This is a genomic window from Streptomyces sp. NPDC005963, assembly GCF_040638655.1.
Classification (GTDB): Bacteria; Actinomycetota; Actinomycetes; order Streptomycetales; family Streptomycetaceae; genus Streptomyces.
Map to the genome: position 1 here is coordinate 230,687 of NZ_JBEXVD010000001.1, position 115,343 is coordinate 346,029.

Genomic DNA, 115,343 nt, shown 5'->3' on the forward strand with positions numbered 1-115,343 from the left:
TGTGGTTCACGAGTACGGGGTGGATGATGTGGAACTTCCTCGTCGGGGGCCTGCTCACCGACGCCGCGATCGTCCTCTACGACGGCAGCCCCCGCCATCCGGACACGGCGGCCCTCTGGGACGTGGTGGAGCAGACGAAGACCACGTGCTTCGGCACCAGCGCGGGCTTCCTGGCCGCCTGCCGCGCCGACGGTGTAAGGCCACGGGAGGGCAGGGACCTCCGGCGTCTCCGGGCGGTCGGCTCCACGGGGTCGCCGCTCACGCCCGAGGTCTTCGACTGGGTCTACCGAGAGCTCGGCCCGGACCTCTGGCTGTTCTCGTCCAGCGGCGGTACCGACGTGTGCACATCCTTCATCGGTGGCGTTCCGACCCTGCCCGTGGTGCAGGGCGAGTTGCAGCGCAGATCCCTCGGTGCGGCCATCGCCGCCTGGGACGACGAGGCCCGGCCGGTGGTCGGTGCGGTCGGCGAACTGGTGCTGACCAAACCGATGCCCTCGATGCCGGTGATGTTCTGGGGCGACACCGACGGCGAGCGCTACCGGGACGCGTACTTCGACCACTACCGCATCGAACCGCGGGTGTGGCGCCACGGGGACTGGATCGAGATCACACCGCACGGCGGGGTGGTCATCCACGGCCGTTCGGACTCGACGATCAACCGCGGTGGAGTACGGATGGGCACCAGCGAGCTCTACCGGTCCGTGCTGACCCTCGACGCGGTGGTCGACGCCCTCGCTCTGGACGTCGTCGAACCCGACACGACCTCACGTCTGGAGCTGTTCGTGGTCCTGGCGGCCGGGCGGGAACTCGACGCGGAGTTGGAGCGCTCGATTGCGGCGCGTCTGCGCACGGACTGCTCACCACGCCACGTGCCCGACGCCGTGCACCGGATCGACGAAGTGCCCCGTACCCGGTCGGGCAAACCGCTGGAGGTTCCGATGAAGAGGCTGTTGATGGGTGCGGAACTCGACAGCGTCGTCGACCGCGACGCCGTGGCCAACCCGCACGCGCTGGAACCCTTCCGACTCCTCGCCGAACGGAGGGCGTACCGTCGTGCGCGCTGAGTCGCGTCCTCGCCCGTCCGTCCGAGTGGAGGAGGTGGAACCGGGCATCACCGTGGTGACGCTCGACCGCCCCGCACGGCGAAACGCACTCGACGCCCCGACCCTCCATGAACTGGCCCGAACGCTCGCGGGTCTGGATGCCCGCGCCGTGGTGCTCACCGGCAACGGTCCGGCCTTCTGCGCGGGGTACGACCTCCGCAGCATCACCGGCCCCCATTGGGAGCGGCGGGCAGAGCAACTGATCGCGCATCCCGCGCACGCGGTGTTCGACGTGCTGGAGGGCTGTTCGTTTCCGATCATCGCCGCGATCGACGGGCCCGCCCTCGGGGGCGGGCTGGAACTGGCTTCCTGTTGTGACGCCCGTGTCGCCACCCGCAGCGCGAGCTTCGGCATCCCCGCGGGCGATCTCGGGCTCGTGTACTCCGCCACCGGGGTGCGTCGCTTCGCAGCCGTCTGGGGAGGCTCGCTCACCCGGGAAATGCTGTTGCTGGGACGGCGCGTGGACGCGAACCGCGCATGGCGGGCGGGGGCCGTTGCGGAACTGGCGGCCGACGGAGCCCATGTCGACGTCGCCCTTCAACTGGCCCGGCGTACGGCCGAACTCGCACCCCTGGCCACCACCTCCAACAAGAGGATCATCGCCGGAGTTCTCCATCCGGGACCCCCGCCCCGGTCGCTCGACGCCGACGGCCTGCGCCGTGCGTGCTTCGGTCCCAACGGGGAACTGCGCGCCGGAGTGGAGGCGTTTCTGCGCGGCGGCACGACGCACACGGCCGATCGGGCCCGCCGGGACAGCTGACAGCCCGGCGGATCGAGGGCACACCGCCAACGCACCGAACCGGTCAACGTCGCGGTGTGTTCGTGCGCGCTCCGGTACGAAGCGATCGTATGTGCGCTGCACTTCAGCCCGGTGGAATGCCCCGGAGAGAATCGCACCCAGACACAACACCTCGTGCACTCGCGAGCAACGCTCCCCCATGCATCGGCGCCAACGCGCTCCTGGGACGCCCTGACGGTCCCCTTCCTCGCCGTACGGCCGCTCGGCCGTGTGGCTACGCGCTCGTTGACCGAGCTCAGGGCGCCTCGGTGGACGCCCTCGTCCCACCGATCACAACGGCCGATGGGGCACAGGGAGATTCCCCATCGCAAGAGAAGTGCCAACCCATTGACGAGACTCTGCAGACACACCTATCGTCGCGGACACATTATCCGAATAGCTGATTCCATATCCACAGAGTGGACATGGTTCGCCCGTGAAAGAGGGAGCAACCCCCGTGGCCAAGCGCATCGTCGACCTCTCGATGACCGTCGACACCGACCCGACCCTCGACGGCAAGGGAGTCACACTCGTCCCCCACTCGGAGGGAGCGAAGTGGAACAAGGACAACTACGACATCGACCCGCAGGACTGGCCGACCCCCGGTGAGGCGTACGCCATCTGCAATCTGGAGATCACGGACCACACGGGCACGCACATGGACGCCCCGTGGCACTTCGGCCCGCAGATGGCCGACGGCTCCCGACCGAAGACCATCGAGGAATGGCCGCTCGAACGCTGCATCGGCGACGGCGTCGTCATCGACATCCAGGACTGTGCGGACGGCGAGGAGGTGTCGTTGAAGAAGCTCCAACAGAAGTTCCGCGACATCGACTACACCCTCAAGCCCGGCGACATCGTGCTGTCGATGACCGGCAACGACAAGTACTTCGGCACCGACGCCTACATGACCCGCGGCGGCGGCATGAGCCGCGAGGCGCTGGAGTGGATGCTCGACCAGGGCGTCACCACCGTGGGCACCGACGCCTGGAGCTACGACCGGCCGTACGCGGCATGGGCCGCGGACTACCACGAGCACGGCAACGACCCCAAGTTCCTCTGGCCCTGCCACCTGCTCGGCCTGGAGAAGGAGTACGTGCACATGGAGAAGATGGCCAACCTCGACCAACTGCCGCCGCACGGCTTCCAGGTGATCGCCATGCCTCTGAAGATCGCCAACGGCACCGCCGGCCCGGTCCGCGCGATCGCACTCCTCGAAGAGAACTGACGTGGCCGCCGACCTCAAGCTCATCACCGAGGTGCCCGGCGTCCTCTCCGGCACGGCGTGGCACTGGGCGGGCACCGTGGACCAACTCGTCTTCACCTCGGGGCAGATCGGATGGGACGAGAGCGGAAACATCGTCGGCGCCGACGATCCGCTCGCCCAGACCGAGCAGGCGTTCGCCAACCTGGCCCGCACCCTGGAGGCCGCCGGCAGCTCGATGGACCGCATCGTCAAGATCACGGGCTTCATCGCAAGACCCGAGGCGTTGGAGGAGATCAGGTCGGTCCGAGACCGCTGGCTCCCGACCCGTCCGCCCTCGACCTTCGTGTTCGTCGCCGGCCTGGTGCAGCCGGACCTCATCGTCGAGTTCGAAGCGATCGCGGTGAGGAACCCCTAGGCACCTCCTTCGCGAGGAATCCCTAGTCACAGCCCGGGGTGCTTCCCCCGACACCGCCAACGGGGGAAGCACCCCATCCGCGCCGCCCTCACACCGGCTCCGGTCGTCGGGCACGACCGCCTGGCACGACCGTCGGCCCCGACCCGAAGCACCCCTCTACAGCGCCCGGTACCGGCCTCATCGGCGCACGGCGGTCCCCACCTGCCGCTCCCACGGGGCACCGCACCCAGAGAAGGGATGTTCCAGCCCATGTCCGAAGACACCTACGCCGCCCGATGGTCCATGCTCGCACTCCTCGTAGCAGGGTATGTGGGCCTCACACTGAACTGGTTCAACATCGCGTCGGCCTTCACACCGATCAGTGAGGAGTTGGGGGCGTCCTTCACCCAACTCACCTTTCTGATAGCCCTCTTCCTGATCGGATACGGAGTCGTCCACATCCCCGCCGGACTACTCGCCACCCGACTGGGCCTCAAGCGCACGCTCGTCCTCGGCATCGTGTTGGAGAGCGTCGGCGGCATACTCTCGGGGGTCGCCGTCGGATACACCGACCTCGCGATCTACCGCGTCGTGGCCGGAATCGGAGGATCGATCTTCCTCTCCGTCTCGGTGGGCGCGGTCACCGTCTGGTTCCGCAACCACGAGATCAACCTCGCCTTGGGCATCACCGGTGGCGCCGCGTTCAGTGTCGGAGCAGCGCTGGGCCTGTACGGGTGCGTCGCCTTCACCGAAGTCGCCGGCTGGCGGACGATGCTCATCGTCTGCGGCGTCCTGAACCTCGTCGTGGGCGCTGCCGCAGCCCTGTGGTTCCGCACCCCGCCGGACGTGGCGGGATTGGCCGGTGCCGAGATCACCCGCGACGGCCTCTCCAAGGCACTGTGGGACAGACAGTTGTGGATCTACGGCGGAGCCATGATCGGGGTCTACGGCGCGTACATCACCGCCTCGCAGCTGCTCGGCGAGTACGCGATCGACGAGCTCGGGTTCAGCAGCGCCCAAGGGGGTCTTCTCGGTGCGGTGTTCGCACTGGCGGGGATTCCGGGCAGCCTGCTCGGCGGGTACCTGGCGGACCGCCTCAAGAACTACCGTCTGATCATGGTCGTGCCGTTCCTGGCGATGAGCGCGGCCCTGTGCGTGGTGCCCGTCCGCTCGGCCGCCCTCCTGTGGTCGCTCTCGGCCCTGATCGGCTTTCTGTTCCTCTTCAGCTTCCCCGCCTGGCTGTGCGTCCCCTCGGACGTCTCCCGTGTCGACCCCGAGCACATCGGCACCGCGGTGGGACTCATGCTCACCCTCGCGGCGGTGGGCGGCTTCGTCGTCCCCGTGGTCTTCGGCGAGGTCGTCACGGCCGCGGGCTACGGCGCGGGTTGGGTCACGCTGGGCGCCGTTTCCGTCCTCACCGCCCTGATCGGCCTGTTGGGCCGGCCGGGACCGGCACCGGCCCCCACCGCGGTGCCTGCCCGAACCACCGAAGCCGTCTGAGCCCGGACACCCGTCATATCCGTGTCGCCCCAGGGCAGATAGGAGTACGTCAGACCGCTCGCCCCGCGGGCGGTACCGCCTCGGCGACCGGTACCGGTCCCGGGGCGGTGGCGTCACCGAAGGGCGTGCCGCCCAGTTGCTCACGGTGGTGCGGTGTCAGCCAGGGGGAGAGATCCGGGCCGATGGGCACGATGCCGGTGGGGTTGATGTTGGTGTGGACCTGGTGGTAGTGCCGGGTGATGTGGTCGAAGTCGACGGTGTCGCCGAAGCCCGGGGTCTGGAACAGGTCTCGGGCGTAGGCCCACAGCACCGGGTCCTCGCTGAGCTTGCGGCGGTTGCACTTGTAGTGACCGTGGTACACCGTGTCGAATCGCACCAGTGTGGTGAACAGCCTGATGTCGGCTTCGGTGATGGTGTCGCCGACCAGATAGCGGCGGGTGGACAGCCGTTCCGAGACCTCGTCGAGCCGGGCGAACAACTGCCGCACGACCGTGTCGTAGGTCTCCTGGTGGATGGCGAAACCCGCTTTGTAGACGCCGTTGTTGACGTCGCGGTAGATGCCTTCGGCGACCTCGTCGATCTCCTCGCGGAGGGCCTCGGGGTAGAGGTTGGGGGCGCCGTCGCGGTGCAGCGCGGTCCACTCGGTGGCGAAGTCCAGGGTGATGCGCTGGAAGTCGTTGGTGACCAGCTTGCCACTGGGGACGTCCACGACGGCCGGGACGCTGACCCCACCGGGATATCCCTGTTCGCGGGCGTCGTACGCCTCGCTGAGGAAGGCGATGCCGAGAACGGGGTCGACGTCGCCCGGGTCCAGGGTGAACCGCCAACTGCGCTCGTCCTGGATGGGGTCGGTGATGGCCAGCGAGATCGCGTCTTCGAGGCCGAGCAATCGGCGGGAGATCATGGCACGGTTGGCCCAGGGGCAGGCGCGGCTGACCACCAGTCGGTAGCGCCCGGCTTCCACGGGCCAGCCGTCCCGGCCATCCGCCGTGATCCGGTCTGCGAAGTGGCTCGCGGACCGCTTGAACTCGTCCTTGCCGCCCTGGCCGGTGGTGACCATCACGCCCTCTTCCCGGATGAACGCGGCTCCGCGCCCGGGCGGAGCCTCGCGCTGTGCCGATGTCCCCCCGCGCCCGAGTACCCGCGCGGTGGGGAACTGCCACTGCCAGCAAACCACATGGTTCACCGTTCAACACCACGGGGCGCCACCGGCACCGGGCCGACCTCGTGGCGCCCCGACGGACGGCGCATGGTGCAGGCCCGTCGTCCCACAGGTCGACACCCCGCTCTTCACTTACGAAGACCCTGTAAACTTTCGAAAGTAGTTGATGATTCGAATATCGCAGGCGTATACCTACGATATCGCCGGCGTGGGCAGCTCCCCCACCAAGATCCCTCCGTGGGCGCAACCCGCCCGTACGAGCGCGTCGGCAACTCCCCTCCCGGGGGCGTACCGATCATGCGTCCCACCGGAGCGGCACCTCACCCCGGCGATCATCCAATCCCCTAGCGACGGGACTCAGGAACATGGCGAATCGGCTTCTGATCAAGAACGGTTTCGTGGTCTCGCAGGACCCCGCCATCGGAAATCGCCCCGCGACGGACGTCCTGGTCGAGGACGGGAAGATCGTCGCCATCGAGCGGGACCTCGGACCGGTCGACGCCGAGGTGGTGGACGCCACCGGCACGGTAGTGATCCCCGGCCTGATCGACACCCACCGCCACACCTGGGAGACCGCGACCCGGGGCCTGCTGCCCTCCTGCACCATCGATGAGTACCTCGGTGCCATGATCGCCACCCTGGGCCCGGCCTACCGCCCGCAGGACATCTACGCGGGCAACCTCCTCGGGTCGCTGGAAGCACTGAACGCCGGCATCACGACACTGGTGGACTGGTCGCACTGCAACAACACGCCCGAGCACAGCGACGCCGGCATCGCCGGGCTGCGCGAAGCGGGGATCCGAGCCATGTACGCCCACGGCACCCCCGCCAGTGCAGAAGCGTGGGTGGACAGCGTGCTTCCCCACTCCGAAGACGCCCGTCGCGTGCGCTCCGAACACTTCTCGTCCGACGACGATCTGCTGACCTTCGCCATGGCACTGCGCGGCCCGGGAATCTGTCGCCCGGAAGTCGTCCAGCACGACTGGCGCCTGGCGCGCGAACTCGCCGCACGGATCACGGTCCATGTGGGCATGAGGATCACCGGACTGCACGTCCAGGCCGTCCATGAGCTCCACAGGGCGGGTCTGATGGGACCGGACACCACCTACGTCCACGCTACGACCACCACGGACGAGGAGATCCAGCACATCGCGGACACCGGAGGGACCGTCTCCATCGCCCCGTACGTGGAAATGGTCCTCGGACTGGGGCACCCGCCCACCGGCCGGGCCATGGACAAGGGCTTGCATCCGACCCTCAGCGTCGACGTCGTCTGCTCGTCGCCGGGTGACATGTTCACCCAGATGCGCACCGCCCTCGCCCAGGACCGGATCCGGTCCTTCGGTGACGACGTCGACGTCCCCTTCGCAGCCCGGCTCACCCACGCCGATCTGCTCCAGTTCGCCACCCTGAACGGAGCAGTCGCCTGCGGTCTTGAGGAGAGGGTCGGCTCCCTCAGCATCGGCAAGGAAGCGGACATCGTTCTCGTCCGCGCCGACAGCATCAACACCCTGCCCCTGGTGGACCCGGTCGCCACCGTCACCACCAGCGCCGACACGTCGAACGTGGACACCGTGATTGTGCGTGGCGAGATCCGCAAGCGCAACGGTCAGCTCGTCGGCGTCGACATGGCGCGACTGCGCGCCCTCGCCGAGGAGTCCCGCGACAGCGTCCTGACCGCCGCCGGACTCACCCCCGAATGGCAGCTGAAGGACTCGGGGCCCTCGGTTTTGTAGACCCCACCACACCCGTCCCCGTACCGCGAGGACCCCGCCGTGGGAATCCCGTGCCGGACCGGCAAGGGGGCCCCGGCGGGGGACTCCAATGCCGAACCGGACCGGGCACCCCGGAGGTCCGTCACCCCGCACCGGTCGGGGGCATGGGAGATGGTGTGAGTGCAGTAATCGGCCCGGGGTCGGTCGGAACCGACCCCCTGAGTCAAAGGCGGCGACACCGTCATGAAGGCAGCTGTCATCACCGAGCTGGGAAAGCCCCCGCACTACGGTGATTTCGATGACCCGCAACCCGCCGAAGACGAGGCGGTGGTCACCGTCACGGCGGCCGGGGTGAATCACTTCACCGTGCTGATGTCGTCCGGCACGTTCTACGCCACCCCTCCGCAGGTGCCGTTCGTGCCGGGCAGCGACGGCATCGGCCTCCTGGAGAACGGCAGCAGGGTCTTCTTCGACGTGACCGTCGCCCCGTACGGAGCATGGAGCGAACGGACCGTCGTCCCGCGCGAGGCCCTGTTGGCGGTGGACCCGGCGGCCGACGACATCGCCGCAGCCGCGGTGGGCAACAGCGGGCTTGCGGCCTGGACCGCACTCAGCTGGCGGGCGAAACTCGTCCCGGGCGAGACCGTGCTCGTCCTGGGTGCCGCAGGGGCCCTGGGCCGGATCGCCGTACAGGCGGCCAGGGCCCAGGGCGCCGGCCGGGTGGTGGCCGCAGACCTGGGCGGGGAGAAGCTCACCGCTCTCACCGCCGTGGGTGCCGACGCCGTCGTGGCCATCGACGGCGACGGCGATCTGGAGCGGCGACTGCGCGAGGCGACCGAAGGCGGCGCCGACGTGATCATCGACCCGCTCTGGGGAGCCCCCGCTCTGGCCGCTCTCCAGAGCTCCGCGCAAGGCTGCCGCCACATCCAGCTCGGACACATGGCCGACCCCAAAATGGCCCTCCCCGCCGCCGTGCTGCGCTCCCGGGCCGTGGACCTACGGGGCTACGCGCTGTTCCAGTGCCCGCTGCCGATCCGCCAGGACGCCTATCTGACGCTGACCCGGCTGATCGGCGAGCAGACGATCACCGTGGACGCCGAGGCGATCCCACTGAGGGACGTCGAAACGGCCTGGGACCGCCAGATCCACGGGGCGGGCAGGAAGCTCGTCCTCGTCCCCTGACGCCACGGGCAGCTCGCAGTGGGGCGCACCACATCAGCACAACGGCCCGCGCCCCACTGCGCATTCAGCGGACGACAGGCTCCGCGGGAGCATGGGGGTAGGCGGCCGACCGGTGCTGGAACGAGAGGATCTTCGGGTTCTGGACGACGCCGTCGCGAATCTCGATGGCCCTGTTGATCGTGACATCGGCGTCCCAGGCATCGGGGCCGCTCATGACCCTGCGCAGATAGGGCAGGAGCGCCTCGCTGATCTCCCAGGTCGCGGAGTTCCACAGGTGCGACGGGCTGTGGTCCACCCCGTAGTAGTGGCAGCCCGATCCGACCGTGTGCATGGGCTCGCCGAACGTGGTCGGACGGGCCCACTCGAAACCCATGCCCTCGTCGCAGGAGACGTCCACGAAGTAGGTCCCCGGGCGAAACAGCGCAAGCTCCTCTTCGGTGACGAACATCAGCGGCGCGTCGGTGTCCTGAAGGACACAGTTGACGATGATGTCGAACCCGGCCAGGTGCTCTGCGAGTGGCACCCAACCCGCGGCGGTGAGTGCTCGCAGGCGTGACGGGTCGTCCTCGTCCGCCTCGAAGTGGCCCATCACGACCGAAGGCATCGGCGATGCCACGGCCGCTGCCGCGCGCTGGGTGAGCACCGTGACGTCGGAGACCCCCATGGCCCCCAGGCCCGTGACCGCTCCGCGCGCCGTGGCGCCGAAGCTGATGACCGCCGCGCGCAGACGGCGGCCGTAGCTGCCGGTCAGCCCACCGAGTTGCAGGGCGTGCAGCACCGAGCAGTACCCGGCGAGCTCGTTGTTCTTGTGGAACACATGGACGCTGAAGGCCCCCGTGGAGGTCCAGTGGTTCATGGCTTCCCAGGCGATCAGGGTCAGCTTTCGATCGATGCCGATCTGGGTCGTCTTCTCGTCCTGTACGCAGTGCGGCCATCCCCACAGGACCTGGCCCTCGCGCAGCTCGGCGATGTCGTCGTGCATCGGCTTCGGCAGGAGGAGGACATCGCACTCGGCAAGGAGTTGCTCACGTGAGCGCAGACCGGCCACGAGGGGTCTCAGCGCGTCGTCGTCGACGCCGAAGCGTAGACCGTAGCCCCGCTCAAGGAAGATCCTCTCGCGTATGTCCGGGGCGATCCTGGCGAGGTGGTGGGGGTGCAGCGGCAACCGGAACTCGTTCTCCTTGTGCGAGGAGGCGAGTACTCCGAGACTCATCAGACTCATGTGGGGCGGCTCATTTCCGACCGGGCGCCGGGCGCTCCGGTGTTGCCGTTCCCCGAGGGCGACGCCGAAACGGCTGACGGCGTGCGAGGTGCGCTCGGTAGCGCCACCGTACCCCCATCCCGGGTTACGGACCGTCGACCGCTCGTTTGAGCTTGAGGACTCGCGGGTTCAGATTCGTTCCATGAGGGGCGGGGTCTCATCCCAACTCCGTGGACCAGCGCACCACATCCGCCACCGTGGCATTGCCCCCGCACACCACCAGTCCCAACCTCACCCCGGAGTCACCGCCGACGCGATCCAGCACCTGGCGGGCGGCGGGCAGAAGGCAGCCGGCGGCTGGTTCCGTCCACAGCTTGGCGTGCTGCGCCAGGTCGAGGACCCCCTGTACGGCTTCCCGGTCCGAGACCACGAGGACATCCTCGACCAGGGCCGAGACGTGGTCGTACGTGAGCTGCGAGACGGCGGGCGCGCTGAGGGTGGAGACGATCGACGACAGCTCGACCGGTACCGGGCCGCGCGCCGCGAGTGCCCTGGACATGGCTTCCGCGCCGGTGGTCTCGACGCCCCACACCCGGATGCCGGGGCGGCGGGCCTTCATCGCCACCGCGACGCCCGAGATGAGGCCACCGCCGCCGATGCTCACCAGGACGTCGGTCAACTCGCCCGCGTCCTCGGCGAACTCCAGGCCCACCGTGCCCTGTGCGGCGATGACGACGGGGTCGTCGAACGGGTGAACCAGGGTCAGACCCTCCGACCGCAACCGGTCCATCAGGGCGAAGGCGCCGTCCATCGTGGCCTCCAGCCGTACGGTGGCGCCTGCTGCCTGCGCGATCTCGACCGCGCGGACGGGTGCGGAGCGCGGCATGACGACGGTCGCCTTCACATCGAGGAGGCTCGCGGCGACCGCCACGGCGATGCCGTGGTTGCCACCGCTGACCGCGACCACGCCGGCCGCCCGCTCGGCCGGGGTCAGGGAGAGCAGCTTCGCCATCGCCCCCCGGGCCTTGAAGGCGCCGGTGTGCTGGAGCAGTTCGAGTTTGGCCGTCACCGGAGCGCCCAGCAGGGCGGTGAGCCCGGGGCTGGGCACGGTCGGGGTGCGAACGAGCCGCCCTTCGATGAGGCGGGCCGCCGCTTCCACATCGGAGATTTCGATCATTCATCCATCATCCGGCACCGACACCGGCCCTCAGTCGTTTCCACCGCTGCGCAGCAGCAGTGCCGTGCCGATCTCGAAGAGGCGGTCCGCGATGTCCGGCCGCTCCCCCAGCCTGCCGGTGCGCACCGCGTTGTCCACCACGGTCAGGACCGCCGCGACGGTGATCTTGGCCTCGGCCGGGTCGAGTCCCGGTCTGACCTCGTCGAGGACGTGGACCCACAGGGCGAGGTAGTCGCGCTGCACCTGGCGCGACGTCTTGCGCTCCTTCTCCGGGAGCTGGTCGAGCTCGCCGATCAGCAGGCCGATCAGATGGCTGTGGCGCCGGGCGAACTCGATGTAGGAGCGCAGCAGTCCGTTCAGGCTCTCCTGCGGGGTGCCCGCTCGGGCGAGCGCGCTTTCCGTACCGGACCTGCGTTGTTCGCCGCCGCGCAGCACGGCGGCGACGAGGAGATCGGTCTTGCTGGGGAAGTGCTTGTAGATGCTGGGTCCGGTCGCACCGGCGGCTTCCCCGATGTCGTCCGTGCTGACCGACTGGAAGCCGCGTTCGTCGAAGAGCCTGATCGCGGCGTTGAGCACTTCCTCCCGGCGGGAGACCGCGAGGTCGGCATAGGACTGGGCGGGTCGGGGCTCGTCCTCGTCGGCGGTCGTGAGCCGGCCGAGGGGCTGGTGGGCGACGACGTTGCCCAGTTCGTACAGGAGTTGTTCGAAGCGGCGCCGTGGGAGGGAGACCCGGTGGCCCGAGATGCTGCCGAAGACCGACACCACGCACCAGGCGATCAGTTCCCTGTCCGAGGGGGAGAGTTCCGGTCGTGCTTCCTCGACGAGTGCGCCGACGCGGCCGGCGATGTCGCTGAGCATCCGCCGGAGTTCCTCACGGCTGGCCTCGGGCAGATGCCGTGCCTCGCGCTGCCATAGGACCGCGGCCCCACGGCGGTCGACGCTCCGGGTCGCCGAGGCCCGGAGGTAGGCGTCCAGGTCCGGCGCGGCCTGCGCGGTGGCGGCGATCTTCTCGATCGTGCCCGTGACCACGTGCAGCAGCAGATCGGGTTTGCCCTTGAAGTGCCGGTAGAGCGCGGGGGCCGTGATGCCGACGGAAGCGGCCACATCGGCGACGGAGACGTTGTGGTAGCCGCGTTCGCAGAAGAGCTCACCAGCGGCGGCGACGATCCGGGCCTTGCGGTCGGGAGGTCTGCGCGCCGTGGCCCGACCCGGCTCTTGCGTCCGCATGGACTGACCTCCGCTACTTCGACGGTTGAGAGGGTACGAGCAGATCACTTGCAGCTCACATTACGCCAGTGCACCCGTAGGGGGTCCCACCTGGGGAATTAGCGCGAATTTACTTGTTCGCCCCGAGTTCCTCCACGAGGTCGACGAAGGCCCGCGCGGTCGGCGAGAGCTCCCCGACCCGGTGGTACAGGTATGCGTGGCGTGGAACGTCGAAGCCGACTGGACGGATCACCGCGCCGAGCAGCTCCGCCGCCCGCGCCACGGGCTCGGGGAGCACCGTCGCCCCGGCTCCCGCGAGGACGAGGGGGACGACGGCGTCGCGATGGGCCGTGTCCACGGCGACCGTGAGGGACGGCAGTTGGAGGGCGGCCAGTTCGACGACGATCCAGGAGCCGACCGCGGATTCGGCGGCGGCCCCCATGACCACGTCGTGCCGGACGAGTTCCGAGAGTCCGACGGGCCCCTCGGGAAGGGACGTCCCGGGTGGGAAGACCACCATCAGTTCGCTGAGCTCGACCGGGACCGCACGGTGTTTGGGGTAGGGGGCCGGATGGTCGTGGAGCAGGAGTTCTGCTTCGGCGCGCCGGAGCGATGCGAAGCCCTCCGCCCCGTTGGCGGCTTCGCGCACCTGGATGCGGACGCCGGGATAGCGGGTGCGGAACTCCGTGACAATGCGGACGGCCGGGTCGACCGCGAGAGCGGGGACGACGGCGAGGTCGAGTCGTCCGCTCGCCAACATGCCCACCCCTTCGACCGCTGCGCGGACGCTGTCGAAGGCCCGTAGCGTCCGGCGGGCGGGGCCGAGCAGGGCCCGTCCCGCGGGGGTGAGGGTCAGTTTGCGCCCGCGTAGGACGAGCGGGGTCCGCAACTCTCGTTCGAGCTCCTGGATCGCCTGGGAGACCGAGGGCTGGCTCAGGTGGAGCCGTCGTGCCGCCTCGGAGATGCTGCCGGCCTCAACCGCCGCGACGAAGTAGCTGAGATGTCGTCGTTCCATAGGCACTGCCTATCACATCTCAAGGAATCTCAAGGCTTTACCGGTACCACTGGGCGGCATAGCGTGCCGGTCAACGGCCCACCGGGTCGTCGAGGAAGGGGACCTCATGCAGGGCATCCAGCGCGGTCTGCGCATTCTCGAAGTGGTCGCGGCACACCAGCCCGTCGGGGTCGGAGAGATTTCCCGGATCTCCGAGCTGCCGAAGTCCTCGGTCCAGCGCGTGCTGCGGGCCCTGGCCGATTCGGGCTGGATCCGCACGGACGGCGAGACGCACACGCGCTGGACGTTGACGTCCCGGATGCTCGTCCTCGCCGGATCGGCAGCCGCCGATCGGGGCATCCGCGAGGCCGCCCTCGGCCCGATGCGCGAACTCGGCGGGCTGACGGGCGAGACGGTCACGCTCCAGGTCCCGGACGGTCCCTTCCGCATGGTGCTGATCGAGCGCATCGACTGCCGCCACCCGGTGCGGACCGTCAACCGGCTGGGCGCCACCTCTCCGATCACCGCCACCTCCACCGGCCTCGCCGTCCTCGCCCTGATGTCGGACGACGAAGCGGAGCGGGTTCTGGCACGGCCGGTGCAGCGACTGACGGCGAGCACCATCACCGAGCCGCGCCTGATCAGGACAGAACTGGCGCAAGTCCGCACCGCGGGCTTCGCGGTGAACCGCGGCCAGAACCGGGACGGGGTCTGTGCCGTGGGTGCCGCCGTGATCGGGCCGACCGGCTCTCCGGTGGGCGGAATCGGACTGTCACTGCCCGACAGCCGCTTCGACGTCCGCCGGGTGCCGTGGTGGGCCCGGCAGGTACGGGCTGCCGCCGCAGCCGTGACGGCGGCGCTCGCCGACTGAGCCCCGGGACCGCGACCGCGCCGTACCGGAGAGAGCACGACCGCCCTGACCACCGCGCGCCGATCTGCGGCGCGTGAAACCACGAGGGAGCTGTACGCATGAGCACGCGCATCGAAGCCCCGGCAGAGGTCTTCCTCACCGAGGACCGGCTGGCGATCCAAGCCCTGGCGCGCGAGTTCGTCGCCAAGGAGGTCCTTCCGGTGGCCGACGAACTCGATCCGGTCGCAGGACAGATCCCGATGGACCTGCGCCGGAAGATGGCCGATCTGGGGTTCTTCGGCATCCTCATCCCCGAGGAACACGGCGGCCTCGGCCTCGGCGTCTGCGAGTACGCGCTCGTCGTGGAGGAACTCGCGCGCGGCTGGATGAGCGTGGCGAGCCTGATCGCCCGCGGTCAGCAGTTCACGCACGGATTCAGCGCCGAGCAGCGGGCCGCGTATCTGCCGCGGATGGCGCGGGGCGAGTTCCTCAGTGCCTTCGCCCTGTCGGAGGCGGAAGCCGGTTCGGACGTGGCGAACCTGCGCTGTCGCGCCGAGCGGGAGGCGGACGGGGGCTGGCGGATCACCGGGCAGAAGATGTGGTGCACCTTCGCGGACGGCTCCGACTACCTCCAGGTGTTCGCGAGGACGCAGCCGCTCGACCCGGAGCGGCGTTCGCACGGGATCACCTGCTTCCTGATGCCGAAGGAGCGCGGCACCCTGCCGGCGGGGGTCACCGGCACACCGGTGCGCAAGATCGGCTATCACGGTTGGAAGACGTGGGAGCTGTCGTTCGACGGCGCCCGGGTCGAGCCAGGCATGGTCGTCGGACCGGAGGGCCACGGCTTCAAGGTCGCGATGGGTGACCTCGTCATCGCCCGCATCCACACGGCAGCCCGTGCGATCGGCCTGGCCCGGGCCGCACTGGAGGACTCGATCGCGTACGCCAAGGAGCGCGTGCAGTTCGGCAAGCCCATCGCGGACAAGCAGGCCATCCGGTTCAAGATCGCGGACATGGCCACCCGGGTCGAGGCGTCACGAGCGCTGCTGCACAGGATCTGTGCGGACTACGACGCCGGCCGTCCGTCCAATCTCCAGGCTTCGATGGTGAAGCTGCACGCGACCGAGATGGCCGAGCGGGTCACCAGCGAAGGCATCCAGATCCACGGCGGCGCCGGATTCACCACGGACTTCGCGGTCGAACGCCACTGGCGGGACGCCCGTCTGACCAAGATCTTCGAGGGCACGTCGGAGATCCAGATGAAGATCATCTCCGACACGCTGTTGGGACGCTGACGATGGCACCGGTCCCGCCGTCCGCCGCCGGTCCCCTGCACGGGCTGACCGTGCTCGATCTGAGCAGGATGCTCGCCGGCCCCTTCTGCACGATGGTCCTCGCCGACCTCGGAGCCACCGTCCTCAAGGTGGAGCCGCCGTTCGGTGACATGACCCGCGCCCAGGGCCCGTACGCGGACGGCGACGAACTCAGGGCCTTCGGCGGCTACTTCCAGTCCGTCAACCGCAACAAGCAGGGCCTGGTCGTCGACCTGACGAAGCCCGATGGCGCCGAGGTGATCCGACGGCTCGCGGCCACGGCCGACATCCTGGTGGAGAACTACCGGCCGGGCGTGATGGAACGACACGGTCTCGGCTATGAGCAGCTCGCCGCGATCAATCCACGCCTCGTCTATACGGCGGTGCGCGGATTCGGTGATCCGCGCACCGGTGTCAGCCCGATCCAGGACTGGCCGAGTTACGACATCGTGTCCCAGGCGATGGGCGGACTGCTCGGGATCACGGGGCCGGCCGGCGGACCGCCCGTCAAGGCGGGGCCGGGCCTCGGAGACACCCTGCCCGCCCTGTTCGCCGCGGTCGGCACGCTCGCGGCCGTACGGGAGCGCGAGATCACCGGTCGCGGCAGGTTCGTGGACGTCGGGATGTACGACGCGGTCGTCGCCGCCTGCGAGCGGATCGTCTACCAGTACTCGTACCAGGGGGTGGTGCCCGGGCCGGAGGGAAATGCGCACCCCCTGCTGTGCCCCTTCGGACTCTTTCCGGCCCTGGACGGGTTCGTGGCGCTGGCCGCCGCGCCCGCCGACCACCACTGGGTGCTGTTGTGCGAGGTGATGGGACGTCCGGAGCTCGGCACGGACGTGCGCTACGCCCGCAACACCGACCGGGTGGCCCGTCAGGCCGAGGTGCTGGACCTGGTCGGTGGGTGGACCGGGCGCCACACCCGCGCGGAGCTGGCGAAACTCCTCGGCGGCAAGGTCCCCTTCGGTCCCGTCAACACCGCGGACTCGCTCTTCGACGATCCGCACCTCAAGGCCCGCTCCATGCTCCAACAGGTCGAACACCCCGGTCTTGACCGCCCGGTCACGATCGCCGCCACCCCGATCCGCTTCGCCGGTGGGGCCGAGCCCGACCTGCGGCGCGCGCCGCTGCTCGGCGAGCACACCGACGCGGTCCTGCGCGGGTGCGGCTACTCCGATGCGGACATCGCACGGCTGCGCACGGCCGGTGCGGTGGGCGGTGCGGTCGACGCCGATTCGCCTCCTGCCACTCTCTGAAGGGAAGACATCCATGGGAAGCCTCACCGGTCGCGTGGCGATCGTCACGGGCGCCGGCCGCGGCCTCGGCCGTGAGCACGCACTGCTCCTCGCCGCCGAGGGTGCGAAGGTCGTCGTCAACGATCCGGGCGTGGCCGGCGACGGCCACGGCACGGACGGGGGTCCCGCCCATCGGGTCGTCGCGGAGATCCGGGCGGCCGGCGGCGAGGCGGTCGCCGATACGGGCCGGGTCGATGACTTCGACGCCGCGGGGACGCTGATCGCCCGTGCGGTGGCGGTGTTCGGCGAGTTGGACGTGCTGGTCAACAATGCGGGCATCACCCGCGATGCGACCGTGGCGAGGATGACCGAGCAGGAGTGGGACTCGGTGATCTCGGTCCACCTCAAGGGCCACTACGCCACCTTGCACCACGCCGCCGCCCACTGGCGCAGGCGGGCGAAGGCAGGGCAGCCGGTCAAGGCGTCCGTCATCAACACATCGTCCGGGTCCGGTCTGCGCGGCAATCCCGGACAGTTGAACTACGCCGCGGCCAAGGCCGGCATCGCCGCGATGACCGTGGTCGCCGCCCGTGAGCTGGAGCGCTACGGCGTACGGGTCAACGCCATCGCCCCCGTGGCCAGAACCCGGATGACGCTCGACACTCCCGGCCTGGCGGAGAAACTCGCCGCACGCGCCGGCGAGTTCGACGCCTGGGATCCGGCGAACGTCTCGCCCCTCGTCGCCTGGTTGGCCGCCGAGGAGTGCACGGCCAACGGACAGCTGCTCATGATCCGTGGCGGTCGGATCGATGTCTACGAGGGGTGGAGCGTCCGCGAGACCCATGAGCGCGAGGGCCGCTGGACGCCCGCCGACCTGGATCTGGCCCTCGCCCGACTGCCCTCCGCGCCGCCCCCGCTCGTCCCCTCCGTCTGAACGGCCACAGCTCCTCCCCGCCCGCGCGCCCCCTGCGCGCACACCCCTTCACCAGAAAGGCAGCCGTGTACACCACGCACATCGGCACCTCCACGCCGGACTCCATCAACATCTACGGATACGACCTGTGCTCGGAGGTCATCGGGCACGCCGGTCTGGCCGACCTCGTCTTCCTCGGGGCGCAAGGCCGACTGCCCACCGACAACGAGTCGAAGATGCTGAACGCCCTCATGGTGGGCATCGCCGAACACGGCTTCACTCCCAGTTCCCTGTCCGCCCGGCTCACCTGGCTCGGTGCCCCCGAGGCGACACAGGCAGCCGTCGCGGCAGGGCTGCTCGGCGCCGGCAGCGTCTATCTCGGTGCCATGGAGCTGACCGCCCGCACGCTCCAGGAGGCATGGGCAGCCGCACCCGAGGGCCAGCGCGTTGCGAAGACGGCGGGCGAAGTTCTGGACCGCTTCGAGACCTCCGGCGAGAAGGTGCCCGGATTCGGGCATCCGACCCACCGGCCGCGCGATCCGCGGACGGCCCGCTTCTTCGAACTCGCCGAGGAATGGGGATTCCTCGGACCGCACGGTCTGCTGCTGCAAGCCGTCCACTCCGAGTTGGAGCGACGCCGCGGCAAGCTGATCACCCTGAACGGCGCGGGGACCTTCGGCGCCGTTCTGTCCGATCTGGGATTCGGGTGGCAGCAGGTGCGCACCGTCGTGGTGGCGGCCCGGGCCGTGGGACTGGTCGGCCACATCGCCGAGGAGGCGGCACGCGGCACGGCCGACAGCACCGCCCAGGCGCTCTACCGACACGTCGAGCACCACACCGACTACCAGCCCAAGCGCTGAGGGCCGTCTCGGTGCGGACCCAGAACCAAACCGCGGAGAGACTCGCCCGTTGGGCGTGGTCGTACGAGCCGGATGCGAACGACCTCGCCCTGGCCGAGCGGTCCCTGCGGGACACGCTCGCCGTGACGCTCGCTGCCCGACAGCACGAAGTGGCGGCCCTCGCGGGTGGACTGCCCGAGGCCGCACGGTGGGCCGCCGTCGGTCACGTACTGGATTTCGACGACGTCCATGTGGAGTCGACGAGCCATGTCAGCGTGGTCATCGTCGCGGCGACACTGGCCGCAGGCGGCGGCGCCCGTGCCTATCTCGCCGGGGCCGGTGTGATGACCCGCCTCGGTAGGTCCCTCGGCTGGCCGCACTACGCGGCCGGTTGGCACGCCACCTGTACGCAGGGGGCACCGGCGGCTGCCGTCGCCGCCGGGGTCGCGTGGGGGCTGCCGCCCGACGGGTTGGCGACGGCGATGGCGCTCGCCCTGCCCGCGGCCGGTGGTGTTCAGGCGGCTTTCGGCACGCACGGCAAGGCGCTCCAGGTCGGGTTCGCAGCCGAGGCGGGCGTACGCGCGGCCCGTCTCGCCCGTGCCGGAGCAACGGCCGACGCACGTGCCGTGGACGAGTGGCTGGGGCTGGTGGGCGGCATCGGGACCGCATCCGGAGGCAGCCCGGAAGACCGCCCCGCCGTGGCCGACGGGCTCGCTATCAAGCTCCACCCCTGCTGCTACGCGATGCAGCGCCCGATCGCCGCCGTCCGCGAACTCCGGGAGCGTCACGGCCGCATCTCCCCGGCGGACGTCGTCGGGATCAGGGTCAGCACGCCCGAAGCGAGTATGCAGCCCTTGATCCACGATCGACCGAGGACCGGTCTTGAGGGCAAGTTCAGCATGCCCTACGCCGTCGCGACCGCACTCCTCGACGGCTTCCCGGACTTCACTTCCTTCACCGACGCAGCGGTCGGCAGACCCGAGGCGCAGCGTCTCGTGGCCGCCACGGAGATCGTGCGCACACCCGGTGGCGACGGCCTCCTCTCCGGTGAGGTGGACATCCGCCTGGAGTTGGCCGACGGCAGCACCGTGCGTACGGGCCTCGCCCAGCCTCCGGGGTCACCGCTGCGACCGCCCGCCCCGGAGGACCTGGCGAGCAAGTTCGCGGCGTGCGGTGCGGATGTGCCGGGACTCCTCGCCGGCGCCACCTGGTCCACAGCGCCCGGACTTCTTGCTTCCGCGCTGCCGGAACCCGGTCAAGACACTGGACACCTGCGTTAGCGCCGCTTAACTTATCTCTCATCCGGCACGATCTCGCCAGCTTGCACTCAGTGGCTTGATACAGCTTGTACTGGACTAATGCCGTTCTTAATCGCCGCCATCCGCGTTGGACGCCACGGAAGAAAATTCAGCGCTCGTTCACTTTGAAGTCGCCAGGAGATCTCGTGCCTCACGTTTGGCCGAAGAACATGCCGCCGTCCCTCGACATCCCGGAGGTGGGCGCCGACGCCCTGCTCGCGGGGGCCGCCCGTGCGTACCCGAACCGTGTCGCCCTCCTGGACGGCGAAGAGTCACTCACCTTCGCCGAACTCCACACGGCCGCCCTCCGGGTCGCCGGCGGGCTGCGCACCCGGGGCCTTGAGCCAGGCGACGCCGTGGGGCTGCACATGCCCAACACGTACTGGTACGTCGTGGCCTACTACGGCGCCCTGTGCGCCGGTCTCGCGGTCGCCCCGCTCAACCCGGCCCAGCCGGCCGGCGCGCTGCGCACCCAACTCGCCGACTGCGGCGCCCAGGCCGTCTTCACCCATCCGGCCAACGCCGCCGTGCTGTCCGAGGCCCTCCCAGAAGCGGTCCGCCTCCTGGTGCACGTCCCCGGCACGGCAGCAGGCCCGGCCCCCGCGGACGCGGTGCTTCCCACCGACTCCGTCCCGCTCGCCGAACTCCTGGCCGGCGAACCGCTGGAGGGCTACACCGTCGATCCCGATCTCGTTGCGCACCTCCAACTGACCGGTGGCACCACCGGCCGCTCCAAGGCGGTACGGGTCCTGCACCGCAACCTCGTCGCCAATGTCGTCCAGACCTGCTGCTGGCGCTCCGCGTCCCTGCCGAGCCTCGATGAGCAGGGCGGCGTCCGGGTCACGCGCATCGACGACCCCGCACCGCAGACCGTCCTGCCCGGTGAAGGGTGCAACATCGCCATCGCACCGTTCTTCCACGGGCTGGGGCTGGTCGGACACAACGCCAACACCCTGCTCGGAGCCACGGCGGTCGTCACCGGTGGCCGGTTCGACGCCGACCAGTTCATCCGGGACATCGAACGCCACCGCGTGACCCACATGTCCGGGTCCCCCGCCATGTACTACGGGATGCTGCGCAGCGCCGAACTGGACGAGCGCGACCTCTCCTCCGTACGCATGATCACCTCGGGCACCGCGCCGATCGACACCACCGCCCTGCGCAAGCTGCGCGAAGCGTTCCCCGGCGCCAGTGTCACCGAGGGGTACGGACTGAGCGAGGCGACCATGGGCCTGACCATGTCGCCCCCCGGTGCAGAGATCGAGACACCGACCGGCAGCGTGGGCGTCCCGATCAGCGACACCGAGGTCGAGATCCGGGCGGAGGACGGCGTCACCGTACGGAAGCAGGGCGAGACCGGTGAGATCTGGGCGCGCGGCCCGCAGATCACCGACGGCTACCAGGACGATCCGGAGCTGACAGCGGTGCAGTTCAAGGACGGCTGGCTGCGCACCGGCGACATGGGCCACTTCGACAAGAACGGCTTCCTGTTCCTAGTGGGCCGGGCGAAGGACATGCTCATCTACAAGGGATACAACGTCTATCCGCAGCCGTTGGAGGACCTCCTGTGCTCCCACCCGTCGATCGCACAGGCTTCGGTCGTCGGGCGCCCGCACCCGGAGTTCGGTGAGATCCCGGTCGCCTTCGTGGTCCTGCGCCCGCACGCGGCGGCGGAGGTGGAGCGGGGCCGGGAGTTCCTCGACGAGGTGATGGCGCACGTCGCGGCCCAAGTCGCCCCGTACCAGAAGGTCCGCGAGCTCCACGTGGTGGACGCGCTACCGCTGACACCGACCGGGAAGATCCTCAAGACGCAGCTCAGAGAGCGTCTGCGCGACGACCTGCGCTGACCTCCGCCCCCGACCCATCCAGCCGTACGAGACGAGGAATCCCGTGGACAGCGCTGCGTTCAAGGAAGTTCTGGAAGCGGTCCGCCGCTTCATACGCGAGGACGTCGTGCCGCGCGAACGAGAGATCGAACTCACCGACGAGGTCCCCGCCGACATCCGCCGCAAGGCCGTGGACATGGGCCTCTTCGGCTACACGCTCCCCGAGGAGTACGGCGGCATGGGCGCCCGGGTCGAGGAGGACGCCCGGCTGTGCTTCGAGTTCGGTCACACCAGCCTCGCCTTCCGCTCGATGTTCGGCACCAACATCGGCATCGCGGGTCAGGTGCTGGTGAACTACGGTACGGCCGAGCAGCGGGAGACCTGGCTACCGCGACTGGCCGAGGGTGCGGTGGCCTCCTTCGCGCTGACCGAGGCCGAGGCGGGTTCCGACCCGTCCGGCATGAAGACCCGTGCGGTCGACACCGGTGACGGGCACTACGAGATCAGCGGGGCCAAACGGTTCATCACCAATGCCGCGGTCGCCGACGTCTTCATGGTCTTCGCGCGCTCGGGCGAAGGCGAGAGGACGACCGACGGCATCTCCTGCTTCCTGGTGGAGAAGGGCGCGCCGGGCCTGGTGATCGGTCCCAAGGACGCCAAGACCGGGCAGGCCGGCGCCTGGACCTCCGAGGTCTTCTTCGACGGCGTCAGGGTTCCGCACTCTGCCCTCGTCGGCGGCTCGGCCGGCCAGGGGTTCAACGCAGCGATGCGTTCCCTCGCCAAGGGGCGGATCCACGTGGCCGCGCTGTGCGTGGGCCAGGCCACCCGTGCGCTGGAGGAGTCGGTCGAGTACGCCCGTCACAACAAGCAGGGTGGGGAGCCCATCGGACGCTTCCAGTTGGTCCAGGCGATGCTCGCCGAGAGCCGGGCCGAACTGGACGCCGCCCGGGCCCTGGTCCTCGACGTCGCCCGCCGGTACGACTCCGGTGAGGACACCAAGATCGGCCCGTCGACCGCGAAGCTGTTCGCCACCGAGATGGCCGACCGGGTCGCGGACCGGGCCGTGCAGATCCACGGCGGCATGGGCTACATGCGCGAGACCACGGTCGAGCGCATCTCCCGCGACGTCCGCGTGATGCGCATCTACGAAGGCACCAGTGAGGTGCAGAAGCTCATCATCGGCCGTGCGCTCCTTCGCGGCTGACCCCGAAAGCCACCCTCAGAGAGACGGGAACGCCATGACCACCACGCCGGAACTCGACTGGAACGACACCACCGACCGGGACGACGCGACCCGTGGCCTGATCGACCGGCTGGAGCCCTGCGTCATCCGCAACGACGCCGGCCGGGTCGTCTGGGACAACGACCGCTGGGACTTCCTCACCAAGGAGGAGTGCCCGCAGACCGTGCACCCCGGTCTGTGGCGACAGGCGGGACACAACACGGCGCAGGGGCTGTTCGAGGTCGCCCCCGGCTTCTACCAGGTGCGCGGTCTCGACGTCTCCAACATGACCATCGTCGAGGGCGACACCGGTGTGGTGGTCATCGACCCGTTGGTCTCCAAGGAGTGCGCGGCGGCCGGCATGGAGCTCTACCGCCGCAACCGCGGCGACCGTCCCGTCCGGGCCCTGGTCTACACCCACAGCCACGGCGACCACTTCGGCGGGGCGCTCGGCGTGACCACGGCCGAGGACGTGGCCGCCGGCCGGGTGGAGATCGTCGCCCCCGAGGGGTTCATGGAGCACGCGGTCAGCGAGAACGTATTCGCCGGACCGGCGATGCGCCGCCGCGCCGTCTACATGTACGGCAAGTCGCTGGCCCCGGGCGCCGAGGGCATGGTCGGCTTCGGCATCGCCCAGGGACTGTCGACCGGCACCATCGGCCTCCTCCCGCCGACGCGGACCATCACCCGCACCGGCGAGGAACTGACCCTCGACGGGGTGCGGTTCGTCTTCCAACTCGCGCCCGACGCCGAAGCGCCGTCGGAGATGAACTTCTACTTCCCGGACCACAAGGTCCTGCTGATCGCCGAGATGGTCAACCACACGCTGCACAACGTCCTGACGCTGCGCGGCGCACTCGTCCGGGACGCCCGCGCCTGGGCGACGTACATCACCGAGTGCATCCAGATCTTCGCGGACGCCGACGTCCTGATGGGCTCGCACAACTGGCCCACCTGGGGACATGCCGAGGTGCGTCGCATCCTGACCCAGCAGCGGGACGCGTACGCATACCTCCACGACCAGACGGTGCGGCTGATGAACCGGGGCCTGACCGGTCCCGAGATCGCCGAGGAGATCACCGAGTTCCCCGGCGAGCTGGGCTCGGCGTGGAACGTCCGCGGCTACTACGGCTCCCTCAGTCACAACGTCAAGGCCGTCTACCAGCGCTACATGGGCTGGTTCGACGGCAACCCGGCCCGTCTGTGGCAGCACCCGCCGACCGAGCAGGCCAAGCGGTACGTGGACTTCATGGGCGGCGCGGACGCCGTCGTCGTCCGGGCCCGGCAGTCGTTCGACGGGGGTGATCTGCGGTGGGTCGCCGAAGTCCTGAACCATGTGCTCTTCGCCGACCCGAATCACTCCGAGGCCCGTGAACTCCAGGCGCTGACCTTCGAGCAGTTGGGGTACGCCCAGGAGAACGGGGTCTGGCGCAACTTCTACCTCACCGGGGCCCAGGAGTTGCGAGCCGGTTCCGAAGGTCCCGCCGGTAGCGAGCCGCACCACCAGAGCCCGGACATGCTCGCCGGTCTGACGACGGAGCAGATCTTCCAGTCGATGGCGGTCCGTCTGGACGGACCGCGCGCCGCCGCCCACCGGCTGCTGCTGCGCTGGGAGTTCGAAGACATCGACGAGGTGTGGTCGCTCCTGGTCGGCAACGGTGTGCTCACCCCGATGCGCGGTGACGCCCCCGACGGCGAGGCCCCACAGCTCACCCTGCGGCTGGACCGCGCCACGTTCAACCGGATCCTCGCACGGCAGACGACGTTCACCGACGGGATCGGCTCCGGCGCGGTGGTCGCGGAGGGCAATGCCGGCGTGCTCACCACCCTCTACGGGCTGCTCGAAGAGCCCCCGTTGCACTTCGCCATCGCCCTCCCGTAGTCGGGTACCCCCACAGCACGCAGACCGCCGCACCATCCGCTCCACCGCAACGAAGCGAGGCTGAAGCCATGACGGACATCGTGGAACACAACAAACTCTTCATCGGGGGCACCTGGGTCGAGCCCTCGGGCTCCGACACCATCGACATCGTCTCACCGGTCACCGAACAGGTCGTGGGGCGCGTGCCGCACGCCACGCCCGCCGATGTGGACAAGGCCGTGGCCGTCGCCCGGGAGGCGTTCGACCACGGACCGTGGCCGCGGATGACGCTCGCCGAGCGGATCGAGGTCGTGACCCGGATCAAGGACGCGCTCGCCGCCCGCCACCGGGAACTCGCCGAGTTGGTCACCCTCCAGAACGGCTCCCCCATGCTGTTCTCGGTCCGCGGTCAGGCGCTGTCCGCCGTCGCGACGTTCGGGGTGGCGCTCGCCGCGGCGGCCGGGTTCACCGAGGAGGACGAGCGTCAGGGCACGGGCGGCCCGGTGCTGGTCCGGCGGGAACCGGTCGGCGTGGTCGCCGCGATCACCCCGTGGAACGTTCCCCAGCTGACCATCGCCGGCAAACTGGCACCCGCACTGCTCGCCGGTTGCACCGTCATCCTCAAGCCGTCTCCCGAGACCCCGCTCGACGCCCTGTGGCTGGCCGAGCTGTGCATGGAAGCCGGGGTGCCCGAGGGCGTGCTCAGCGTTCTGCCCGCCGACCGGGAGACCGGCGCGCACCTGGTGTCCCACCCCGGGATCGACAAGGTCGCCTTCACGGGATCCGTGGGCGCGGGCAAGGCCATCATGGCCGCCGCGGCGACCCATCTCACCCGGGTCTCCCTGGAACTGGGCGGCAAGTCCGCCGCCATCCTCCTCGACGACGCCGATCTGGCCGTTGCGATCCCCGCGATCGTCGGCGGAACCTGCGCCGCCAACAGCGGCCAGGCGTGCGTGGCCCTGACCCGCGTGCTCGTGCCCGCCTCCCGCTACGACGAGGTGGCCGCCGCTCTGACCGCCGCTTTCGCCCAACTCAAGGTCGGCGACCCCGCCGACCCCACGACGGTCGTCGGCCCGATGGTGACGAAGAAGCAGCGGGACCGGAACCTCGACTACATCCGCATCGGCCAGGAGGAGGGCGCACGGCTCCTGACCGGCGGCGGGGTCCCCAAGGACCTGTCGACCGGCTGGTACGTCGAGCCGACGCTGTTCGGTGACGTCACCAACGACATGCGGATCGCCCGTGAGGAGATCTTCGGCCCGGTCGTCTGCCTCATCCGCTACGAGGACGAGGCCGAGGCCGTCACGATCGCCAATGACTCCGAGTACGGCCTCTCCGGTGCCGTGTTCGGCGCCGACGCCGAACGTGCCACCGCGGTCGCCCGCCGCATCCGCACCGGAACCATCACCGTCAACGGCTTCCGGCTCGACCTGGCCGCCCCCTTCGGCGGCTACAAGAACTCCGGCATCGGCCGGGAGTTCGGCCCCGAGGGCCTGGCCGCCTACTTCGAGTACAAGTCCGTCAACCTTCCTGCCCCGGCGCAGGGCTGACCCCTCGACCCAAGGAGCTACCACCATGCACGCAGCCGTACTGCACAAGACCGGCGACACGACGCTGGACGTCACGGACGTCGAGTCCGTGTCCTTCGGACCGGGCCGGGTCCGCGTGAAGATGCACAAGGCCGGACTGTGCCACTCCGACCTGTCCGCGATGAACGGCGTGCTGATGCACCCCGCGCCGTTCGTCCCCGGCCACGAGGGTGCCGGAGAGATCGTCGAGGTCGGCGAAGGCGTCACCCACGTCAAGCCCGGTGACCGCGTCATCGTCTGTTGGATGCCGCCGTGCGACGCCTGCCCCTCCTGCAAGGCGGGCGACGGTCATCTGTGCCGCAGCGGCTACCGCAACCTCGCGAACCCGAACTTCCAGCACGGCGAGACGGTGCTCCCCGGCATGTTGGGCGCCGGCACCTTCGCCGAGGAGGTCGTGATCGCGGCGTACGCGGCCATCCCCATTCCGGACGACGTTCCCTATGACATCGCCGCCCTGGTCGGTTGCGGCGTCACCACCGGAATCGGCGCGGCCATCAACACCGCCAAGGTGCGGCCCGGCTCGTCGGTCGTCGTCATCGGTCTCGGCGGCGTCGGCGTCAGCATCCTCCAGGGGGCCAGGGTCGCCGGAGCCGCCCGGATCATCGCCGTGGACCCGACGGCGAACCGACGCGAGCTGGCGTTGGAGTTCGGTGCCACCGAGGCGATCGCCCCCGAGGAACTGGCCGAGGTGACGAAGCAGGTCACCAACGGCTTCGGCTTCGACTACGCCTTCGAGGCCGTCGGGAAGGCCGGCACCCTGCGGGCCGCGTACGACGCCACCCGCCTCGGCGGCACGGTCTGTCTGGTCGGCGCGGGCTCCCGCACCGACCTCACCGATCTGAGCATGGCGGAGCTGGTCCTCAACGAGAAGAAGGTCCTCCCCTCCTTCTACGGCGGGGACGACATCCGCCGCACCTACGCGAAGATCTTCGACCTGTGGCGGGCGGGCCGCATCGACCTTGAGTCGATGATCACGCATCACGTACCGCTCACGGACATCAACGAGGCCATCCGCCAGATGCACACCGGCGAGGCCCTGCGCACCATCATCGACATCGCCTGACCCGAGCGATCCGCCCGCCCGACCACGCGGGCGGGCAAGGAAGGGACCCCCGTGCGTCGCACTGTGTTCACGGAGGAACACGAGGCATTCCGGACCACCATCCGGGAGTTCGTCCTCAAGGAGGTCGTGCCCTACTACCGCGATTGGGAGCGGGCGGGGCACGTACCCCGCTCGCTATACCGAAGGCTCGGCGAGCTCGGCGTGTTCGGCATCCAGGTGCCCGAGGAGTACGGCGGTGCGGGGGTCACCGACTTCGCCTATCAGGCTGTGATCCGCGAGGAGTGCGCCCGGGCAGGCGTCAGCTTCGGCGCCGACGTCGTGCACACCTCCCTGGTGCTGCCCTATCTGCTGGAGTTCGGCAGCGAGGAGCAGAAGCGCCGCTGGCTGCCCGGGTTCCTCTCCGGGGAGCTGATGACCGCCATCGCCATGACCGAACCGGGCACCGGTTCCGATCTGGCGGCCATCAGCTCGCGTGCACACCTGTCCGATGACGGCACCCACTACGTGCTGAACGGCGCCAAGACCTTCATCACCGGCGGAGTCCAGGCCGACCTCGTCCTGGTCGTGTGCCGGACCGCCGCGTTCGATCCGGCGAACCGCCGCGCGGGGCTCTCCATCCTCTGCGTGGACACCGCTTCCGAGGGCTTCGCGGTCGGACGCAAGCTGGAGAAGCTGGGTCTGCGCGCCCAGGACACGGCGGAACTCTCCTTCGTCGACGTCCGGGTGCCGGTGGAGAACCTGCTCGGGGAGGAGGGCCGGGGGTTCTCCTACCTCACCCACAACCTGGTGGTGGAGCGGCTCGGCGCGGCCATCGGCAGCCAGGCGAGCGCAGCCGCCGCGATCGGCTTCGCCACCGAGTACGTGCGCGAGCGCGAGGTCTTCGGCAGGCCGGTGGCCGCCTTCCAGAACACCAAGTTCGTCCTCGCCGAATGCGCCACCGAAGTCGAGGCCGCACAGGCCATGGTGGACCGGGCCCTGGCACTGCACGCAGCGGGCGAACTGACCCCGGCGGACGCCGCGAAGGCCAAGCTGTTCTGCACCGAGACCGCCGGGCGGGTCATCGACAAGTGCCTCCAACTGCACGGTGGCTACGGCTACATGCTGGAGTACCCGATCGCCCGGTTGTACGCGGACACCCGGGTCTCGCGCATCTACGCCGGGACCAGCGAGGTCATGAAGACCATCATCGCCAAGGACCTCGGGCTGTAGGGCCGCGACGGTCCCGCCGCCTTCCCCTCATCAAGGAGACATCCCATGCGCGACGCAGTGATCGTCGACGCCGTGCGCACCGCCGTCGGCAAACGCAACGGCTCGCTCGCACGACTGCACTCGGCCTCGCTGTCGGCCCATGTGCTGAACGCCCTCGTCGAGCGCACCGGCCTCGATCCGTCCCTCGTCGACGACGTCATCTGGGGCTGCGCCGGTGCCGTCGGGATGCAGAGCGGCTGCGTCGGCCGCGCAGCCGTCCTGGCCGCCGGCTGGCCCGAGTCCGTACCCGGTCTGACGATCGACCGACAGTGCGGCTCCTCCCAGCAGGCCGTCCACCAGGCCGCGGCGGGCGTCATCTCCGGGCAGTACGAGGTGGCCGTGGCCGGCGGTGTCGAGATCATGAGTGCCATCCCGCTCGGCACCACGAAACTCGACGGGCGGTGCGGCGAACCCTTCGGCCCCGACGTCTTCCAACGGTACGGAGTCGACCGCTTCAACCAGGGCACGGGCGCCCAACTGATCGCCGACGAGTACGGCATCACCCGCACCCAGATGGACCAGCACGCGCTGGACTCCCACGCCCGCGCCGCCCGGGCCATCGACGAAGGACGCTTCAAGGACCAGATCGCCCCCATATCGGTCACCGACGCAGACGGCACCACCCGTGACTTCGACACCGATGAAGGCGTGCGCCGCGGCTCCACCCTGGAGACGTTGGCCGGCCTCAAGCCTGCGTTCGGCGAGGGCGGGTCGATCACCGCGGGGAATGCCTCGCAGGTCTCCGACGGGACCGGCGCACTGCTGGTGACCACGAGCGAGTTCGCCCGCGCCCGGGGCTGGACACCGCTGGCCCGGATCCACACCGCCGTCGTGGCGGGCACCGACCCGGTCACCATGCTCAAGGGCCCCATCCCCGCCACCGCAAAGGCGTTGCAGAGGTCCGGTCTCTCCCTCGACGACATCGGCGTGTACGAGATCAACGAAGCGTTCGCGTCGGTCACGCTCGCCTGGCTGAAGGAGACGGGCGCGGACTACGCGCGGATGAACCCGCTCGGCGGTGCGATGGCCCTCGGCCATCCCATCGGCGGCTCCGGCGCACGCATCATGACCACGCTCGTCCACCACATGCGCGACAACGCCATCCGGTACGGGCTCCAGTCCATGTGCGAGGGCGGCGGCATGGCCAACGCCACCGTTCTCGAACTCCTCTGACCACAAGGACCGCTGATGCCCCACACGCTTCCCCAAGACGGCCTCGGCCTGGTCGACTATCTGAGCCTGGACCGGGTGGGGCAGGACGTCTTCCACGGCTGGTGCCACGAGGGTCTGCCCCTGCGTGCCTTCGGCGGACAGGTCGCGGCCCAGGCCCTCACCGCGGCGGGCAGGACCGTTTCCGACGGTCGGTCCGTGCACTCGCTGCACGGTTACTTCCTGCGCGGCGGGAACACCGCCCGACCGGTCGTCTACCGGGTGGAGCGCCTGCGCGACGGCGGTTCCTTCGCCACCCGACAGGTGTCGGCGGCGCAGGACGGAGAGGTCATCTTCACCCTCTCCGCCTCCTTCAAGCGCTCGGAGCACGCCTTTGACCGCCAATCGGAGATGCCTGCGACACCGGATCCGGACACGCTCCCCGACCTGTACGAACTGTGGGCGGCTTCCGATCCGGCGGACTCCGGGCAGCAGGTCTACCGCCATGCGCTGGAGATGCGTCGGGTGCCCGATCCGCCCCGGCCCAGTACCCCCGGCATGACCGAGCAGAAGCTGTGGATCCGGGCGGCGGGTCCCCTCTCCGATGCCCCCATGCTCCACGCCTGTTCGCTCGCGTACGCCTCGGACCTCTTCCTGGCGCCGACGGCCGCGCTCTCGCTCGAACCCCCCAGACCGCTGCGCACCGAGCCGTCCAAGGTCTACTTGACCTCGCTCGATCACGCGATCTGGTTCCACCGCCCGTTCCGGGCGGACGAGTGGATGCTGTTCTCCCAGCGCAGCCCCTCGACCGTGGACGGCCGGGCGCTGGCGTTCGCCGATGTCTGGAGCCATGACGGCCGGTTGATCGCGCACGTGGTCCAGGAGGCGGTGCTCCGTCCCCTGCGTGAGAACCGTCGCTGACCTGCCCCTCCTCCCGGCAGCGGTGCCTCACCCGGCATGTCGACGGTCCGCCGGCCCCGTCCTACGAGGGCCAGCGGGTATCCCGGACAGGTGGGAACCGCGCCCCCACGACGACGTCGGCCTTCAGGACCACAACCGGGTCCTGAAGGCCGACGTTGTACGAGTACGCCGCATCGCTGCGGGCATCTCGACCGGTCCGTGCCGTGAAGTGGGCGTATTACAGCCCGAGGTCCTTGGCGATGATGGTCTTCATGACCTCACTGGTCCCGCCGTAGATCCGGGAGACCCGGGTGTCCGCGTACAACCGGGCGATCGGATACTCCAGCATGTAGCCGTAGCCACCGTGCAGTTGAAGGCACTTGTCGATGATCCGCCCCGCCGACTCGGTGCAGAACAGCTTGATCTTCGCCGCGTCGACGGCGGTGAGCTCGCCCGCGTCGTCCAACTCAACACCCCGGTCGGCCATCGCCTGCGCGGCTTCGAACTCGGCGGCGCATTCGGCGAGGACGAACTTGGTGTTCTGGAAGGCGGCCACCGGCTTGCCGAAGACCTCACGCTCGCGCACGTACTCGGTGGCGAACCGAAGGGCGGCGCGCGCCTGGGCGACACCGGCCACACCGATCGACAGCCGTTCGCGCGGCAGGTTCTGCGAGAGGTAGGCGAACGCCCCGCCCTCCTCCCCCAGCAGGTTCTGGACCGGGACCTCGACGTCCGCGAAGGACAGTTCGGCGGTGTCCATGCTGCGCCGGCCGATCTTGTCGAGCTTGCGGCCGACCTCGAAGCCCTCGCTCGCGGCCGGTACCACGAGAATCGACAGTCCTGCGCGGCGGTCCTGCGGGTCATGGGGCGACGTACGGCACACCACCAGGACCAGATCGGAGACGGCACCGCCGGTGATGAACGTCTTCGCACCGTTGAGGACGTAGTGGGTGCCGTCATCGGACAGCTTCGCGGAGGTGCGGATGCCCGCCAGGTCCGAACCGGTGCCCGGTTCGGTCATGGCGATCGCCAGCAGGATGTCTCCGCTCGCGCAACCGGGCAGCCAGCGCCGCTTCTGCTCCTCGTCGGCGAGGCGCAGCAGATACGGCAGGACCACCCCGGTGTTGACGTGGTGATGGCCGATGGAGGCGCCCGCCCGGGCCACTTCCTCGTGGATGATCGCCTGGAAGCGGTAGCTGGTCGGCCCGGCTCCGCCGTACTCCTCGGGAATGTCGAAGCCGAGCGCGCCGAGCTCGCCCAGTCTGGTGAATACTCGGCGGGGGACCTGGCCGGCCTGCTCCCACGCGTGGATATGGGGGGCTGCCTCCTTCTCGATGAAGGTACGGACGGTCTGCCGGAACGCCTCGTGGTCCTCGCCGTACAGGGTGCGTTTCATGGTCGTGGTGCCTTCTGCCGGGGGTGGATCACACGCGGGCGCCGTCGACGACCAGGCATTGGCCGTTGACGTAGTTGGTTTCCTGGAGGCACATCACATAGACCGCGCCGGCGGCTTCCTGTGGTGTGCCGGGGCGCCCCAGGGGGATGATCTTCGACGCCATGGCGGCCTTCTCCGGGTTCAGACCGACCTTGATCCGGCGGCCCTCGATCTCGACGGTGGCGTCGTCGGCGGCGGTGGCCTCGGTCATCCGGGTCAGGATGTAACCGAAGGCGACGGCATTGACGTTGACCCGGTAGCGGCCCCACTCCTTGGCGAGGGTCTTGGTCACCCCAATCAGACCGGCCTTGGCCGCCGCGTAGTTGACCTGGCCGAGGTTGCCGTAGAAGCCGGAGGTGGAGGAGATGTTGACGACCTTGCGGTGGTGGTCGACGGGGTTGTTGCGGAAGTAGGGCTGGGCTGCGCGCAGGATGCGGAAGGGTGCTTTGAGGTGGACGTCGAGGATGGCGTCCCACTGCTCGTCGGTCATCTTTTGGATGACCGTGTCCCAGGTGTATCCGGCGTTGTTGACGACGATGTCGAGACCGCCGAAGGAATCGACGGCGCTGGCGGTGAAACGCTCGGCGAAGTCTTCGGCGGTGACGGATCCGACACAGGTCACGGCCTTGCCGCCGGCTGCCTCGATGTCGGCTGCGGTCTCCTCGGCAGGTCCGCGGTCGAGGTCGTTGACCACGACCGAGGCGCCTTCGGAGGCGAGCTTGAGGGCTATCTCACGGCCGATGCCACGGCCGGAGCCGGAGACGATGGCGACCTTGCCGTCCAGGGTTCCCATGGTGGTTCCTTCGTGTGGATGAGGGATGGAGTGGTGTTTCCGGGGTCGGCGCTTGTGGGGTCGGCGCCGGGCTGCGCCCCGGTTCTGTCGGCGGCCGTGGGCCCGGTCATGCCTTCGGTACGAGGGCGTCGACGGCGTCCGGGTGGAGGCCGATCTCGGTAAGCACCTCACGGGTGTGGGCGCCCACCAAGGGGGCGGCCCGCGGAGTGGTGGCGGGAGTGCCGTGGAAGCGTGGCGCGGGCGCCGGCTGGAGCAGCCCGTTCTCGGTGTAGTAGGTGCCGCGTGCCACGTTGTGCGGATGGGCCGCGGCCTCGGTCAGTCCGTACACCGGGGTGACGCAGGACTGCGTGCCGTCGAAGGTGGCGGTCCACTCCGCGCGGGTGCGGCGGGCGAAGACCTCGCCAAGGCGGGCGCTCATCGCGGGCCAGGCGTCCCGGTCGTGCTGCCGGTCGAAGAGCGGGTCCGCGGCCAGGCCGAGGACGTCCAACAGGACCGCGTAGAACTGTGGCTCCACACTGCCGACCGCCATGTGTCCGCCGTCGGACGTGCGGTACGTACGGTAGAAGGGGGCGCCGCCGTCGAAGAGGTTGACGCCACGGGCGTCCTCCCAGCGGCCGACCGCCAACAGGCCGTGGATCAGGGCGAGTTGCACGGCAGTGCCGTCGGTCATGGCGGCGTCGATGACCTGTCCCTCACCGGTGCGCTGTGCGCTCAGCAACGCGGTGGTGACGCCCAGGGCGAGGAGCATTCCGCCGCCGCCCATGTCGCCGAAGAGGTTGAGCGGGACGGGCGGGTTCTCGTCGGCGCTGCCGAGGGCACCGAGCGCGCCGGCGACCGCGATGTAGTTGATGTCGTGGCCTGGTGCCTGTGCGAGCGGACCGTCCTGGCCCCAGCCGGTCATACGGCCGTAGACGAGCCGGGGGTTGCGCGCGAGACAGGTGGTGGGGCCGAGGCCCAGGCGCTCGGCGACACCGGGACGGAAGCCCTCGACGAGGGCGTCGGCGGTGTCGATGATCGCGAGCACCGCTTCGACGCTCGACGGGTCCTTCAGGTCGAGGGCGACCGAGCGACGGCCCCGGTGCAGGATCGGGTGTTTGGTCGGGGTGCCCGTTTCGGCGGGTCGGTCGACGCGGATGACCTCGGCGCCCTGGTCGGCCAGCAACATGCAGGCGAAGGGTCCGGGCCCGATGCCGCCCAGTTCGACGACACGGATGCCGACCAGGGGGCCGGAGGCGGCAGCGGTGGACGAGTCGGTGTTCATGGGGCTCGGGTTCCTTCTTTTCCGGGAGGGCAACTGCTCGACGGTTTGGATCCGGCCGCACGGGTCCGCTGGGGAAGGGCCTAGGGTCTAGAGCCCGAGGTCCTTGGCGATGATGGTCTTCATGACCTCGCTGGTGCCGCCGTAGATCCGGGAGACCCGGGTGTCCGCGTACAACCGGGCGATCGGGTACTCCAGCATGTAGCCGTAACCACCGTGCAGTTGGAGGCACTTGTCGATGACGCGTGCGGCGACCTCGGTGCCGAACAGCTTGATCTTCGCCGCGTCGGCGGACGTCAGCTCACCGGTGTCGTCGAGTTCGATGCCCTTGTCCACCATGGCCTGCAATGCCTCGACCTCGGCGGCGCATTCGGCAAGGACGAACTTGGTGTTCTGGAAGGCGGCCACCGGCTTGCCGAAGACCTGGCGTTCCAGCACGTACGCGCGGGCGAAGGTGATGGCCGCCGCGGCGGATGCGACGGCGCCGACACCGATCTGGAGGCGTTCGCGGGCGAGGTTCTGGCCGAGGTACGAGAAGCCCCTGTCGGGCTCGCCAAGGACGTTCTCCACCGGCACGCGGACGTCGGTGAAGGACAGTTCGGAGGTGTCGGAGGAGCGCAGCCCGATCTTGTCGAGCTTGCGACCGTACTCGAAGCCCTCGCTGTCGGTGGGGACGACCAGCAGGCTCAGTCCATGGCGACGGTCCTCGGCGGTGGCCGGGGCGGTGCGGGCCGCGACCACGCACAGTTCGGAGTTGCGTGCACCGGTGATGAACGTCTTCGCGCCGTTGAGGACGTAGTGGGTGCCGTCCTCGGACAGTTTGGCGGTGGTGCGGATGCCGGCCAGGTCGGAGCCGGTGCCGGGTTCGGTCATGGCGATGCACAGCAGGGTGTCGCCGGAGGCGATGTCGGGCAGCCAGCGCCCCTTCTGCTCCTCGTTCGCGAGGTTGAGCAGATAGGGCAGCACGATGCCGGTGGACACGCCGTAGTGGCCGAGGGAGACCGCGGCACGCGCACACTCCTCGGTGACGACGACCTGGAACTTGTAGCTGGTGTCCCCGGAGCCGCCGTACTCCTCCGGGATGTCGAAGCCCATGACGCCCAACGCGCCGAGCTTGCGGAACAGGTCGCGGTCGACGAGGTTGTCCTTCTCCCACTGCTCGAAGTGGGGCGCCACCTCCTTGGCGATGAAGTCCCGGATCATCGCCCGGAATGCCTCGTGTTCCTGGGTGTAGATGCTGCGCTTCATGACGGGGTCCCTGTGCTCGTTGCGGGGTCTGTGAGGGGTGCGTGCCCCACCGCCGTGCACGGTCGGTCGGCGGTGGGGCACGGGGGGTTCGGCGCGGTGGCCGGGGTCAGCGGGAGCCGCCGTCGACGGTCACGACCTGGGCGCTGATGTAGTTGGCCTCCTGCGTGCAGAGCAGGTAGATGGCACCGGCGGCCTCGTACGGGGTGCCGGGGCGGCCGAACGGATTGGTGCGCTTGACTGCCTCGGCGATCTGCGGATTGACGCCTACCTTGATCTGACGGCCCTCGATCTCGACGGTGGCGTCGTCGGCGGCGGTGGCCTCGGTCATCCGGGTCAGGATGAAGCCGTAGGCGACGGCATTGACGTTGACCCTGTACCGGCCCCACTCCTTGGCCATCGTCTTGGTGAAGCCGATGACACCGGCCTTGGCGGAGGAGTAGTTGGCTTGTCCCGGGTTGCCGTACTGGCCGGAGACCGAGGAGACATTGACGACCTTGCGGTGGTACTCGGTCGGGTTGGCCTTGATGTAGGGCTGGGCGGCCCGCAGGATGCGGAAGGGTGCTTTGAGGTGGACGTCCAGGATGGCGTCCCACTGTTCGTCGGTCATCTTCTGGATGACCGTGTCCCAGGTGTATCCGGCGTTGTTGACGATGATGTCGAGACCGCCGAAGGAGTCGATGGCGGTGGTGACGAAACGGTCCGCGAAGCCCTCTTCGATGACGGATCCAACGCAGGTGACGGCCCGGCCGCCGGCCGCTTGGATGTCGGCTGCGGTCTCCTCGGCCGGTTCCTTGTCCAGGTCGTTGATCACGACGCTCGCACCTTCGGATGCCAGCTTGAGCGCGACCTCACGGCCGATCCCACGACCCGAGCCGGAGACGATGGCGACCATGCCGTCCAGGGTTCCCATGATGCGTGTTGTCCTTAGCTTCGTTGGTGACGGGATCAGTTGGCGGTGACGACTGCGAACCCCTGGAGGGTCACGGTGCCATCGGGGAGGGCGATCGTGAGGTCGAGGTGTGCGAGGCCGTCCTCGACCCTGGTGACCGTGCCCGTGCACACCGGAGTGGCGTTGACCGGGGTGATCGCGGAGAAGCGCACTCCGTAGGACGCGATGCGCTCCTGGGGGACCCAGTCGGTGAGCAGTCGTCCCAGATAGGCCATGGAGAGCATGCCGTGGGCGAACACGTCCGGGATGCCGACGTCGTGGCAGGCGTCGGTGTCGATGTGTACCGGGTTGTGATCGCCCGAGGCACCCGCGTAGAGCGCGAGTACGGTGCGGGTGACCCTGGGGGCTTCGAGACTGAGGCTGTCGCCCGGGTTCAGGGTGGGCATCACGTGGCCGCCTTCGGGTCGCGCACGACGGTGGTGCTGGTGAGGGTGGCGATCGGCGTGCCGTCGCGGGTGACATGGGTGTCGCGGACGATGAACTCCAGCGCGCCGCCCTTCTTCGTGTACACGTCCTTGACCTCGGTCCAGAAGGTCAGGAGGTCACCGGCGTACGCCTGGGCGTGGTACGTGAACTGCTGGCCGCCGTGCAGGATCGTGCGGAGGTCGATCCCGAGGTCGGCGAGGAATGTGCCGCGGTCGGGATTGTCGAGTTCCAGGCAGAAGAGGAAGGTCGGGGGGAGCGGTAGGTCGCGGTGGCCGGCGGCTTCGGCTGCGGTGAGGTTCGTGTAGATGGTGTCGGTCTGGCCGGTGGCTTGTGCAAAGAAGCGCAGTCGGCCGCGTTCGGCGGTGGTGGTGAAGGGTTGGGTGCGGGTGCCGACGAGGGTGGGGTCGATGGGCATGGTCAGGAGACCTTCTCGAAGAGGGTGACGACGCCGGCGGTGCCGAGGCCGAGGTTGTGTTGGAGTCCGATGCTCGCGTCGTCGACCTGTCGGGCCCCGGCCTCACCGCGCAGTTGCCAGGTGATCTCGGCCGTCTGGGCGAGACCCGTCGCGCCCAGGGGATGCCCCTTGGACAGCAGGCCACCGGACGGGTTGGTCACGACCCGGCCGCCGTAGGTGTTGTCGCCGTCGAGGATGAACCTCTCGGCGCCGCCCTCCTCACACAGGCCCAGTCCCTCGTAGGTGAGGACCTCGTTGACGGTGAAGCAGTCGTGCAGTTCGACGACCTTGATGTCCCGTGGATCGACACCGGCCTTCTCATAGACCTCGGTGGCTGCGGCCCGGGTCACATCGGTCCCGACCAGGGACATCGCGCTCTTCTTGTCGAAGAGGTCGGCCGCATCCGACTGGAGGGTCTGGGCCGCGATGGCGACCTTGGGCGTGAGTCCGTTGCGCGCGGCGAACTCCTCGGAGCAGACGATCGCCGCGGCGGCGCCGCAGGTGGGCGGGCAGCACTGGAGACGGGTCAGGGGGCCGGCGATGCGTGGACTGTCGAGGACGTCGTCGAGGGTGATCGGGTCGCGGAAGACGGCGTAGGGGTTGTTCGCCGCGTGCCGACGCGCCTTCACCGATACCCGGGCGAAGACCTCGGCGGCCGTACCGTACTTCTCCATGTACTCGATGCCGGCAGCGGCGAAGTACTGCGGCGTCATGGGCAGTGCGGGGTCCACGTCATAGACGCTCTTCAAGCCGGCGGCAAAGTCGGTCAGTGGGATCGGTCGATCCGTCCACTTGGCACCGAGCGCGCCGGGTGGCATCTGCTCGAAGCCCACCGCGAGCGCGCATTCGACGGCGCCGCTCTCCACGGCCTGGCGGGCCAGCCAGAGCGCGGAGGAGCCCGACGCACAGTTGTTGTTCACGTTGAGCACCGGCACCCGGGTCATCCCGAACCGGTAGACCACCCGCTGACCACAGGTGGAGTCGCCATAGACGTATCCGGCGTACACCTGCTGGATCTTGTCGTAGGTCAGTCCTGCGTCCGCCAGTACGGCCCGGACGGCACCCGTGCCCATCTCGTCGTACGTCTTGGCGGCACTGGGCTTGGCGAACGGGACCATGCCCACCCCGGCCACCAGCACTCTGCGGCTCATAAAAACCTCCAGATTTAGGTTAGCGCAGCTTCACTTTTCTGTGAAAAGCACCTGATGTCAAGGCTTACCTTTGCCTACCAACTGGTTTTCGCCGAGAATCTGGCCAGAGTTCGCGCGGCACCCGCCCCACTCGTCTCCACCGACGCGACAGAAGGGGGTCCACTCGATCGCTCGTTCACTTCCCATCACCCGTCGAGTGCACCGCCAGATGCATAGGTGAATACGAGATAACCCAATACCGGCCCGTCGCACGGAGGGTCCGTACGGCGGGCCGGTGCTCGGATGCCGAGCTCGATCAGGCCTTGACGGCGAGCCTCGCCGCGTCTCGGTCCGGATGGGCGAGCATCAGCGCGACCACCGCTCCGATCATCATCGTGACGCCGAGGAGCATGAATCCGTCGCCGTAGCCCGCCGCGACGGAATCGCCCGAAGCGACCAGTGCTCCGATCACCATGGGCGCGATGACCCCGCCCAGGCTGTAGACGCCGGTGACGATTCCGAAGACCATGCCGCGCTGACGGGCCGGCACCACGTCGGCGAGTCCGGCGAAGGCGACGCCGTACCCGGCCGAGTTCAGACAGGAGCCCAGGATGAGCAGCGCCATCTGCGGCGCACCCCGGTCCAGCGAGGAGAAGCCGATGGTGCACACCCCGGAGGCCAGGACCAGGCCCGCCGGCAGAACGGCCCGCGTCATGCGGTTCCCGATGCCGCGCCGGGTCAGCGCGCGGGAGACCACTCCGGCCAGGATCACCGCGATGGCACTTCCCAGATAGGGCAGGGCGACGAGGTTCCCAGCCGTTTCGGCGTCGTATCCCAACCCTTCCCGCAGATAGAGCGGAAGCCAGCTGACCTTCACCGAAGTGTTGGCGTACGCCACGAAGAACAGCAGCGTCATGCCGATGAGGGTGCCGGTGCCGAACAGCTTGGCCAGCGGCACCCGCTCCGGAAGGGCCGTGGCAGCTTCGCCGCCGTGACCGGTGGATGTGGCCTCCGGGCCCGAGTCGCCGGCCAGCAGCCACATCAGGGCGACGACCGCCCCGAACACGGCCAGGGTGCCGAAGGCCATGTGCCAGGAGTACTCCGAGATCACCCAGGTCAGGACGGGTGCCGCGATGAGCGGCCCGATGCCTGCACCCGCGACGACGATCGAACTGGGGACGGCTCTCTTGTGGGCGGGGAACCAGGAGTGGGCCACCTGCATGGCGAGGGCCGTGGTCGGCCCTTCCGCGAACCCGAGGAGAACACGGCACGCGATGATCGTGGTGAAGCCGGCCTGCGCGGCCATCGGGGCCAAGCTCAGCGCCCAGATAGTTGCTATCCCCGCCAGCAGCCAGCGGGCGCGGATCTTGCCGCCGAGCCAACCACCGAGGATGGACCCGACGGCGAAGAGCCAGAAGAAGCTGCTCTGGATCACGCCGAACTGGGCGTCGTCCAGCCCCAGGTCCTTCTTCATGTCCACACCAGCCAGCCCCACGACGACCTTGTCGGCGTAGTTGACGAGCATCAGACAGACCAGCAGGGCGAGGACGCCCCATGCCCGACGCCTGACGGAAGGATCTTGGCTGCGCCCCACACCCACTGGGGTCGAGCCGGATTGCGCGTGCTGATCAACAGGCATACGAGCCTCCTCGGAACACGACCTAATGGGCATGAAGTGAACCATCCATAACCTTGTTGAACAAGGTCTAAGGAAGAGGCACCCGATCGCGGATGAGACTCGTACGCTAGTTACTGTCAATTAACTTGGAGTGGCGCTCCCCTTGGCGTAGTCATAGAAGCCCCGGCCCGTCTTCCGGCCGAGAGTGCCGGCAGCGACCATCCTGCGCAGCAGTGGCGGCGGGGCGTACAGCGGCTCCTTGTACTCCTCGTACATCGACTCCGCTATCGACCGGGCCGTGTCGAGGCCGATCAGGTCCAGAAGCCTGAGCGGCCCCATGGGATGCGCGCAGCCGAGCACCATGCCGTTGTCGATGTCCTCGGCGGACGCGATGCCGGACTCCAACATGCGTACCCCGGACAGGAGATAGGGCACGAGGAGGGCGTTCACGACGAAGCCCGCACGGTCACGGGCCCGTACGACGGTCTTGCCGAGCGTGTCGGTACTGAAAGCGGCGACGCGCTCCGTCACCGCGTCGGCGGTGAGCTGAGTGGGAATGATCTCGATCAGCCGTTGTACGGGGACGGGGTTGAAGAAGTGCACGCCGACGACCTGGTGCGGGCGGTGCATGACCATGGCGAGCTCGATGATCGGGATCGACGAGGTGTTGGACGCGATGACGGCTTCGGGATCCGCCAACACCCCGTCCAGCGCCCGGAAGACGGCCCGCTTCACCTCCTGCCTCTCCGCGACCGCTTCGATCACCAGGTCCCGGTCGGCCAACGCCGCGATGTCGGTGTGGAAGTCGAGACGTTGGATGGCCGCCGCCCTGTCCGCCTCCGTCACCTTGCCGCCGCGACGGCCACGGTCCAGCGAGGCGACGACCCGTTTCCGACCCGCCGCGAGCGCCGGCTCGTCCGCCTCCACGACTTTGACGTCCAGGCCCGCCCGTGCACAGACCTCCGCTATCCCGGCCCCCATCAGGCCGCACCCCACCACACCGACCCTGTCGAACGCACGCATCGTACGAAGACCCCTCTCATCACTACTCGTTCACGAACCCATGCAGGACGAACCCATGCCACCGGCTGAGAAACCGGGCCGGCCCTATCGCCAGTCGACGAGGCCGCCGGTGTCACACACCTCCAGGACGACCCCTCCGACGGCCGGGTCCTGACCCGCGACAGGGCGCACCCGCATCCCGACCCGGACGTCGTTGGGGGCCGCGCCGACGATTCGGCAACGGAACACGAACCCCTCGGGGAACCGGACGAGCGACTCGTTGCGGGCCGAACCCGAGTACCGGTGCACGACGGTCGATTCGACGACGACACCACGCCCCGGGCCGCGTTCGACGCGGAACTCGCTCGACGAGCAGACGGGGCACAGGAGCCGCCGGAAGGACGCGGTGCCGCACCAACGACAGCGCTGATAGGTGAGCCCGGAGTCGTCGCTCCGACCCACCGACGGAACCGTCTCCTGCTGGGGCATAGGACGAACCATATGGCACTCAGTACCCTTCAACTAAGGAACTGAGTGCCAGCCTGCCATCCTCACACCCTTCTTGGCGACTGCCGAGCACAACAAAGAAGTGAATTCCTCATCACTTTCATGGAAGAGGGTGGCTCTCGACCGTCGAGGGCCGGAGCGATCGACGCCGGCAGGCTCATGAGCTGCTTTCCCGCGGATACTCCTCGAACGGAACCGCGGTCGACCTCATCGCTCCCGACCACGAGCAGGGATCTGTGAAAACTCACTCACCTTCCCAGAAGAGCCCAGTCAGTCGAACGGGGTCCGCTGGGCCACTTCGACGGGATTGGCGCTTGCGCCCGGCAGGCAGTCTTCTCGGGGTCAGCTGCCGAGTCCGTCGTTCCATGCCCCCACGACGATTTCCGTGGTGAAGCCGGGCCCGAACGCGACGATGAGACCCGGGGAGGCGTGCGCGGGAGATCCGTCGTCATGGTGGCGTCGGAGCACGTCGAGCACCGAGACGCTCGATGTGTTGCCCATGCGTGCCATGCTCGCGCGACTGTGCCGCAGGGTGCCCGGAGGAAGTGCCAGACCCTCCTCGACGCCGTCCATGATCAAGGGACCGCCGGTGTGCGAGACACAGAAGCCCAGGGAGCCGGGCTCGCAGCCGAACTCGGCGAGGAAGGACACGATCTCGGGTATGACCTTCGGTACGGTGCTGCGTACGCGCGGATCGGTCCTGAAGTGCAGTCCGCGTTCGGACGTGTGTCCCGCGATCACCGACTGGGACGCCGGCAGGAGGTGCTGCCTGCTGCCCCACATGTGGAACCCCGTGGCTTCGGGTACGGCATGGCGCAGGACGGCGGCTGCCGCACCGTCCCCGAAGATTCCATTGGAGATGAAGTCACTCAGGGTGTGTTCGTCGGGCTGGAACGAGAGGGAGCTGAGCTCGACCGCGACCACGAGGACGTTGGCGTCCGGATACGCCTGGAGGTAGTGAAACGCCTCGGCCAGGGCGGACACCCCCGCTGCGCAGCCCAGTTGTTGGATCGGTGTGCGGCGCACCGTCGGACGGCAGCCGATTTCCTGAGCGATGTGCGCGTCCGGCCCGGGCAGCGCGTAGCCCGTACAGGAGACGAACACCAGGTGGTCCACATCCGCGCCGGCGATGCCTGCTGTACTGAGCGCCAGTCGTGCCGCTTCCGCGCCGAGCCGGACGGCTTCCTCCGTGTAGCGGGCGTTGCGCATGCCGAAGGGCTGGGCGGAGAGGACCTCCTTGAGCTGGACCACCAGGTGCCGGCTCTCCACCGTCGTACTGCGCATCAGGTCCAGCCCGCGCTCGACATCGGGAACGTCGGCGAACAGTTCACCGAGGGCGGAGATGATCTCGTCCTGGGTCACCACGTGTTCGGGCGCGACGAGTGCCGGGCGGGTGATGGAGACGGGGGTGCGCGGCCTGCGGCCCGGAGGGAGTCCCGTGGGCAAGGTGCCGTTCCTTTCGTGGGTTCGGGCCATGGGTCCACGGGCGGCGATGGAACGGGCGTTCCGCCCGCCCGGCGGCATTGCCGGGTGGACGGTGCAGAACGCCCTTCGCTTCCGCTTCTCGTGGTGGTGGTGGCCCGCGGGTCCTGGATATTCGTCCGGGCTCGGGGTTCCCGGACAGCGAATAGGCATGACCCTGTCAACACAGTCAAAAGGAAGCATGGGCTCCGGATAGCGCAGAGGCAAGATCGACTTTCAGACGTGACCGACGACTCCAGGCCGCAGGACAACGGCCCTCGCGTTCGGTTCGATGCTGCGGTCGCCTCAGCGGCGGGCAGGTTCTGGACGGCTCAAGAGCGTCCCAGGCGATGCCCCATCACCGCCCTCACCTTTGGGCCCGGCCGGCGGCGCACCTCCACCTACCTCACTTCACGGCGCGCTGACGGACGCCGGTCGCAGCCCGATGTCCACTAGCAGCAGTCGAAGTTGCTGCTCGGCCAGCGGAACGGTGTCCTGTCCGAGCCAACGGAGGTGGCCGAACGCCTCGAAGATGACGAGCCCGTGCAAGCGGGTCCAGGCGCCGAACACGGCCGCTGCGACGGCGGGCGGCAGATCGGGGTGCAGTTCGGCGGCATAACGGGCCAGAGCCGGATCGGGCGTGACCTCAGCGCACGGGTGCAGTCGGCCCTGCCGCCACGCCTCGACGAACAGCGGCGCGAACGCGCCCCCGACGCGACGGGTCGCCACGCTGGTGGGGCCGTCCGGCGGTGCGGAGTACCCGGGCACGGGGGTGCCGTAGACCAGACCGAACTCCTGCGGGTGTTCGACGGCCCATCGACGGTAGGCCATCAGCACGGCCAGCAGTCGATCGGCCACGTCCGCCGCGGGATCGGCATCACGGGCCTGCTCGACCGCGTCGGCGAGCCGATCGAAGGCATCGGCGATCAGCGCGGTCAGCAGCGCATCCCGGCTGTCGAAGTAGCGGTACAGCCCGGCCGGGCTCATGCCCAACTCGGTTGCGACTGCCCGCAGTGAGAGTTGGGCCGCTCCGACCTCGCGCAGTTGGCGCAGGGAGGCGGTCTTGATGTCGTCCAGCGTCTCGGCGCGAAGTCGGTCTCGACGGGTGGGTGCGGGCATATGGGCACCCTACCAAAGAGCGATCAGCGTTTACATCGCGAACCGCGTACTCTAAATTGCGAACACCAGTCGCTTCGTGAATACCCGTCGCAAGGAGTCCTTGGCCATGTCCCTCACCCGCACCCCGGCGGATCCTGTTGCCGCCCCGGCGCGCACCTCGGATGCGCGCCGCACCGCCGCCGTTCTCCTGACCGTCGAGGCCCTGCTGATCTTCGTCCCCGCGGTCGTGCTCGGAAGCGCGATCGGCTGGCCGGCCAGCCTCGACGACCCGGCCGCCGTCGCTCTGCCGCGACTGCTGGAGGAGGAGGGGGCGGTGCGCGCCGGATACGCCGTCTACCTCCTGTACTCGGTACTGTTCCTGCCCGTCGCGGTGTGGACCACCCGAGTTCTGACCGACGGTGAGGACAGTGCGCTCAGCCGGGTCGCCGTCGGGTTCGCCATCGCGTCGACCCTCGCCCGTACGATCGGAATCTCCCGCTGGCTCCTCGCAATGCCCGGTCTTGCGGAAGCGCATGGCGATGCGTCCGGCGCGGGGGTCCGTGAGTCGTTGGCCGTGCAGTACCAGGTGCTCAACGACTTCGCCGGTGGGATAGGAGAGGTGCTGGGCGTCTCGCTGTTCGCCGTGGGCTGGCTCGTGTGCACGGTGACCGCGGCCCTGCGCGCCGGCAGCACCCCGCGCTGGCTGCTGTTCTCGGGCTTCCTCGTCGCGGCCGGCCTGGCGCTGCCGTTGGCGGAGCTCGCCGGTGTCGACTCGGGCGCAGCCACCTCGATCGGCTCCTCCCTGCTTCATCTGTGGTTCCTGGCCGCTGCCGTCACCCTCTTCCGTCGGCGCCGCTGAACCTCCGGCAGCCCTGCTCCACCCCGTCAGGCATGGTCCGGGCCGGACGGGGTGGTCCTCGGCAGCCTGGCCCCCAGCCCTGAACATGGAGGCTGCTTCCCGTCCCATCCCAACGTGTTGCCACGCCGCTGCGACGCATTCCGACAGCCCATAGACAGACAGCCGACAGCCCATCAGTGATCTCCGGTGGCCATCACCAGCGAGCGTTCCACTGCCCCGGTCCCACCGATCCTTCGCGTGGGTGCGCGGGGGCACGACGAAGAAAGTAGGCACCATGTCCACTCCCCTGCATGTGGTTCTCGGCGCCAGCGGCGGCATCGGGTCCGCCGTCGTCCGTGAGCTGGCTGACCGCGGCCATCGCGTCCGCGCCGTCCAGCGCGGCCCGGCATTCGATCTGCCGAGCGGTGTCACCGCACTCTCAGCCGACCTCGCCACTGCCGAGGGTGCGCGCACCGCATGTGCCGATGCGGCCGTCGTCTACCATTGCGTTCAGCCGCCGTATCACCGCTGGCCGCAGGAGTTCCCTCCGCTCACCGACGCCGTCATCGACGGTGCCGAAGCGGCCGGCGCAAAGCTCGTGTTCGCCGACAACCTCTATCTGTACGGACCGATCGACGGACCGGTGTCCGAGCGGACGCCCGGGCGGCCAACGAGCCGGAAGGGCGCCGTACGCAAGGCGATGGTCGACCGGCTCCTCCAGGCCCACGGCGCCGGCCGACTGAAGGTGACCATCGGTCAGGCCAGCGACTACTACGGACCCGGCGGTAGGAACGGGGTCGTGGGAGCCGCGGTGGTGCCGGCCGTACTGGGTGGCAAAACGGTGAACTGGCCCGGTCAGCCCGACGTTCCCCACGCCCTCCACTACCTGCCCGACATCGGAGCCGCACTCGCCACCCTCGGCGAGCGCGACGAAGCCGACGGACGGATCTTCGTCCTGCCCGCCGCACCGGCGTCCACCCCGCGACAGTTCATCGAGCGGTTGGCCGCGGCGGCAGGCCGCCGCCCCCGTCTGCGCGGAACCACCAAACCGCTCATGCGCCTCGCCGGGCTGGTCAACCCCGCGGCCCGTGAACTACTCGACATCTGGTACCAGTTCAACGATCCCTGGACCGTCGACGACGGGCTGTACCGTCGTACCTTCGGCCCTGTGGAGACCACTGCTCCCGATACGGCCGTCGCCGCCACCGTCGCTTGGTATTGCACCCAGACGGCGCTGGCCGACTGACGGGGGCGCTGCCCGGTCTGACACCTCCCGAAGACCGCACCGATGCGGTGTCGCTCTTTCGGGAGGCGGGCGCCCTTGTCGGCTACAGCCGGCCGATGACCCGGTGGCACACCGTCGGTGTGCCCTCGACCGTCCGTGGATGCAACGCCGAGGGTCTCGTACTTCCGCTGTTTCGTCAGACCCTGCCGGCGTCGACGACGATGCACTGGCTGTTGATGTAGTCGGCGTCCGGCGTGCACAGCAGATATACGGCGCCGGCGGCCTCCCTGGGGGTGCCGGGACGGCCGAAGGGGATGGTGGTGGCCGCCATCGCGGCGCGGTCGGGGTTCATTCCGACCCGGATCGCCCTGCCGTCGATCTCCAAGGTGGTGTTGTCGGCGGCGGTGACCTCGGTCATCCGGGTCAGGACGAAGCCGAACGCCACGGCATTGACGTTGACCTTGTAGCGGCCCCACTCCTTGGCCATGGTCTTGGTCAGGCCGATCACACCGGCCTTGGCGGCGCCGTAGTTGGCCTGACCGGCGTTGCCGTAGAAGCCCGAGGTGGAGGAGACGTTGACGACCTTGCGGTGATGGTCGACCGGATGGGTCTTGAAGTACGGCTGGGCGGCACGCAGGATCCGGAAGGGTGCTTTGAGGTTGACGTCCAGGATCGTGTCCCACTGTTCGTCGGTCATCTTCTGGATGACGGAGTCCCAGGTGTAGCCGGCGTTGTTGACGATGATGTCCAGCCCGCCGAAGGAGTCGACCGCGGTGGCGACGAAGCGCTCCGCGAAGCCTTCTTCCACCACCGAGCCGGCACAGACGACGGCCGTTCCTCCGGCCGCGGTGATGTCGGCGGAGGTCTGCTGCGCGGGCTCCTCGTCGAGGTCGTTGACCACGACGGACGCGCCCTCGGATGCGAGTCTCAGGGCTATCTCACGGCCGATGCCCCGGCCGGATCCGGAGACGACGGCGACCTTGCCGTCCAGGGTTCCCATGATGGTGTTGCCTTTCCTCGGATGTCTGTGAGCCCGTGTGTTACAGGCCCATGTCCTTGGCGATGATCGTCTTCAACACCTCGGACGTACCGCCGTAGATGCGCGAGACGCGGGTGTCGGCGTAGAGCCTGGCGATGGGGTACTCCAGCATGTAGCCGTAACCGCCGTGCAGTTGCAGGCACTTGTCGATGACCCGGCCGGCCACCTCCGTACAGAACAGTTTGACCTTGGCGGCATCGGCGGCGGTCAGCTCTCGGGCGTCGTCCAGTTCGATGCCGCGGTCGGCCATGGCCTGGGCGACCGTGACCTCCGTCTGACATTCGGCGAGGACGAACTTGGTGTTCTGGAAGGACGCCACCGGTCGGTCGAAAACAGTGCGATCGCGCACATAGGCGCTGGTGAACTCGATCGCCGCGGCGGCTGCGGCCACGGCGTTGACACCGATGGACAGCCTCTCGCGGGGGAGATTCCGGCCGAGATAGGAGAAGCCCTGACCGACCTCTCCGAGGACGTTCTCCGCCGGGACCCTGACATCGGTGAAGTGGAGCTCGGAGGTGTCACGGGCGTGCAGACCGATCTTCTCCAACTGCTCGCCGTAGCCGAAGCCCTCACTGTCGGTGGGAACGACGAGCAGGGTCAGACCCGCCCGGCGATCCTCGGCAGTGGCGGGGGCAGTACGGGCGGCGACCAGGCACAGCTCGGAGTTGAGCGCACCGGTGATGAAGGTCTTCGCGCCGTTGAGTACGTAGTGGGTCCCGTCCTCGGAGAGCCTGGCGGTGGTGCGGATCCCGGCCAGGTCCGACCCGGTCCCGGGCTCGGTCATGGCGATGCACAACACGCTCCGGCCGGTGGCGATGTCCGGCAGCCAGCGGCGCCGCTGCTTCTTGTCCGCCAGGTGCAGCAGATAGGGCAGCACGATGCTGGTGGTCACCGTGTAGTGGGCGAACGACACGCCCGCTGCGGCGGCGGTCTCCTCGGCGATGATCGCCTGGTACTTGAAGCTCGTCTCGCCGGGCCCGCCGTACTCCTCCGGGATGTCGAAGCCCATCACGCCCAGGTCGCCGAGCTTGTGGAACAGTTCGCGGGGCGTGCGCCGCGCCGCTTCCCACTCGGCGAAGTACGGGGTCACCTCCTTCGCGATGAAGTCCCGGATCATCGCCCGGAACGCCTCGTGCTCCTCGGTGTAGATGGTGCGCTTCACGGTTTGGTCTCCCCATCGTGTGGATCACGGTTGCACGGGTGCCGTCCGGATGTCCGGAGGCGGTGAACGGTCAGTCCTCGCAGGTCGTCGCGCATCAGCGCTCAAGCAGCACACGGCTGGCCAGTGCGGTGAGTCGTGCGGGCAGATCGGGTCGGGGCCGGGCGCGGCCCGATCGGATGACGTACGAGGTCATGGCGTGGGTGGCGTGGATGAGGATCTTCAGTTCCGCCCGGTCCTCGTCCGGTTGGAGTGTGCTGAGCGCCTGGAGCCAGACGTCGAGATACGCGGCTTGGATCCGGCGCAGCGCGGTGCGCTCCTTCTCGGGGAGTTGGTCGCGCTCATTGCCCAAGATGCCGATCAGATGCGCATTGTCCACGGAGACGGCGATGTGGGCGTACAGCAAACGCTCCAGTGCTTCCGCAGGATCGGTCGCCCGGAGCAGTGCCTGTTCCGCCGCGGCCCGTACCTGCTCGCCACCGCGGTTGGTCGCGGCCACCAGCAGATCGGATTTCCCCGGGAAGTGCCGGTACACACCGGAGGCGACGATGCCGACGGCCTCGCCGATGTCGGCCATGGTCACCGACTGGTAGCCGCGTTCATCGAAGAGCCGGACCGCTTCGGTCAGGATCCGGTCCCGGCGGGGGGCCCTCAACCCGGCACCTGCCTCTGTCGAAGACAGCGCGGGTGGTTGTGCCTCGCCGGATGACGCGGTCGCCGGCAGGGGACAGTGGGCCACCAGGGAGCCGATGCGGTGCATCAACTGCCGGTGCCTGCGCAACGGCAGCCGGATCCGGTGCCGACGTCTGCTGCCGAAGGCCCCCAGCACCGCGGTGACGAGCAGTTCGGTGTCCGCGTCTTCGAGTTCCGGGCGTGCCGACCGCAGCACTCGGCCGAAGTGGGCGAACACCTCGGTTTGGCGGTCGCGGATGGTGTCCCGTTGGGAGCCACCGAGGTTGCGGGCCTCGCGTTCCCAGGCGGCGAACACCCTGCGCGGCCCGGTGGCGAGTGTCGCCAGCGATACCAGTGCCCCGTCGAGTCCCTCGGCGTTGCGGATCAGCGCGTCCACGGTGTCCAGACCGTTGAGTACGGTGTGGAAGAGCAGGTCCTGCTTGTTCCGGTAGTGGTGGTAGAGGGCGGACGGCGTGATGCCCAGGGCGTCGGCCACATCGGTCACGGAGACGTTGTGGTAGCCGCGTGACAAGAAGAGTTCGGTCGCCGTGGCACGGATCTGCTCTCTGCGGTCGGGCGGTCTGCGCGTCATCGCGCCCCTGGCACTCGCACGCGCCTGGTCCTGCACCGGTCCCTCCTTCGGGGTCCGCCGTCCGCCTACAGACCCAAGTCCTTGGCGATGATGGTCTTCATGACCTCGGACGTGCCGCCGTAGATGCGGTTGACACGGGTGTCGGCGTAGAGCCTGGCGATGGGGTACTCCAGCATGTAGCCGTAGCCGCCGTGCAGTTGCAAGCACTTGTCGATGACCCGGCCCGCGACCTCGGTGCCGAAGAGTTTGACCTTGGCCGCGTCGACGGGTGTCAACTCGTTTGCGTCCTCCAGTTCGATGGCCTTGTCCACCATGGCTTGGAGCGCCTCGACCTCGGTCGCGCACTCGGCGAGGACGAACTTGGTGTTCTGGAAGGACGCCACGGGCGTGCCGAACACCTCTCGCTGCCGGGTGTACTCCCGGGTGAAATCGATTGCGGCGACGGCATTAGCGGCGGCGACGGCGCCGATCTGGAGCCGTTCGCGGGCCAGGTTCTGGCCCAGGTAGGAGAAGCCCTTGCCCTCCTCCCCCAGCAGGTTGGCGACGGGCACTTCGACGTCCGTGAAGGAGAGTTCATTGGTGTCGGAGGAGCGCAGGCCGATCTTTTCGAGTTTGCGGCCGTACGCGAAGCCCTCGCTGTCGGTGGGAACCACCAGCAGGCTGAGGCCCTGACGACGGTTCTCCGTGGTCGCGGCGGAGGTACGGGCGGCGACCAGACACAGTTCGGAGTTGCGGGCGCCGGTGATAAAGGTCTTGGCGCCGTTGAGCACGTAGTGGGTGCCGTCATCGGAGAGCCTGGCGGTGGTGCGGATCCCGGCCAGGTCCGAGCCAGTGCCCGGCTCCGTCATCGCCACGCACAACATGATGTCCCCGGACGCGATCCCGGGGAACCAACGCGCCTTCTGCTCCTCGTTCGCGAGGTTCAGCAGATAGGGCAGCACGATTCCGGTGGAGACTCCGTAGTGGCCGAGTGCGACTGCGGCTCGGGCGCACTCTTCGGAGATGATGACCGCGTACTTGTACTCGGTGTCGCCACTGCCGCCGTGCTCCTCGGGAATGCCGAAGCCCATCACTCCCAGGGCACCGAGCTTGCGGAACACCTCACGGTCGACGACGTTGTCCCGCTCCCACTGATCGAAGTGGGGTGTGACCTCCTTCGCGATGAACTCGCGGATCATCGCGCGAAAGGCATCGTGGTCCTCGTTGAAGATGCTGCGCTTCATGTGCAGTTCTCGTTCCTGTGGTGGCAACCGGTACGGCGGACTCAGCCCCGGCGGTCCTGGCGCAGTTGCTGTTTGTGGATCTTGCCGGCGGCGGTGTGGGGAAGGGCGTGGGCGAACTCGATGGTGCGGGGGGTTTTGTAGGTGGCGATGTGCTGTTTGGCGTGGGTGCGCAGTTCGTCGACCGTGGTGGTGTGTCCGGGACGGAGGACAATGACGGCATGGACGCGTTCGCCCCATTGGGGGTCGGGTAGGCCGATGACGGCACAGGTGGCGACGGCGGGGTGGGAGGCGAGGGCGTTCTCGACCTCGGCGGAGTAGACGTTCTCGCCACCCGTGATGATCATGTCTTTGAGGCGGTCGACGATGTAGAGATAGCCGTTCTGGTCGAGATAGCCGGCGTCGCCGGTGTGCAGCCAGCCGTTGCGTAGGGTTTCGGCGGTCTGTTCTGGTTTGTTCCAGTAGCCGGTCATGATGCGGTTGCGGGTGACGACTTCGCCGATGGTTTCGGGAGGCAGGGGATTGCCCCGGGGGTCCATGACCGCGAGTTCGACGGTGGGGGTGGCGCGACCGACCGAGCGGAGGCGGGGTCCGCCCTCGATGTGGTCCTGATGGGTGAGCATGGTCAGGACACCGGTCTCGGTCATCCCGTAGCCCTGGGTGAAGCGGGCCCGCGGAAAGCACTCCATCGCCAACCGCAACAGGCTCTCCGCACTCCCCGCCCCGCCATAGGTGATGGCTTCCAGACTGGAGACGTCGTACTCGTTCAGTCCCGGGTGCTCGGTGAGGGACTGCACCATCACCGGGACGAGGATCGTGGTCGTCACGCGGTGCCGCTGCACGGCGTCGAGGAAGCCCTCCGCGGAGAACTTCGGGAGGAAGACCAGGGTGCCGCCCATCACGCATTGGTTGTTCCAACTGCACAACGCGGCGACGTGGAACAGCGGCGCGGTCACCAGCGTGACACCGCCCCGCCGGGTCGAGCGACTGGTCAGCATCGAGCCGTACATGGAAGTGAGGAGGTCCCGGTGGGTGGCTGTCACCCCCTTGGGCACGCCCGTGGTGCCCCCCGTGTACAGCAACAATCCCACTTCTTCGCCGCCGACCCGGACATCCGGTACCGGTTCCGCACCCGCCACCAGGTCCTCATGGCCCACCATGCCCGCGGGGACGGGCCCGTCCCCGCAATGGACCACCACCCGCAACCCCGGACAACGCTCGCGCAACCCGGGGCCAATCGCGGCGAACCCGTCGTCGACGAACAACACCTCGGTCCCCGAATCATTGACCGCGTACACCACCTCCTCCAACGACCACCGCACATTCACCGGATGCGCCACCGCACCCACCCACCACGAAGCGAAGAAGAACTCGTGGTACCGGTCCGAGTTGCCCGCCAACATGCCCACGCGGTCACCCGGACAGACACCCAGACTCCGCAACCCACCCGCCAGCCGGGCGACCCGCTCCACCACCTCACTCGCGGTACGGACCCGCTCACCACACACCGTCATCGCGCGATCCGGAAACAACTGGGCCGCCCGGTGCAAAGCCTGCGTCAGATACACAACACTCTCCAGAACCTGAGACCCACACCCACAACAGGCAGGCGTGCGGTGGTGTCGTACGTGAGTGGGGAGGGGGCGCGGTCGGCCGCGTGCGGTCCGGCCGACCGGGCCGGGGGCGATCGGGCCGGGGGCGATCGGGCCGGGGGCGATCGGGCCCGGCGCCCGGTCGTGCCTCAGCCCCTGGCATCCACGCGGTCGAGGACGAACTCCGCCGAACCGAGCAGCGCAGGACTGCCCGACTGGCGCAGGGCCTTCAGTTCGAGCTTCACGTGCTGACCGCCGCCCGGCTCGTCCGTCAACTCGACCACCTTGGCGAAGCAGGTCAGCTCGTCGCCCGGCCACATCTGCTCGACGAAGCGGACCTTGAACCGGCGGACCTCCTCCACTCCCAGCCAGTCGGTGACATAAGTGGCGAGCATGCCGGCCTGGAGCATTCCGACGGAGAAGACGCTCGGGAACCCGACAGAATGCGCGTACACCTCGTCGTGGTGCAGCGGGTGGAAGTCGCCGGAGGCACCCTGGTACTTGACGTAGTCGGTGCGGGTCATCGGCGCGAAGGTGCGGGGCTCGGCCTCCTGGCCCACGGACAGGGTGGACACAACGGTCGTGGTGGTCTTCATGGCTGCTTCCCCTCTGCCTTCGGCGGGCGGGCCGTCTCGACGATGGTGCTGTTCTGTTCGGCGATCAGGTCACCGTTCTCGTCACGGAACTCGGTCACCAACGTGGCGAACTTCATCACTCCGCCACGCTTGCCCGGCTTCTCGAACCGGTCGGTGATCCTGGTCTCGCAGACGAGGACCTGTCCGGCACGCGGCAGCCGGCCGTGGAAGACATACTCCTCCTCGCCGTGGAGGATGCGGCTGCGGTCGAAGCCCGTCAGCCTGGTGATCGAACGCTCCGGGTCCTCCCAGATCAGCCGAGCGCTGGTGAGCATCGTCGGTGGGATGACCGGCTCGGCACCCTGGTGCGCCGGGTGCTCCGACTTCACCGCGACGGCGAACTCGCGGATCTTGCTGTAGTCGATCGGGAACTCGTAGACGGTCATGCCGCACCGCCCTGCGGCACGATGCGCTGGCGGGTGACCTCGATCGACTTCGGGAAGTCGTCGGCACCCATGATCTCGGACAGCTCGGCCACCGACCACTGGTGGTCGGACGAGTCGATCGCGTGGCCCAACGAATAGCCGGCGTGGAGGCCCACGTGGCCGCCGTGGACCGAGAAGACCTGGCCGGTGAACGGACAGCCGACCGTCGACAGATAGGCGACCAGCGGGGAGATGTGCTTCGGGTGGTAGCGGTCGAAGGCGTTCGCGTCCTCGGGTGCGGCGACCGCCGCGCCGATTCCGGGTGTGGCGATCACCGGCTCGGTGCGGCCGATCGGGGCGATGGCGTTGGCGCGCACACCGTAGCGGCCCAGCTCTCGGGAGGCGTTGACGACCTGGATCGCCAGTCCTGCCTTGACCGCGGAGTAGTTCCACTGGCCGATGTTGCCGTGCAGCCCGGATCCGGACGACGTCTGGATGAGCGCCCGATCCGCGGTGACACCCGCCTTGGACTGCTCGCGCCAGTGGCGCGCCGCCGCCTGGGCGACCGAGAAGGCGCCCTTCAGATGGACGGCCACGACGAGGTCGAACTGTTCCTCGGTCATGTTCACCAACATCGCATCGCGGATCACACCCGCGTTGTTGACGACGATATGCAGGTCGCCGAAGGACTCCACGGCCGCATCGACCAGTTGCCTCCCGACGGCCATGTCCGCGACGCTGCCCTCGACGGCCACGGCTTCACCGCCGAGTGCGGTGATCTCCTGTACCACGTCCTTGGCGTTGGTCAGGTCGTTGACGACCACCGAGGCACCCTCGGCGGCGAACAGCAGTGCGTGCTCACGGCCGAGACCTGCGCCACCGCCGGTGATCACCGCTACGCGGCCATCCAACTGTCCCATGGGGTACTCACTCTCTTGCTCGGATCTTCGGTGTGTTCTGGGGCGGGCCGATAAGGCGTCAGGAGAGCTTTTCGTAGAGGGTGACGACGCCGACGCCACCGAGGCCCAGGTTGTGCTGAAGCGCGAGGTCGACGCCCTCGACCTGGCGACCCTCCGCCTTGCCGCGCAGTTGCCAGACGAGCTCGGTGCACTGCGCGAGACCGGTGGCGCCCAGGGGGTGTCCCTTGGACATCAGCCCGCCGGAGGTTCCGACGACGACCTGGCCCCCGTAGGTGTTCTGGCCCTCGTTCACGAACTTCTCCGCGCCGCCCTCCTCGCAGAGCCCCAGCGCCTCGTAGGTGATGGCCTCGTTGACGGTGAAGCAGTCGTGCAGTTCGACGACCTTGATGTCACGGGGATCGACGCCCGCGGTCTCGTACACGGCTCGGGCTGCGCGCCGGGTCATCCCGGCGCCCACCAGCTCGATCATGCTCTTCGTTTCGAACGTGGCGTCCTCGTCGGAGACAAACGCCTGGGCCTTGATCGCGACCTCCGGGGTCAGCCCGTGCCTGCGGGCGAACTCCTCGGAGCAGAGGATCGCCGCTCCCGCGCCACAGGTCGGGGGGCACGCCTGAAGGCGGGTGACCGGGCCGAAGATGTGCGGCGAGTCCAGCACCTCCTGCTCGGTGATCGGGGTGCGGAAGACGGAGTAGGGGTTGTTGGCGGCGTGGGTACGGGACTTGACCGCGATCTTGGCGAAGAACGAGGGGTCGGCGCCGTACTTCTCCACGTACTCGATGCCAGCGCCCCCGAACAGTTGCGCGGCGCGCGGCAGGGACTCGTCGATGCCGTGGAGTTCGTCGAGGACGGCGTCGAAGCGGGCGGTGGGGCTGGGACGGTCGCCGACCCAATGCTTGACCAGGGCTCCCGGTCGCATCTGCTCGAAACCGACGGCGATCGCGCATTCGACGATGCCCGCCTCCACTGCCTGCTTGGCGAGCCATAGGGCGGTGGAACCGGTGGCGCAGTTGTTGTTGACGTTGACGACCGGAATGCCGGTGATGCCCACGCTGTAGAGCGCGGCCTGCCCGCTGGTGGAGTCGCCGTAGACGTAGCCGGCGTATGCCTGCTGGACGAGGCCGTAGTCGATCCCGGCGTCCTGGAGAGCGGCACGTATCGCGCGCTCCCCCATGACGTTGTACGTGTCGCTCTTACCCGGCTTGGCGAACGGGATCATCCCGACACCAGCCACGAGCACTCGACGACCCATCGCTGCCCTCCATGGACAATTGCGTGAATTTGCGTGAATGGATTTTTAGTTTGTGAGCCAACATGCCTACTGTCAAGCCCTTGTACTACGCATGAGTCGAGATGCAAGATTGATTGAGTGATGCAGCTGTGGAGTACTTCAAGGCGTGTCCGCGTGTTCATGGCTCCGCGTGTTCATGGCTCCGCGTGTCCCGCTGTGGCGTCGACCGCTCGGGCACCCTCCGCGCCACGCGGCGCACCCGATCACCGAATCGCCCGCCCCGCGACGCACCGCACGTCAGGCAGTGGAAAGGACGCCCGGACATGACCGGTCACACCAGCCCGAATCCCGGTGAATCAGTGGGGACGCCGTCCTCGGACGCGATGGACCTCGTGGGCCGACTGAGCCTGGACCAGTTCGGCGAGGACCACTTCGAGGGCGTGTGTCACGACGGCTTGCCCTTGCGCGCCTTCGGCGGCCAGGTCGCGGCCCAGGCGCTGACGGCCGCCGCGCGGACCGTGCCCGACGGCCGGAACGCACACTCTCTGCACGGCTACTTCCTGCGCGCCGGCGACACCCGACGGCCGATCGCCTACGAGGTCGAACGACTGCGCGACGGCGGCTCCTACCTCTCGCGACGGGTCACCGCACGGCAGCAGGGCGAAACGATCTTCGCCCTCTCCGCCTCCTTCAAGCGCGCCGAACCCGGCGGCGACCGGCAGCGGCTGATGCCCACCACTCCCCGTCCCGAAGAACTGCCGGACCTCAGTGGGATCTGGGCCGGGACGGACCCGGAGCACCACGCGAAATCCGCGTTCCACCGGGTCCTCGATCTGCGCTACCTCCCCGTCCCCGGGGAACACACCGAACCGGGCCAGACGGAGCAGAAGTTGTGGGTTCGGGCCGCCGATCCCCTGCCCGACGACCCACATCTCCATGCCTGTGCCCTCGCCTACGCATCGGACCTGTGGCTCGCCCCGACGGTGGCGCTGGCGATCGAGCCGCCTGCCATGCTGCGCGGCGCGTCCTCCTCGGTCTTCCTCACCTCGCTCGACCATGCCATCTGGTACCACCGCCCCTTCCGGGCCGACGAGTGGATGCTCTTCGCCCAGCGCAGCCCCACCCATGCGGATGGCCGGGGACTGGCCATGGCCGATGTGTGGGATCCGGCGGGCCGACTGATAGCCACCGTCGTCCAGGAGACGGTCATCCGGACCAAGCGCCCGACATCGTCCGGCCCCGCCGGGAGTACAGGGCCCGCCTCCGGCGTCGGACCCTCCACAGACGGCCCCTGAACGGTTGCGCCCGTGCAGCGCGATCCGTTCTCACTGGGCGGAGTAGGCACCGTCCACCAGGTGGTAGCTGCCATTCACGAAGGAGGACCGCTCGGAGAGCAGGAACGCCGCCATTTCCGCCACCTCATCCGCCGTGCCGAGACGGCCGGCCGGGTGCAGGCCCACCAGGTGTGCTCGTTCCGCGTCACTCGCGTCGGCCAGGAGGGGGGTCTCGATGAAGCCCGGCACGATGGCATTGATCCGGACCCCACGCGCCGCGTACTCCAGTGCCGCGGTCTTGGTCAGCCCGATGACGCCGTGCTTGGCCGCGGCGTACGCTGCGACGCCCGGAAAGCCGTTCGTGGAGCAACTGGAGCCCATGTTGACAATCGCACCGCCGCCGGCTGCGAGCATCGCGGGCAACTCGTACCGCAACGAGTGAAAGACGCCGTCGAGGTTGGTGTCGATGACGCGTCGCCACTCGTCCAACGGGTAGTGGTGGAGCGGTGCGACCGGTCCTCCGATACCGGCGTTGTTGACCGCCAGATCCAGGGCGCCGAGCTCGTCCACGGTGGTCCGTACGGCGGTCTCGACGGATGCCGGATCGGTCACGTCGAGGCCGACTGCAACGGCGCGCGTGCCGTACGCCTCTCGTAGTTCGTGGGCGACGGACCGCGCGCCCTTCTCGTTGATGTCGGCGACGGCCACGTCCGCACCACCCGCCGCCAGGCGACGGGCCACGGCGAGGCCGATTCCGGAGGCCGAGCCCGTGACGAGGGCGGCCCGTCCGGTGAACTCGGTGGGGTGCGCGGATGTGCGATGCATGGGTCTGGCTCTCCGTCTCAGAGGTCCTGGCCGGCGTGGTCGCCGGTTCTGGGGTCGGCCGCGCCCAGGTCACGGAAGACGGGCCGCGGGCCGCAGTACCGTCCGAACAGTTCCCTGGCCGTTGTGTCCATCGGCCAGGGCCGGCCTGTGTCGCTCGCCACCAGCACCGCCTGGGACTGTGCGACGACGGCGGGCTCGGCGATGCCGTCCTCGTACACGGCGGCTGCCAGCGCCAGGCTGCTGCGGCCGAGCGTTGGGATCCACATGCGGATCGTCAAGGACGTGACCGGGTGCCACACTTCACGTCGGAACTCGACGAGATGGCGACCGATCACCATGCGGGCACGTCCGTCCAGGACGTCGAGGAGGCCGCCTTCGTTCAGTCCGAGTGCCGGCAGGTTCACCCCGAACAGCCGGCTGCGAGCCTCGTCCAGCAGGCGCATGGAGGCCACATTGCTGAGGTGGCCGCTCGGCCCAAGGTCGGAGACCCGGACGTCCAGTTCGACACTGAGGTCGGTGGTCACTGCCGCTCCCTTCTCTCAAGCCATGACGTTGACGTGCGGATCGAGCTTCACGTCCAGCAGGAACGGACCTTCGAGTCCGTCGACGATGTCTTTCAGGGCGTCGAGGTCCGACAGCGTCCGTACGGTCCTGCCGTCCGCGCCCATCGCCACCGCGAGCGGGACCAGTTCGGGCCAGGCGGTCAACGAGTGGTCCGGGTCGACGCCGAAGTGGACCAGTTTGTAGTGCTCGGCGCCGTAGGCGCCGTCGTTGAGGACGACCACCAGCAGCGGCAGTTCCTCCCGGACCGCGGTGGTGAACTCCGCCATGTTCATCATGAAGCCGCCGTCCCCGACGACGGCGACGGTCAGGTCGTCGGATCGGGCGACGGCTGCGCCGATGGCACCGGCCAGTCCCAGGCCGATCGAACCGAACCCGCCCATGGATATGAAGTCCCCGGGGTGGACCACTCGGAGGTAGGGCCATACGCCGACGGCGAAGCGGCCGATATCACTGACCACGACCCGCCGGTCCGGTAGCACCTCATCGAGGCGGATCGTTGCGGTTCTGACGTCGATGGTGTCGACGGCCGAACGGTCCCGGAAGTCATCCGCGAGCCGGTGTTCCCCGAGCGCGGCCTGCACCTTCTCCAGCCAGCCGCGCGCAGCACGGTGGCCGGCCTCCCGCAGTGCGGCAGCCATGGCAGCCGCCACTGCCCGGGCGTCTCCGGGCACGGCCTCGTCGACCGGGGTGTACCAGCCGAAGGCGCCGGGGTCGGCGTCCACCTGAACGATCCTCTTGCCGTTCAGCAGTTCGCCGTGCATGGCAGTGACGGAGTTCAGGCTGGCGCCGAAGGCGATGACGCAGTCGGCATCGGCAATGGCCGCCGTCGCCGCGCTGTGGGAGAGGCTGCCGAAGATGCCGAGGTCGCTCGGGTGGCCGCGGAACCAGTCCTTGGCCAGCACGGTGGTGGCCAGCGGTGCGGCCACCAGATCGGCGAGCGCGACGAGTTCACCATGTGCACCGGCCAAAACCGCACCACGTCCGGCGAGGACGATCGGGCGGCGGGCACCGGCGATCAGACCGAGTGCGGCGTCGAGGCGGTCCTCGGTGGCCATGCCCGCGTGACGCGGCAGGGGCACGGTCAAGGGTGGGCGGGGACCGGCGTCCTTGCCGACCAGGCCGATCGGCAGGTCGAGGAGGACGGGGCGGTCCTCGGCCACGACACGGCGCAGGGCTCGATCGAGATCGCGCAGCACTGTCGCGGGACGGTGGACCTTCTCGTACCCCGCACCCGCCGTGGCGGCCACCGCTGCGAGGTCGAGCCGCTGGAAGTGCGTCGGCTCCGCTGGGGTGTCCCCCGTGAGCAGGAGTACCCGGCTCCGGCTGCGGACGGCCTCGATCAACGGGGTCAGTGTGTTGGAGACCGCCGGTCCATGCGTGACCGATGCGACTCCCACCCTGCCGGTCATGCGGGACCAACCGTCCGCCATTCCCACCGCACCGCCCTCGTGGACGACGGGTACGAAGCGCCCGCCGGCCTCGGTGTACGCGCAGAGGTACCGCATGTTGGCATCGCCCATCAGCCCGAACACGGTGTCCACCCCTCGTTCGAGCAGACCGGCGGCGACTTCCTGATAGACCTTCATCCGGGGATCACTACCGCGTGCACGGCTGCTCCGACCCGACGAAGCCGGCGGCTCCGGCCCCCAGGTAGCGCAGCTCGACGCCCTGCTTCCGGGCGAACTTCTCCAGCAGGTACTGAAGGCTGACGGCGTCGATGACCGAGTGGAACTGGCCGTCCTCGGTGAAGTTGATGTTGGCACCGGTGACCATCACCAGCATCACGGTGTCCTCGGTGTTGTCCGCCGGCACCCGGAGGGTGTGCACCGAGCCGCCGGGCTCGAAGAGGTACGAACCCGCGGTCTGCGGCTGGTCCGGGTACTCACGGTAGATCCACCGGCCCTTGAGGGTGAACACCTCGGCGGTGCCGGTGTGGTAGTGGATGGGCACCTCGGCACCGGGGGCCATGGTGACCACGACCACCCAGCGCCCGGCCTCCAGATCGAGGCGGAGCAGTTGCACGCTGGTGCCGGGGCCTAGGGTGCTCTCGACGAACGGCACTTCGTTGACGTTGAGGGTCAGCAGCTCACCCTGGGGGAGGCCGAGGATCGGCAGCCGGGCCCCGCTGGACGTCATCGCGATGGCGGGTTTCGGTGGTGCAGACACAGGTGTTCTCCCTGGGGCATCGGGGCCGCGCTCCGCACGGCGCGCTTCCCATGCTGCGCGCCACCCGCGCTCCATGACTTGACACCAGACGACAAGCTTTTTGATCCTGGGCGACATGTCACTGATCCGCGGCACCTCGCTCCAGGGTTTTCCGGAGCTCGTGAGCACACTGGGCGCCGATCCTGGGCCGTTGTTGGACGCCGCGGGCGTACCGCGCGATGCGGTGGGCGACCCGGGCACGTTCATCCGCTACCGGGCACTGGTCACCGCCGTGGAGTCGGCCGCACGGACCACGGGGACGGGCGACTTCGGGTTGCGGCTCGCCCTGCGCCAAGGCATTGAGATCCTGGGGCCGGTCGGGGTGGCGGCGTTGACCGCCCCGAGCTCCGCCGAGGCGTTCCGGGCCGTGGGCCAGTACCTCGCGGTCTACAGTCCGGCGATCAAGGGCACGATCAACTCCTGCCCGGGGACGCGCTATGCGCGGTACGAGTTCCGGATCGAGCTCAAGCGGCTGCCGCCCCACCAGCAGGTGACCGAACTGTCACTGGGAACGTCACTGCGGATGTTCCGGCTGATCCTCGGAAGTGGCTTCACACCGGTCTCGGTCCATCTGCCGCACGACGCCCTCGCACCCGCCGCTCAGTACACCGCGTACTTCGGCTGCCCGGTCCGGTTCGCGGAGCCCTTCAGCGGTTTCCGCCTCCGCCGGTCGCAGCTGCGCCGCCCCCTGGTCTCGCACGAGGCCGTGCACGACGTCGTACGGGAGTACTTGAGGTCCATCGCACCACCGACCGGTGCCACGGTCGCCACGACGGCGGACGCCCTCGTTCGTCGGCTGCTGCCCACCGGCGGTCTCGATCTGGAGCTGGTCGCCGGACAGCTCTCCATGCATCCGAGGACACTGCAACGGCAACTGGCGGCGGAGGGCACCACGTTCGAGGCGATGGTGGACGCGCTCAGACGCGAAGAGGCCGAGCGCTACCTCCGTGACACCGACATGCCGCTCAGCCAGCTCTCGGGCCTCCTCGGCTACAGCGAGCAGAGCGTTCTGACCCGCGCCTGCCACCGATGGTTCGCCGCCGCGCCATCGGCCCACCGACGGGAGCTGCGTCGACGAGGGAGGTCCGGGGACGCCGGCACCACGCCCGGAGACTGATCTCGAAGTATGTGAACAGAAATTCTGTTCACCATGAGAATCCCCTGTACAGCGGCTCTTGTGCAGAGGCATCAGCGAGATGCACTATGGGGCGCTCAGGCTGAATCAAGACCCTTTCGCGTCCTCGACTGACAGTTGTGAGCCCATGAGCTCCCGGACGGTCCTTCCGGACGGCCTGCTCGCCGGACCGCGGCCGACGCACCCCGTCGGCCGCCGATCGACGCGCGCCGCTCCCCACGGAGCTCACCCGTGCCCGTACATCCCGAAGGTGATCCATGCACAAGCCCGCAAGGTCCCACACCACCGGCGCGCCCCAACCGGCCACCGAAGCCACCGAGACAGCACAGCGCGAGATCGCCGCCCGGCTCCCCTTCTCCGACCGTCGTGACGTCGACGACGCGGCCTTCGGGTTCATCGGCACACTGCAACCGCCGGTCATCCGGCGCGCGGACGGCCGCGCGATGATCGACCTGTCGGCCTATGAGTTCCTCCAGCCCGACGAGGCACCGGCCACGGTCAACCCCAGCCTGTGGCGCCATGCGAAACTTGCCGCCCACCACGGCCTGTACCGCGTGATCGACCGCGTCTACCAGGTCCGGGGCTTCGACCAGGCCAACATGACGGTCGTCGAGGGCGACACCGGGCTGATCGTCATCGATCCGCTGATCTACGCCGAGACCGCCAGGGCCGCCCTCGATCTGTACTTCGAACACCGACCGCACCGGCCGGTCGTCGCGGTCATCTACACCCACAGCCACGGCGACCACTTCGGCGGCGTCAAGGGCGTGATCGACGAAGCGGACGTCAAGGCGGGGCGGGTGGCGGTGATCGCCCCGGACGGCTTCCTCAAGGAGGCGGTGTCCGAGAACATCTACGCCGGCAATGCCATGGCCCGCCGCGCCGTGTACATGTACGGCCCGGTGCTGGGCCGTGGTCCTCGGGGCCAGGTCAGCGCCGGGCTGACGGCGACGCCCGCACACGGCGGCACCTTCACGCTGATCCCGCCGACCGACACCGTCCACACCACCGGCGAGCGGCGCACCGTCGATGGTGTCGAGATGGTCTTCCAGATGGCCAACGGCACCGAGGCACCGTCTGAGTTCATGATCCACTTTCCGGGTCTGCGCATGTTCTGCTCCGCCGAGGACGCGGTGCACACGATGCACAACATCTACACCCTGCGCGGTGCTGAGGTCCGTGACGCCGCGAGTTGGTGGAAGAAGCTCGACGAATCGATCGAGCTCTTTGGCGCCGACACCGATGTGATCATCGCGCAGCACCATTGGCCCCGTTGGGGCAACGCCGATGTCATCACCTTCCTGGAGCAGCAGCGCGACCTCTACAAGTATCTGCACGACCAGTCACTGAGGTTGGCCAACCACGGCCAGACCATGGACGAGATAGCCGAGGAGTTGAGGCTCCCGCCCGCCCTGGAGAACGAGTGGCATTGCCGGGGCTTCTACGGGACGGTCAATCACAACGCCAAGGCGGTCTACCAACGCTACCTCGGCTGGTACGACAGCCATCCCGCGCATCTGCACCCGCTGCCCGCACAACAGTCGGCTCCTCGCTATGTCGAGGCGATGGGCGGCTCGGAAGCACTGCTGGCCACGGCGCGTGCAGCGGTCACGGGAGGCGAGTACCGCTGGGCCGCCGAACTCCTCACCCATCTGGTCTTCGCGGAGCCGGACCACGACGAAGCCCGCCACCTACAGGCCGACGTCCTCGAACAGCTCGGCTACCAGTCCGAGAGCGCAGTGTGGCGCAACGAGTACCTCATGGGCGCGCTCGAACTCCGCCAGGGCGTACGCGATCTGGGCGCAGTCAACCTGGCGACTCCCGACATGCTCGGCGCCATGACCCTGGACATGCTGCTCGACTACGCCGGCATCCGCCTGAACGGCCCCCGGGCGTGGGACCGGACCGACCGGTTCAACTGGATCTTCGAAGAGGGCGATGGCACGCAGACCTGTTTCGCGGTCCGGCTCAGCAACGGAACCCTCGTCTACACCGCGGACAAGACCCTCCCGGCGGTCGACGCCACCGTCGTCTGGGATCGCGCGGCCTTTCAAAGACTCCTCTTCGGCGGCTCGGACCTGGTGTCGGAGATCGCGGCCGGCCGGGTACGCATCGAGGGCGAGGAAGCGAAACTCGCCCACCTCTTCGACCTGCTGGACGACTTTCCGTTCTGGTTTCCCATCGTCACGCCCTGATCCGGGCGAACGAGCCCCACTTCCCCCGATACGTCGTGGGTGCGGGGTCTCTCGTTCCGGTCGCGTGACAACGGACGCCGTGCCGGCCGGCGCACCCTGCGCCCCTGCCGGCACGGCGTACCGATGCGCGTCAGGCGGTGGGTTCGGTGCGCAGGGCGGCCAGTTTGCGGGCGTCCCGCTCGGGGTTGACCGTCAGCAGTGCGACGATCGCGCCGATGACCATGGTGACCGCCACGATGACGAAGCTCGTGGTGTAACCGTCGGCCGGAGTTGCGGCGGCGTCGACGACCCGGCCGAGCACCAGCGGTGTGATGACACCACCCAGGCTGAACACGGCACTCACGATGGCCAGGACGATGCCGCGCTGTCCGGGTGGTGCAACATCGCTGATCGCGGCGAAGACGATGCCCAGACCGGCCGAGTTGAGGCAGGCGCTCAGGATGAGCAGTGCCATGTGTGGAGCACCTGCCTCCAGCGGTGCGAAGGCGAGCATGGCCAGGCCCGACCCCAGGACCAGCGAGGCGCCCAGGACACCGCGGGCGAGCCGGCTGCTCACACCCCGCCGGGTGAGGGCGGCAGACACGAACCCAACGCTGACCAGGGCTATGGCGGAGCCCAGATAGGGCAGGGCCACGAGATTTCCGGCAGCCTGGGACGTGTAGCCGAGACCGTCTTGGAGATACAGCTTCAGCCAGGTCACCTTGACCGCCACAGCTGCGTAGGCGGAGAGGATCAGTGTGGTGAGGCCGATCATCGTGCCCGTGCCGAACACCTTCAGGAGCGGGGCCCTTTCGGGGAGTTCGATCGACGTGGTGGCGGCCCCGTGGGCTTTGACGGGCGATTCGGGCCCCTCCCTGCCGACGAGCAGCCACAGCACGGCGACGACGAAGCCGACCACCGCCAACACGGCGAACGCGGTGTGCCAGTCGTAGGCGGTGACGATCCACGTCAGTGTGGGAGCACCGATCACCGGTCCTATGCTCGTGCCCGCGATCAGGACCGAACTGGGCAGTGCCCGCTTCTCCGGTGGGAACCACGTGTGGGCGATGTGCATGGTCAGTGCGGTCGTCGGCCCTTCGGCGAGACCGAGCAGTATGCGACAGCCGACCAGGGTGGCGAAGCCCACGGGCCAGGCCAGGGGCAGCAGGCTGAACGCCCAGACCACCACCACGCCGAAGAGGAGTCGGGTGGGGCGGATCCGTGCCATGAGCCAGCCGCCGAGGATGCCGCCCACCGCGTAGAGCCAGAAGAAGCTGGACTGGACGACGCCGAACTCCGACTTGGTCAGCCCGAGGTCCGCGATGATGTCGGGCCCGGCGATGTTGGTGACGATCTTGTCCACGTAGTTGATGACGAGGAGGAGGGTGAGGAATCCGGTGATGAGCCATGCCTGGCGCCCTCCGGACACTCGCGCCCCGGCTCTGCCGCCCTTCGACGGGGCGGCCTCCGCCCTGTCGTGATCGATGGTCATGAGACTCCCTGGGTGGTGAAGGCACACTGCCTGGAGCAAGTTATTCGCAGTGAAGCATTCAGATGTTTTCAGCCACAACCCTTCGAACAGCGGATTTATGATTTCGAGAAGCAAAACAATGTGAATCAATTTTTAGTTAGAACGATCGTGGAAGTTCGAATCCGGGCACAGCGCCGCAGCTCAACACAGTTCCCCGGACGGCACACGGGGGCGAACGGCCCCGTCACGGAACCTGAGACGCGTGGTGAGGCCACGCCCGACGTTCCCCGTGTGGCAGGCTTCGGCCGCGACTCCGCGTTGGTGCAGCACTCCGCGAGCGCTGCACCAACGCGCCCACCCGATCGACAGGGCCCGTCGATCGAACGTCGGCGGGGAGCCACCGGCACACGCCCCCACGGGCCGAGGCGCGCGAGGCCCGTCGGATATCCTGACGGGGTGCGGTGAGCGGCCCGGGGCCGCGCGGAAGTCGACGTACCGCCGCGGACAACAGAAGGACGACGGACGTGGCATCGCGCAGACCGCCCAACCGCAAGGCCCTGATCCGCGCCGCGGCTGCCGACCTCTTTCTCCAGCAGGGCTACCACAACGTGTCCGTGACCGATGTGGCCGACGCCCTCGGTATCACCGCGTCCGCGCTCTACCACCACTACCGCAACAAGCAGGACCTGCTGCTGCACACGGTTCTGGACAGCCTCGACACGGTCGACGCCCTGATCAGTGACGCAGACGGGCTGGAGGCGGCACTGAGCTCGCTGGCCTCCTTGGTCACCGGGCCTCGCGGGGTGCTCGCCGTCTGGGAACGCGAGGCCCGCAATCTGGAGGACGAGCAGCGCGCGGCGATCCGGCAGCACGAGATCGACGTCGTCGCGCACCTCGTCCCCCTGCTGCGCGAGGAGCGGCCCGAGCTGGCGGAACCCGAAGCCCAGCTCATCGCCCGGGCCGTGCTCGGCGCTCTGGGCAGCCGTGTCCGGCATCGCATCGCACTGCCGAGGCGCCGCCACGAGCAGTTGATGCTCCACATCGCCACCGCTGCCGCACACGTCCCCGTACGCACGGCAGTTGAGCCCCCCTCCCGGCCCCCGGGGGCGGTAGCGGGTTCACTCGGTTCTCCCGGGTTGCGGATACCCCGGCGAGAGCAACTGCTGACCGAGGCGATCCGGCTGTTCGACGAGCGGGGTTTCCAGTCTGTCACCATGGCGGACATCGGCGAGGCGGGGGGCATCGTCGCCTCCGGCGTGTACCGACACTTCCCGCGCAAGACCGATCTGCTGGTGGCCGCCGTGAACCGCGGCGGCGAGCGGATCAGGACGTCCGTGGAGACGGCGCTCGCCAATGCCTCCGACCCCTCGGAAGCATTGGAACTGCTCCTGCGCGCCCACATCTCCGTATCGCTCGAACAGACCCATCTCATGGGCATCCTGTCCAATGAGCGGGACCAGTTGCCCGACAAGGAGCGCACCGCGCTGCGTCGGCTCCAGGCCGACTACCTCGATGTGTGGGTCCAGGCCCTGGGCTCGGTCCTGCCCGATCGCGAACCGGCCGAACTCAAGATCATCATCCATGCGGTCCACGGAATGATCTACTTCACCATCAGGGTCGGCCGCATCGACCCCTGGCCCGATCTCTCCCAACGCCTGATGGACCTCGGCATGGCGGTGCTGACCCGTACGGAATAGGCCGCGCCCGCATATGAGTGGCCGTGACGAGCGCGGCCGGGGAGGACAGGGCGAGGAGCGCTGTCCGCGACCGGGAGGGCATCGGCGTTCGTGCCGGTCTCACCGATGACCAGCCTGTTCCGGATGCCCCTCACCCGCCCGTGCGGCTGAGCCGGATCACCGTGCGGACGGTGTGCGGAGCAGGGTCAGGATGCTGTTGGCGACCTCTTCCTGCGCAACGTCCGGGGCCAGAGCGTTGAAGGCCATGGTGAGGCTGCCCCAGGTGAAGTACAGGGTTTCGGGCGGGAGATCGGTGCGGATCGCACCCTCGTGCTGCCCGCGCTCGATCAGTTCGGTGATCCGCGCCTTGATCAGTGCGGGCGCCTCTCCCCTGTCGGGTACGGCACCGAGCGGGGCGTAGCGGCTGGCCCGCCAGTGGGCGGATTCGCGGATCCAGGCCAGTGTCGCCTGTTGGAGCGCTTCGAGCGGGTCGCCGGTGGCCGTGTCGATCTGCGCCATCCGGCGTTCGATCGCCTCAAGCGACTTCTGGAGGAGTTCCTCGACGAGCGCTTCACGGCTGGGGAAGTAACGGCCGAGGGTCGTGCGGTGGACGTTCGCCCGCTCGGCGATGTCGGCGAGCGGAGTCTTCGGATCGTCGCGAAGCAGTACGCGCGCCGTTTCCAGGAGGGAGTCGACGGTCCGCTGAGCGTCGACACGCAGGGGCCCGTGTCTCATGGCCAGGGAGTTTACGGAGTCACCGAACGGGGCGCACGATCGGGAGAGTTGCACGAAACGAGCACTTGCACGATTCGTGCAAGTCTGCGTAACGTCGTGACCACGCTCCGGGTTCGACGCCCAGAGGAGCCCTCTCCGCATCCTTCACGACAAGGAATCAGCGATGCCCCCGTCCTCCACTCGTGCCCGCACACGCAGTGCCCTGCTGATCGCCGCCTCCACGGCCGGAGCGCTGATGCTCGTGCCGTCGGCGTTCGCCGTACCGCCGACACCACCGCCCGCCCCTGCCGCCACTTCGCTCCAGCCCACGTCGGACGACGTCGCGCGGGTCGCCGCCAAGCACCGGGCACCGAAGGCCGAAGTGCAGCGCACGGCCGGACAACTCGCCCCCATCATCAAGGCGCTGACACCCAAGACCCCACCGACGGTCCGCAAGGGCGGGACGGTGACGGCCAAGGTGGCCAAGGCCCCGGTCGACGAGTGCTTCGGGAGCGTCGGCGGTCCGCGCCCCGCCCCGGGCGCTGACGGGAGTTGTCCGAGCGGCTTCCTCCCCAAGCGCAACCAGGCGTACGCACACGGCGGGGTCCGGGGCGGCGACCACGTCTTCTTCGGCACGTCGGCCAACCTCACCTGCGGCGGTCCGGGCCTCCTCGGCCCGTACAGCCCGGGCCTGAAGACGAAGAACCTGGTGTGCGAGGGCTCCCAGGGCCCGAGTGCACCGCTGTTCGGGGGCAACTGGGGTGACTGGCGCGCGCCGCACGTCTACCGCGTCAACGCCGATACCGAGAAGACCGAGGACATCACCCCCACCCCCGAACAGGCTCCCGGCATGCGGTCGATGATGGGCGTCCGCGGCCAGGCTTACCACGATGACGTCGTCCTGCTAGCCGGGCCGCGGCTGACCCCGGCCGGGGGCGTGTCAGGGCTGAACGTGCTGGCCTACGAGGCGAGCACGGGCAGGTTCATCGGCGAGAAGCTCCTGCCCGAGTACTCCAACATGCGTACGGGCGTCGTGATCCGCGGCGAACTGTACGTGGGCGCGCGGGCCACGGGCGGCACCTTCGGGGCGGGTGGCGTGGTCCTGAAGTGGACCGGCGACAAGGCCGATCCGTTCCGGTTCGAGGTCGTCGCGGGTGGCCTCCCGCACGAGCCCGCGTACATCACCGGCCACGACGGCCGCATCGTCACGGCGAACTGGTCGACGTTCCGCCCGGGCCAGGCCGTCGGCGGCTCACCCGAGATGTTCATCAGCCCCGCGCTGCCGGCGCGGGGCGGCCTCACCCACACCCACGCCACCAAATGGAAGCCGATCTTCCAGCTCAGCCAGTACGAGCCGGACCCGGTCATCGCCCAGGCGGGCATGTTCGGCGCCCTCACCTCGTGGCGGGGCAAGCTCTACTTCAGCACGATGTACTACCCGACGTACAACACCGTCAACGCCTGGGCGTACTACGGCAAGCCGAAGACCGAGATCGGCCGCTTGAACACCTATGTGAACGCAGAGCGGGGCCTCCAACTCTTCGAGATGACCGATCCCGGCAAGGCGAACCAGAAGGTGTCCCTGCTCTACGGCGACCGGACCGTGCCGGTGTACGACACGGCGACCAAGACCTGGGTGCACAAGAAGAACAAGCTCAACCAGACACCGCGGTTCGGGCCCTCCGGGTTCGGCAACCGGTGGAACAACTACTCCTGGCAGATGACCGTGTTCAACGACCAGCTCTACCTGGGCACGGGCGACTTCAGCAACTTCCTCCCCGAGCACGCCGAACTGATGAAGGACCCGGCGCTCTTCGGCGTGTCCGACGTCACCGCCGAGCTGCTCAAGCCGGTGGTGAACTCCGTCAGCGCCGTGTACGGCGGCGCCGACACCTGGCGCATGACCGATCCGAACAGGGCCGCCACGCCCTTCAACCTGGACGGGTACGGCAACCGTCTCGCCCATGGCGTCCGCTTCTGGGTGCCCTTCGAGGACAAGGGCAAGCTGTTCACGGGAAGTGCCACCTTCGCGAACCTGGCCAACCGCAGCCGGGAGAGCGGGGGCTGGGACCTGACCGTGCTGAAGTAGCCGCGGGCACCCGGACGCCCCCGATCGAAGAACCGCGGGTCACCGGCTCGGGAGGGCCTTGACGAGTCGAAGCACCGAATGCAGACTAAGCGATCGCATAGTAACTATGCGATCGCTTAGTTCAATCGTCGGCCCTTTGGGAGGACTGATGCGACGCACGCTGTTCGGCGACGACCACGAAAGCTTCCGCGCTGCCGTGCGGCAGTTCGTCGACCGGGAACTGCGCCCTCGCCAGGAACGCTTCATCCAGCAACGCTCCATCGATCGCTCGGTCTGGTTGAAGGCGGGCGAGCAGGGGTTGCTCGGGCTGCTCGTGCCGGAGGAGTACGGCGGCAGCGGGGCCGGGGACTACCGCTTCAGCGCCGTGTGGAGCGAGGAGCTGGCCCGGCTCTCCGTGGCGTTCGCCTCCTCCTTCACCATCCACTCCGAGGTGGTGGCGCCCTATCTGGTGGAGTTGACCACCCCTGAGCAGCGCGAGCGCTGGTTGCCGCGCTTCTGCTCCGGGACGTTGCTCTCGGCGATCGGCATGACCGAGCCCGCCGCGGGCTCCGACCTCGCGGCACTGCGCACGACGGCGGTCCCGGATGGCTCGGACTGGATCCTCACCGGCTCCAAGACCTTCATCACCAACGGCTTCGGGGCGGATCTGGTGGTGGTCGCCGCCCGTACCGGCCCCGGCCAGCGGGCCAAGGGCATCACCCTGTTCGCCGTGGAAACGGATATGCCCGGTTTTGAACGGGGACGGAAACTGGACAAGGTCGGGCAGCATGAGGCGGACACGGCGGAGCTGTTCTTCAGCGAGGTGCGCGTTCCCGCCGCGAACGTCATCGGCGAGGTGGGGCGCGGCTTCGCCCACATGATGGAGCGCCTCCCCCAGGAGCGGCTCGGTGCTGCGGTGACCAATGTCGCGCACGCGGCACAGATCCTGGCCGAGACGATCGACTACGCCAAGGAGCGTCGGGCCTTCGGCCAGCCGGTGGGCTCCTTCCAGTACAACAAGTTCCGGCTCGCCGAGCTGGTGACGTCCGTCCAGGTCACCCAGGCTTTCGTCGACCAGTGCGTGGCGGCGCACGTGGTGGGTGAGCTCGACGCGGTGGACTCGGCCAAGGCCAAATGGTGGTCGGCCCAGGTGCAGAACGATGTCATCGACGCCTGTGTCCAACTGCACGGCGGCTACGGCTATATGAACGAGTACCGCGTCGCCCGCGCCTGGCAGGACGCGCGGGTGACAAAGATCTGGGCCGGTTCCAACGAGATCATGAAGGAACTCATCGGCCGTGACCTCGGCCTCTGAGGTCCCGGCCTGCGCACGCGGTGAGCCTGCGGCGCGCTCCCGCCGGATCGGTGACTCCCTGCGCCACCGATCGTCCGCCCGCCGTCCTGCGCACCGTTCGTCCGCCCTTCCCCGCCGGACCCCGAACATCCCCGCACACCCTGGAGTCATCTTGTGAGCGTCCTGGATCGTTTTCGACTGGACGGGCGGGTCGCCATCGTCACCGGTGCCTCCTCGGGCCTCGGCGTCGCCATCGCCCAAGCGCTCGCCGAGGCCGGCGCGGACGTGGTGCTCGCCGCCCGCCGCACGGCACAGCTGGCCGCCACCGCCGAACTGGTGGAACGTGCGGGCCGCCGCGCCCTGTGCGTCCGCGCGGACGTCTCCGCCCCCGCGGACTGCCGGGCCGTCGCCGAAGCCGCCGCGGGCATCGGCCGGGTCGGCGTCCTGGTGAACAACGCGGGCGTCGCCGAGGCCGTACCGGCCAGCCGCGAGACCCCCGAACAGTTCCGCGGTGTGCTGGACGTCAACCTCTTCGGCGCCTACTGGATGGCTCAGGCGACCGCCGCCGTGATGCCCCGGGGCGGCTCGATCGTCAATGTGTCCAGCGTGCTGGGCCTCGTCTCCACCGGGTTGCCCCAGGCGGCGTACGCCTCGTCCAAGGCCGGGCTGCTCGGTCTGACGCGCGATCTCGCAGCGCAGTGGAGCGGCCGGAAGGGAATTCGCGTGAACGCCGTCGCTCCCGGCTACTTCGCCTCCGAGATGACCGCCCGACAGGAGGACGGCTATGTCGACGGAATCGTCAGCCGCATCCCGATCCCGCGCGTCGGTGAGGCCGAGGAACTGGCCGCCGCCGTCCTCTTCCTCGCATCCGACGCCTCCGGATACGTCACCGGCTCGACCCTCACCGTCGACGGTGGGCTCACTGTCACCTGACCGGCGGCGCCCGGGACAATGGAGGGGTGACAGCGACCATCGACCCGGACGACCCCTGGTCAGGCACCGCCCCGGGGCACCGCAGAATCCTGGAGGCGGCACTCTCCGCCTTCGCCGACCGCGGCTACCACGGAGCCTCGACGCGCGACATCGCCGCGGCAGCCGGCATGAGCTCCGCAGCCGTGTACGCGCACCACCGCACCAAGGCCGACCTGCTCTTCGCCATCAGCGAGGCCGGCCACCGACACGTCCTGGCCGTGTGCGAACGGGCGCTGGAGGCCGAGACCACTCCGGTCGCCCGACTGCGCTCCCTGGTGCACGACTACGCCGCCTGGCACGCCAGACACCACCTCCTGGCCCGCGTCGTGCAGTACGAACTCCGTTCACTGCTGCCCGAGTACCGGGCGGTGGTCGTCGAACTGCGCTCCCGGACGGAGGAGCTGTTCGGGCGGGAGGTGCGGGCGGGGGTGGAATCGGGGGTCTTCCACACCGAGGACGCCGATGACACGACCCTGGTGATCCTGTCCCTCGGCATCGACGTGAGCCGGTGGTTCACCCCCGGCGGTACGCGCACGCCCGTCGGGATCGGCCGCACGTACGCGGGCGTGGCCCTCACCCTGCTCGGCGTCGACGGCCCGGTTCCCTCTTCTCCCTGAGCCGTGGGGCGCGTCCCCCGTGGTCCGTGGCCCGTGGAGGAGGCGTGCCCGGCTTCGCCCCGTGGTGCGCGGGCCCGGTCCACGACCGTGCCCCATGCACATGCATCCGGGTGATCGAGCCCTCCACCCCACCCGCGGCGATCCCCGAACCCCTCGCACCGGGTGGGGGAGCCGTGCGGGCCCTTTCGACGCCGGGTCGTTGCTGCCCGATCACCGACCCGTCGCCCGAGGCGTCGGCCTCCTCGTGACGTCCTGATGGATCCTGCCCGGCGGTCCTCGCTGCGGCAGCGGTCCGCCATGCCCCGCGGCCGGTGGATCGCCCCGGGTGCCGAGGGCGATGCCCGTCTGCACAGCGCCGGAAAGCCTCACACTTTCAAATCTTCTATCGCGTGATCTATTCGCCTCACACCCTTGACACCAAGGGGATTCCCTAAAAAACTAAATGAGCATTCACATCACTTAACCAGCCTTGGAGGTACGATGAGCCGCCGAGTCCTCGTGGCCGGTGTCGGGATGATCCCGTTCACCAAACCGGGTCGCAGTGACCCCTACGACGTGATGGGCGCCCGTGCGATCCGCGCGGCACTGGAGGACGCCCAGGTCCCCTACGACCAGGTGCAGCAGGCGTACGCCGGATACGTGTACGGCGACTCCACCAGCGGTCAGGCCGCGCTCTACCGCGTCGGCATGACCGGAATACCCGTCGTCAACGTGAACAACAACTGCGCCACCGGCTCCTCCGCCCTATGGCTGGCCCGTCAGGCCGTGGAGTCCGGAGCGGTGGAGTGCGCACTCGCCGTCGGCTTCGAGCAGATGCAGCGCGGAGCGCTCACCACCCACTGGAACGACCGGCCGAGCCCCACCGCCCGCTTCAATGAACTGCTGGACGAACTGCACGGGATCGACGACACGCTGCCACGGGCCGCCCAGCTGTTCGGCGGCGCGGGCGCGGAGTACGTCGAGAAGTACGGCGTGGACCCGCGGCTGTTCGCCAAGGTCGCCGTCAAGTCCCGTACCCACGCGGCCAACAACCCTTACTCCGTCTTCCGTGACCCGATCACGGAAGCGGAGGTCATGGACTCGCCGCACATCTTCGGCCCCGTGACCCGTCTCCAGGCGTGCCCACCCACCTGCGGCGCGGCAGCGGCGATCGTGTGCAGCGATGCGTTCGCGCGACGCCACGGGCTGCGCACCGACGTGGCGATCAAGGCCCAGGCGATGAGCTCCGACCGCCCCGGCACGTTCGACGAGAAGAGCATGATCGAACTGGTGGGCGCGGGACTGACCCGTTCGGCCGCCCAGCAGGTCTACGAGAGCGCAGGCGTGGACCCCCGTGACATCAAGGTCGTCGAACTCCACGACTGCTTCACCGTCAACGAGGTCCTCACCTACGAGGCGCTGGGGCTGTGCGAGGACGGCGGCTCGGAGAAGTTCGTCGCCGACGGGGACAACACCTACGGCGGCCGGGTCGTCGTCGGCACATCGGGCGGTCTGATGTCCAAGGGGCACCCGCTCGGCGCCACCGGCCTCGCCCAGTGCGCCGAGTTGGTGTGGCAACTGCGCGGCGAAGCCGAGGCACGACAGGTCGACGGTGTGACGCTCGCCCTGCAACACAACCTCGGCCTCGGCGGCGTCGGCGTCGTCACCCTCTACGAGAAGGTCTCCTGATCATGCCCCTGGACCGATCCCTCATCGGCACCACGTCACCCGAGTTGGTCGTTGACGTCGAACGGGGCCGTCTGCGCTTCTTCGCCAAGGCCACCGGCCAGACCGACCCCGTCCACCACGACCTGGACGCGGCCAGGGCCGCCGGCCACCGCGACCTCCCCGTCCCCCCGACGTTCCTGTTCTGCCTGGGCATGGAGGTGCCGAACCCCTTCGACTACCTGGAAGAACTGGGCATCGACCCCGTCACCGTCCTCCACGGCGAGCAGGGATTCGAGTACTTCGCACAGGCGTACGCCGGCGACACGCTCACGTACTCGACCCGCATCTCCGACATCTACGAGAAGAAGGGCGGCGCGCTCCAGTTCCTGGTGCGCGACACGGACGTGACCCGCGACGGCGAACTCGTCGCGCGACTGACCGCGTCGGCCGTCATCCGCAGAACGACCGGCAAGGAGCACACCGCATGAGCGCCCCGCGCCTGTCCCCCGGTGACACCCATGAACTGGACATCCCGAAGATCACCCGGACGTCGCTCGCCCTCTACGCCGGCGCCTCCGGCGACCACAACCCGGCTCACATCGACATCGACGCCTGCAAGGCCGTGGGCATCCCCGACGTCTTCGCCCACGGAATGCTCTCCATGGCGCACCTCGGCCGGCTGCTGACCGGCTGGGTGCCGCAGGAACGCATCCGCTCGTACCGGGTCCGCTTCGCCGCGATCACACCGGTGAACTCGACACCGGTCTGCCGGGGCACCGTCGTCAAGGTCGAGGACGGCCTTGCCCATCTCGACCTGACCATGAGCCTGCCCGACGGCACGGTGACCCTGCGGGGCTCCGCCGTCGTCTCCGCCGACTGAACAGCACCCACCGAACCCGTACGTGAGGACCTCGCAACCATGGGAACCCTGGACGGCAAAGTCGCCATCGTCTCCGGCTCCGGCCGTGGCATCGGACGCGCCATCGCCCTCAAGCTCGCCTCCGAAGGCGCCTCGGTCGTGGTCAACGACCTCGACCGCGGACCTGCCGAGGAGACCGCAGCCGACATCGAGGCAGCCGGCGGGCGAGCAGTCGTCTGTCCCGGCTCGGTCACCGAGGACGACTTCGCCGAGCGCTTCGTCGCCACCGCCGTCGACTCCTTCGGCGGTCTCGACATCATCGTCAACAACGCCGGATACACCTGGGACACAGTCATCCAAAAGATGACCGACGAACAGTGGGACGCCATCCTCGACGTCCACCTCAAAGCACCCTTCCGCATCCTGCGCGCAGCCCAGCCCTACTTCCGCAACAACCCCGTCGACCACCACCGCAAGGTCGTCAACATCTCCTCCACCTCCGGCGTCGCCGGCAACCCCGGCCAGGCCAACTACTCCTCCGCCAAGGCGGGCGTCATCGGCCTCACCAAGACCATGGCCAAGGAGTGGGGCCGCTACAAGGTCAACGTCAACGCCGTCGCCTACGGATGGATCCTCACCCGCATGACGGAGGCCACCGCCGACGACCGGGCCTTCGTCGAGATCGAGGGGCGCAAGCTCCAGGTCGGCATCAACCCGCAGCTCGCCGAAACCCTCTCCCGCACGATTCCGCTCGGCCGTCCCGGCACCCCCGACGAGGCAGCGGGGGCCGTCTACCTGTTGTGCACCCAGGAGTCGAACTACGTCTCCGGGCAGTGCCTGACCGTCGACGCCGGCCAGCGCTGAGCTCGCCCACCACCCCACCCCCGCCCGTCCGTCCCACGGCGGCCGGACGGTTCCCTCCCCACACCCCCGTGCTCCGCAACCGTGACCCGCCGACGCCGCCGGGTCGTCACTGGAGGATGACGTGTACCTCACCCAACCCCTGCACAGAGCACTTCAGCAACGCCCCGACGCGCCGATGACCGTGTGCGGCGAACGGGTCAGGACCACCGGGCAGATCGCAGACCGGGTCGCCCGACTGGCCGCCGCCCTGCGGAGCCTCGGCGTCGTGGAGGGTGACCGGGTGGGGATGCTCGCGCTCAATTCCGACCGGGTCCACGAGTACTTCCTCGCGACCTGGTGGATCGGCGCAGCTGCCCACCCGATCAACGTCCGCTGGTCCCCCGCAGAGATCGCCTATGCCGTGGGCGACTCCGGAACCGAAGTCCTCCTGGTCGACGACGCCTTCGCAGCCGTCGTCCCCGAACTGCGTGAGCGCTGCCCCGGCCTGCGCACCGTCGTCCACTGCGGCGACGGCCCCGCCCCCGAGGGCACAGTGTCCTACGAGGAACTGGTCCGCTCCTTCGAACCCGTACCCGACGGGCGGCACGGCGGTGACACGCTCGCCCTGCTTCTCTACACGGGCGGCACCACGGGGCTGCCCAAGGGGGTGATGGTCAGCCACCGCGGACTGTCCGCTTCGCTCCACGGCTCCATGCTGGCCATGCGCAACGTCGACCACGGCGGCGTCACCCTGGTCACCGCCCCGCTGTTCCACATCGCCGCCTTCTGTAGTTGGTACGCCCAACTGCTCATGGGCGGGACAGTGGTGTTCCTCCCCGCCTTCACCCCCGCCCACTTCCTCGACGCCGTACAGCGCCACCGCGTCACCACGTGCATCCTGGTGCCCCTCATGGTCCAGTTGGTCTGCGACCACCCCACCCTCGCCGACCACGATGTGTCCTCGCTGCGCAGCATCACCTACGGCGGTACGGCGAGCTCCGACGCACTGCTCCGTCAGGCGATGGAGACCTTCCCCGGGGCCGGGTTCACCCAGGGCTACGGTATGACCGAAACGGGCGTGCTCACCGTGCTCGGCCGTGCGGAACACCGGGCCGGCGGACCCAGGTTGCGTTCCACCGGCCGTGCCACCCCCACCGTCGAGATCGCCGTCCTGGGCCCGGACGGTTCGCCGTTGCCCCCCGACGAGGTCGGCGAGATCGCCACCCGAGGCGACCACGTGATGCTCGGCTACTGGGGCAAGCCGCAGGAGACCGCCCAAGCGCTGCGCGAGGGCTGGATGCACACGGGAGACGCCGGCCGCATCGACGAGGACGGCTACCTCTATGTGGTCGACCGCATCAAAGACATGATCATCACCGGCGGGGAGAACGTCTACTCCGCCGAGGTCGAGAACGCCCTCGCCTCCCATCCAGCCGTCGCCTCGTGCGCGGTCGTCGGACTCCCCGACGACCGCTGGGGCGAACGCGTCCATGCCGTCGTCGTCCTCAAGCCGGGGCGTACGGCGACCGTGGAGGAGATCCAGGCCCACTCCAAATCCTTGATCGCCGGATACAAGACGCCCCGCTCGGTCGAGTTCGTCGAGAGCCTGCCCACGTCCGCCGCCGGAAAGATCCTCAAGCGCGTCCTGCGCGACTCCGCGCGCCCCGACATGCCCTGAATCCCAGCCACACCCGCAGAGGAACGAGACGACACCCATGAAGCGCTCCGTCTTCAACGAGGACCACGAAGCCTTCCGGACGATGATCCGGGACTTCATCGGCAATGAGGTGGTCCCCCACTTCGACGCCTGGGAGGAAGCGGGCCTGCCGCCACGTGATCTGTTCCGCAAGCTCGGTGCCCTCGGGATCATGGGCTTCGGCATCCCGGAGCAGTACGGCGGCCCGGGCGAGACGAGTTACAAGTACCAGGCCGTCCTCAACGAGGAGTGCGCCCGCGCCGGAGTCATGCTCGGCCACTTCGGTGTGAGCACCAGCATCGTGCTGCCCTATCTGCTGAACCTCGCGAACGAGGAGCAGAAGAAGCGCTGGCTGCCCGGGATCGCCTCCGGGGACATCATGTTGTGCGTGGCGATGACGGAGCCGGGCACCGGCTCGGACCTGGCCGGGATCCGCACCACCGCGACGCTCTCCGATGACGGCACCCACTACGTGCTCAACGGCGCCAAGACCTTTATCACCGGCGCCCGCAACTCCGAACTGTGCGTGGTCGCCGCCCGTACCTCCGCCGCGACCACGGAGAACCGTCGTCAGGGCCTCAGCCTGCTCGTCGTCCCCACCGACAGCGAGGGCTTCGAGTACGGCCGCAAACTCGAAAAGATCGGCCTGCGCTCCTCGGACACCAGCGAGCTCTCGTTCACCGACGTCAAGGTCCCGGTCGCCAACCTGCTCGGCGAAGAGGGCCAGGGCTTCTCCTACCTGGGCCAGAACCTCACCCGCGAACGGCTCGCCATCGGCGTCGAGGCCGTCGCCCGCGCCCGGGCCGCCGTCGCCTTCACCCAGGAGTACGTCCGCCAGCGCACCGTCTTCGGCAAGCCCGTCGGTGCCTTCCAGAACACCAAGTTCGTCCTCGCCGCGTGCGAGACCGATGTCACCGCTGCAACAGCGCTGTGCGACCAGGCCCTCACCCTGGAGGAGACCGGTGACCTCACTCCCGCCGATGCGGCCCGCGTCAAGCTCCACGGCACCGAGGTCGCGGGCCGGGTCATCGACAAGTGCCTGCAACTGCACGGCGGCTACGGCTACATCCTGGAGTACCCCATCGCCCGCATGTACGCCGACATCCGTGTCAACCGCATCTACGGCGGTACCAGCGAGGTGATGAAGACGATCATCGCCAAGGACATGGGGCTGTGACCGGGCCCTGAGGATGCCCTGAGGATGTGGACGCGAAGGGCCGGTCCGACAAGTCCGGGCGGTCGACGTGAGGCCCGTACCCTCACCGTCGAGGGCCGGCTCCCGTCCGCCGCACTGCTCCTCATGACGTAGCGCACGAGCGTGCCGACGACTGGCGGGCCCTCGCCGCACTGTGTGCGCCGCCAGTCGACGCCGGGCACTCGTTGTGTTCCGCTCCACGATGCAACGCACGGCCAACGCCGAACGGTCACGGGTCTCGACCGCACCGCAGGCGGCCTCCACACTCCTGGAACGCGGACCCGCCCGGCGGCATGTCTCCGCGGCCTCACCCCAACCAGCTGAGGAGCAGCCTTGCGACTCGTACGCCTCTTGATCAGATCAGGTGCGGCACTCGCCGTCGCCGTGGCCCTGATGATCCCGACCGCGCCGACGGCCCGGGCCGACACCCGGGACCCGGTCCTCTTCGTGCATGGCCTCGGCGGCGCCGGACACAACTGGAACACCATGATCGCCGAGTTCGTGGAAGCCGGCTGGTCGCGCGACCGGTTGCACGCGATGTCCTACGACTCAGCGCGGTCCAGCGAATCCATCGCGGTCGAGATCAGGGACGAGGTCAATGCGCTCAAGGCCCGGACGGGCGCGACCAAGGTGGATGTCGTCGGCCACTCCCTGGGCGCGCTCAACTCGCGCTGGTACATCAAGTTCCTCGGCGGCACCGCCCAGGTGGACGACTGGGTGTCGATCGGCGGGGTCAACCGAGGCACCTACGGCGCACTGACCTGTCTGCTGGATTCCTGTCGGGAGGCCTGGCCCGGCAGCGACTTCCTCGATGCGCTCAACGGCGGTGACCCCACGCCCGGCGCGGTCGACTACACCACCGTCTGGTCCTCGTGCGACGAAGCGGTGAACCCGGACTACTACGCGACCCTTGAGGGCGCAACCAACTGGTACGCGGGTTGTGTCGGCCATATCACCCTCATCTTCGCTCCCCATGTGATCGACCGCACCATGAGTGCCGTCGCCTGATCCCGCACCCAACACCTGTCGGGCCGGCCCTCGTCCAAGGCGGGGTCCGGCCCGAGTTGCCTTCTACCGTCCCGTCACTCAGGGCCGGCTCCGGGGCCTTGCCTGCGGCTTCCGGACCGACGCCGCACTGCCTCCTTCGGACCCGTGAGACGGCGGGCATCGACGGCAAGGGTCAGGTCGACCAGGTCCCGTGGCCGGTCCAGGCGCTTCCCCGTGAGCTTCTCCAAGCGGTGCAACCTGTTCAGCACGGTGTTCCGGTGACAGAAGAGCTGCTCGCTCGCACGGTCGGTGGAGCCATGACAGCTCAGCCAGGTCTCCAGCGTCTCCAGGAGCGATCTACTCTCGTTGGGCGGCAGACCCAACACCGGGCTCAGCACGGTGTCCGCGTACTGGGCCGCCAAATCGGGACGGGCCAGCATCAGTGCGGCCGACAGATGGTCGTCCAGCAGCGCGGGACCCTCGTCCACACCGCACATGCCGAGCGCCAGCTCGGCCGATTCCCGTGCCCGACCCAACTGCGCGAGGCCCTCGACGGCCGGTCCGATCCCCGCACGCGTCCCCGGGGGAAGGGTCAGTGCGCGGGCCAGCTCCGTGACCGGTCGGTCCTCCAGCGGAACGACAGCCGCGTGCCCGTCCCGATAGGGGCACCGGTACAACCGGAAGCCGTCCACGTCGTGGCGTACCGGCTCCATCGCAACGGGACTCTTCGGGCCCTTGGAACGCACGACTGCGTACCGGCCGACAAGCGGCAGATCGAGGGCGATGGCCGCCGCCGACACGTCCATGGGATCCAACTGCCCGCGCAGCAACGTCTTCAGAACCGGCAGCATCGCCCGCTCGTTGCCGGACGTCAGCTCCGCCGTGGTCCGGCGGTGCGACTCGGTGAGCAGGGCCGTGTCCCGGCCCACGTAACGCCAGTAGTCGCTCGCGGCGTGCGCCATCGCACCGGACGTGCCGGGCACCTCGTGCACTACCGCCTCCACGAGGCGGTCCCACAGTACGGTCGAACCGATGCGGTACCCCTGCACCAGGGCGAGCAACGGCACCCCCTGGCGGGCCCGCCGTGCCGCCAGGGCCCATGCGTGCTCGCCCGATTCGGCGAAGCGGTCGGGCGAGGCGAGTGACCCGACGGCCGTCTCCAACGAAAGGTAGGCCGATTCCCAGAGGTCAGTGGGAGCCGACAACGGATCGCCGTAGTGGGCCACTTCCGCACGCACGCGCGCCAGTGCACGATCCACCAGGGGCGCCAGCCGGCCCCGTACCAGATCAGCGGCGTGCACGAGCACGGGTGGCGGGGCCGGGACCGCCAGAGCGGGGTCCTGTACGTCGATGGAGTCGGGCAGCGGCGGGGTGGTTCGGGCTCGTCCGGTCGGGCCCGATCGTGGGTGGGGAACCGAGGTCATCGAACCTCCCGCGCATGCATGACGTCGATGTGCTGGTGGCGCATTTCCGAGCGGGACGGGTCTCGTCGGATGTGCGCATTGTTCCCCGAGGACGCGCAACGCACCAGACTCCTGCCGGAGTCGCTTCGCACCGTCCGCATCGTCCGCACCGACTGTCCCGCGCCCTCACCAACGGCCGTGGTCGCTCGTCTCCGAGCGAGCCGACGCGGCACCGTTGAGCTGCTGTTGCCCTAGGCATCGGAGCCCGGCGGGCGCGCAGGAGGCGCGCTTCGCGGATATGGGCCGACACCGTCGTTCCGGATGACTCGAAGGCGCGGTGCGCAGGGAGATGTGGTGGGCGGCGGCGATGGCCGGGGGTGTGAGGGCGGGTCCTCGGCGTCCTGGGCCACCGTATGAAACCCGGCGAGGTATCGGCCATAACTTCCGTTCATCCCGGACCTGATGTCCGGGCCGTTCCCTGAAGTGTGGATACGTGAGGCGGGTCTAAGGGTGTTGCAGTTCGCTCGGCAAACCGTGCCGCTGTCAGACCCACGGACTAGCCTCGGCTCATGACTTCCTTGGATCTTGCTGCATTCGATCGGGCGTGGGATCGCCTGGAGACATGGCTCGCCCGTCATTCGCCTGCGGATCACGCCGCGCTGCGACCACCGGCAACAGCTCTGGAGATAGCGGAGTTGGAGGGGCATGTGGGCTTCACCCTCCATCCCGAGCTCAGGCGGTTGCTGGAGCTGCGGAACGGCGTTGCCGAGCCCGAGCCGGACGACGGGCCCGGGTCCGGAGTGTTTCCGGCCGGCGGCATGCTGCCGCTGGGGCACCGGCTCAGCTCCACCGCAGCGATCGCTTCGATCCACCAGATCCTCGTGGAAGTCGGGGAGGACAACGCCGAGGCCGAGCTGTGGGACGAAGAGGAGCTCTCCGGTCATCTGCACCAGTGCGTGCCGTTCGCTCTTCCCAACGACGGAGGCGTCGCATTTGTCGACCATCGTCCCGGAGCCACGTACGGGCATGTGTTTGAGATGGGTATCGGGTCCGGTGATCTGGAGGGCACGCTCTGGGGCTCAAGTCTGACCGAGTTCGTCGGGGCCGTGACGAACGCTCTCGAAACGGAGGCTCCGTTCCTCTCCTATTGGCCCACCGCGTTCGAGCACTCCGCCGGCAGGACGTGCATCGCATGGGAGGTGCGTGCGTAGATCAACGATCGAGCGGAAGGACGTGGTGGTCCGGAGTGTCGAGCCAGATGTGTTCGCCCCGACTGTCAACGGTGAGTCCAAAGCGTCCGGGTGTCGGTTCACCGGCGCCGGTCCACCAGCGGTGGGCTGCCTCCAGTTCGTCCCAGAGCAGTCTCGGCCCGCTCTGATAGACGGTTGAGATCGGCTTTCCGTCGTGGAGGACGGCCGCCGCCCAGGAGCGGTCGGTCAGCCCGTAGAGCCATGCGCTGCGACTCGCGCCGCGCCGATCCCCGAGGTAGGCGCACTCGGGTACGAGGAGTCGGGCCGCGGTCATGAACGGGTGCCGCGATGGGTCGTCGAGTCCGGTGGAACGGGAGGTGAGCGTGGTGGTGCGGATGGTGGCATCGCCGGGGAACTCGGCCGGGAGATAGGCGGCTTGGTCGACGCGTCGGCGTTGGGTCCTCACCTTCATGAACTCGACGGGGTCGCCGAGCAGACCCACGGCAGTGGTTCCGTCCCGGGAGACGGTGAGCCGCACGATGTGATCGGCGTTGCTGAAGTGCGTTCCCCACGGGGTGACGATCAGGCCACCAGGTCGGGTCTGTTCCACCCAACGGTAGGGGACGGTACGTAGACCAGCGGTGGCGATGATCCGGTCGTAGGGCGCCCCTGAGGGGTGCCCTCGGAGGCCGTCACCGGTGATCACGGTGGGGTGGAGTCCACTCCGGGCCAGCGCGCTACGGGCTGCCACCGCAACGGCATCGTCGATCTCGACGGTGGTGACGAGGGTGTCCCCGAGTCGGTGGGCAAGGAGGGCTGCATTCCAACCGGTGCCGGTACCGATCTCCAGGACGCGGTGTCCATCGTGGACGTCGAGTTCGGCGAGCATGGCCATGACGACACTGGGCATCGACGCCGATGACGTGGGAACCCGACCGGGGTCGGTTCCGGTGTGGTGCCCGTCGTCCCACTGCGTAGTGATCGGGACGTCGGCGTCCGCTGCCGCGTACCACGGGGACGCGTCGACGGTGCGGTCGCAGGTGCTGCCCGTCTGCGTCGCCATGTCGAACGGCCACATCACGTCCGGGAGGAACAGGGCGCGGTCGACGGCGTCAAAGGCCCCGGCCCACTCCGGGGTCATCACGCCGGACTCGTGCAGCAGACGGCACAGTTCGACCCGCCCCGGTCGCACGTCTTGTCCGATGGACGTCACTTCTTGTGCTTGCCGTCTCCGTCGGGCGTGGACCCGTCCGGGCTGGGTGGGTCCTGCGGCGGGGTCCAGGGTTGCCCGGGGTGCCCGTCTCCCCCACCAGCGCCGCCCGGGTCCTCGCCACTCGCCACGATCACGTCGGTCCTCATACTGCTCCCCCGTCGCCAGATGTCGACAGGCACTCTACGGACGGGCATCCGCGGTGGCGAGAGCGCTCGGAAGCACTCTCGGCGCACCGGCAGATGCCCGTACCGCGACCGCTCGCGCCCCCGCGACGGCCCCGTACTCTCCCTACTTCCCGACCGGGGTACGGAAGTCGTCCCCACGCCTCACGGTGTCGTCCTTACGCCTCGCGAAGGGGCAGGTCGTCGGGGACGAGCACCTTCGCGGCCGTCCTCTCGGTGATCTCATCGACGGTGACACCGGGCGCGGTCTCGACGAGGACCAAGCCCTCATCAGTGACGTCGAGGACGCCGAGGTCGGTGATGATCCGGTCCACGCAGCCCTTCCCGGTGAGCGGCAGGTCACATGCGCCCACGATCTTCGGGGTGCCGTCCTTGGCGGTGTGGGTCATGGTGACGATCACCCGACGGGCACCGTGCACGAGGTCCATGGCTCCGCCGATCCCGGTCACCATCTTGCCCGGGATCGCCCAGTTGGCGAGATCGCCCCGCTCGGAGACCTGCATGGCACCGAGCACGGCCGTGTCGATGTGACCGCCGCGGATCATGCCGAACGACAGCGCCGAGTCGAAGAACGCCGAGCCGGGCAGGACGGTGACGGTCTCCTTTCCGGCGTTGATCAGGTCCGGGTCGACCGCGTCCTCGTCCGGGAAACGCCCGGTGCCGAGGATGCCGTTCTCCGACTCCAACACGACGTGGACGCCCTCGGGCAGATGGTTGGGGATCAGTGTCGGCAGCCCGATGCCGAGGTTGACGTACTCGCCGTCCTGTAGTTCGCGGGCCGCGCGGGCGGCCATCTCGTCCCGTGTCCAAGCCATCAGACCCGCACCTCCCTGGGCGTCACCGTGACGTTCTCGATCTTCTTGTCCGTGGCCTGTGCGGGGCTGAGGGCAACCACGCGCTGGACGAAGATGCCCGGCAGATGGACGTCGTCGGGGTCGATCCCGCCTGGTTCGACCAGTTCCTCCACCTCGGCGATCGTGACGCGACCCGCCATGGCCGCCAGGGGGTTGAAGTTGCGGGCGGACTTGTTGAAGACCAGATTGCCGTGCCGGTCGCCCTTCGCCGCCCGCACGAGGGCGAAGTCCGTGGTAATCCCGTGTTCCAGGATGAATTCGGCGCCGTCGAACTCGCGCACCTCCTTGGCCGGTGAGACCACGGCGACGCCGCCCTGTCCGTCGTACCGCCAGGGCAGTCCGCCGTCGGCGACCTGGGTGCCGACCCCGGCGGGCGTGTAGAAGGCGGGTATGCCGCAGCCGCCGGCGCGCAGCCGCTCGGCCAGCGTGCCCTGGGGGATCAACTCCAACTCGATCTCGCCGCCCAGGTACTGGCGGGCGAACTCCTTGTTGCCACCGATGTAGCTGCCGGTGACCCGGGATATCCGCCCCGCCGAGAGCAGCACGGCGAGCCCGGAGTCCAATGCTCCGCAGTTGTTCGAGACCACGTCCAGTCCCGTGATGCCGGCCTCGTAAAGCGCCTGGATCAAAACCCCCGGCACTCCACAGAGCCCGAAGCCGCCGACTGCGAGGGACGCCCCGTCAGGGATGTCCGACACCGCCTCGGCCACTGAGGCGATCACCTTGTCCATCCGCCCGCACACTTCCCTTCAGGGCGCCAGCGCCCTTGACTGAGGTTGTTCGTTGGTGAACTCAAGTCCACGATCGTTCGGACCGAGGGGTGGAACCGTGGGTTGGAACGGAGGGTTGGAACCGATGATGGCGACCGAGTGTTCGATCCTCTGCACGGCACTCGGGACCGTGCCGGATGGGTCGTTGCGCACCGGCGCGTTCACGGGGCCTCCACAACCTCCGGCTTACGCCGGCAGCTCTCCCAACAGTCGGCGATAGATGCGCGCGTAGGCGGCCAGCTGTGCCAACGACAGTTCGTCGCACCGCGGATCGTCGGCTGCCGGCTTCATCTGCGGCCCGAGGCGTACGGTGTCGACGCCACGGGCACGCAGCACGACACCGTCGGTCGACCCCGTCCAACCCGTGATCGGCGGCGGCTGCGCACCGAACTCGTCGAGCCAGGCCGCCCGGGCCGCGGTCACCACCGGGGCGTCGGCAGGCGTGGCCGCGGCCGTCGCCCCCGCCTCGGCCTCCACCTCGACCGTGCAGTTCCGCAACGCCGAATGCGCGCACCGCGCCCGCAGCCGGTCGGCCAATTCGACCGCCAACGCCTTCGGCTCCACCGGGTCTCCGGCAACGACGTACATATCGATCTGCAACTGGGCCGGCAGCAGATCCGGCTTGTCCGGCCAACCTCCGCCGAGCGCACCGATGCCGCAGGCACGGCCGGTCTGCCCGACCCGTGGGTCGGCGGCCAGATAGTCCGTGCGCCAACGGGCCAACTCGTCCAGGACGACACCGGCCGAAGCGAGGACTCCCCCGGCTGGCGTGGCCGACTCCGGCAGCATCGCGATTCCCGAGCGGCCGGTCACCCGGACGGTCAGATAGAACGAGCCCGGCTCGTGCCACAACAGGGTGGGCGGGCTGCACTTGGCCACGATCGCGGACCGCGGCAGCGGATAGGCGTCGGCGTACGCCTCCAGCCCGGTGATCCCACTGGCGCGGCGGTGCGTCCCGGAGCCGGCGAGAAGCAGCCGCCCGGAGCCGGCTTCGGCGAAGGCGACCAGCGCGGCAGCGGCCGGCCCTCGGCCGACCCCGAGACCGAAGCCGGACACTGCATCGCCCGCCACACCGAGCCGGCTGACCGGCGCGGCATTACCGGTGACGAGCCGGATGCCCACGCCGTCCTCGTCCAGCGACGTGTCCAGGTGGGAGTAGAGCAGGGGCCCGGCCCCGTGCGCAGCAGCCAGGCTGCCACCCGCGGGACCGTGCTCCAACACCTGCCACTCGATGTGCGGCCACCGGTCCGCGCACCACTTGCGCAGCCGGTGGGCCGCCGTCCGCTCCGCCCCGCGCGGGGCCGGGGTGGTGTCGAGCAACCGCAGAACGTCCAGCAGTTGCTCTCTCAAAAGCGTCCCCAGTCGTCGGAAGCCGGACGCCACACATCGATGTTGCGCGGGTCGGCCGGCATCCTGCGGGGCCGGTGGGTCTCATGCTCCTCCGGGGTGAAGACCCGGTGCGAGTCGCACAGCTCGTACCGCGGGCCGAAGCGCGTGTCGTGCATGTAGAACGCGATCGACGTCGAAGCCGAGTGGTTGACGATGTCGGAGGCGATCGGGGCGCCCTTGTAGAGCGCCCGGGCGCGCATCCGCATGACGTGGTCGAGGCTCTTCATCGCGAAGCACAGGTGTGCGACGTAATGCTCCGTGTTCTTCTGTATCGCGAGGCTGTGGTGGTAGCGGTCCTCACAGCGGAAGAACGTGGTCGAGCCGACGACGTGGTCCGACGGCAGGAACTTCAGGACGTTCTGGTAGAAGTCAATCGTCTCGTCGAACTTCGCGGTGGCGATGAAGGGGTGCACCAGGTCGAGCGGCCGGATCTCGATGGTCGGAGGCTCGGCGTACTCCTGGAACTCGGTGAACAGTTCGACGACGAGGCCGTTGGGATCCTTCACGCCGAAGCCGTTGTCACATAGCGCCTTCTGCCGCTCCTGGAGTTCGAGGACCTCCAGTCCTGCATCGAGAACGCGCTTGTGCAGTTGTTCGAGGACCTCCTCGCTCGCCACGCTGTAGCCGACCGCGGTCGTCCACCCGTCCGTGCGCTCGGGCGCATGGATCAGCTCGATCGCGTGGTGCTCGATGTCGGCGCGCAGATAGGCGTACTCGTCCGTGCGCTGTTCCAGCTGAAGCCCGACGTGGTACTGGAGGAAGTCAATCGTGGCCTCCATGTCCGGAACTTCGATCCGGGCGTACTCCATGCCGTACGGGCCGTGCGGGCGGGTGCTCACCGGCGGTGTCCTTCCTGCCGTGAGCGAAGCGCGCTCGGTGAACTCGAACGAGGTGATGGCCTGCTGGGCGATGACCGGTCGCCAGCGCGTGCGCACGAAGTGCTCGTGGGACTCGCTACTGAGATAGGCGAGCAGGTCGTCCTGATCGTCGAAGTCGACGGCCATCGTGTGGGCGAACGTCTGGTCGCGGGTGCTGATGTTCTCGCCGAGGACAAAGCCGCGCATGGTCGGGTACCGGTCGGGGAAGGTGCGCAGCTCGGCCAGGACGGACGCGCGCGCTGCCGGGTCGACTCCGTCGGCGAAACGAAAGGACAGGGTGTGTCTGATCATCGGGTCACCATCCGTCGCCGGCTAGAGGATGAAGCTGAGTCGGGCGCCTGCCGCCAGCGACTCATGGCCGAGGATGGAGCGCCGCAACCGGAAGCGGAGGCCGTCGTCGGTCGGTACCAGTACATGCTCGTACCAACCGACGTAGGCGTCGAAGCGTCCGTCGCGGGCGCGGTGCACCACGAAGGAGGCCGCCACCCGGAAGGAGTCCTCGGTGTGTTCGGTATCCATGGCGTCCGCAGCGTTCTCGGACAGTCGTACGTTGGACACCAGGCGGTGCGTGCGCGAGTGCGGGTTCTCGGCGTGGGCTTTGCGGGACTTCAGCCGCTTGACCCGGGCGAGCAGCAGGTTCCAGTCGTCGTCGACGAACGATCCGGTCTCGTGCAACGACCAGCCGGGCCGATAGTCGGTGGTCGGGACCTCGTAGCGGGCACCGGGCTCGAAGAGGGCCAGCCAACCGTCGTAGTCCCAACGGTCAAGGATGTCGGCCTCGGCGTAGAGGAAGTCCTCGATCTCCTGCCGGGTGATGGTGCGCCCCGCACACCACACGGAACCGCTGTTGTGGATCGTGGTCATCGCACGTCCCTCCCCGCCAGGAAGGACGCCGGGCGCTCGCCGTTGATTTCGATGCCGTCATCGACCCCGATGGCTTCGACCCAGTGCCGCCAGAAGCCCCGCATCGCACCTTCGTCGATGGACCTGCCCTGCACACCCTTGACCTCGTCGGCCATACCGCGCGACATATCGCTGAAGTCCAGCTCGGGCAGACCGGTGCCCGCCGTGGCCTGGATGCCGCGCTGGACCGCCTCGTACGCCTCGATGTCGTCCGGTGTGGCGAGTCCGCCCGGGCCGACGAAGCTGACGACAGTCTTCATGCGCAGGGCGCGCGTGTCCGGGTCCTCGACACGCGGCACGAGCTGCCACGCGCGCACGTCGGTCTGGTCGGGCGCCACGGGTTCCAGTTGCCGGATCGACAGGCCCTCGATGTCGAACAGCAGCAGGTTCGGGAACACGAACAGGATGTGGCTCTCGTCCGCCACGTGGTGGGCCCGCTCCTCGCCGAGTCGTTCTGTCATCTCGGCTCGGTGGGCGTCGGTGCGGACGCGTTCGTCCTCGCCGAAGCGGGGTTCCCAGATCATGCTGATCCGTCCGCCGTGACCGGTCAGAACCAGCAGGCCATGGCCGTTGCCGAGGTTGTACGCGTACTGGTTGTCATCGGTGACGGCGTAGCCGCTCTCCCGCAGATATCCCACGAACGTGTTGTGCGTCGGTGAGAAGTGGTACCCGTCCATCGCGTTCTCGACGGCGAGCTTCCAGTTGCCCCGTACTCCGTAGAGCTGAGTACCGGGCAGTGTGGTCATGCCGCCGACGTGCTGCTGCTCGATCATCGTCATGTAGTCGGCGGCGTCGCCGAGGTGTTCCAGCAGGGGCGGAACGTCGGGGTCGAAGGAGACGAAGACGAAACCCTCGTGGATCTCCAGGCGCGCCACGCTCCGCAACCCCATCGTGGAGCGGAACTCATCGCTCGACTCGTACGCGCCGGCGTCGGGGATCGCGGCGACCTCACCGTTGTTGCGGAAGGTCCAGGCGTGGTAGAAGCACTGGAACAGCCTGGCGGAGCCCTCGTTCTCGCGGCACAACACGGTGCCGCGGTGTGGACAGGAGTTGAGGAACGCGTGCACCTCGCCGGCGCTGTCCCGACAGAAGATCAGTGGTCGACCGCCCAGAGTGCGGACCTTGAAGTCGTTGGGGTTGGGTATCTCGGTCTCGTGCCCGAGGTAGAGCCAGGTGTGCATCCACACCCAGCCACGCTCCCGGCTGAAGATCTCCGCGCTGCGGTATGCCTCGCGGTTGACCCGGAAGGTGAGTTGGTCCCAGTCCTCGACGATCATCGGTGCTGGAGCGGTCCGGTGATTGCTTCCCATGGGGAGTTTGCCTCTCACAAGTCCCGACCCGAGTGGCGCGCTGCGTGAGACGCCATCTCGTATGTCGCATGAGCGTCCCCCAGCTCACTCGACGGTGTCAAGCATTCGCCCACCTGATTGACATACGGGGTGCACCCGGACATCATCCTGTTCCACATTGAAATACACCGTCTCGCATACTGCGCAAGCGCTTGAAGGGCGACGAGCGTGCGCCACCCGCCTTCGCGCGAGCCTCCTCGACATCGCGGACAGCGACGGCACAACGGACGAGAACCTTCCACGACTGCCGACCGTCCGGCTTCCGTTCACCGTCGCGGCCTGCGTCGAACGAGCGCCTGAGCACGCTCCAACCACCCTTACCATTGCGTTACACAAGACAGCGTTTCATTTGATGTCCCTACCAACTTGACTGAGCATGGACAGGAGCGTGGTATCCATGACGACGAAGGTGCAGCGCGGCACCGGCGAGCAGGACGGTCCCGAAAGGACCGCCCCGACCATCCAAACGGTGCAGCGTGCAGCGCTGATCCTCGGCTCGTTCACGGTCGGCAAGCCGCACATGAGCCTCAACGAGATCACCGCGCGCCTCGGGGCGAGCAAGGCGACCGCGCACCGCTACACGAAGGCACTGCGGGCGGCGAACCTGCTGCGGTACGACGAGCGCACCTCGCTGTACTCCCTCGGACCCCAGGTGCTCACGCTCGCCGCGGCTGCACGGGCCGGCCTGCCGATCGTCGCCGCTGCCGAGCCGTACATGGAGGATCTGGTCCGCCAGATCGACGAGACGATCGTGCTGTCCGTCTGGGACGGCGAGTCCGCGACCGTGGTGCGCTCGGTGGACAACACCGACCACATGGTGCGCATCAGCGTCCGGGTCGGCTCGCGCCTGAACCTCACGTCCTCGGCACAGGGACGCGTTTTCCTCGCCCTCCTGCCCCCGGAACAGGTACCGGCGCTGCCCCGTTCGGTCCGCAGGTCGACCGAGCTCACCGAGGAGCTCGACGCCATCCGACAGCACGGTCTTTCGGTCAACTCCCCCACGGTCAACGGGGTGCGCACCATCGCGGCACCGATCTTCGAGGGGGAGAAGATCAGCGGGACGCTCGCGATCGTCGGCACGACGGCGACCGTCCCTGACGACGTCAAGTCGCCGATGGCACAGGCACTGTTGGAGACGGCCCGCGCGTTGTCGCAGCGGCTGGGAACCTCAGACGGAAGCTGACCCGCTTACGTCGGCAGTGGCCGGGCCCACCGCGAAAACGGTGGGCCCTTCCGTCGCGCACCACTCGTCATCACGGGGCGGGCACACGTCGTCCGCCCCCCACGGGCCGTGGGGGGGCGGACGACGTACGACCAAGAGGCGCGGAGCTCCTGCACCAGCGGAGCGGCACACCGCAGCGGGCCGTCAGCAGCTCAGGGAAGCAGGTCGGCCCGCGGTGGCACGAAGAAGTCGATGTTCACGCAGGGGGCCTCCGTCGGCTCCACGTAGTGCTCGCTGCCGCGGGGAACCAGGAGGAACGCTCCGGCGGACATATCGTGCGCAACGCCGTCCACGTAGTAGTTCGCACGGCCCTCGGCGATGTGCACCAGTTGGTCGAAGTCCTCGTGCCGGTGCGGGTTGAGCGTCATGCCCACCTCCAGCTCGTGATGGCAGATCATGACCTCGTCCGTCGCGTAGACACGGCGACGGACCCCCGGCCGCACCTGGGTCACCGGTAGGTCGTCCCAGTTGACGACGGTGTTGAAGAGCGCTGCGTTGCGTGTGCTCACTGCTTTCCCTCTCCGGTGCTCACTGGTTTCCCTCTCCGGCGGCCGCCCGCAGGCCGGCCGCCAACATCTGCAGGTCCGAACCGACGACGAGATACCCGCAGTCGCCGAGGCCCAGACCAGTCGCGGCGCCCCGGTTCGGCGCCCAGCCGCCGAATGCCACCCCTGCGGATCGGGCAGCGTCCCCCACCCGCTCCACCGCTGCGCTCAGCACGGCCGGATCCACCGGCAGACCCAGGTCGACCGCGAGGTCCGTGCTGCCGATGAAACACACGTCGAGAGCAGCGATCAGTTCCGGCAGGGGGTCGGTCCGCGCCGTCTCGATCTGGCCCACGAGCAGCGGCGGATCGTCCTGCTCGGCACGGAGGAACCCGGCCAGCGGGGCCGCACCGAACCGGGCGGCCCTGTTGGCCAGGCTCACCGACCGACGACCGGCCGGAGCGAACCGGGTGGCCGCCGCGAGTGCCTTCGCCTGGTTGACGCGGGTGAGCATGGAAAGCTGGATTCCGGCCGCCCCGGCTTCCAGGAGCCGGTTGATGGCGGCGGCGTCCACATCGGGCACCCGGACGAGGGCCGGCAGGCCGCAGACGTCCGCATGGCGCACCAGGTCGACGGCGTTCCGCTCGGTGAGGGTGGAGTGTTCGAGGTCGACGACGACGAACTCGAACCCGGCTGCCGCGGCCAACTCCACCACGTCGGGCGATGGCAGTTTGACGAACGTTCCGACGGCGGGCTTCCCCGCCGTCAGAGCCGCCCGCAGTCGGCGCCGCAGTAGATGGACGTCACCGACGCTCATCGGTTCCTCCCGTGGGTGCTGGTGTGCGGACGTCGACTACAGTCCCCGCCACGGCACGATGTCGACCTCGGCGCCACCGTGCAGCACCACGGTCGGCTCCAGGCGCGGTGCGACGATCGTGTTGCCCGCGGCATCGGGCAGTGTGACCTCTTCGGTCTCGGTGACGACCGTGACATCGGCCCGTCCACCGACCTCCAGGCGCCCGTAGCCCTCGGAGTCGAGGCCGAGCAGTTGTGCCGGTGCGACGGTGGCCCGCCGAATGCACTCCTCCAGGGGCGCGCCCAGCGCGACCAGCTTGGAGATGCTGGTGAGCAGGTCGAACACCGGGCCGCGCCAGTTGCGCGCGCTGGTGTCGGAGCTGAGGATGTCGGGCAGGAATCCGTCGGCGATCGCCCGGCGCGCCACCTCGAAGCTGAGGTTGCTCTTGCCGTGCGCGGAGTCGAACAGCACACCGCGCTCACGGGCAGCGGCAACGGCGGGCTGTACGCGGTCGCCGTCGAGGATCCCGTGCGGCTTGCCGGTGTAGCAGTGGGCCACGATGTCGCCGGGGCGCAGGTAGTCCAGGACGACGGGCAACGGCTCCGAGGTCTCGCCGATGTGCAGCATCAGCGGCAGACGGGCCTGTTCGGCCAGCGAAACGGACTTCTTCAGCAACGACTCCCAGTTCTCGCCGACGACGTCCTCGGAGAGACGGATCTTGAAGCCGCGCACGATGTCGGGGTGGGCCTCGGCGGTCGCGAGTGCGTCCTCGGGGACCAGGGTGTCGGGGTTCAACAGCTCGCCGAACCGGAAGTCGATCAGGCCGAGCACCGAGACATTGAGGAAGTTGACGATGCGCAGCGGGTTCGGCTCGACCACCAGCTTGCGGAAGGCTGCGAACGTCGAGGCGCCGGCCGTGCCGGCGTCCGCTGCGGCGACCACACCGCGGCGCAGATGGGCTTCCTCGGCAGGGGCGCCGACGGCGGAGACGTACTGGAATATGTGGGTGTGGCCCTCGACGAGACCCGGTAGCACGGTGGAGCCGGTGACGTCGATCGTGCGGGCCGCGTTCGCCGCCAGACCCTCGCCGATCGCGGCGATGCGGTCACCGGTGACCGCCACGTCGAGCCGGGCGTTCGTGGCCGATGCCGGGTCGATGACGGTGCCGCCGGCGAGTACGAGGTCGTAGGACGGCGCGGAGGAGTTGGACATCGGTGTGACTCCTGGGTGAGGGGAGGTCAGCTGACCGGTTCGGTCAGCCGGTGGTCGCGCGGTGCGGCATCCGAAGGGCGCACCATGCGGGTGACGAGGGGCAGCACACCGTCCACCTCGACTCGTACCTCGTCGCCGTCGGCGAGGAAGCACGCGCGGTCCTGGCCGGTGCCGGCCGGGGTTCCGGTGAGGATGACATCGCCGGGTTCGAGCGCGGCGAACCACGACAGTCTGCTGAGCAGATCGGGGATGGGGAAGATCATCCCGGCGCTCGTGTCGTCCTGGAGGAGCTCACCGTTGACGTGGGTCCGTACCCGGATCGCGTCGCGGTCGGCGAGGTCGTCGGCGGTACGGAGCGACGGGCCGAGCGGTGTGAATCCCGGGTAGCTCTTGGCGAGGGCCGGGGTGCCCGTGGCGCGCATGACATCCCGCGCCGTCATGTCGTTGGCGGCGGTGATCCCGGCGATCGCGGGCCAGACCTCGGACTCGGTCGCCCGGTACAGCCTGCGCCCGACGACGACCGCGATCTCCCCTTCGTAGTCGGGTTCGGTCGCGGACTGCGGAAGCACCACGTGCGCACCGGGTGCCGACACCGCGGACGAGGCGGCCAGATAGAGGATCGGTTGCTCGGGCAGTCCCCGGCCGGCGCGAGCCGCCTTCGACCGGTAGTTGAGCCCGACGCCCCACACCGCGCGGGGGCGGCCCAGCGGCGCCAGGAGCGTGGCCTCGTCGAGCGGAATGCGGCGGAGGACAGCGCAGGATTTCAGGCACTGGAGCGATCCCTCTCGTTCGAGGACCGCGCCGACGTGCGGAAAAGCAGTGTCCAGGAGGGCGACAGACCCGTCCTCGATCCGGCCCAGGCCGGCCTGTGTCGTCACTACTTGCATGGCAGGCATCTTTCAATGCGAGACGGCATCATGTCAAGCGATACGCAAATCCGAGCTGGAGGCACGCGGACGCACCTTCCGGGCGGGGGTGGGAAGGCATTTCGGAGCGCCAGAATCGAGCTGCCGAAGCGCAGTTCGTACGAAGCGGGAGAGGAACACAGGCGACGGTGAACGGGCGAGCACCGCGTACACGCAGAAGACGATCACCCGTAGAACACACCTTGGGCGGAAAACCCAACTCCACACCGGATCGTCGAGTTCAATCCCATTGCGTACGACTCATTGACAACCGTCGAGGGACGCCAATACGTTCGGGCCGATCCGGTCGGTGGGCAACAAACCGATCGGAGGAGCGCCCAGGCGCTCAGGAGACCGTTGCATGCCGACCAGGCGTGCAACGAACTGGCCGGTGACCGAAGTCCCACAGCCAGCGGAGGTCTCTCGCATGAAGGTTGTACTCCATCGAACCCACGGCGGCCCCGAAGTGCTCGAGGTCGTCGACGTACCGGTGCCGGAACCGGGGCCGGACGAGGTGCTCGTCCGGGTCGAAGCCTGTGGTCTCAACCACCTCGACGTCCTCCAGCGACGCGGCCCCGGCCTGATCCCGGGCTTCGCCCTACCGCACGTGGCCGGCATGGACGTCGCGGGCACCATCGCCGCGGTCGGCCCCACGGGCAACGGCCGGACGGCCGGGGGAACCGTGCTCGCCGAAGGCGCACGTGTCGTTGTGAATCCCGCCGTGCCGTGCGATCGCTGCGAGAACTGCGTCATCGGAGCGGACGGCAGATGCGCGACCGCGGGTGTCATCGGCGCCACCCTGGCGGGCGGCTATGCCGAGTACGTGCTCGTCCCGGCGGCCAATGTCCACCATGTGCCAGACGAGGTCGACCTGATGGACGCGGCCGTCGTGCCGACGATCTGGATGACGGCCTGGCACGCACTCATCGAGATCGGCAAGGTCCGCCTCGGCGAGACGGTGCTGATCCACGCGGCCGGCAGCGGTGTCAGCACCGCACTGATCCAGCTGGCCAAGGCCAGCGGTGCCCGTGTGATCACCACCGTCAGCACGGACGAGAAGGTCGAGTACGCACACGGCCTGGGCGCCGACGTCGTGGTCAACTCGACGACCGGCGACGTCGTGGCGGCGGCCCGCGAATTCACCAGCGGACGGGGCGTCGACCTCGTCCTCGACCACGTCGGCCCGGCCACCTGGAACACCGGCGTCTACAGCCTCGCGTCCCGTGGGCGACTGGTCTTCTTCGGCAACACCACCGGCAACCGGGCCGAGTTCGACCTCGTGTACGCCTACCACTTCGGGCTCCAACTGCTGGGCTCGGACCCGTACGACCGCCGTGAGTTCGCCGCGATGCTCGACGCCTACTGGGCCTCGACCTTCCGCACTCCGATCGACAGCGAGTTCGCGCTCAAGGACACCGCGGCGGCGCAGGAACGCATGGAGTCGCGACGGGCTACCGGCAAGATCGTGCTGCGCCCATGAGTACGGCGCCCACCACCCCGGTCAGTCCGGCGCCGGTGTGGGACGTGATCAACGGATTCACGTCCTACTGGGCGCTCTCGACCGCGCTCGATCTCGGCCTGTTCGACGCCCTCGCGAAGGACGTCGATTCCGGGACCGGACTGGACGCCGGGCAACTCGCTGCCGCGATCGGCGCGACGGAACCGGGTCAAGTGACCGTGCTGGCCGAGACCCTCGTCGCGCTCGACCTGCTCAGCGCCGCCGAGGACCGATTCCTGCTCACGCCCGCGGCCGAACGGTTCCTGGTGTCGACGGCGCCCGCCTCGATGGCCACACTCGTGCGGTACTCGCCCGGGCCGCCGGCGGCCTGGCCCGGCCTGGCCGAGACCATTCGCACCGGCGCACCCGCCCCCGCCGTCACCGCCGAACTGGCCGGACTGTACCCGGCACTCGTGCGCGCGACAGGCCCCACTCAGGCCGGTGTGGCAACGGCTGTTGCCGCCGAGCTGGAGCGCCGCGGCTGGTGGCCCGAGCAGCCGACGATCGTCGACCTCGGCTGTGGCTCGGGAGCATGGACGACCGCGCTGCTGCGCAGCCGGCCGAACGGCACGGCGATCGCGGTCGACCTGCCGAACGTGCTGCCGATCGCCGAGCAGGCGGCCGTGGACCTGGGCCTGGGTGACCGGTTGATCGGCGTTGCAGGCGACTACCTTGAGGTCCCGCTCCCGGTCTCCACGGCCGACGTCGTCATCCTGGCCCATGTGCTGCGGGCCGAGCCGGCCGAGCGGGCACGTCAGCTGCTCGCCCGCGCGGTCGAACTGGCCGGTGCGAACGGGGTCGTCGTGGTCGTCGACTATCCGCGCCCCGATCCGGCGCGGCCCCGGCACGACGGCGACGAAGACCGCAACGCCGTGTGCACCGCCGCGCGCCACGAACTGCTTCTGTCACTGACGATGCTGGCCTCGACAGCGGGGCTCGGTGTCACCGTCGCGGATCTGCACGCGTGGGCCGAAGCGGCCGGCGCGGAGCTGGTCGACTCGTTCGAGCCGATTCCGCGTCAGCACGTCCGCCTCATCCGTTCCCGCACCCCGGAGGCCACCTCGTGAATCCGTCGAACTCCACGGCACCCGCCGACACCCTGATCGTCAACACCCTCGTCGTGACCATGGACGACTCCCGTCGCGTGATCAGCGATGGTGCGGTCGCCATCCGGGACGACCTGATCGTGGCCGTCGGCAAGACCGCCGACGTGACCGCCCAGTGGCACAGCGACAACGTCATCGCGGGCGAGCGGTTCGTCGTCACTCCGGGGCTGATCAACACACACGTCCACATCACCGGTGAACCGCTCACGCGGGGTTTCGTCCCGGACGACACCCCGTTCCTGGAGAACGTCTTCGAGTGGCTCACACCGATCCACACGCACTACACCGAGGAAGACGAGCACATCTCGGCCCAACTCGCCGCACTGGAGATGCTCAAGAGCGGCACGACGGCGTTCCTCGAAGCCGGCACGATCCGGTTCATCGACCCGGTCGTCGAGGCACTCGACGAGATCGGCATCCGGGCCCGCGTCGGCCCATGGGCGTGGGATCTCGTGCCGGAGCCGGAGGTGCTGCGCATGTCCACCGCGCAGGCGATCTCACGTCTGAACGACACGATGGACAAGTACGCCTCCGTGGCGGACGGACGCATCCAAGCGTGGCCGATCATCATCGGCCACACCTGTTGCAGTGACGAGCTGTGGCGGGCCGCGAAGGGTCTGTCGGTCGAGTGCGGAACCGGGTTTAGCGCTCATATGTCACCGGCGGCGATGGATCCCGAGGGGTTCCTCGCCGCGTTCGGACAACGGCCGATGGTGCACCTCGACGAGATCGGCGTGCTGGGGCGGAACGTGACCCTGACCCACGCCGTCCATGTCGACGACGACGAGATCGCTCGTCTCGCCAGGACCGGAACGAGCATTTCGCACTGCCCGACCACGGCACTCAAGGTGTCCTACGGCGTGACCCAGATCGGCAAGTTCCCCGAGATGGTCGCCGCCGGAGTGAACGTGGCGATCGGCACCGACGGCAACAACGCCTCGAACTACCACGATCTGATGCGCGCGACCTATCTGGTCGCCGGTCTGTTCAAGGACGCCCGACGTGACGCCACGATCTTCCCGGCCGAGGACGCGTTCGCGATGGCCACCCGCAACGGCGCCCGCGCACTCCAGGCCGAGCACGAGATCGGGTCGGTCGAGACCGGCAAGAAGGCCGACCTGGTCCTGCACGACACCAACCGGCCGGAGTGGCGTCCGCTGCACAACGTTGCCAACCAGCTCGTGTGGTCCGCCGACGGTCGGGGCGTGCACACCGTGTTCGTCGACGGACAGCGCGTCGTCGACAACTACCGCTGCACGACCATCGACGAGGACGACCTGCTGCGCCGCGCCCAGACCGCCGGCGAAGGCATCGTGGCCCGCTCCGGTCTGCCCGACCGGGCCAAGTGGCCGACCGTCTGACCGCACGGCCGCGCGCCGCGGCCGGGCAAGCACGAAACGAACGAATGAGGAGAGCCGAACCATGGCAGAACTGACCGAACCCCGCTGGACCCACGTCGCCCTGCCGGTCAGCGACCTGGACCGATCGATCGAGTTCTACGAGCGCATCACCCCGTTGGTCCTGGTCACCAAGAACACCGACAGCAACGGGCGCGGCGCCTGGCTGTCGAACAAGGGCCAGGTCGACTCGCCGTTGGTCCTGGTCCTGGCCGAGTTCATCCCCGAGGTCGGGGCGCGCTTCGGCATCCAGCCGGGAGAGAAGGTCACGACGCTGGCGCCGTTCGCACACATCGGCATCGAACTGCCCAACCGCGAGGACGTCGACACCGTCGCCGCCAAGGCGCGCGAGACCGGCAACCTGCGGTGGGAGCCGATGGAGATGGCCGCCCACATCGGGTACATCTGCGCCGTGAACGACCCCGACGGCAACACAATCGAGTTCTCCCACAACCAGAAGGTGTTCTCGACCATCCAGGACCTCTGGGGCTGAGCAGAGCCGACCGCACGCTCCTCGACCGATCCGCCCACTCGGCGGTGACGTCGTCACCACGGATGGCAGCCGTCAGAACGTCGCCGTCGCGCCCGGGATCGGCGTGGCCGACGGCCTGGTGGCGGCGATCGGGTCGGTCGAGAGCCTGCCGGTGACACACCCGTCACCACGCACGTGACCGCGCGCGGACGTGTCGGGAGCCATCAACACACCGGCACGCGCGAAGACACACCGGCACGCAGACGATCCCGCTCGTGCACAGCACCATCCCGAGGACGGCAGTGCGGACGGGGCGATCGACGACTGATCGTGCCACTGCACTCCGACCCGAGCCGTCGAGAACGGCAAGCTGGAGGCATCCCGCCGTACTGACGGCGTCGATGCCGTCGACGAACCCCGCCGCAGCTCACCCCCGGTTGGCATCCGGGGGCGCGCGGCCATCACCCCGTTCCGCAGAAATACACCGTCTCGCACATCATGCGACCGTGTGAAGGGCAACAAGCTCGTGCCATATGTCATCACGCAGGCCTGCCTCGACATCATGGACAAGTCATGCATGGAGGAGTGCCCGGCCGACTGCATCTACGAAGGCGACCGGATGCTCTACATCCAGCCCGACGAATGCGTCGAGTGCGGGCGCTGTGAACCCGTCTGCCCCCAGATCTCGATCTACCACCACGAAGACCTCCCCGAAGACAGCAAACACTTCGAGCGCATCAACGCCGAGTTCTTCACCCTCGGCACCCCACCACTCGGATCACCCGGCGGAGCCCGCAAGGTCACCCCCACCGGCCAGGACCACCCCGAGGTCGGAGCATGACCACCCCGACCACGGACCCGGCCGCGACTCCCCACCCCGACGTCGACGTCGACCTCCTCATCATCGGCGCCGGCCCCACCGGGCTCTACGGCGCCTACTACGCAGGCTTCCGCGGCCTCACCGTCGCGATCGCCGACGCGCTCCCCCAAACGGGCGGCCAGATCAGCGCCCTCTACCCCGAGAAGCTCATCTACGACGTCGCAGGCTTCCCCGCCATCCGCGGCCAAGAACTCGTGGACCGGCTCACCGAACAAGCCGACCAGTCGAACCCCACCTACCTTCTGGGCCACAGCATCACCCAACTCGACACCACGAGCGACGGCATCACCGCCACCGCCCACACCGGCACCCGCGTCACCGCCGGCGCGGCCCTCATCTGCGGCGGCATCGGCAACTTCACCCCCCGTGAACTCCCCACCGGCACCCAGTACCTCGGCCGAGGACTCCAGTACTTCGTCCCGCACCTCAACGCCCACCGAGGTCAGGACGTCATCGTCGTCGGCGGTGGAGACTCAGCACTCGACTGGGCCCTCGCCCTGGAACCCATCGCCTCGACGGTCACCCTCGTCCACCGGCGCAACCAGTTCCGCGCGCACCAACGCACGGTCCAACAGCTCCATGCGTCCAGTGTCAAGGTCCTCACCCCCTACGAGATCCACGACATCTCCGGCGACGAATCCGTTGCGGAAGTCACCGTCACCAACGCCGACGGCGACCTCATCACCCTTCCCGCACAGACCGTCGTCGCCGCACTGGGTTTCATCGCCGACCTCGGCCCCATGGAACAGTGGAAACTCGACCTCCACCGTCGTCGCATCCTCGTCGACCCCACCATGCGGACCAACCAGGGGCGCGTCTTCGCCGCCGGCGACATCGCCCACTACAACGGCAAGATCACGCTCATCGCCACGGGCTTCGGCGAAGCCGCCACCGCGGTCAACCACATCACCACCACGCTCGACCCCACCCGTACGACCACCCCCGGGCACTCCACCGACACCTGAGCCCCGGCACCGGGGCCATCCAGGCACGGGGGGATGTTCAACCGGACTGTTTCACCTGTCTGCGGGATCAACGCAGCACCGGTTGAGGGCCGCGCTGCTCAGCGCGGCCCCTGATGCCGTGGTCCATCGACGGCATGGATTCGGCCCGGCGGACGGCCTCCTCGCGGCCGTCCTGCCCCACCCCGTCAAGCAACGTTGGCTACGCCGACGACCGGTGTTTGCGCACCGCTCGTCGGCGTAGTGGTTTCGCCGACTGAGGTGCGGCGGGTGGTGCCGGCGCTACCCCTCGGTGCACCGGCGATATGTGTTGATCAAGACGCCGGACGGTGTCGATCTGGTGCTGGTGAGCATCAGACGGCGCGGGCTCTTGCCCGCGGCGAAGAGCTGCTTTCCGCTGCCCAGAACAAGGGGGAAGACAAGCAGCCGGTACTCGTCGACGAGGTCGTGCTCCATCAGCGTGCCGAGCAGCCCTCCGCTGCCCAGCACCACCGTCTCGGCCTCGGACGCGGCCTTGATCCGGCCCACCTCCTCCGCCAGCTCAGCACCGAGGAGGGTGGAGTTCGCCCACGTCAGATCGCTGAGTGTGCGGGAAGCGACGTACTTGGGCATCGCGTTCATCGCGGCCACCGCAGGGTCCTTCATATGGGCGTACGGCCAGGTGGCGGCGAAGATCTCGTACGTCCTGCGACCCAGGAGCAGGGCTCCGGCACCCGCCGTGGCCTCGCTCATAAACCGCTCCACCACCTCGTCGACATAGGGCAGCACCCAGCCGCCCCGATCGAACCCGCCCTCCCGGTCCTCGTCGGCCGAGAGGACCGATTGCATCACTCCGTCGAGCGATACGAAGTTGACCACTGCCAGCTGACCCATGCGCTGCTCCCATCTGCTTCTTCTCAACGGTGTTGACGGCACAGGCGAGCGGAACTCATCGGTCGCGCGTGCATCTCCCCCTGGTGGGCGTAGGGCAGCGGCGCCCTGTCCCCGACGACCTCAGCCCGGCCCCACATCCGATAGGGCCGTGACGCGACGAGCGCCGCAAGGGGCCGCCCTCGACACACGGGGACGCCGACTCCGCTGCTGCGGAGTCGGCGTCCAGGGCGTTCGGGGATCCGTACGGTTAGGTCGACCCGCGCTCGAAGGGGCGACCGAGTGCAGCGGGTTCCCGATGTTGGGTGGCGAACAGCAGCATCGCCAGGAGCGCGAGCAGATAAGGCGCCGCGACGAGCAGTTGTGAATTGAGGGTGATGCCGAGTGCAGGGAGCGCCAGACGCATCGCGTCGGAGAGTCCGAACACCAGACAGCCGATCAGGGTACGGCCGAGTCGCCACGCCCCGAAGATCACGGCCGCGATGACGATGTACCCGCGTCCCGCGGTCATGTTCTGGTTGAACGATCCGACCTCGCCGACCGCGAGATAGGCACCGCCGAGACCCGACAGTGCGCCGGCCCACAGCAGGCCCTGCCGGCGCCGCACGTTGACCTTGATACCCGTGACGTCGGCGGCCTGGGGATTCTGCCCCACCGCTCGCAGTTCCAGGCCCCAGCGGCTGCGTTCCACCAGCCACCAGGTGAGCGGCACCAGCAGGATCAGGAGGTAGACGGGCCAGCGTCCGGAGAAGAATGCCTCGCCGATGATCGGGATGTCCTGCAACAGAGGGATCGCCAGTACGTCCACCTGGTGCGAGGCGAACTGCTGCGTGGTGATCAGATAGCTCGTCAGACCGAGCACCAACGCGTTCAGCACGAGGCCGACGACGAAGGTGTTGATCTGCGCCCGGTGGGAGAGGTTGCCGTGCACGAAGCCGATGACGAGTCCGGTCACGACACCGGCCGCAAGACCCAGGGTGGCGCTGCCGGTCGCGCTTGCGGTGGCGATCGCGGTGAACGCGGAGCCGAGCATCATCGCCTCGACGGAGATGTTCATCGCTCCGGCGCGCTGGGCCAGGTACTCGCCGCAAGCGGCGAACGCCAACGGCACGGTCAGCCGGACACCGCTCGACAGAATGGTCGTGGTGCTGTCCAGAACGCTCACACCGCCACCTTCATCTCGGTCGGAACAACGGGCAGGGGGGTCGGCGTCGACGGCTTGGTGCCGCGACGCTTGCGGAAGAGGGAGACGAGAATGGGCGGCGCGACGAACGCGAGGACCAACAACGCCTTGACGATGTCGACGAGGACGGGCGGCACCCCGGTGGCCGAGAGGAAGTCGCCGCCTGCACGCAGCACGGCGAACCCGAACGCGACGGGGATCGCGATCAAGGGACGGTTGCGGGCGACGAGCGCGACGAGCAGACCGTCCCAACCGACGTTGTCCGAGATTCCGGCCTGGAGCCGATTGGGGCTGACCGGGCTTGCCAGCAACAGCCCTCCTGCGAGCCCCGCGAAGGCGCCCGACAGGGCCAGGGTGAAGCCGCCGAGCGCGGACACCCGGATACCGGTGTGTTTGGCCGTCACCGGATTCAGTCCGACCATGCGGACCCGAAAGCCCCACCGGCTGCGCCCCAGGACGATCGCGACACCGACCGCGGCGATCAACGCGATGAACAGGCCGGCGTTCAGTTGGAGCGACGGATACTGCCCGAAGTCGGCGAGCAGGGCGCCCGCCGGTAGGGGGTTGGACTGCGCATCGGCGATGCCCGATGAGCCCTGCGCGCTCTCCTGTAGCCAGGGGGTGCTGACCGCGAACGTCACGAGTTGAATGGCGAGGAACGTCATCAGCAGCGTGCTCACCACGACGTTGACACCGCGGAATCGATACATCAGGGCGCTGAGCGCGGCCCAGAGGCCACCGCCGACCGCCGCGGCGGCCATCACCACCACGACCAGCATCGGTCCGGGCAGGGCCAGCCGCAGCCCGACCCAGGCTCCGAACAGACCGCCGATGAGCACCTGCCCCTCTTGTCCGATGTTGAACGCCCCTGCGGAGGCGCAGATACACGCTCCGACCGCCACCAACAGCAACGGCGCAGCGTTGAGCAGCGTCGTCTTCCATCCGGTGGTGTTCGCCAGGCTGCCGGTCCAGATGGCGGACAGCGAAGCACTCGGCGAGGCACCGGTCAGCGCGAGCAGCAGCGCGGACGCTCCCAGGGCGACGGCGACGAGCACGGCGGTGACGCCCGCCGTCAGCCAGCCGTCGCGCCCCGGCCGGAGACCGGCGAGGAAACGCCGGCCGAGGTCGTCGGGACCCGTCAGCGAGCCGGCCCTCATGCGGCCTCCCCTCCCACGAGCATGCCGAGCCGCTCGGGGGTCGCGTCGGAGACGGGGAGTGCTCCGGTGATCCGCCCTGAAGAGATCACTGCGATCCAGGTTGCAAGGGCCATGACTTCCTCAAGTTCCGTGGAGATGAGCAACACGCCGACGCCTTCGTCGGCCGCTCTGCGCAGTCGGGAGTACATGTCCTCGATGGCGCCGACGTCGAGCCCGTGTGTGGGCTGCGCAGCCACCAGGACGAGGGTGTGACCCGACAGTTCCCGGGCGAGTACGACCCGTTGTTGGTTGCCGCCGGAAAGGCTGCGCACCGGAGCGTCCAGCGACGGTGTGACGATGTTGAACTCGTCCGCGAGACGGCGGGCCTGGGCGAGCATCGCGCGCCGCCGCAGCAGGAACCGGCCGCTGACCTCGTTCAGCGACTTCATCGTCAGGTTCTCGGCGACGCTCATGTCGAGGACGACGCCGCTCTGGTGCCGGTCCTCCGGCACGATGCCGAGACCGGCCTTGGACAACGCACCGGGGCGGGTGACGTCGACCCGGTCGCCGGCCACCTCGATGGTGCCGTCGGTCGGCACGACCAGTCCGGCGAGGACATCGCCGAGCATCGCCTGGCCGTTGCCCTCCACGCCGTACAGGGCGACGATCTCGCCCTTGCCCACGGTCAGGTCGACGTCGTCGAGCACCCTGACCCCGTTCTGTACGACGGTGAGTCCGGCGAGGCGCAGGATGGTGTGCCGCCTGCCCTGCGCCTCGCCTTCGCCGGTGCGCGCATTCGACACCGGCAGCATTCCGAGGGCTGCGCCCTCCTCGCCCAGTGACACATCACGTCCCACCATCTGCCGGGCGAGTAGTTGTGGAGTGGTCTCGGCCGTGATGGCCCGGAAGGCGACGCTGCCCTTGCGCAGGACCGTCACCCGGTCCGTTGCCTGGGCGATCTCGGCGAGCTTGTGGCTGATGAGGATGACGGCGCGCCCCTCCTCCTGCACCACGCGGCCGAGCACGGCGAACAGCTCCTGCGACTCGGTCTGGGTGAGCACCGAAGTCGGCTCGTCCAGGATCAGGATCTGGGGGTTGCGCCGCAGGCACTTGACTACCTCGACCCGCTGGCGCTCGCCCGCTGAGAGCGTGTCGACGCTCGCCTCGGGGTCGATCGGCAGTCCGTACCGCGCGGAGACCTCGGCGATGCCGGCGCAGACCTCCTGCTTGTTGACCTTTCCTGTGTCGCCGAGCGCGACGTTCTCCCACACGGTCAGCCCGTTGATGAGGCTGAAGTGCTGGTGCACCATGCCGATGCCGAGTTCGGCCGCCTCCTGCGGGCTGTCCAGCGCGACCTCCTCACCGCGCACCAGGACGCTGCCGGCGTCGCGCCGGACCAGCCCGAGCAGCACCTTCATGAGGCTGGACTTGCCCGCGCCGTTCTCACCCAGGAGTCCGTGGATCTCGCCGGCGTCGACCCTGAGGTCCACCGCATTGCAGGCCGTGACGGAGCCGTAGGACTTCGTGATGCCGCGCAGTTCGAGAATCGGACCCGTTGAGGTCGTCGGTGTCATTGCTGATCTCCTCGTGGGTGTCGGCGCGTCAGCCGAGGCGCTTGACCTCGGCCGCCGCGTCGATCTCCTTGCTGCCGATCTTCTTGATGAACTGCGCCAGTTGCTGCTCCTCGTCGCCCTGTGCTGCACAGATCTTGACGGTCGGGTACGGGTCGACGCCCAACTGCCACACGCGGGTCGTGCCCATCTTCAGGTTGTTCTTGGCGAACTCCTCCAGTCCGGCACGGAAGTAGTCGCCGGGGCTGAACATCACCGAGATGTCGAACTTCGGGCTGGTCGAGGCGCAGCGGTCGGTGCCCGGGGTGAGGGTCAGTGCGCCGCTGGCGTTCGCCAGTTTCGCCGAGGCGTCGGTCGCGCCGCCGAGGTAGGGGTAGATCACCTTGACGCCCTGGCTGATCTGGGCCTGGGTGGCCTCCTTGGCCTTGGCCGAGTCGTTGAAGTCACCGGTGTAGGTGCTCGTCAGGGTGGCCTTGGGTACGACCTGCCGGATACCGGCCAGGAAGGCCGTGGAGGCGGCGACGCTGTAGTCGGCCTTGATGCCGGTGATGAATCCGGCCTTGGTGTGGCCGGCTGCCTTCATCTTCAGGCCGGCGGCGTATCCGGCGACGAGCATGGACTGGTTGGGATCGTCGGTGGACAGCAGGATCCGAGGGGTCTGGTCGATGTTCCCCTGCATCGGTACGTACCAGGCGGACTTGCTGCAGACCGCCTCCTCCGAGGCGGGGATGGCGGTCTTGAGCTCGCTCGCGCCGATGGCGACCAGGTCGACGTTCTGCTGGCACAGTGCACGGGCCGCGGTGAGCGCATCGGTCGGGGGCACGCTGCCCCGCTTGATGACCGTCCAGCCCTTCTCCTTGGCGAAGGCGTCCGCGGAGTCGACGAAGCTCTGGTAGTAGCCGCGGTCGTTGATGTCGCCGGGGCTGAGGACACCGATGACGACCTTGCCGTCGCCGTTGACATCGGGCTGCTGGGCGCCGGATGCGCTGCCGCCGCTCGCCGCGGGGGTGGCCTTGGGTGCCGTCGCCTCGTTGCTGGCGCAGCCGGAGAGCGCGACGGCTCCTGCGAGGGCGAGGCCGGCCGCGGCCCCACGACGCCAGAGCATGTTGTGAGTGTTCATGTGCCTGGTTCCATTCGCTCGGTGGCACCGCCCTGTCGGGGCGGTCGTGGCGGCAGGGGGGTGGTCGGTTGGCAGATCGGTACATCGGTCGACGGCCGGTGGGATTCGGCGTCGGAGATGTGTTCCTGGCGAAAGAGGGACTCTCACCTGAGGCGATGTATGACGGGAGTTCCGTCCGGCCGATCGGACCCGGTGGCATCGATACGGCTACCCGGGCGGACTTGTCGATTCGTCGGTGGTGCAGCGGGCGTACCGTCTCGCATTGCGAGTCGGTGGAACGTATTGCGAGGTACTCTGACCTCCGCCGCCCAGTGCTGTCAACGCTCGTGCGCGACATCTTCGAATCGTCGGCGTTTCGCCTGTTCGTACGGCGGAGAGCCCAGGTGGCGGCAGTGGGAAGCCGCTGCGCCGATGGGTCCGGCCGGCCCGGGCAACAGCGTGGCAGGGAAGGAAATGCCGCTTCCGAACCCGGCGGACGGGCCTGGGCGCATCGCAGTTCCCCCTGCACCGACACGTACTCGTCTGCGCCGCTCCGTTGCTGGTCAGTGGCGGCGAGTGGTCCAGGAGCGGGAGCGCCTGGGAGTGTCTCACCGGGCGGGAATCAACGGGCGTTCCGAGGAACTGATCCGGCGCGCCGGGGGCGCACGCGCTGACGCATCGACCGGTCCACGAAGGCGCGGTGCGGCTGGAGTTGCTCGCAGGTGCTCGGGCCACTCTCCGCCGGCGGACCAACGGAGTCGCCGTCAGCCCCGGGGCAGCGAAGGCGCCCGAGCGTCAGCGCTGGGCGGGCGAAAAACGCGACGGTGCCCATTCGGGGCCTCAGTTGTCGGGTGCGGGCAGTGCAACACGTCCGGGCGGAAAGGCCCTTCGGCCTCGGCGTGAACACCGGGGCTGGCGTGTGAACACCGGGCGGGCCCGTGTATGAGTCAGGGGTGGGAAGTGCTGGCCGTTGCGATGTGGGCGGCGGCGGACTCTTCGCCCGGGGCATGAGGCACAGCGGATTCCGCGTTCACAACGGGTTCCTTGGGCGGGCGAGTGCGAACGGCCGCCATCACCGTTCCAGCCGCAGTACCGCTTGCGGCTGCACGGAGTAGGTTCAGTCAGCTGGGAGCGCCGCGAACCGTGCGCGCCACCGGTCGCGACAACTCCCCTGTGAGAGGTCCCGTTCGATGCCGGGGCCACCCCGTTGAGAGCCGCTTTCGGTGGCGCGCACGGTGTCCGGTCTCAACGGTTCAGGAGCCGGATGGCCACGCCCTTCTCCTGGGTGTACTCACGCAGCGCGGCGTACCCGCCGCCCCGGCTGAAGCCGCTGTCCTTCTGCATGTTGAACGGGAAACCGATCACTCCGGCGTCGTGGAACTGGTTGACCGCCACCTGCCCGGAGCGGACGTCCTTCGCCAGCCGCAGCGCACGGGAGACGTCATTGGTCCAGATGCAGGCCAACAGGCCGAAGTCGGTCGCGTTCATCATCTCGGTCGCCTCGGCGGTGTTGCGGAACGACTGCACGGCGAGAACCGGGCCGAAGACCTCCTCGTGGGCGACGCGCATGCCCGCTTCGACACGGTCGAACACGGTCGGTCGGACGTACCATCCCTCGTCGGCGGGCGCGCCGCCGGTGACCAGTCGAGCTCCCTCGCGAGGCGCTTCCGCCAGGAAGCCGCTGACACGATCGAACTGCGCGGCACTGACCAGCGGCCCCATGTCCAGGTCGGCTTCCCACGGCCCGGTCCTGATCTTGGTCATGGCGGCGGCGACCCGCTCCACGACCTCGTCGTGCACCGACGCCTCCACGAGCAGCCGTGAACCGGCGTAGCAGTTCTGCCCCGCGTTCTCGGTGATGGAGGTGACGATCGCGGGGATCGCCGTGTCGAGGTCGGCGTCCGCGAAGAGCACGTTCGGCGACTTGCCACCGAGTTCCAGCTTCACCGGAACGAGGTTCTGTGCTGCGGCTGCCATGATCGCCCGCCCGGTGGCGGTGGAGCCGACGAAGCTGATGTGGTTGACGTCCGGGTGTGAGGTGAGCGCCACGCCCGCCTCGGGGCCGAGGCCCGCCACTGCGTTGATCACTCCCGGCGGGAAGCCGGCGCGTCGGGCGAGTTCGGCGAGTGCGAACGGGGCCAGCGGCGCGATCTCGGACGGCTTGAGGACGACCGTGTTGCCCGCTGCGAGCGCCGGGGCGACGTTCGCAGCGGTGAGCACGGCGGGAACGTTCCACGGGATGATGACCGCACACACTCCGTACGGCTCGGGAACCGTGTAGCCCAGGTAGTCGGGGCTGCGGGTGGGCAGTGTGACACCGGTGAGCTTGTCGGCCGCACCGGCGAAGTAGTCGGTGATGCCGTGGGCGATGTAGATGTTCGTCCGGCCCCCGGACAGTGGCTTGCCCACGTCCTGCGCCTCGACGGCGGCGAGCGCCTCGACCTCGGCGATGATCAGGTCGGCCCAGCGCCGGATCAACGCCCCGCGCTCGCTCGGATTGGTCGCCGACCAGGCAGGGAAGGCGCGGCGCGCCGCGGTGACCGCGTCGTCCACGTCAGCGCCGCCCGCCCGGGCCACCTTGGTGATCACCTGTCGGGTCGAGGGATCGAGGACGTCCATCGTGCCGCCGTCGCGGGCCGCAACCCACTTGCCGTCGATGAAGTGTTGGGAAGGAGGGAAGTCAACAGCCGCCATGGGGGGAACATTGACCGACCCTGTCACGCATGTCAATATGCAATCTCGCTTTGTGAGGCACTGAGGAGGCCCTGTGCGCGCCACCGCCGCTCTGCTGGAGCAGGCCGGACAGCCGTTCGTCCTGACCGAAGTGGACCTGGACGATCCCCGCCCGGACGAGGTGCTCGTCCGCGTCGCCGCCGTCGGCGTCTGCGGTACCGACCTTGAGTTCGCCGGCTTCTTCCCCACCCCGGCGCTCCTGGGACACGAAGGGTCGGGTGTCGTCGAAAGGGTCGGCGCGCACGTCACTTCCGTCCGCCCGGGCGACCACGTCACCATGTCCTTCACATCGTGCGGCACCTGCGCCCTGTGCCGTACGGGCTCGCCCGCCTACTGCCGCAGCTTCGACGCGGTGAACTTCTCGGGCCGCAGGCCCGACGGCTCCACCGCGGTGACCCACGAGGGGCGGGAGGTCAACGCCCACTTCCTCGGTCAGTCGTCGTTCGCCAGCCATGTGGTCGCACCGGAGCGTGCGGTCGTCAGGATCGACCCGTCGTGGGACCTGCTGCGGGCCGGACCTTTCGGTTGCGGCTTCCAAACCGGAGCCGGCGGTGTGCTCAATGTGTTGCAGCCGCGACCCGGCTCCTCGATCGCGGTCTTCGGGGCGGGGGCCGTCGGTGTGGCCGCGATCATCGCCGCCTCGATGAGCGGTTGCAAGGTCATCGCGGCCGTCGACGTGAACCCGGCCAAGCTGGAGGCGGCGCGCGGCTTCGGAGCCACGCACTGCATCGACTCCTCGGCGGGTGGGAGTGCCGAGCAGTTGGCCGCACTCGTCCCGGAGGGGTTCGACTTCGTCATCGACACGACCGGACGCGAGGATGTCCTGCGTACCGCGGTGGAGTCCCTCGGGCCGCTCGGTCGCGCGGGTGTCATAGGCGTCGGCCCCAGCGAGTCGATGAGCTTCGACTGGCGCAGCATCCTCAACGGACGCACGGTCACCGGCATCGTCGCCGGATCCAGCGTGCCGCAACTGTTCCTGCCGCAACTGCTCGAACTCAATGCAGAGGGCCGGTTCCCGGTCGAGAAGATGATCACCTATTTCCCGTTCGAGGAGATCAACGAGGCCGTCGCGGCCGTTCGGTCCGGTGCGGTCGGCAAGGCCGTGCTGACCTTCTGATCATCTCCCCGCACCACACCTCACGAGCCCACGAGACCCCGCAAACATTGTCAAGCTCAGGGGCACACCTTAGGGTGACCCGACGCCGATGAGGCAGCTGACATCCGGTGGCGCGGCCGGACAACACCGCGCACAGTTCCGAGCACGTGGAGCGTGCGCACATGTCCGCCGACTTCGACATCGACTTCGATCACCACTCCGACGCGGCCAACGCCGATCCGGTGGCCTATTACGCGGAGTTCCGTGAGCGCTGCCCGGTAGGCCGCTCGGCCGCCCACGGCGGCTTCCACTACACAACGCGGTACGCCGATGTGGCCCGCATCGCCCGCGACGACGCGACGTTCTCATCGGCCCGCAGCGACCACGGCGGGCAGGGGGTCGGCATCGTCATCCCCAAAGGGCCGGGGCTCGAACAGTATCCGATCGAGCTCGACCCGCCGCGCTCGGCCGAGTACCGACAGCTGATCAACCCGTTGCTCACACCGGAGGCGATCGAGCAGCTTGTACCCATGATCGAGCGCCACGCCGCCCGCGTCGTGGACGACTTCATCGAACTCGGTTCCTGCGACTTCGTCCGGGACCTCACCAATCCACTGCCGGCCGCGGTCACCCTGGACTGGTTGGGTTTCCCCGAGGACGACTGGGCGAAGCTGGCCGGGCCGATCCACGACATCTTCGCCGCACCGGCCGACAGCGAGCGCGCCGTGCGCGGGGCCGCGGGGCTGGCCTACATGGACCAGCGCATCCGCGAGTTGATCGCCGAGCGCCGGTCCGCACCGCAGGCCGATGCGGTCAGCACACTGGTGGCCGGCCGGCGCGCCGACGGCGGCGAGTTCGACGAGGACGAGTTGGTTTCGGTGATCGGCCTGCTCATCGCGGGCGGCGTCGACACCACCACCTCACTGACCGGCTCGACCCTCGTCCACCTCGCCCGCCACCCCGAGCAGCGCCAACGACTGGTCGACTCCCCCGATCTACTGGACAGCGCGACCGAGGAGTTCCTCCGGGCGTTCGCCCCTTCGCAGTCGATGGCACGCACCGTCACCGAGGACGTCGAGGTCGGTGGCTGCCCGATGCACGCGGGCGACCGGGTGCTGATCCCCTGGGTCGCCGCCAACCACGACCCAGCCGTGTTCCCCGAGCCCGAGCAAGTGCGGCTCGACCGCGATGCCAGTCGACACCTCAGCTTCGGGATCGGATCGCACCGGTGCGCGGGCGCCCATCTCGCCCGCGCCATGTTCCGCGCGATGATGACGCAGGTCCTGACCCGGCTGCCCGACTACCGGGTGATCGAAGAAGGGCTCGTTCCCTACCCCACGCGCGGCAACCAGTCCGGCTGGGACGCGGCCCCGGCCGTCTTCCCGCCCGGTCCCCGGGCTACGGGGTCGGCAGGCACGGCCCGAACGCTGAGCACACCCACCCCACTGCGGGTGACCGCCGTGCACACTGCGGCCGAGGGCGTCCTCGCCGTCGACCTCGGTCTGCCGGACGGAAGCGAACTCCCCGCGTGGCTGCCCGGCGCGCACATCGAACTGCGTCTTCCCTCTGGTCGACTGCGCCAGTACTCATTGTGCGGTGATCCCGCCGACGCCACGACATGGCGCATCGGAGTCCTGCGGGAGCCCCAGGGCCGGGGTGGTTCGGCCGAGCTCCATGAACTCGCCCGACTCGGAGCCACCTTCGCGGTACGCGGGCCGCGCAACCACTTCCGGCTCGCGGAAGCCCCGTCCTATCTGTTCCTGGCCGGCGGCATCGGCATCACACCGATCCTCGCCATGGTCCGTGAGGCCGCATCACGCGGAACGCCCTTCACTGTCGTGTACGGCGGACGCACCCGCTCGACGATGGCGTTCGCCGATGAACTCGCCGCCGTCGCCGGCGACGCGCTCACCCTCCTCCCGCAGGACGAGGCCGGGCTTCCGGACCTCCCCCGACTGCTGGGTGGGCTGGACCGTGGGGCGGCCGGCACCGCCGTCTATGCGTGCGGACCGACACCGATGCTGACGGCCGTCGAGCGTGAGTGCGCCCGTCTGGGTCTCGGTGACCGGCTGCACCTGGAGCGCTTCGCCGCCGGTGACGATCTGGAAGCGGCCTTCGACGCCACGGAGAACCGGGCCTTCGAAGTGCAACTCGCTCGCACGGGCGGCACGCTCACCGTGCCGCCCGACCGCCGCCTCATCGAGGTACTGCGCGACGCGTTGAGCGGTCTGTCCTACGACTGCGAGAAGGGATACTGCGGGGCCTGCGAGACCCGTGTCCTCGCCGGAACGCCGGAACACCGCGATTCCGTGCTCAGCGAGGAGGAACGAATCGCCGGGCGGACGATGATGATCTGCGTCGGACGGTGTCGAAGCGACCGGCTCGTCCTGGACCTCTGAACCCGGCGGGCCGGTGGGTGCGCGGCCCTGCGTACCCACCCGGCCCGGTCCTTCTCTCCGGTGACCGGAGCACGGCAACATGCCGTGCGGACGAACGTTTTGGACCGTGTGGAAACCACAGGTAAGGATGGACTCGGCCCCTGGGATCACACCCGGGGTCTGTCCATTCCCCCCTCCGTACCGTTCCGGGGGTTACCTGGAGGTTTGAAACATGCAGTACACACGTACACGGCGGGGCGTTCTCAGCGGGCTCGTCGCACTCACCGTGCTCCCTCTCGCCGCCTGCGGTCAGGGCGACCGCCGGGCTTCGCCGGCTCCACCTGCCGCAACCACACGGACAGGGCCGGCGCCCACGCCGTACGTCGACGACCTCAAGGAGTTGGAGCGCACGTACGGTGCACGGCTCGGTGTCCACGCGGTCGACACCGGCTCTGGGCGGGAGGTGGCACACAACGACGACGAGCGGTTCTCCTACGCCTCCACGTTCAAGGCGCTCGCCGCCGCTGCCGTGCTGCGCAAGTACTCGCTGAGCGGCATGGACCAGGTGATCACGTACTCCCACGACGATCTGATCGAGCACTCCCCCATAACCGAGAAGCACGTCGAGGCCGGGATGACTCTGAGCGAACTGTGCGACGCCGCCGTCCGCTACAGCGACAACGCCGCGGCCAACCTCCTGTTCGATGCGCTCGGTGGGCCGAAGGGCCTGGCAACCGCGCTCGAAGAGGTGGGCGACACCGTCACACGTGTCGACCGCCGCGAGCCCGAACTCAACCAGTGGGCACCCGGCGCCATACTTGACACCACCACACCACGGGCGCTGGCCGGCAGCCTACGGGCATTCGTCCTGGGAGACGCCCTCGACGCTCCGGAACGTGCGCAACTCACCCAGTGGCTGCGGACCAACACCACCGGAGACGAACTCATCAGGGCCGGAGTGCCCGAGGGCTGGGTGGTCGGGGACAAGACCGGAGGAGGCGGTGCCTACGGTGTCCGCAACGACATCGCGGTGGTGTGGCCGCCCGATGCCGCGCCCATCGTCATGGTGATCATGTCGAACCGCGGTACCGAAGACGCCGACTACGACAACCAGTTGATCGCTGATGCGGCGTCCGTCGTCGCAAAGGCGTTGTCATAGCCGCAGAACGCGCTCTCCAGCCCGTCAGGACCGTCACCACCGCCACCCGACACACCACCCGACGGCCCCGAGCACACCGGAGCGGCTTTGGGAAGGGGTAGGGGCCGACCAAAGCGTTCACGCGTTGAACGCTTGTGCGCTTGTGCGCTTGTGATCGACGTAGTGCCGGACATGGCACCGGATAAGAGGCCCGGACGGGTGCGATGGGCGTCCGGGCGGAAGGTCGTCAGGGAAGTGCGGGCGAGTCGATGGTCCCCTGATCCACGGGGACGGTGACGGTGCCACGGCAGCCTTCGGTGGTGATCACAACGGTGTAGGGACCCGCCGGTTGCGGAGCTGCGTCCTCGGCGACTCTGAGGGCAGCCAGCTTCCGATCGGTGCAACCTGCGGGGAGTTGACGTGCGGCTGCCGTACCGGATCGGACTTCGACGGTCGCGTTGATGTACCGGTCCCAGGAGGCAGTGCTCGCGGTCTTCTCGTTGTTGTTGTCGTTGTCGTCGTCGTTGTCGGTGGCGGGGAGTACGGACGCGTAGAGCGCGGCGCCGACCAGGGTGCAGGCCGCGCCCAGCACGATCACTTTGCGCGCCAGTCGGAAGTTGGCCCGCATGAGCAGGACATTGGCCTCGGCGAGCACCAGTTGCCGATGCCCGAGGTACTCCTGCATATCGGTGTTGCACTCGGCGAGTCTCTGCGCCGCCGAAGCCATCATCCGTGCCATGGCTGCCCGTTGGCGAGCGGTCATGGCCGCGGCCCGGACCTCATGGCTGAGGGTCGCGAGGACCGCGGTCTGCAGCGTCTTCGCCGCCCGGTCGGTCTTGGGGTCGCCGATGGAAACCAGGCGTTCCTTGAGGGCAGTCACCGTGGTCAGGTGCGCTTCGACCGCCTTGTCCAGTGCGGCCAGCTTCGCTCGCTTCCCGGCTTCGGCCCTGGCACCGCTGAGTTGCATCTCATCGAAATCTCCCAGCTTCTCGATGAGTTGCCTGACCGTGGTGACCCTCGGCCCGAGATGGGCTCGGGACTCATTTCCCTCCAGCATGTTCCGCAGCA

General features: G+C 68.7%; 102 protein-coding genes (2 of these 102 running past the window's edge). 49 read left to right on the forward strand and 53 right to left on the reverse strand.

The window, feature by feature from the left end:
* From ABZ348_RS00915 to ABZ348_RS00935, 5 genes are all read left to right on the forward strand, one after another.
* Positions 1-1,064, forward strand: partial view of an acetoacetate--CoA ligase gene (locus tag ABZ348_RS00915; RefSeq protein ID WP_358927940.1) — the 3' portion only. The gene continues 943 nt to the left of window position 1, outside the view; only the last 1,064 of its 2,007 coding nucleotides appear in the window; its start codon lies off the left edge, out of view; the stop codon is at positions 1,062-1,064.
* Positions 1,054-1,863 (forward strand): enoyl-CoA hydratase/isomerase family protein, encoded by an 810-nt coding sequence (locus ABZ348_RS00920; protein WP_358927942.1) that lies wholly within the window; start codon positions 1,054-1,056, stop codon positions 1,861-1,863. Before ABZ348_RS00915 ends, ABZ348_RS00920 begins: the two co-directional genes overlap by 11 nt.
* A gap of 475 nt (positions 1,864-2,338) precedes the next feature.
* The gene (locus ABZ348_RS00925; RefSeq protein ID WP_358927944.1) at positions 2,339-3,109 is read left to right on the forward strand and encodes a cyclase family protein; all 771 of its coding nucleotides are present in this window, start codon (positions 2,339-2,341) and stop codon (positions 3,107-3,109) included.
* 1 nt (position 3,110) lies between these two features.
* Entirely contained in the window at positions 3,111-3,503 is a 393-nt protein-coding gene (locus ABZ348_RS00930) for a RidA family protein (protein ID WP_358927946.1), read from the forward strand.
* A 249-nt stretch (positions 3,504-3,752) separates the two neighbouring features.
* Positions 3,753-4,982 carry an MFS transporter gene (locus tag ABZ348_RS00935; RefSeq protein ID WP_358927948.1) on the forward strand — a complete coding sequence of 410 codons (1,230 nt, stop codon included), beginning with the start codon at positions 3,753-3,755 and terminating at the stop codon, positions 4,980-4,982.
* A 49-nt stretch (positions 4,983-5,031) separates the two neighbouring features.
* Here the strand turns inward: ABZ348_RS00935 and ABZ348_RS00940 are convergent, their stop codons facing one another.
* Positions 5,032-6,042, reverse strand: coding sequence for a glutathione S-transferase C-terminal domain-containing protein (locus tag ABZ348_RS00940; RefSeq protein WP_358928775.1), 1,011 nt, complete (start codon positions 6,040-6,042; stop codon positions 5,032-5,034).
* A gap of 467 nt (positions 6,043-6,509) precedes the next feature.
* Between ABZ348_RS00940 and ABZ348_RS00945 the strand changes: the two genes are divergently transcribed.
* Positions 6,510-7,880 (forward strand): amidohydrolase family protein, encoded by a 1,371-nt coding sequence (locus ABZ348_RS00945; protein WP_358927950.1) that lies wholly within the window; start codon positions 6,510-6,512, stop codon positions 7,878-7,880.
* 222 nt (positions 7,881-8,102) lie between these two features.
* Positions 8,103-9,041, forward strand: coding sequence for a zinc-binding alcohol dehydrogenase family protein (locus ABZ348_RS00950; protein WP_358927952.1), 939 nt, complete (start codon positions 8,103-8,105; stop codon positions 9,039-9,041).
* 64 nt (positions 9,042-9,105) lie between these two features.
* Here ABZ348_RS00950 and ABZ348_RS00955 read toward each other — a convergent pair whose 3' ends face one another.
* The 4 genes from ABZ348_RS00955 to ABZ348_RS00970 all read right to left on the reverse strand — a co-directional run bounded on the left by ABZ348_RS00955 (position 9,106) and on the right by ABZ348_RS00970 (position 13,640).
* Entirely contained in the window at positions 9,106-10,263 is a 1,158-nt protein-coding gene (locus ABZ348_RS00955) for a N(5)-(carboxyethyl)ornithine synthase (RefSeq protein WP_358927954.1), read from the reverse strand.
* Positions 10,264-10,459: 196 nt separating this feature from the next.
* On the reverse strand, positions 10,460-11,419 hold the full coding sequence (locus ABZ348_RS00960) for a threonine/serine dehydratase (RefSeq protein ID WP_358927956.1): 960 nt from the start codon (positions 11,417-11,419) through the stop codon (positions 10,460-10,462).
* A gap of 30 nt (positions 11,420-11,449) precedes the next feature.
* A complete protein-coding gene (locus ABZ348_RS00965) occupies positions 11,450-12,646 on the reverse strand; it encodes a TetR/AcrR family transcriptional regulator (protein WP_358927958.1) in 1,197 nt (398 codons plus the stop codon).
* 109 nt (positions 12,647-12,755) lie between these two features.
* Positions 12,756-13,640, reverse strand: a complete 885-nt coding sequence (locus tag ABZ348_RS00970; RefSeq protein ID WP_358927960.1) for a LysR family transcriptional regulator — start codon at positions 13,638-13,640, stop codon at positions 12,756-12,758.
* A gap of 106 nt (positions 13,641-13,746) precedes the next feature.
* Here ABZ348_RS00970 and ABZ348_RS00975 point away from each other — a divergent pair, with 106 nt between their 5' ends.
* The 14 genes from ABZ348_RS00975 to ABZ348_RS01040 all read left to right on the forward strand — a co-directional run bounded on the left by ABZ348_RS00975 (position 13,747) and on the right by ABZ348_RS01040 (position 30,946).
* Positions 13,747-14,490 (forward strand): IclR family transcriptional regulator, encoded by a 744-nt coding sequence (locus ABZ348_RS00975; protein WP_358927962.1) that lies wholly within the window; start codon positions 13,747-13,749, stop codon positions 14,488-14,490.
* Positions 14,491-14,588: 98 nt separating this feature from the next.
* A complete protein-coding gene (locus ABZ348_RS00980; protein WP_358927964.1) occupies positions 14,589-15,764 on the forward strand; it encodes an acyl-CoA dehydrogenase family protein in 1,176 nt (391 codons plus the stop codon).
* Between the two features lie 2 nt (positions 15,765-15,766).
* A complete protein-coding gene (locus ABZ348_RS00985) occupies positions 15,767-17,038 on the forward strand; it encodes a CoA transferase (RefSeq protein ID WP_358927966.1) in 1,272 nt (423 codons plus the stop codon).
* Positions 17,039-17,051: 13 nt separating this feature from the next.
* A complete protein-coding gene (locus ABZ348_RS00990) occupies positions 17,052-17,951 on the forward strand; it encodes an SDR family oxidoreductase (RefSeq protein WP_358927968.1) in 900 nt (299 codons plus the stop codon).
* Between the two features lie 65 nt (positions 17,952-18,016).
* Positions 18,017-18,790, forward strand: a complete 774-nt coding sequence (locus tag ABZ348_RS00995) for a citryl-CoA lyase (protein ID WP_358927970.1) — start codon at positions 18,017-18,019, stop codon at positions 18,788-18,790.
* Between the two features lie 11 nt (positions 18,791-18,801).
* The gene (locus ABZ348_RS01000; RefSeq protein WP_358927972.1) at positions 18,802-20,049 is read left to right on the forward strand and encodes an MmgE/PrpD family protein; all 1,248 of its coding nucleotides are present in this window, start codon (positions 18,802-18,804) and stop codon (positions 20,047-20,049) included.
* A gap of 164 nt (positions 20,050-20,213) precedes the next feature.
* Positions 20,214-21,914, forward strand: a complete 1,701-nt coding sequence (locus ABZ348_RS01005) for a class I adenylate-forming enzyme family protein (protein ID WP_358927974.1) — start codon at positions 20,214-20,216, stop codon at positions 21,912-21,914.
* 43 nt (positions 21,915-21,957) lie between these two features.
* On the forward strand, positions 21,958-23,097 hold the full coding sequence (locus ABZ348_RS01010; RefSeq protein ID WP_358927976.1) for an acyl-CoA dehydrogenase family protein: 1,140 nt from the start codon (positions 21,958-21,960) through the stop codon (positions 23,095-23,097).
* A gap of 34 nt (positions 23,098-23,131) precedes the next feature.
* Entirely contained in the window at positions 23,132-24,997 is a 1,866-nt protein-coding gene (locus tag ABZ348_RS01015; protein ID WP_358927978.1) for an alkyl sulfatase dimerization domain-containing protein, read from the forward strand.
* A gap of 68 nt (positions 24,998-25,065) precedes the next feature.
* Complete coding sequence (locus ABZ348_RS01020) at positions 25,066-26,526, forward strand: aldehyde dehydrogenase (RefSeq protein ID WP_358927980.1); 1,461 nt, start codon at positions 25,066-25,068, stop codon at positions 26,524-26,526.
* Between the two features lie 25 nt (positions 26,527-26,551).
* Positions 26,552-27,628 carry a zinc-binding dehydrogenase gene (locus ABZ348_RS01025; protein WP_358927982.1) on the forward strand — a complete coding sequence of 359 codons (1,077 nt, stop codon included), beginning with the start codon at positions 26,552-26,554 and terminating at the stop codon, positions 27,626-27,628.
* Positions 27,629-27,679: 51 nt separating this feature from the next.
* Positions 27,680-28,837: an acyl-CoA dehydrogenase family protein gene (locus tag ABZ348_RS01030; protein WP_358927984.1), complete on the forward strand. Its 1,158-nt coding sequence runs from the start codon at positions 27,680-27,682 to the stop codon at positions 28,835-28,837.
* Between the two features lie 45 nt (positions 28,838-28,882).
* On the forward strand, positions 28,883-30,049 hold the full coding sequence (locus tag ABZ348_RS01035; protein WP_358927986.1) for a thiolase family protein: 1,167 nt from the start codon (positions 28,883-28,885) through the stop codon (positions 30,047-30,049).
* 15 nt (positions 30,050-30,064) lie between these two features.
* Complete coding sequence (locus ABZ348_RS01040) at positions 30,065-30,946, forward strand: acyl-CoA thioesterase II (protein ID WP_358927988.1); 882 nt, start codon at positions 30,065-30,067, stop codon at positions 30,944-30,946.
* 217 nt (positions 30,947-31,163) lie between these two features.
* Here the strand turns inward: ABZ348_RS01040 and ABZ348_RS01045 are convergent, their stop codons facing one another.
* From ABZ348_RS01045 to ABZ348_RS01105, 13 genes are all read right to left on the reverse strand, one after another.
* Complete coding sequence (locus tag ABZ348_RS01045) at positions 31,164-32,321, reverse strand: acyl-CoA dehydrogenase family protein (RefSeq protein ID WP_358927990.1); 1,158 nt, start codon at positions 32,319-32,321, stop codon at positions 31,164-31,166.
* A gap of 28 nt (positions 32,322-32,349) precedes the next feature.
* Complete coding sequence (locus ABZ348_RS01050; protein ID WP_358927991.1) at positions 32,350-33,153, reverse strand: SDR family oxidoreductase; 804 nt, start codon at positions 33,151-33,153, stop codon at positions 32,350-32,352.
* A 106-nt stretch (positions 33,154-33,259) separates the two neighbouring features.
* A complete protein-coding gene (locus ABZ348_RS01055) occupies positions 33,260-34,414 on the reverse strand; it encodes a CaiB/BaiF CoA-transferase family protein (RefSeq protein WP_358927993.1) in 1,155 nt (384 codons plus the stop codon).
* A gap of 87 nt (positions 34,415-34,501) precedes the next feature.
* The gene (locus tag ABZ348_RS01060; protein WP_358927995.1) at positions 34,502-35,659 is read right to left on the reverse strand and encodes an acyl-CoA dehydrogenase family protein; all 1,158 of its coding nucleotides are present in this window, start codon (positions 35,657-35,659) and stop codon (positions 34,502-34,504) included.
* A 106-nt stretch (positions 35,660-35,765) separates the two neighbouring features.
* The gene (locus ABZ348_RS01065; protein ID WP_358927997.1) at positions 35,766-36,569 is read right to left on the reverse strand and encodes an SDR family oxidoreductase; all 804 of its coding nucleotides are present in this window, start codon (positions 36,567-36,569) and stop codon (positions 35,766-35,768) included.
* 35 nt (positions 36,570-36,604) lie between these two features.
* The gene (locus tag ABZ348_RS01070; RefSeq protein ID WP_358927999.1) at positions 36,605-36,994 is read right to left on the reverse strand and encodes a MaoC/PaaZ C-terminal domain-containing protein; all 390 of its coding nucleotides are present in this window, start codon (positions 36,992-36,994) and stop codon (positions 36,605-36,607) included.
* Positions 36,994-37,449, reverse strand: coding sequence for a MaoC family dehydratase N-terminal domain-containing protein (locus ABZ348_RS01075; RefSeq protein ID WP_358928001.1), 456 nt, complete (start codon positions 37,447-37,449; stop codon positions 36,994-36,996). The genes ABZ348_RS01070 and ABZ348_RS01075 overlap by 1 nt, the downstream gene beginning before the upstream one ends.
* 2 nt (positions 37,450-37,451) lie before the next feature.
* Positions 37,452-38,639, reverse strand: coding sequence for a lipid-transfer protein (locus ABZ348_RS01080; protein WP_358928003.1), 1,188 nt, complete (start codon positions 38,637-38,639; stop codon positions 37,452-37,454).
* A 295-nt stretch (positions 38,640-38,934) separates the two neighbouring features.
* Positions 38,935-40,257: an MFS transporter gene (locus ABZ348_RS01085; protein WP_358928005.1), complete on the reverse strand. Its 1,323-nt coding sequence runs from the start codon at positions 40,255-40,257 to the stop codon at positions 38,935-38,937.
* A gap of 120 nt (positions 40,258-40,377) precedes the next feature.
* The gene (locus ABZ348_RS01090) at positions 40,378-41,259 is read right to left on the reverse strand and encodes a 3-hydroxybutyryl-CoA dehydrogenase (RefSeq protein ID WP_358928007.1); all 882 of its coding nucleotides are present in this window, start codon (positions 41,257-41,259) and stop codon (positions 40,378-40,380) included.
* A gap of 84 nt (positions 41,260-41,343) precedes the next feature.
* Positions 41,344-41,727, reverse strand: coding sequence for an OB-fold domain-containing protein (locus tag ABZ348_RS01095; RefSeq protein ID WP_358928009.1), 384 nt, complete (start codon positions 41,725-41,727; stop codon positions 41,344-41,346).
* Positions 41,728-42,087: 360 nt separating this feature from the next.
* Complete coding sequence (locus ABZ348_RS01100; RefSeq protein ID WP_358928011.1) at positions 42,088-43,191, reverse strand: type III polyketide synthase; 1,104 nt, start codon at positions 43,189-43,191, stop codon at positions 42,088-42,090.
* A 426-nt stretch (positions 43,192-43,617) separates the two neighbouring features.
* Positions 43,618-44,325, reverse strand: coding sequence for a TetR/AcrR family transcriptional regulator (locus ABZ348_RS01105; RefSeq protein ID WP_358928013.1), 708 nt, complete (start codon positions 44,323-44,325; stop codon positions 43,618-43,620).
* A 106-nt stretch (positions 44,326-44,431) separates the two neighbouring features.
* On the opposite strand from ABZ348_RS01105, the gene ABZ348_RS01110 reads away from it, so the two are divergent.
* Together ABZ348_RS01110 and ABZ348_RS01115 are read left to right on the forward strand one after the other, a co-directional pair.
* Positions 44,432-45,163 (forward strand): DUF4386 domain-containing protein, encoded by a 732-nt coding sequence (locus ABZ348_RS01110; RefSeq protein WP_358928015.1) that lies wholly within the window; start codon positions 44,432-44,434, stop codon positions 45,161-45,163.
* Between the two features lie 274 nt (positions 45,164-45,437).
* The gene (locus ABZ348_RS01115; protein ID WP_358928017.1) at positions 45,438-46,388 is read left to right on the forward strand and encodes an NAD-dependent epimerase/dehydratase family protein; all 951 of its coding nucleotides are present in this window, start codon (positions 45,438-45,440) and stop codon (positions 46,386-46,388) included.
* Positions 46,389-46,563: 175 nt separating this feature from the next.
* Here the strand turns inward: ABZ348_RS01115 and ABZ348_RS01120 are convergent, their stop codons facing one another.
* The 9 genes from ABZ348_RS01120 to ABZ348_RS01160 form a co-directional block, all read right to left on the reverse strand.
* Positions 46,564-47,367 carry an SDR family NAD(P)-dependent oxidoreductase gene (locus ABZ348_RS01120; protein ID WP_358928019.1) on the reverse strand — a complete coding sequence of 268 codons (804 nt, stop codon included), beginning with the start codon at positions 47,365-47,367 and terminating at the stop codon, positions 46,564-46,566.
* Between the two features lie 40 nt (positions 47,368-47,407).
* Complete coding sequence (locus tag ABZ348_RS01125) at positions 47,408-48,568, reverse strand: acyl-CoA dehydrogenase family protein (RefSeq protein WP_358928021.1); 1,161 nt, start codon at positions 48,566-48,568, stop codon at positions 47,408-47,410.
* Between the two features lie 94 nt (positions 48,569-48,662).
* Positions 48,663-49,865, reverse strand: coding sequence for a helix-turn-helix domain-containing protein (locus ABZ348_RS01130; RefSeq protein WP_358928023.1), 1,203 nt, complete (start codon positions 49,863-49,865; stop codon positions 48,663-48,665).
* A gap of 29 nt (positions 49,866-49,894) precedes the next feature.
* The gene (locus tag ABZ348_RS01135; RefSeq protein WP_358928025.1) at positions 49,895-51,052 is read right to left on the reverse strand and encodes an acyl-CoA dehydrogenase family protein; all 1,158 of its coding nucleotides are present in this window, start codon (positions 51,050-51,052) and stop codon (positions 49,895-49,897) included.
* A 41-nt stretch (positions 51,053-51,093) separates the two neighbouring features.
* Complete coding sequence (locus tag ABZ348_RS01140) at positions 51,094-52,617, reverse strand: long-chain fatty acid--CoA ligase (protein WP_358928027.1); 1,524 nt, start codon at positions 52,615-52,617, stop codon at positions 51,094-51,096.
* A 173-nt stretch (positions 52,618-52,790) separates the two neighbouring features.
* The gene (locus tag ABZ348_RS01145) at positions 52,791-53,237 is read right to left on the reverse strand and encodes a MaoC/PaaZ C-terminal domain-containing protein (protein WP_358928029.1); all 447 of its coding nucleotides are present in this window, start codon (positions 53,235-53,237) and stop codon (positions 52,791-52,793) included.
* Entirely contained in the window at positions 53,234-53,662 is a 429-nt protein-coding gene (locus tag ABZ348_RS01150; protein ID WP_358928031.1) for a MaoC family dehydratase N-terminal domain-containing protein, read from the reverse strand. The genes ABZ348_RS01145 and ABZ348_RS01150 overlap by 4 nt, the downstream gene beginning before the upstream one ends.
* Complete coding sequence (locus ABZ348_RS01155) at positions 53,659-54,561, reverse strand: SDR family NAD(P)-dependent oxidoreductase (protein ID WP_358928033.1); 903 nt, start codon at positions 54,559-54,561, stop codon at positions 53,659-53,661. Before ABZ348_RS01155 ends, ABZ348_RS01150 begins: the two co-directional genes overlap by 4 nt.
* A gap of 58 nt (positions 54,562-54,619) precedes the next feature.
* The gene (locus ABZ348_RS01160; protein ID WP_358928035.1) at positions 54,620-55,810 is read right to left on the reverse strand and encodes a lipid-transfer protein; all 1,191 of its coding nucleotides are present in this window, start codon (positions 55,808-55,810) and stop codon (positions 54,620-54,622) included.
* A 302-nt stretch (positions 55,811-56,112) separates the two neighbouring features.
* On the opposite strand from ABZ348_RS01160, the gene ABZ348_RS01165 reads away from it, so the two are divergent.
* A complete protein-coding gene (locus ABZ348_RS01165) occupies positions 56,113-57,084 on the forward strand; it encodes an acyl-CoA thioesterase domain-containing protein (protein ID WP_358928037.1) in 972 nt (323 codons plus the stop codon).
* Positions 57,085-57,114: 30 nt separating this feature from the next.
* Here ABZ348_RS01165 and ABZ348_RS01170 read toward each other — a convergent pair whose 3' ends face one another.
* The 4 genes from ABZ348_RS01170 to ABZ348_RS01185 are packed head-to-tail and all read right to left on the reverse strand — an operon-like array spanning position 57,115 to position 60,618.
* Positions 57,115-57,888 carry an SDR family NAD(P)-dependent oxidoreductase gene (locus ABZ348_RS01170; protein WP_358928039.1) on the reverse strand — a complete coding sequence of 258 codons (774 nt, stop codon included), beginning with the start codon at positions 57,886-57,888 and terminating at the stop codon, positions 57,115-57,117.
* A gap of 17 nt (positions 57,889-57,905) precedes the next feature.
* A complete protein-coding gene (locus ABZ348_RS01175) occupies positions 57,906-58,412 on the reverse strand; it encodes an acyl-CoA thioesterase (RefSeq protein WP_358928041.1) in 507 nt (168 codons plus the stop codon).
* A 15-nt stretch (positions 58,413-58,427) separates the two neighbouring features.
* Positions 58,428-60,038: a thiamine pyrophosphate-binding protein gene (locus ABZ348_RS01180; RefSeq protein WP_358928043.1), complete on the reverse strand. Its 1,611-nt coding sequence runs from the start codon at positions 60,036-60,038 to the stop codon at positions 58,428-58,430.
* A gap of 10 nt (positions 60,039-60,048) precedes the next feature.
* A complete protein-coding gene (locus tag ABZ348_RS01185; RefSeq protein ID WP_358928045.1) occupies positions 60,049-60,618 on the reverse strand; it encodes a 2,4'-dihydroxyacetophenone dioxygenase family protein in 570 nt (189 codons plus the stop codon).
* A 115-nt stretch (positions 60,619-60,733) separates the two neighbouring features.
* On the opposite strand from ABZ348_RS01185, the gene ABZ348_RS01190 reads away from it, so the two are divergent.
* Positions 60,734-61,774 (forward strand): AraC family transcriptional regulator, encoded by a 1,041-nt coding sequence (locus ABZ348_RS01190; protein ID WP_358928047.1) that lies wholly within the window; start codon positions 60,734-60,736, stop codon positions 61,772-61,774.
* Positions 61,775-62,049: 275 nt separating this feature from the next.
* Entirely contained in the window at positions 62,050-63,987 is a 1,938-nt protein-coding gene (locus ABZ348_RS01195) for an alkyl sulfatase dimerization domain-containing protein (RefSeq protein WP_358928049.1), read from the forward strand.
* Between the two features lie 130 nt (positions 63,988-64,117).
* Here the strand turns inward: ABZ348_RS01195 and ABZ348_RS01200 are convergent, their stop codons facing one another.
* On the reverse strand, positions 64,118-65,458 hold the full coding sequence (locus ABZ348_RS01200; protein WP_358928051.1) for an MFS transporter: 1,341 nt from the start codon (positions 65,456-65,458) through the stop codon (positions 64,118-64,120).
* Between the two features lie 503 nt (positions 65,459-65,961).
* On the opposite strand from ABZ348_RS01200, the gene ABZ348_RS01205 reads away from it, so the two are divergent.
* Entirely contained in the window at positions 65,962-67,134 is a 1,173-nt protein-coding gene (locus tag ABZ348_RS01205; protein ID WP_358928053.1) for a TetR family transcriptional regulator, read from the forward strand.
* A gap of 156 nt (positions 67,135-67,290) precedes the next feature.
* Here ABZ348_RS01205 and ABZ348_RS01210 read toward each other — a convergent pair whose 3' ends face one another.
* On the reverse strand, positions 67,291-67,848 hold the full coding sequence (locus ABZ348_RS01210; protein ID WP_358928055.1) for a TetR/AcrR family transcriptional regulator: 558 nt from the start codon (positions 67,846-67,848) through the stop codon (positions 67,291-67,293).
* A gap of 163 nt (positions 67,849-68,011) precedes the next feature.
* Here ABZ348_RS01210 and ABZ348_RS01215 point away from each other — a divergent pair, with 163 nt between their 5' ends.
* The 11 genes from ABZ348_RS01215 to ABZ348_RS01265 all read left to right on the forward strand — a co-directional run bounded on the left by ABZ348_RS01215 (position 68,012) and on the right by ABZ348_RS01265 (position 80,026).
* Complete coding sequence (locus tag ABZ348_RS01215; protein ID WP_358928057.1) at positions 68,012-69,916, forward strand: hypothetical protein; 1,905 nt, start codon at positions 68,012-68,014, stop codon at positions 69,914-69,916.
* Positions 69,917-70,064: 148 nt separating this feature from the next.
* The gene (locus tag ABZ348_RS01220) at positions 70,065-71,210 is read left to right on the forward strand and encodes an acyl-CoA dehydrogenase family protein (RefSeq protein WP_358928059.1); all 1,146 of its coding nucleotides are present in this window, start codon (positions 70,065-70,067) and stop codon (positions 71,208-71,210) included.
* A gap of 153 nt (positions 71,211-71,363) precedes the next feature.
* Positions 71,364-72,122 carry an SDR family oxidoreductase gene (locus tag ABZ348_RS01225; RefSeq protein WP_358928061.1) on the forward strand — a complete coding sequence of 253 codons (759 nt, stop codon included), beginning with the start codon at positions 71,364-71,366 and terminating at the stop codon, positions 72,120-72,122.
* Between the two features lie 26 nt (positions 72,123-72,148).
* Positions 72,149-72,778 (forward strand): TetR family transcriptional regulator, encoded by a 630-nt coding sequence (locus ABZ348_RS01230; protein WP_358928063.1) that lies wholly within the window; start codon positions 72,149-72,151, stop codon positions 72,776-72,778.
* A 480-nt stretch (positions 72,779-73,258) separates the two neighbouring features.
* Complete coding sequence (locus ABZ348_RS01235; RefSeq protein WP_358928065.1) at positions 73,259-74,446, forward strand: lipid-transfer protein; 1,188 nt, start codon at positions 73,259-73,261, stop codon at positions 74,444-74,446.
* Between the two features lie 2 nt (positions 74,447-74,448).
* Positions 74,449-74,913 carry a MaoC family dehydratase N-terminal domain-containing protein gene (locus tag ABZ348_RS01240; protein WP_358928067.1) on the forward strand — a complete coding sequence of 155 codons (465 nt, stop codon included), beginning with the start codon at positions 74,449-74,451 and terminating at the stop codon, positions 74,911-74,913.
* Positions 74,910-75,305, forward strand: a complete 396-nt coding sequence (locus ABZ348_RS01245) for a MaoC/PaaZ C-terminal domain-containing protein (protein ID WP_358928069.1) — start codon at positions 74,910-74,912, stop codon at positions 75,303-75,305. The genes ABZ348_RS01240 and ABZ348_RS01245 overlap by 4 nt, the downstream gene beginning before the upstream one ends.
* Positions 75,306-75,344: 39 nt before the next feature.
* Positions 75,345-76,148 carry an SDR family oxidoreductase gene (locus ABZ348_RS01250; RefSeq protein WP_358928071.1) on the forward strand — a complete coding sequence of 268 codons (804 nt, stop codon included), beginning with the start codon at positions 75,345-75,347 and terminating at the stop codon, positions 76,146-76,148.
* A gap of 121 nt (positions 76,149-76,269) precedes the next feature.
* On the forward strand, positions 76,270-77,805 hold the full coding sequence (locus tag ABZ348_RS01255) for a long-chain fatty acid--CoA ligase (protein ID WP_358928073.1): 1,536 nt from the start codon (positions 76,270-76,272) through the stop codon (positions 77,803-77,805).
* A 37-nt stretch (positions 77,806-77,842) separates the two neighbouring features.
* Positions 77,843-79,000 (forward strand): acyl-CoA dehydrogenase family protein, encoded by a 1,158-nt coding sequence (locus ABZ348_RS01260; protein WP_358928075.1) that lies wholly within the window; start codon positions 77,843-77,845, stop codon positions 78,998-79,000.
* A 351-nt stretch (positions 79,001-79,351) separates the two neighbouring features.
* Entirely contained in the window at positions 79,352-80,026 is a 675-nt protein-coding gene (locus ABZ348_RS01265) for an alpha/beta fold hydrolase (protein WP_358928077.1), read from the forward strand.
* 74 nt (positions 80,027-80,100) lie between these two features.
* On the opposite strand, the gene ABZ348_RS01270 is transcribed toward ABZ348_RS01265, so the two are convergent.
* Positions 80,101-81,429 (reverse strand): helix-turn-helix domain-containing protein, encoded by a 1,329-nt coding sequence (locus tag ABZ348_RS01270; protein ID WP_358928079.1) that lies wholly within the window; start codon positions 81,427-81,429, stop codon positions 80,101-80,103.
* Between the two features lie 548 nt (positions 81,430-81,977).
* Between ABZ348_RS01270 and ABZ348_RS01275 the strand changes: the two genes are divergently transcribed.
* Positions 81,978-82,619: an SMI1/KNR4 family protein gene (locus ABZ348_RS01275; protein ID WP_358928081.1), complete on the forward strand. Its 642-nt coding sequence runs from the start codon at positions 81,978-81,980 to the stop codon at positions 82,617-82,619.
* A 1-nt stretch (position 82,620) separates the two neighbouring features.
* On the opposite strand, the gene ABZ348_RS01280 is transcribed toward ABZ348_RS01275, so the two are convergent.
* The 8 genes from ABZ348_RS01280 to ABZ348_RS01315 all read right to left on the reverse strand — a co-directional run bounded on the left by ABZ348_RS01280 (position 82,621) and on the right by ABZ348_RS01315 (position 90,097).
* Positions 82,621-83,739 (reverse strand): methyltransferase domain-containing protein, encoded by a 1,119-nt coding sequence (locus tag ABZ348_RS01280; protein WP_358928777.1) that lies wholly within the window; start codon positions 83,737-83,739, stop codon positions 82,621-82,623.
* A gap of 68 nt (positions 83,740-83,807) precedes the next feature.
* Positions 83,808-83,957 (reverse strand): hypothetical protein, encoded by a 150-nt coding sequence (locus ABZ348_RS01285; RefSeq protein WP_358928082.1) that lies wholly within the window; start codon positions 83,955-83,957, stop codon positions 83,808-83,810.
* A gap of 194 nt (positions 83,958-84,151) precedes the next feature.
* Complete coding sequence (locus ABZ348_RS01290) at positions 84,152-84,808, reverse strand: CoA transferase subunit B (RefSeq protein ID WP_358928084.1); 657 nt, start codon at positions 84,806-84,808, stop codon at positions 84,152-84,154.
* Positions 84,808-85,578 (reverse strand): CoA transferase subunit A, encoded by a 771-nt coding sequence (locus ABZ348_RS01295; protein WP_358928085.1) that lies wholly within the window; start codon positions 85,576-85,578, stop codon positions 84,808-84,810. The genes ABZ348_RS01290 and ABZ348_RS01295 overlap by 1 nt, the downstream gene beginning before the upstream one ends.
* A 225-nt stretch (positions 85,579-85,803) precedes the next feature.
* Positions 85,804-86,967, reverse strand: coding sequence for a hypothetical protein (locus ABZ348_RS01300; protein ID WP_358928087.1), 1,164 nt, complete (start codon positions 86,965-86,967; stop codon positions 85,804-85,806).
* Entirely contained in the window at positions 86,964-88,175 is a 1,212-nt protein-coding gene (locus ABZ348_RS01305; RefSeq protein ID WP_358928089.1) for a Dabb family protein, read from the reverse strand. Before ABZ348_RS01305 ends, ABZ348_RS01300 begins: the two co-directional genes overlap by 4 nt.
* A 21-nt stretch (positions 88,176-88,196) precedes the next feature.
* Positions 88,197-88,748, reverse strand: coding sequence for an aromatic-ring-hydroxylating dioxygenase subunit beta (locus ABZ348_RS01310; protein WP_358928091.1), 552 nt, complete (start codon positions 88,746-88,748; stop codon positions 88,197-88,199).
* Positions 88,745-90,097, reverse strand: coding sequence for an aromatic ring-hydroxylating dioxygenase subunit alpha (locus tag ABZ348_RS01315; protein ID WP_358928093.1), 1,353 nt, complete (start codon positions 90,095-90,097; stop codon positions 88,745-88,747). The genes ABZ348_RS01310 and ABZ348_RS01315 overlap by 4 nt, the downstream gene beginning before the upstream one ends.
* Positions 90,098-90,533: 436 nt before the next feature.
* Here ABZ348_RS01315 and ABZ348_RS01320 point away from each other — a divergent pair, with 436 nt between their 5' ends.
* Positions 90,534-91,319 carry an IclR family transcriptional regulator gene (locus ABZ348_RS01320; protein ID WP_358928095.1) on the forward strand — a complete coding sequence of 262 codons (786 nt, stop codon included), beginning with the start codon at positions 90,534-90,536 and terminating at the stop codon, positions 91,317-91,319.
* 191 nt (positions 91,320-91,510) lie between these two features.
* Here the strand turns inward: ABZ348_RS01320 and ABZ348_RS01325 are convergent, their stop codons facing one another.
* The 4 genes from ABZ348_RS01325 to ABZ348_RS01340 are packed head-to-tail and all read right to left on the reverse strand — an operon-like array spanning position 91,511 to position 94,729.
* Positions 91,511-91,867 carry a cupin domain-containing protein gene (locus ABZ348_RS01325; protein WP_358928097.1) on the reverse strand — a complete coding sequence of 119 codons (357 nt, stop codon included), beginning with the start codon at positions 91,865-91,867 and terminating at the stop codon, positions 91,511-91,513.
* A 19-nt stretch (positions 91,868-91,886) separates the two neighbouring features.
* On the reverse strand, positions 91,887-92,660 hold the full coding sequence (locus ABZ348_RS01330) for an aldolase/citrate lyase family protein (RefSeq protein ID WP_358928099.1): 774 nt from the start codon (positions 92,658-92,660) through the stop codon (positions 91,887-91,889).
* Between the two features lie 36 nt (positions 92,661-92,696).
* On the reverse strand, positions 92,697-93,851 hold the full coding sequence (locus ABZ348_RS01335) for an amidohydrolase family protein (protein WP_358928101.1): 1,155 nt from the start codon (positions 93,849-93,851) through the stop codon (positions 92,697-92,699).
* Between the two features lie 26 nt (positions 93,852-93,877).
* On the reverse strand, positions 93,878-94,729 hold the full coding sequence (locus ABZ348_RS01340; protein WP_358928103.1) for a fumarylacetoacetate hydrolase family protein: 852 nt from the start codon (positions 94,727-94,729) through the stop codon (positions 93,878-93,880).
* A 454-nt stretch (positions 94,730-95,183) separates the two neighbouring features.
* Between ABZ348_RS01340 and ABZ348_RS01345 the strand changes: the two genes are divergently transcribed.
* The 6 genes from ABZ348_RS01345 to ABZ348_RS01370 all read left to right on the forward strand — a co-directional run bounded on the left by ABZ348_RS01345 (position 95,184) and on the right by ABZ348_RS01370 (position 101,074).
* On the forward strand, positions 95,184-96,236 hold the full coding sequence (locus ABZ348_RS01345; protein WP_358928104.1) for a zinc-binding dehydrogenase: 1,053 nt from the start codon (positions 95,184-95,186) through the stop codon (positions 96,234-96,236).
* The gene (locus ABZ348_RS01350; RefSeq protein WP_358928106.1) at positions 96,233-97,321 is read left to right on the forward strand and encodes a class I SAM-dependent methyltransferase; all 1,089 of its coding nucleotides are present in this window, start codon (positions 96,233-96,235) and stop codon (positions 97,319-97,321) included. Before ABZ348_RS01345 ends, ABZ348_RS01350 begins: the two co-directional genes overlap by 4 nt.
* Positions 97,318-98,721 (forward strand): amidohydrolase family protein, encoded by a 1,404-nt coding sequence (locus ABZ348_RS01355; protein WP_358928108.1) that lies wholly within the window; start codon positions 97,318-97,320, stop codon positions 98,719-98,721. Before ABZ348_RS01350 ends, ABZ348_RS01355 begins: the two co-directional genes overlap by 4 nt.
* A 61-nt stretch (positions 98,722-98,782) precedes the next feature.
* The gene (locus ABZ348_RS01360) at positions 98,783-99,250 is read left to right on the forward strand and encodes a VOC family protein (RefSeq protein WP_358928110.1); all 468 of its coding nucleotides are present in this window, start codon (positions 98,783-98,785) and stop codon (positions 99,248-99,250) included.
* A 505-nt stretch (positions 99,251-99,755) separates the two neighbouring features.
* The gene (fdxA, locus tag ABZ348_RS01365) at positions 99,756-100,070 is read left to right on the forward strand and encodes a ferredoxin (RefSeq protein ID WP_358928779.1); all 315 of its coding nucleotides are present in this window, start codon (positions 99,756-99,758) and stop codon (positions 100,068-100,070) included.
* Positions 100,067-101,074: an NAD(P)/FAD-dependent oxidoreductase gene (locus ABZ348_RS01370; protein WP_358928111.1), complete on the forward strand. Its 1,008-nt coding sequence runs from the start codon at positions 100,067-100,069 to the stop codon at positions 101,072-101,074. Before fdxA ends, ABZ348_RS01370 begins: the two co-directional genes overlap by 4 nt.
* 279 nt (positions 101,075-101,353) lie before the next feature.
* Here ABZ348_RS01370 and ABZ348_RS01375 read toward each other — a convergent pair whose 3' ends face one another.
* From ABZ348_RS01375 to ABZ348_RS01400, 6 genes are all read right to left on the reverse strand, one after another.
* Positions 101,354-101,944 (reverse strand): dihydrofolate reductase family protein, encoded by a 591-nt coding sequence (locus ABZ348_RS01375; RefSeq protein WP_358928112.1) that lies wholly within the window; start codon positions 101,942-101,944, stop codon positions 101,354-101,356.
* A gap of 247 nt (positions 101,945-102,191) precedes the next feature.
* On the reverse strand, positions 102,192-103,106 hold the full coding sequence (locus tag ABZ348_RS01380; protein WP_358928113.1) for an ABC transporter permease: 915 nt from the start codon (positions 103,104-103,106) through the stop codon (positions 102,192-102,194).
* Positions 103,103-104,281 carry an ABC transporter permease gene (locus ABZ348_RS01385; protein WP_358928114.1) on the reverse strand — a complete coding sequence of 393 codons (1,179 nt, stop codon included), beginning with the start codon at positions 104,279-104,281 and terminating at the stop codon, positions 103,103-103,105. The genes ABZ348_RS01380 and ABZ348_RS01385 overlap by 4 nt, the downstream gene beginning before the upstream one ends.
* The gene (locus ABZ348_RS01390) at positions 104,278-105,834 is read right to left on the reverse strand and encodes an ABC transporter ATP-binding protein (RefSeq protein ID WP_358928115.1); all 1,557 of its coding nucleotides are present in this window, start codon (positions 105,832-105,834) and stop codon (positions 104,278-104,280) included. The genes ABZ348_RS01385 and ABZ348_RS01390 overlap by 4 nt, the downstream gene beginning before the upstream one ends.
* A gap of 28 nt (positions 105,835-105,862) precedes the next feature.
* On the reverse strand, positions 105,863-106,951 hold the full coding sequence (locus ABZ348_RS01395; protein WP_358928116.1) for a BMP family ABC transporter substrate-binding protein: 1,089 nt from the start codon (positions 106,949-106,951) through the stop codon (positions 105,863-105,865).
* 1,224 nt (positions 106,952-108,175) lie between these two features.
* Positions 108,176-109,624, reverse strand: a complete 1,449-nt coding sequence (locus ABZ348_RS01400) for an aldehyde dehydrogenase family protein (RefSeq protein WP_358928117.1) — start codon at positions 109,622-109,624, stop codon at positions 108,176-108,178.
* Between the two features lie 73 nt (positions 109,625-109,697).
* Between ABZ348_RS01400 and ABZ348_RS01405 the strand changes: the two genes are divergently transcribed.
* From ABZ348_RS01405 to bla, 3 genes are all read left to right on the forward strand, one after another.
* Positions 109,698-110,780 carry an NAD(P)-dependent alcohol dehydrogenase gene (locus ABZ348_RS01405; RefSeq protein WP_358928119.1) on the forward strand — a complete coding sequence of 361 codons (1,083 nt, stop codon included), beginning with the start codon at positions 109,698-109,700 and terminating at the stop codon, positions 110,778-110,780.
* A gap of 161 nt (positions 110,781-110,941) precedes the next feature.
* The gene (locus tag ABZ348_RS01410) at positions 110,942-113,158 is read left to right on the forward strand and encodes a cytochrome P450 (protein ID WP_358928121.1); all 2,217 of its coding nucleotides are present in this window, start codon (positions 110,942-110,944) and stop codon (positions 113,156-113,158) included.
* Between the two features lie 211 nt (positions 113,159-113,369).
* Positions 113,370-114,296 carry a class A beta-lactamase gene (gene bla / locus ABZ348_RS01415; protein WP_358928123.1) on the forward strand — a complete coding sequence of 309 codons (927 nt, stop codon included), beginning with the start codon at positions 113,370-113,372 and terminating at the stop codon, positions 114,294-114,296.
* A 226-nt stretch (positions 114,297-114,522) separates the two neighbouring features.
* Here bla and ABZ348_RS01420 read toward each other — a convergent pair whose 3' ends face one another.
* Positions 114,523-115,343 carry the 3' portion of a hypothetical protein gene (locus ABZ348_RS01420; protein WP_358928124.1) on the reverse strand. The gene runs 523 nt beyond the window's last position, so the window shows 821 of its 1,344 coding nt (coding positions 524-1,344); its start codon lies beyond the right edge, outside the window — the gene reads right to left on this strand; it ends in the stop codon at positions 114,523-114,525.

Bases quoted from the DNA above. Each gene is read 5' to 3' on its own strand.
- ABZ348_RS00940 (WP_358928775.1), bottom strand. From the start codon at position 6,042: ATGGTCACCACCGGCCAGGGCGGCAAGGACGAGTTCAAGCGGTCCGCG.
- ABZ348_RS01200 (WP_358928051.1), bottom strand. From the start codon at position 65,458: ATGACCATCGATCACGACAGGGCGGAGGCCGCCCCGTCGAAGGGCGGC.
- ABZ348_RS01210 (WP_358928055.1), bottom strand. From the start codon at position 67,848: ATGAGACACGGGCCCCTGCGTGTCGACGCTCAGCGGACCGTCGACTCC.
- ABZ348_RS00980 (WP_358927964.1), top strand. From the start codon at position 14,589: ATGAGCACGCGCATCGAAGCCCCGGCAGAGGTCTTCCTCACCGAGGAC.
- ABZ348_RS01190 (WP_358928047.1), top strand. From the start codon at position 60,734: ATGTCACTGATCCGCGGCACCTCGCTCCAGGGTTTTCCGGAGCTCGTG.
- ABZ348_RS01375 (WP_358928112.1), bottom strand. From the start codon at position 101,944: ATGGGTCAGCTGGCAGTGGTCAACTTCGTATCGCTCGACGGAGTGATG.
- bla (WP_358928123.1), top strand. From the start codon at position 113,370: ATGCAGTACACACGTACACGGCGGGGCGTTCTCAGCGGGCTCGTCGCA.
- ABZ348_RS01215 (WP_358928057.1), top strand. From the start codon at position 68,012: ATGCCCCCGTCCTCCACTCGTGCCCGCACACGCAGTGCCCTGCTGATC.
- ABZ348_RS01050 (WP_358927991.1), bottom strand. From the start codon at position 33,153: ATGGGAACCCTGGACGGCAAGGTCGCCATCGTCTCCGGCTCCGGCCGT.
- ABZ348_RS01295 (WP_358928085.1), bottom strand. From the start codon at position 85,578: ATGGACAAGGTGATCGCCTCAGTGGCCGAGGCGGTGTCGGACATCCCT.
- ABZ348_RS00970 (WP_358927960.1), bottom strand. From the start codon at position 13,640: ATGGAACGACGACATCTCAGCTACTTCGTCGCGGCGGTTGAGGCCGGC.
- ABZ348_RS01105 (WP_358928013.1), bottom strand. From the start codon at position 44,325: ATGCCCGCACCCACCCGTCGAGACCGACTTCGCGCCGAGACGCTGGAC.
- ABZ348_RS01350 (WP_358928106.1), top strand. From the start codon at position 96,233: ATGAGTACGGCGCCCACCACCCCGGTCAGTCCGGCGCCGGTGTGGGAC.
- ABZ348_RS01315 (WP_358928093.1), bottom strand. From the start codon at position 90,097: ATGGGAAGCAATCACCGGACCGCTCCAGCACCGATGATCGTCGAGGAC.
- ABZ348_RS00950 (WP_358927952.1), top strand. From the start codon at position 8,103: ATGAAGGCAGCTGTCATCACCGAGCTGGGAAAGCCCCCGCACTACGGT.
- ABZ348_RS01390 (WP_358928115.1), bottom strand. From the start codon at position 105,834: ATGACACCGACGACCTCAACGGGTCCGATTCTCGAACTGCGCGGCATC.
- ABZ348_RS01330 (WP_358928099.1), bottom strand. From the start codon at position 92,660: ATGAGCGTCGGTGACGTCCATCTACTGCGGCGCCGACTGCGGGCGGCT.
- ABZ348_RS01370 (WP_358928111.1), top strand. From the start codon at position 100,067: ATGACCACCCCGACCACGGACCCGGCCGCGACTCCCCACCCCGACGTC.
- ABZ348_RS01160 (WP_358928035.1), bottom strand. From the start codon at position 55,810: ATGGGTCGTCGAGTGCTCGTGGCTGGTGTCGGGATGATCCCGTTCGCC.
- ABZ348_RS01080 (WP_358928003.1), bottom strand. From the start codon at position 38,639: ATGAGCCGCAGAGTGCTGGTGGCCGGGGTGGGCATGGTCCCGTTCGCC.
- ABZ348_RS01135 (WP_358928025.1), bottom strand. From the start codon at position 51,052: ATGAAGCGCAGCATCTTCAACGAGGACCACGATGCCTTTCGCGCGATG.
- ABZ348_RS00965 (WP_358927958.1), bottom strand. From the start codon at position 12,646: ATGCGGACGCAAGAGCCGGGTCGGGCCACGGCGCGCAGACCTCCCGAC.
- ABZ348_RS01115 (WP_358928017.1), top strand. From the start codon at position 45,438: ATGTCCACTCCCCTGCATGTGGTTCTCGGCGCCAGCGGCGGCATCGGG.
- ABZ348_RS01290 (WP_358928084.1), bottom strand. From the start codon at position 84,808: ATGGCTTGGACACGGGACGAGATGGCCGCCCGCGCGGCCCGCGAACTA.
- ABZ348_RS00935 (WP_358927948.1), top strand. From the start codon at position 3,753: ATGTCCGAAGACACCTACGCCGCCCGATGGTCCATGCTCGCACTCCTC.
- ABZ348_RS01280 (WP_358928777.1), bottom strand. From the start codon at position 83,739: ATGACCCCGGAGTGGGCCGGGGCCTTTGACGCCGTCGACCGCGCCCTG.
- ABZ348_RS00945 (WP_358927950.1), top strand. From the start codon at position 6,510: ATGGCGAATCGGCTTCTGATCAAGAACGGTTTCGTGGTCTCGCAGGAC.
- ABZ348_RS01345 (WP_358928104.1), top strand. From the start codon at position 95,184: ATGAAGGTTGTACTCCATCGAACCCACGGCGGCCCCGAAGTGCTCGAG.
- ABZ348_RS00985 (WP_358927966.1), top strand. From the start codon at position 15,767: ATGGCACCGGTCCCGCCGTCCGCCGCCGGTCCCCTGCACGGGCTGACC.
- ABZ348_RS01195 (WP_358928049.1), top strand. From the start codon at position 62,050: ATGCACAAGCCCGCAAGGTCCCACACCACCGGCGCGCCCCAACCGGCC.
- ABZ348_RS01250 (WP_358928071.1), top strand. From the start codon at position 75,345: ATGGGAACCCTGGACGGCAAAGTCGCCATCGTCTCCGGCTCCGGCCGT.
- ABZ348_RS01020 (WP_358927980.1), top strand. From the start codon at position 25,066: ATGACGGACATCGTGGAACACAACAAACTCTTCATCGGGGGCACCTGG.
- ABZ348_RS01395 (WP_358928116.1), bottom strand. From the start codon at position 106,951: ATGAACACTCACAACATGCTCTGGCGTCGTGGGGCCGCGGCCGGCCTC.
- ABZ348_RS01015 (WP_358927978.1), top strand. From the start codon at position 23,132: ATGACCACCACGCCGGAACTCGACTGGAACGACACCACCGACCGGGAC.
- ABZ348_RS01285 (WP_358928082.1), bottom strand. From the start codon at position 83,957: ATGAGGACCGACGTGATCGTGGCGAGTGGCGAGGACCCGGGCGGCGCT.
- ABZ348_RS01085 (WP_358928005.1), bottom strand. From the start codon at position 40,257: ATGCCTGTTGATCAGCACGCGCAATCCGGCTCGACCCCAGTGGGTGTG.
- ABZ348_RS00960 (WP_358927956.1), bottom strand. From the start codon at position 11,419: ATGATCGAAATCTCCGATGTGGAAGCGGCGGCCCGCCTCATCGAAGGG.
- ABZ348_RS01360 (WP_358928110.1), top strand. From the start codon at position 98,783: ATGGCAGAACTGACCGAACCCCGCTGGACCCACGTCGCCCTGCCGGTC.
- ABZ348_RS01070 (WP_358927999.1), bottom strand. From the start codon at position 36,994: ATGCCCACCCTGAACCCGGGCGACAGCCTCAGTCTCGAAGCCCCCAGG.
- ABZ348_RS01065 (WP_358927997.1), bottom strand. From the start codon at position 36,569: ATGGGAACCCTGGACGGCATGGTCGCCATCGTCTCCGGCTCGGGTCGT.
- ABZ348_RS01220 (WP_358928059.1), top strand. From the start codon at position 70,065: ATGCGACGCACGCTGTTCGGCGACGACCACGAAAGCTTCCGCGCTGCC.
- ABZ348_RS01270 (WP_358928079.1), bottom strand. From the start codon at position 81,429: ATGACCTCGGTTCCCCACCCACGATCGGGCCCGACCGGACGAGCCCGA.
- ABZ348_RS00955 (WP_358927954.1), bottom strand. From the start codon at position 10,263: ATGAGTCTGATGAGTCTCGGAGTACTCGCCTCCTCGCACAAGGAGAAC.
- ABZ348_RS01155 (WP_358928033.1), bottom strand. From the start codon at position 54,561: ATGGGACAGTTGGATGGCCGCGTAGCGGTGATCACCGGCGGTGGCGCA.
- ABZ348_RS01170 (WP_358928039.1), bottom strand. From the start codon at position 57,888: ATGCATCGCACATCCGCGCACCCCACCGAGTTCACCGGACGGGCCGCC.
- ABZ348_RS01305 (WP_358928089.1), bottom strand. From the start codon at position 88,175: ATGATCAGACACACCCTGTCCTTTCGTTTCGCCGACGGAGTCGACCCG.
- ABZ348_RS01075 (WP_358928001.1), bottom strand. From the start codon at position 37,449: ATGCCCATCGACCCCACCCTCGTCGGCACCCGCACCCAACCCTTCACC.
- ABZ348_RS01335 (WP_358928101.1), bottom strand. From the start codon at position 93,851: ATGTCCAACTCCTCCGCGCCGTCCTACGACCTCGTACTCGCCGGCGGC.
- ABZ348_RS00975 (WP_358927962.1), top strand. From the start codon at position 13,747: ATGCAGGGCATCCAGCGCGGTCTGCGCATTCTCGAAGTGGTCGCGGCA.
- ABZ348_RS01150 (WP_358928031.1), bottom strand. From the start codon at position 53,662: ATGACCGTCTACGAGTTCCCGATCGACTACAGCAAGATCCGCGAGTTC.
- ABZ348_RS01110 (WP_358928015.1), top strand. From the start codon at position 44,432: ATGTCCCTCACCCGCACCCCGGCGGATCCTGTTGCCGCCCCGGCGCGC.
- ABZ348_RS01060 (WP_358927995.1), bottom strand. From the start codon at position 35,659: ATGAAGCGCAGCATCTACACCCAGGAACACGAGGCATTCCGGGCGATG.
- ABZ348_RS01310 (WP_358928091.1), bottom strand. From the start codon at position 88,748: ATGACCACGATCCACAACAGCGGTTCCGTGTGGTGTGCGGGGCGCACC.
- ABZ348_RS01090 (WP_358928007.1), bottom strand. From the start codon at position 41,259: ATGCGTGCGTTCGACAGGGTCGGTGTGGTGGGGTGCGGCCTGATGGGG.
- ABZ348_RS01410 (WP_358928121.1), top strand. From the start codon at position 110,942: ATGTCCGCCGACTTCGACATCGACTTCGATCACCACTCCGACGCGGCC.
- ABZ348_RS01180 (WP_358928043.1), bottom strand. From the start codon at position 60,038: ATGAAGGTCTATCAGGAAGTCGCCGCCGGTCTGCTCGAACGAGGGGTG.
- ABZ348_RS01095 (WP_358928009.1), bottom strand. From the start codon at position 41,727: ATGCCCCAGCAGGAGACGGTTCCGTCGGTGGGTCGGAGCGACGACTCC.
- ABZ348_RS01040 (WP_358927988.1), top strand. From the start codon at position 30,065: ATGCCCCACACGCTTCCCCAAGACGGCCTCGGCCTGGTCGACTATCTG.
- ABZ348_RS01260 (WP_358928075.1), top strand. From the start codon at position 77,843: ATGAAGCGCTCCGTCTTCAACGAGGACCACGAAGCCTTCCGGACGATG.
- ABZ348_RS01275 (WP_358928081.1), top strand. From the start codon at position 81,978: ATGACTTCCTTGGATCTTGCTGCATTCGATCGGGCGTGGGATCGCCTG.
- ABZ348_RS01245 (WP_358928069.1), top strand. From the start codon at position 74,910: ATGAGCGCCCCGCGCCTGTCCCCCGGTGACACCCATGAACTGGACATC.
- ABZ348_RS01320 (WP_358928095.1), top strand. From the start codon at position 90,534: ATGACGACGAAGGTGCAGCGCGGCACCGGCGAGCAGGACGGTCCCGAA.
- ABZ348_RS01025 (WP_358927982.1), top strand. From the start codon at position 26,552: ATGCACGCAGCCGTACTGCACAAGACCGGCGACACGACGCTGGACGTC.
- ABZ348_RS01045 (WP_358927990.1), bottom strand. From the start codon at position 32,321: ATGAAACGCACCCTGTACGGCGAGGACCACGAGGCGTTCCGGCAGACC.
- ABZ348_RS01235 (WP_358928065.1), top strand. From the start codon at position 73,259: ATGAGCCGCCGAGTCCTCGTGGCCGGTGTCGGGATGATCCCGTTCACC.
- ABZ348_RS00990 (WP_358927968.1), top strand. From the start codon at position 17,052: ATGGGAAGCCTCACCGGTCGCGTGGCGATCGTCACGGGCGCCGGCCGC.
- ABZ348_RS01145 (WP_358928029.1), bottom strand. From the start codon at position 53,237: ATGAAGACCACCACGACCGTTGTGTCCACCCTGTCCGTGGGCCAGGAG.
- ABZ348_RS01165 (WP_358928037.1), top strand. From the start codon at position 56,113: ATGACCGGTCACACCAGCCCGAATCCCGGTGAATCAGTGGGGACGCCG.
- ABZ348_RS01240 (WP_358928067.1), top strand. From the start codon at position 74,449: ATGCCCCTGGACCGATCCCTCATCGGCACCACGTCACCCGAGTTGGTC.
- ABZ348_RS01400 (WP_358928117.1), bottom strand. From the start codon at position 109,624: ATGGCGGCTGTTGACTTCCCTCCTTCCCAACACTTCATCGACGGCAAG.
- ABZ348_RS01055 (WP_358927993.1), bottom strand. From the start codon at position 34,414: ATGAACACCGACTCGTCCACCGCTGCCGCCTCCGGCCCCCTGGTCGGC.
- ABZ348_RS01385 (WP_358928114.1), bottom strand. From the start codon at position 104,281: ATGAGGGCCGGCTCGCTGACGGGTCCCGACGACCTCGGCCGGCGTTTC.
- ABZ348_RS01120 (WP_358928019.1), bottom strand. From the start codon at position 47,367: ATGGGAACCCTGGACGGCAAGGTCGCCGTCGTCTCCGGATCCGGCCGG.
- ABZ348_RS01035 (WP_358927986.1), top strand. From the start codon at position 28,883: ATGCGCGACGCAGTGATCGTCGACGCCGTGCGCACCGCCGTCGGCAAA.